At 57.7% G+C, this 115,343-nt stretch carries 95 protein-coding genes, 5 tRNA genes and 1 pseudogene (1 of these 101 running past the window's edge); 59 read left to right on the top strand and 42 right to left on the bottom strand.

The window, feature by feature from the left end; genetic code table 11:
• A protein-coding gene (locus QPL96_RS11035; RefSeq protein WP_303287427.1) for a valine--pyruvate transaminase crosses the window boundary here: on the top strand, positions 1 to 565 show its 3' end. Its footprint begins 713 nt before the window's first position; the window shows 565 of its 1,278 coding nt (coding positions 714–1,278); the start codon falls outside the window, past its left edge; the stop codon is at positions 563 to 565.
• On the opposite strand, the gene QPL96_RS11030 is transcribed toward QPL96_RS11035, so the two are convergent.
• The 3 genes from QPL96_RS11030 to purM form a co-directional block, all read right to left on the bottom strand.
• Positions 562 to 1,290, bottom strand: coding sequence for a DUF3108 domain-containing protein (locus QPL96_RS11030; protein ID WP_303287426.1), 729 nt, complete (start codon positions 1,288 to 1,290; stop codon positions 562 to 564). The two genes, QPL96_RS11035 and QPL96_RS11030, sit on opposite strands and share 4 nt — an antisense overlap.
• Positions 1,291 to 1,380: 90 nt before the next feature.
• A complete protein-coding gene (gene purN / locus QPL96_RS11025) occupies positions 1,381 to 2,043 on the bottom strand; it encodes a phosphoribosylglycinamide formyltransferase (RefSeq protein ID WP_303287425.1) in 663 nt (220 codons plus the stop codon).
• Positions 2,040 to 3,104 carry a phosphoribosylformylglycinamidine cyclo-ligase gene (gene purM / locus QPL96_RS11020; protein WP_303287424.1) on the bottom strand — a complete coding sequence of 355 codons (1,065 nt, stop codon included), beginning with the start codon at positions 3,102 to 3,104 and terminating at the stop codon, positions 2,040 to 2,042. Before purM ends, purN begins: the two co-directional genes overlap by 4 nt.
• 204 nt (positions 3,105 to 3,308) lie before the next feature.
• On the opposite strand from purM, the gene QPL96_RS11015 reads away from it, so the two are divergent.
• From QPL96_RS11015 to QPL96_RS10995, 5 genes are all read left to right on the top strand, one after another.
• Positions 3,309 to 4,619, top strand: coding sequence for a DUF2066 domain-containing protein (locus tag QPL96_RS11015; RefSeq protein ID WP_303287423.1), 1,311 nt, complete (start codon positions 3,309 to 3,311; stop codon positions 4,617 to 4,619).
• 21 nt (positions 4,620 to 4,640) lie between these two features.
• Complete coding sequence (locus QPL96_RS11010) at positions 4,641 to 5,201, top strand: CDP-alcohol phosphatidyltransferase family protein (protein ID WP_303287422.1); 561 nt, start codon at positions 4,641 to 4,643, stop codon at positions 5,199 to 5,201.
• Entirely contained in the window at positions 5,198 to 5,896 is a 699-nt protein-coding gene (hda, locus tag QPL96_RS11005; RefSeq protein WP_303287421.1) for a DnaA regulatory inactivator Hda, read from the top strand. Before QPL96_RS11010 ends, hda begins: the two co-directional genes overlap by 4 nt.
• A gap of 61 nt (positions 5,897 to 5,957) precedes the next feature.
• The gene (locus QPL96_RS11000; RefSeq protein WP_303287420.1) at positions 5,958 to 6,755 is read left to right on the top strand and encodes a ParA family protein; all 798 of its coding nucleotides are present in this window, start codon (positions 5,958 to 5,960) and stop codon (positions 6,753 to 6,755) included.
• A gap of 12 nt (positions 6,756 to 6,767) precedes the next feature.
• Complete coding sequence (locus QPL96_RS10995) at positions 6,768 to 7,103, top strand: YqcC family protein (protein WP_303287419.1); 336 nt, start codon at positions 6,768 to 6,770, stop codon at positions 7,101 to 7,103.
• On the opposite strand, the gene nadC is transcribed toward QPL96_RS10995, so the two are convergent.
• On the bottom strand, positions 7,104 to 7,943 hold the full coding sequence (gene nadC / locus QPL96_RS10990) for a carboxylating nicotinate-nucleotide diphosphorylase (protein WP_303287418.1): 840 nt from the start codon (positions 7,941 to 7,943) through the stop codon (positions 7,104 to 7,106).
• Positions 7,944 to 8,186: 243 nt separating this feature from the next.
• On the opposite strand from nadC, the gene QPL96_RS10985 reads away from it, so the two are divergent.
• The 4 genes from QPL96_RS10985 (at position 8,187) to QPL96_RS10970 (ending at position 14,237) form a co-directional block, all read left to right on the top strand.
• The gene (locus tag QPL96_RS10985; protein WP_303287417.1) at positions 8,187 to 10,496 is read left to right on the top strand and encodes a DUF1631 domain-containing protein; all 2,310 of its coding nucleotides are present in this window, start codon (positions 8,187 to 8,189) and stop codon (positions 10,494 to 10,496) included.
• 69 nt (positions 10,497 to 10,565) lie between these two features.
• Entirely contained in the window at positions 10,566 to 11,192 is a 627-nt protein-coding gene (gene ampD / locus QPL96_RS10980; protein WP_303287416.1) for a 1,6-anhydro-N-acetylmuramyl-L-alanine amidase AmpD, read from the top strand.
• A gap of 1 nt (position 11,193) precedes the next feature.
• Complete coding sequence (locus tag QPL96_RS10975) at positions 11,194 to 12,081, top strand: histidine kinase (protein ID WP_303287415.1); 888 nt, start codon at positions 11,194 to 11,196, stop codon at positions 12,079 to 12,081.
• A 125-nt stretch (positions 12,082 to 12,206) separates the two neighbouring features.
• A complete protein-coding gene (locus tag QPL96_RS10970; RefSeq protein WP_303287414.1) occupies positions 12,207 to 14,237 on the top strand; it encodes a methyl-accepting chemotaxis protein in 2,031 nt (676 codons plus the stop codon).
• Between the two features lie 52 nt (positions 14,238 to 14,289).
• On the opposite strand, the gene QPL96_RS10965 is transcribed toward QPL96_RS10970, so the two are convergent.
• The 4 genes from QPL96_RS10965 to QPL96_RS10950 all read right to left on the bottom strand — a co-directional run bounded on the left by QPL96_RS10965 (position 14,290) and on the right by QPL96_RS10950 (position 20,320).
• Positions 14,290 to 15,183 (bottom strand): ketopantoate reductase family protein, encoded by an 894-nt coding sequence (locus tag QPL96_RS10965; protein WP_303287413.1) that lies wholly within the window; start codon positions 15,181 to 15,183, stop codon positions 14,290 to 14,292.
• A 5-nt stretch (positions 15,184 to 15,188) separates the two neighbouring features.
• Positions 15,189 to 18,041: a valine--tRNA ligase gene (locus QPL96_RS10960; protein ID WP_303287412.1), complete on the bottom strand. Its 2,853-nt coding sequence runs from the start codon at positions 18,039 to 18,041 to the stop codon at positions 15,189 to 15,191.
• Positions 18,042 to 18,324: 283 nt separating this feature from the next.
• On the bottom strand, positions 18,325 to 18,840 hold the full coding sequence (locus QPL96_RS10955) for a DNA polymerase III subunit chi (RefSeq protein ID WP_303287411.1): 516 nt from the start codon (positions 18,838 to 18,840) through the stop codon (positions 18,325 to 18,327).
• Positions 18,830 to 20,320: a leucyl aminopeptidase gene (locus QPL96_RS10950; RefSeq protein WP_303287410.1), complete on the bottom strand. Its 1,491-nt coding sequence runs from the start codon at positions 20,318 to 20,320 to the stop codon at positions 18,830 to 18,832. The genes QPL96_RS10955 and QPL96_RS10950 overlap by 11 nt, the downstream gene beginning before the upstream one ends.
• Positions 20,321 to 20,562: 242 nt before the next feature.
• Between QPL96_RS10950 and lptF the strand changes: the two genes are divergently transcribed.
• Positions 20,563 to 21,672 (top strand): LPS export ABC transporter permease LptF, encoded by a 1,110-nt coding sequence (gene lptF / locus QPL96_RS10945; protein ID WP_303287409.1) that lies wholly within the window; start codon positions 20,563 to 20,565, stop codon positions 21,670 to 21,672.
• On the top strand, positions 21,659 to 22,720 hold the full coding sequence (lptG, locus tag QPL96_RS10940) for an LPS export ABC transporter permease LptG (protein WP_303287408.1): 1,062 nt from the start codon (positions 21,659 to 21,661) through the stop codon (positions 22,718 to 22,720). Before lptF ends, lptG begins: the two co-directional genes overlap by 14 nt.
• 12 nt (positions 22,721 to 22,732) lie before the next feature.
• On the opposite strand, the gene QPL96_RS10935 is transcribed toward lptG, so the two are convergent.
• Positions 22,733 to 23,287, bottom strand: coding sequence for an RDD family protein (locus QPL96_RS10935; protein ID WP_303287407.1), 555 nt, complete (start codon positions 23,285 to 23,287; stop codon positions 22,733 to 22,735).
• 141 nt (positions 23,288 to 23,428) lie between these two features.
• Here QPL96_RS10935 and alaS point away from each other — a divergent pair, with 141 nt between their 5' ends.
• From alaS to QPL96_RS10900, 7 genes are all read left to right on the top strand, one after another.
• Positions 23,429 to 26,059 (top strand): alanine--tRNA ligase, encoded by a 2,631-nt coding sequence (gene alaS, locus QPL96_RS10930; RefSeq protein ID WP_303287406.1) that lies wholly within the window; start codon positions 23,429 to 23,431, stop codon positions 26,057 to 26,059.
• A 103-nt stretch (positions 26,060 to 26,162) separates the two neighbouring features.
• Entirely contained in the window at positions 26,163 to 27,401 is a 1,239-nt protein-coding gene (locus tag QPL96_RS10925) for an aspartate kinase (protein WP_303287405.1), read from the top strand.
• Between the two features lie 188 nt (positions 27,402 to 27,589).
• Positions 27,590 to 27,787 (top strand): carbon storage regulator CsrA, encoded by a 198-nt coding sequence (csrA, locus tag QPL96_RS10920; protein WP_008172808.1) that lies wholly within the window; start codon positions 27,590 to 27,592, stop codon positions 27,785 to 27,787.
• 126 nt (positions 27,788 to 27,913) lie between these two features.
• Positions 27,914 to 28,003, top strand: a tRNA-Ser gene (locus QPL96_RS10915).
• Positions 28,004 to 28,065: 62 nt separating this feature from the next.
• Positions 28,066 to 28,142 (top strand) — tRNA-Arg (locus tag QPL96_RS10910).
• Between the two features lie 26 nt (positions 28,143 to 28,168).
• Positions 28,169 to 28,245, top strand: a tRNA-Arg gene (locus tag QPL96_RS10905).
• Between the two features lie 523 nt (positions 28,246 to 28,768).
• A complete protein-coding gene (locus QPL96_RS10900) occupies positions 28,769 to 28,960 on the top strand; it encodes a hypothetical protein (RefSeq protein ID WP_117620201.1) in 192 nt (63 codons plus the stop codon).
• A gap of 77 nt (positions 28,961 to 29,037) precedes the next feature.
• On the opposite strand, the pseudogene QPL96_RS10895 reads toward QPL96_RS10900, so the two are convergent.
• Positions 29,038 to 29,220, bottom strand: a pseudogene (locus QPL96_RS10895) (hypothetical protein); the annotation flags it as partial.
• A 246-nt stretch (positions 29,221 to 29,466) separates the two neighbouring features.
• Positions 29,467 to 30,003 (bottom strand): DUF2058 domain-containing protein, encoded by a 537-nt coding sequence (locus tag QPL96_RS10890; protein ID WP_303287404.1) that lies wholly within the window; start codon positions 30,001 to 30,003, stop codon positions 29,467 to 29,469.
• Between the two features lie 106 nt (positions 30,004 to 30,109).
• Here QPL96_RS10890 and dbpA point away from each other — a divergent pair, with 106 nt between their 5' ends.
• From dbpA to QPL96_RS10870, 4 genes are all read left to right on the top strand, one after another.
• Complete coding sequence (gene dbpA, locus QPL96_RS10885; RefSeq protein ID WP_303287403.1) at positions 30,110 to 31,483, top strand: ATP-dependent RNA helicase DbpA; 1,374 nt, start codon at positions 30,110 to 30,112, stop codon at positions 31,481 to 31,483.
• A gap of 223 nt (positions 31,484 to 31,706) precedes the next feature.
• Positions 31,707 to 31,958: an OadG family protein gene (locus QPL96_RS10880; RefSeq protein ID WP_303287402.1), complete on the top strand. Its 252-nt coding sequence runs from the start codon at positions 31,707 to 31,709 to the stop codon at positions 31,956 to 31,958.
• Between the two features lie 39 nt (positions 31,959 to 31,997).
• Complete coding sequence (gene oadA / locus QPL96_RS10875) at positions 31,998 to 33,785, top strand: sodium-extruding oxaloacetate decarboxylase subunit alpha (RefSeq protein WP_303287401.1); 1,788 nt, start codon at positions 31,998 to 32,000, stop codon at positions 33,783 to 33,785.
• 13 nt (positions 33,786 to 33,798) lie between these two features.
• On the top strand, positions 33,799 to 35,133 hold the full coding sequence (locus QPL96_RS10870; protein ID WP_303287400.1) for a sodium ion-translocating decarboxylase subunit beta: 1,335 nt from the start codon (positions 33,799 to 33,801) through the stop codon (positions 35,131 to 35,133).
• 162 nt (positions 35,134 to 35,295) lie between these two features.
• On the opposite strand, the gene QPL96_RS10865 is transcribed toward QPL96_RS10870, so the two are convergent.
• Genes QPL96_RS10865 through imuA form a run of 3 tightly spaced genes read right to left on the bottom strand, consistent with a single transcriptional unit; the run spans position 35,296 to position 40,535 of the window.
• Complete coding sequence (locus tag QPL96_RS10865) at positions 35,296 to 38,418, bottom strand: error-prone DNA polymerase (RefSeq protein ID WP_303287399.1); 3,123 nt, start codon at positions 38,416 to 38,418, stop codon at positions 35,296 to 35,298.
• Positions 38,418 to 39,836: a DNA polymerase Y family protein gene (locus QPL96_RS10860; protein WP_303287398.1), complete on the bottom strand. Its 1,419-nt coding sequence runs from the start codon at positions 39,834 to 39,836 to the stop codon at positions 38,418 to 38,420. The genes QPL96_RS10865 and QPL96_RS10860 overlap by 1 nt, the downstream gene beginning before the upstream one ends.
• Positions 39,837 to 39,845: 9 nt before the next feature.
• Entirely contained in the window at positions 39,846 to 40,535 is a 690-nt protein-coding gene (imuA, locus tag QPL96_RS10855) for a translesion DNA synthesis-associated protein ImuA (RefSeq protein ID WP_303287397.1), read from the bottom strand.
• A gap of 128 nt (positions 40,536 to 40,663) precedes the next feature.
• Between imuA and QPL96_RS10850 the strand changes: the two genes are divergently transcribed.
• From QPL96_RS10850 to QPL96_RS10835, 4 genes are all read left to right on the top strand, one after another.
• Positions 40,664 to 41,011, top strand: a complete 348-nt coding sequence (locus tag QPL96_RS10850) for a 4a-hydroxytetrahydrobiopterin dehydratase (RefSeq protein WP_303287396.1) — start codon at positions 40,664 to 40,666, stop codon at positions 41,009 to 41,011.
• Between the two features lie 335 nt (positions 41,012 to 41,346).
• Positions 41,347 to 41,547, top strand: a complete 201-nt coding sequence (locus QPL96_RS10845; RefSeq protein WP_303287395.1) for a hypothetical protein — start codon at positions 41,347 to 41,349, stop codon at positions 41,545 to 41,547.
• A gap of 548 nt (positions 41,548 to 42,095) precedes the next feature.
• On the top strand, positions 42,096 to 44,495 hold the full coding sequence (locus QPL96_RS10840; RefSeq protein ID WP_303287394.1) for a Lon protease family protein: 2,400 nt from the start codon (positions 42,096 to 42,098) through the stop codon (positions 44,493 to 44,495).
• Entirely contained in the window at positions 44,488 to 45,354 is an 867-nt protein-coding gene (locus tag QPL96_RS10835) for a universal stress protein (protein WP_303287393.1), read from the top strand. Before QPL96_RS10840 ends, QPL96_RS10835 begins: the two co-directional genes overlap by 8 nt.
• Before the next feature lie 183 nt (positions 45,355 to 45,537).
• Here QPL96_RS10835 and ftsH read toward each other — a convergent pair whose 3' ends face one another.
• From ftsH to ggt, 3 genes are read right to left on the bottom strand one after another with little or no spacing between them, the layout of a single operon-like run.
• Positions 45,538 to 47,448, bottom strand: coding sequence for an ATP-dependent zinc metalloprotease FtsH (ftsH, locus tag QPL96_RS10830; RefSeq protein WP_303287392.1), 1,911 nt, complete (start codon positions 47,446 to 47,448; stop codon positions 45,538 to 45,540).
• Positions 47,445 to 47,693 carry a thiamine-binding protein gene (locus QPL96_RS10825; protein WP_303287391.1) on the bottom strand — a complete coding sequence of 83 codons (249 nt, stop codon included), beginning with the start codon at positions 47,691 to 47,693 and terminating at the stop codon, positions 47,445 to 47,447. The genes ftsH and QPL96_RS10825 overlap by 4 nt, the downstream gene beginning before the upstream one ends.
• 42 nt (positions 47,694 to 47,735) lie before the next feature.
• Entirely contained in the window at positions 47,736 to 49,499 is a 1,764-nt protein-coding gene (gene ggt / locus QPL96_RS10820; RefSeq protein WP_303287390.1) for a gamma-glutamyltransferase, read from the bottom strand.
• Between the two features lie 143 nt (positions 49,500 to 49,642).
• Between ggt and purU the strand changes: the two genes are divergently transcribed.
• The 12 genes from purU (at position 49,643) to pyrF (ending at position 64,120) form a co-directional block, all read left to right on the top strand.
• Entirely contained in the window at positions 49,643 to 50,497 is an 855-nt protein-coding gene (gene purU / locus QPL96_RS10815; protein WP_303287389.1) for a formyltetrahydrofolate deformylase, read from the top strand.
• A gap of 126 nt (positions 50,498 to 50,623) precedes the next feature.
• Entirely contained in the window at positions 50,624 to 53,269 is a 2,646-nt protein-coding gene (gene gyrA / locus QPL96_RS10810; RefSeq protein ID WP_303287388.1) for a DNA gyrase subunit A, read from the top strand.
• Positions 53,270 to 53,321: 52 nt separating this feature from the next.
• On the top strand, positions 53,322 to 54,404 hold the full coding sequence (gene serC / locus QPL96_RS10805; protein ID WP_303287387.1) for a 3-phosphoserine/phosphohydroxythreonine transaminase: 1,083 nt from the start codon (positions 53,322 to 53,324) through the stop codon (positions 54,402 to 54,404).
• A 2-nt stretch (positions 54,405 to 54,406) separates the two neighbouring features.
• A complete protein-coding gene (pheA, locus tag QPL96_RS10800) occupies positions 54,407 to 55,504 on the top strand; it encodes a prephenate dehydratase (protein ID WP_303287386.1) in 1,098 nt (365 codons plus the stop codon).
• 47 nt (positions 55,505 to 55,551) lie between these two features.
• The gene (gene hisC, locus QPL96_RS10795) at positions 55,552 to 56,676 is read left to right on the top strand and encodes a histidinol-phosphate transaminase (protein ID WP_303287385.1); all 1,125 of its coding nucleotides are present in this window, start codon (positions 55,552 to 55,554) and stop codon (positions 56,674 to 56,676) included.
• Between the two features lies 1 nt (position 56,677).
• On the top strand, positions 56,678 to 58,906 hold the full coding sequence (locus QPL96_RS10790) for a bifunctional prephenate dehydrogenase/3-phosphoshikimate 1-carboxyvinyltransferase (RefSeq protein WP_303287384.1): 2,229 nt from the start codon (positions 56,678 to 56,680) through the stop codon (positions 58,904 to 58,906).
• The gene (gene cmk / locus QPL96_RS10785; RefSeq protein WP_303287383.1) at positions 58,906 to 59,586 is read left to right on the top strand and encodes a (d)CMP kinase; all 681 of its coding nucleotides are present in this window, start codon (positions 58,906 to 58,908) and stop codon (positions 59,584 to 59,586) included. Before QPL96_RS10790 ends, cmk begins: the two co-directional genes overlap by 1 nt.
• 130 nt (positions 59,587 to 59,716) lie before the next feature.
• On the top strand, positions 59,717 to 61,411 hold the full coding sequence (gene rpsA / locus QPL96_RS10780; RefSeq protein ID WP_303287382.1) for a 30S ribosomal protein S1: 1,695 nt from the start codon (positions 59,717 to 59,719) through the stop codon (positions 61,409 to 61,411).
• 134 nt (positions 61,412 to 61,545) lie between these two features.
• Complete coding sequence (locus QPL96_RS10775) at positions 61,546 to 61,842, top strand: integration host factor subunit beta (RefSeq protein WP_007154691.1); 297 nt, start codon at positions 61,546 to 61,548, stop codon at positions 61,840 to 61,842.
• Positions 61,843 to 61,902: 60 nt separating this feature from the next.
• On the top strand, positions 61,903 to 62,205 hold the full coding sequence (locus tag QPL96_RS10770) for a LapA family protein (RefSeq protein WP_303287381.1): 303 nt from the start codon (positions 61,903 to 61,905) through the stop codon (positions 62,203 to 62,205).
• Positions 62,205 to 63,377 (top strand): lipopolysaccharide assembly protein LapB, encoded by a 1,173-nt coding sequence (gene lapB / locus QPL96_RS10765; RefSeq protein ID WP_303287380.1) that lies wholly within the window; start codon positions 62,205 to 62,207, stop codon positions 63,375 to 63,377. The genes QPL96_RS10770 and lapB overlap by 1 nt, the downstream gene beginning before the upstream one ends.
• Positions 63,378 to 63,409: 32 nt before the next feature.
• Positions 63,410 to 64,120: an orotidine-5'-phosphate decarboxylase gene (gene pyrF / locus QPL96_RS10760; protein WP_303287379.1), complete on the top strand. Its 711-nt coding sequence runs from the start codon at positions 63,410 to 63,412 to the stop codon at positions 64,118 to 64,120.
• Between the two features lie 407 nt (positions 64,121 to 64,527).
• On the opposite strand, the gene QPL96_RS10755 is transcribed toward pyrF, so the two are convergent.
• Positions 64,528 to 64,603: transfer RNA gene (locus tag QPL96_RS10755), tRNA-Asn, on the bottom strand.
• Between the two features lie 70 nt (positions 64,604 to 64,673).
• Entirely contained in the window at positions 64,674 to 65,858 is a 1,185-nt protein-coding gene (locus tag QPL96_RS10750) for a pyridoxal phosphate-dependent aminotransferase (RefSeq protein ID WP_303287378.1), read from the bottom strand.
• A gap of 183 nt (positions 65,859 to 66,041) precedes the next feature.
• Here QPL96_RS10750 and uvrB point away from each other — a divergent pair, with 183 nt between their 5' ends.
• A complete protein-coding gene (gene uvrB, locus QPL96_RS10745) occupies positions 66,042 to 68,102 on the top strand; it encodes an excinuclease ABC subunit UvrB (protein WP_303287377.1) in 2,061 nt (686 codons plus the stop codon).
• Here the strand turns inward: uvrB and rimI are convergent, their stop codons facing one another.
• A complete protein-coding gene (gene rimI / locus QPL96_RS10740) occupies positions 68,103 to 69,221 on the bottom strand; it encodes a ribosomal protein S18-alanine N-acetyltransferase (protein WP_303287376.1) in 1,119 nt (372 codons plus the stop codon). It lies immediately after the preceding gene.
• Between the two features lie 202 nt (positions 69,222 to 69,423).
• Between rimI and QPL96_RS10735 the strand changes: the two genes are divergently transcribed.
• On the top strand, positions 69,424 to 70,923 hold the full coding sequence (locus QPL96_RS10735; protein ID WP_303287375.1) for a RimK family protein: 1,500 nt from the start codon (positions 69,424 to 69,426) through the stop codon (positions 70,921 to 70,923).
• Between the two features lie 18 nt (positions 70,924 to 70,941).
• Here the strand turns inward: QPL96_RS10735 and QPL96_RS10730 are convergent, their stop codons facing one another.
• The gene (locus QPL96_RS10730) at positions 70,942 to 72,105 is read right to left on the bottom strand and encodes a cation diffusion facilitator family transporter (RefSeq protein WP_303287374.1); all 1,164 of its coding nucleotides are present in this window, start codon (positions 72,103 to 72,105) and stop codon (positions 70,942 to 70,944) included.
• Between the two features lie 406 nt (positions 72,106 to 72,511).
• On the opposite strand from QPL96_RS10730, the gene QPL96_RS10725 reads away from it, so the two are divergent.
• Positions 72,512 to 73,531, top strand: a complete 1,020-nt coding sequence (locus tag QPL96_RS10725; protein WP_303287373.1) for a quinone-dependent dihydroorotate dehydrogenase — start codon at positions 72,512 to 72,514, stop codon at positions 73,529 to 73,531.
• A 174-nt stretch (positions 73,532 to 73,705) separates the two neighbouring features.
• Here QPL96_RS10725 and rmf read toward each other — a convergent pair whose 3' ends face one another.
• Positions 73,706 to 73,918 carry a ribosome modulation factor gene (gene rmf, locus QPL96_RS10720; protein WP_117616851.1) on the bottom strand — a complete coding sequence of 71 codons (213 nt, stop codon included), beginning with the start codon at positions 73,916 to 73,918 and terminating at the stop codon, positions 73,706 to 73,708.
• A gap of 301 nt (positions 73,919 to 74,219) precedes the next feature.
• On the opposite strand from rmf, the gene rlmKL reads away from it, so the two are divergent.
• Positions 74,220 to 76,412 carry a bifunctional 23S rRNA (guanine(2069)-N(7))-methyltransferase RlmK/23S rRNA (guanine(2445)-N(2))-methyltransferase RlmL gene (gene rlmKL, locus QPL96_RS10715; RefSeq protein ID WP_303287372.1) on the top strand — a complete coding sequence of 731 codons (2,193 nt, stop codon included), beginning with the start codon at positions 74,220 to 74,222 and terminating at the stop codon, positions 76,410 to 76,412.
• Between the two features lie 68 nt (positions 76,413 to 76,480).
• Here the strand turns inward: rlmKL and QPL96_RS10710 are convergent, their stop codons facing one another.
• Both QPL96_RS10710 and QPL96_RS10705 read right to left on the bottom strand, forming a co-directional pair.
• Positions 76,481 to 77,089, bottom strand: coding sequence for a porin family protein (locus QPL96_RS10710; RefSeq protein ID WP_303287371.1), 609 nt, complete (start codon positions 77,087 to 77,089; stop codon positions 76,481 to 76,483).
• Between the two features lie 105 nt (positions 77,090 to 77,194).
• Positions 77,195 to 77,683 (bottom strand): hypothetical protein, encoded by a 489-nt coding sequence (locus QPL96_RS10705; protein WP_303287370.1) that lies wholly within the window; start codon positions 77,681 to 77,683, stop codon positions 77,195 to 77,197.
• 121 nt (positions 77,684 to 77,804) lie between these two features.
• Here QPL96_RS10705 and QPL96_RS10700 point away from each other — a divergent pair, with 121 nt between their 5' ends.
• On the top strand, positions 77,805 to 79,094 hold the full coding sequence (locus tag QPL96_RS10700; protein WP_303287369.1) for a M18 family aminopeptidase: 1,290 nt from the start codon (positions 77,805 to 77,807) through the stop codon (positions 79,092 to 79,094).
• A 56-nt stretch (positions 79,095 to 79,150) separates the two neighbouring features.
• On the opposite strand, the gene QPL96_RS10695 is transcribed toward QPL96_RS10700, so the two are convergent.
• A tRNA-Asn gene (locus tag QPL96_RS10695) sits at positions 79,151 to 79,226 on the bottom strand.
• A 72-nt stretch (positions 79,227 to 79,298) separates the two neighbouring features.
• On the opposite strand from QPL96_RS10695, the gene QPL96_RS10690 reads away from it, so the two are divergent.
• Positions 79,299 to 80,264 (top strand): YheT family hydrolase, encoded by a 966-nt coding sequence (locus tag QPL96_RS10690; RefSeq protein WP_303287368.1) that lies wholly within the window; start codon positions 79,299 to 79,301, stop codon positions 80,262 to 80,264.
• A 7-nt stretch (positions 80,265 to 80,271) separates the two neighbouring features.
• On the opposite strand, the gene QPL96_RS10685 is transcribed toward QPL96_RS10690, so the two are convergent.
• Positions 80,272 to 80,901, bottom strand: a complete 630-nt coding sequence (locus tag QPL96_RS10685) for an arylesterase (RefSeq protein ID WP_303287367.1) — start codon at positions 80,899 to 80,901, stop codon at positions 80,272 to 80,274.
• A 62-nt stretch (positions 80,902 to 80,963) separates the two neighbouring features.
• On the opposite strand from QPL96_RS10685, the gene QPL96_RS10680 reads away from it, so the two are divergent.
• Both QPL96_RS10680 and QPL96_RS10675 read left to right on the top strand, forming a co-directional pair.
• A complete protein-coding gene (locus QPL96_RS10680) occupies positions 80,964 to 81,683 on the top strand; it encodes an ABC transporter ATP-binding protein (protein ID WP_303287473.1) in 720 nt (239 codons plus the stop codon).
• On the top strand, positions 81,683 to 84,169 hold the full coding sequence (locus tag QPL96_RS10675; protein WP_303287366.1) for an ABC transporter permease: 2,487 nt from the start codon (positions 81,683 to 81,685) through the stop codon (positions 84,167 to 84,169). The genes QPL96_RS10680 and QPL96_RS10675 overlap by 1 nt, the downstream gene beginning before the upstream one ends.
• Before the next feature lie 230 nt (positions 84,170 to 84,399).
• Here the strand turns inward: QPL96_RS10675 and QPL96_RS10670 are convergent, their stop codons facing one another.
• From QPL96_RS10670 to QPL96_RS10660, 3 genes are all read right to left on the bottom strand, one after another.
• Positions 84,400 to 85,587, bottom strand: coding sequence for an iron-containing alcohol dehydrogenase (locus QPL96_RS10670; protein ID WP_303287365.1), 1,188 nt, complete (start codon positions 85,585 to 85,587; stop codon positions 84,400 to 84,402).
• Positions 85,587 to 86,132 (bottom strand): hypothetical protein, encoded by a 546-nt coding sequence (locus QPL96_RS10665; RefSeq protein WP_303287364.1) that lies wholly within the window; start codon positions 86,130 to 86,132, stop codon positions 85,587 to 85,589. Before QPL96_RS10665 ends, QPL96_RS10670 begins: the two co-directional genes overlap by 1 nt.
• A gap of 174 nt (positions 86,133 to 86,306) precedes the next feature.
• Complete coding sequence (locus tag QPL96_RS10660; RefSeq protein WP_303287363.1) at positions 86,307 to 87,584, bottom strand: M48 family metalloprotease; 1,278 nt, start codon at positions 87,582 to 87,584, stop codon at positions 86,307 to 86,309.
• Positions 87,585 to 87,781: 197 nt separating this feature from the next.
• Here QPL96_RS10660 and QPL96_RS10655 point away from each other — a divergent pair, with 197 nt between their 5' ends.
• From QPL96_RS10655 to QPL96_RS10625, 7 genes are all read left to right on the top strand, one after another.
• Positions 87,782 to 88,522 carry a DUF599 domain-containing protein gene (locus QPL96_RS10655; protein ID WP_303287362.1) on the top strand — a complete coding sequence of 247 codons (741 nt, stop codon included), beginning with the start codon at positions 87,782 to 87,784 and terminating at the stop codon, positions 88,520 to 88,522.
• An 18-nt stretch (positions 88,523 to 88,540) separates the two neighbouring features.
• Complete coding sequence (locus QPL96_RS10650; RefSeq protein WP_303287361.1) at positions 88,541 to 89,011, top strand: PaaI family thioesterase; 471 nt, start codon at positions 88,541 to 88,543, stop codon at positions 89,009 to 89,011.
• Entirely contained in the window at positions 89,008 to 89,442 is a 435-nt protein-coding gene (locus QPL96_RS10645) for a PaaI family thioesterase (RefSeq protein ID WP_303287360.1), read from the top strand. Before QPL96_RS10650 ends, QPL96_RS10645 begins: the two co-directional genes overlap by 4 nt.
• Before the next feature lie 223 nt (positions 89,443 to 89,665).
• Positions 89,666 to 91,558: a molecular chaperone HtpG gene (htpG, locus tag QPL96_RS10640; protein ID WP_303287359.1), complete on the top strand. Its 1,893-nt coding sequence runs from the start codon at positions 89,666 to 89,668 to the stop codon at positions 91,556 to 91,558.
• 6 nt (positions 91,559 to 91,564) lie between these two features.
• A complete protein-coding gene (locus QPL96_RS10635) occupies positions 91,565 to 91,783 on the top strand; it encodes a DUF2835 domain-containing protein (RefSeq protein ID WP_303287358.1) in 219 nt (72 codons plus the stop codon).
• A gap of 262 nt (positions 91,784 to 92,045) precedes the next feature.
• On the top strand, positions 92,046 to 94,217 hold the full coding sequence (gene katG, locus QPL96_RS10630; protein WP_303287357.1) for a catalase/peroxidase HPI: 2,172 nt from the start codon (positions 92,046 to 92,048) through the stop codon (positions 94,215 to 94,217).
• A 137-nt stretch (positions 94,218 to 94,354) separates the two neighbouring features.
• Positions 94,355 to 95,335 carry a tRNA-dihydrouridine synthase gene (locus QPL96_RS10625; protein ID WP_303287356.1) on the top strand — a complete coding sequence of 327 codons (981 nt, stop codon included), beginning with the start codon at positions 94,355 to 94,357 and terminating at the stop codon, positions 95,333 to 95,335.
• Between the two features lie 23 nt (positions 95,336 to 95,358).
• Here the strand turns inward: QPL96_RS10625 and QPL96_RS10620 are convergent, their stop codons facing one another.
• Positions 95,359 to 96,372, bottom strand: coding sequence for a class I fructose-bisphosphate aldolase (locus QPL96_RS10620; protein ID WP_303287355.1), 1,014 nt, complete (start codon positions 96,370 to 96,372; stop codon positions 95,359 to 95,361).
• A 162-nt stretch (positions 96,373 to 96,534) separates the two neighbouring features.
• Here QPL96_RS10620 and QPL96_RS10615 point away from each other — a divergent pair, with 162 nt between their 5' ends.
• Entirely contained in the window at positions 96,535 to 98,610 is a 2,076-nt protein-coding gene (locus QPL96_RS10615; protein WP_303287354.1) for a dehydrogenase, read from the top strand.
• A gap of 13 nt (positions 98,611 to 98,623) precedes the next feature.
• Here QPL96_RS10615 and QPL96_RS10610 read toward each other — a convergent pair whose 3' ends face one another.
• Both QPL96_RS10610 and QPL96_RS10605 read right to left on the bottom strand, forming a co-directional pair.
• Positions 98,624 to 99,349 carry an anti-sigma factor gene (locus tag QPL96_RS10610; protein ID WP_303287353.1) on the bottom strand — a complete coding sequence of 242 codons (726 nt, stop codon included), beginning with the start codon at positions 99,347 to 99,349 and terminating at the stop codon, positions 98,624 to 98,626.
• Positions 99,346 to 99,837: an RNA polymerase sigma factor gene (locus QPL96_RS10605; RefSeq protein ID WP_303287352.1), complete on the bottom strand. Its 492-nt coding sequence runs from the start codon at positions 99,835 to 99,837 to the stop codon at positions 99,346 to 99,348. Before QPL96_RS10605 ends, QPL96_RS10610 begins: the two co-directional genes overlap by 4 nt.
• Positions 99,838 to 99,965: 128 nt before the next feature.
• On the opposite strand from QPL96_RS10605, the gene QPL96_RS10600 reads away from it, so the two are divergent.
• On the top strand, positions 99,966 to 101,303 hold the full coding sequence (locus tag QPL96_RS10600; protein ID WP_303287351.1) for a S8 family serine peptidase: 1,338 nt from the start codon (positions 99,966 to 99,968) through the stop codon (positions 101,301 to 101,303).
• A gap of 10 nt (positions 101,304 to 101,313) precedes the next feature.
• Here QPL96_RS10600 and QPL96_RS10595 read toward each other — a convergent pair whose 3' ends face one another.
• The 4 genes from QPL96_RS10595 to QPL96_RS10580 form a co-directional block, all read right to left on the bottom strand.
• Entirely contained in the window at positions 101,314 to 102,285 is a 972-nt protein-coding gene (locus tag QPL96_RS10595; RefSeq protein ID WP_303287350.1) for a surface lipoprotein assembly modifier, read from the bottom strand.
• 75 nt (positions 102,286 to 102,360) lie between these two features.
• Positions 102,361 to 102,834: a hypothetical protein gene (locus QPL96_RS10590; RefSeq protein ID WP_303287349.1), complete on the bottom strand. Its 474-nt coding sequence runs from the start codon at positions 102,832 to 102,834 to the stop codon at positions 102,361 to 102,363.
• Between the two features lie 88 nt (positions 102,835 to 102,922).
• Positions 102,923 to 105,112, bottom strand: coding sequence for an OsmC domain/YcaO domain-containing protein (locus QPL96_RS10585; protein WP_303287348.1), 2,190 nt, complete (start codon positions 105,110 to 105,112; stop codon positions 102,923 to 102,925).
• A gap of 197 nt (positions 105,113 to 105,309) precedes the next feature.
• Positions 105,310 to 106,329 (bottom strand): sodium:calcium antiporter, encoded by a 1,020-nt coding sequence (locus tag QPL96_RS10580; RefSeq protein ID WP_303287347.1) that lies wholly within the window; start codon positions 106,327 to 106,329, stop codon positions 105,310 to 105,312.
• Between the two features lie 401 nt (positions 106,330 to 106,730).
• On the opposite strand from QPL96_RS10580, the gene QPL96_RS10575 reads away from it, so the two are divergent.
• Positions 106,731 to 107,840: a histone deacetylase gene (locus tag QPL96_RS10575; RefSeq protein WP_303287346.1), complete on the top strand. Its 1,110-nt coding sequence runs from the start codon at positions 106,731 to 106,733 to the stop codon at positions 107,838 to 107,840.
• A gap of 184 nt (positions 107,841 to 108,024) precedes the next feature.
• Positions 108,025 to 109,620, top strand: a complete 1,596-nt coding sequence (locus tag QPL96_RS10570; protein WP_303287345.1) for a phosphoethanolamine transferase — start codon at positions 108,025 to 108,027, stop codon at positions 109,618 to 109,620.
• A 14-nt stretch (positions 109,621 to 109,634) separates the two neighbouring features.
• Here QPL96_RS10570 and QPL96_RS10565 read toward each other — a convergent pair whose 3' ends face one another.
• From QPL96_RS10565 to QPL96_RS10555, 3 genes are all read right to left on the bottom strand, one after another.
• On the bottom strand, positions 109,635 to 110,789 hold the full coding sequence (locus QPL96_RS10565; RefSeq protein WP_303287344.1) for a hypothetical protein: 1,155 nt from the start codon (positions 110,787 to 110,789) through the stop codon (positions 109,635 to 109,637).
• A 101-nt stretch (positions 110,790 to 110,890) separates the two neighbouring features.
• Complete coding sequence (locus QPL96_RS10560; RefSeq protein WP_303287343.1) at positions 110,891 to 111,547, bottom strand: class I SAM-dependent methyltransferase; 657 nt, start codon at positions 111,545 to 111,547, stop codon at positions 110,891 to 110,893.
• A 127-nt stretch (positions 111,548 to 111,674) separates the two neighbouring features.
• A complete protein-coding gene (locus tag QPL96_RS10555; RefSeq protein ID WP_303287342.1) occupies positions 111,675 to 112,337 on the bottom strand; it encodes a class I SAM-dependent methyltransferase in 663 nt (220 codons plus the stop codon).
• A gap of 381 nt (positions 112,338 to 112,718) precedes the next feature.
• On the opposite strand from QPL96_RS10555, the gene QPL96_RS10550 reads away from it, so the two are divergent.
• Positions 112,719 to 113,675, top strand: coding sequence for a 1-phosphofructokinase family hexose kinase (locus tag QPL96_RS10550; protein WP_303287341.1), 957 nt, complete (start codon positions 112,719 to 112,721; stop codon positions 113,673 to 113,675).
• Positions 113,676 to 113,731: 56 nt separating this feature from the next.
• Here QPL96_RS10550 and QPL96_RS10545 read toward each other — a convergent pair whose 3' ends face one another.
• The 3 genes from QPL96_RS10545 to QPL96_RS10535 form a co-directional block, all read right to left on the bottom strand.
• On the bottom strand, positions 113,732 to 114,070 hold the full coding sequence (locus tag QPL96_RS10545; protein ID WP_303287340.1) for a nuclear transport factor 2 family protein: 339 nt from the start codon (positions 114,068 to 114,070) through the stop codon (positions 113,732 to 113,734).
• Between the two features lie 231 nt (positions 114,071 to 114,301).
• Positions 114,302 to 114,799, bottom strand: a complete 498-nt coding sequence (locus tag QPL96_RS10540) for a hypothetical protein (RefSeq protein ID WP_303287339.1) — start codon at positions 114,797 to 114,799, stop codon at positions 114,302 to 114,304.
• A 1-nt stretch (position 114,800) separates the two neighbouring features.
• Positions 114,801 to 115,121, bottom strand: coding sequence for a hypothetical protein (locus QPL96_RS10535; protein WP_303287338.1), 321 nt, complete (start codon positions 115,119 to 115,121; stop codon positions 114,801 to 114,803).
• Positions 115,122 to 115,343: the final 222 nt, after the last annotated feature.

Raw genomic sequence — 115,343 nt, 5'->3', positions numbered from 1 at the left:
CTGGAACGAGCAGATTATCCTCTGCCTGAGTCTGTCGAAATTGGGACTGCCAGCGGCGCGTACAGGTATTGTGATTGCCGCTGAGCCGATCATCAGGGCGCTCTCGGGCATTAACGCCATCATTAATCTGGCCACGGGCAGTTTCGGAGCCATGCTGGCGGAACCGCTGGTCAGGTCCGGCGAGATCCTCTCGCTGAGCCGCGAGGTGGTATGCCCGTTCTACAAGACGAAAATGCAGAAGGCCGTCGCCGTTTTTCGGGAAGCCATGGGAGAAGATCGTTGCCGCTGGTATCTCCACAAGCCGGAGGGCGCGATGTTTCTCTGGCTGTGGTTCCCGGATCTGCCGATTACCAGCCTTGAGTTATACCGGCGGCTGAAAGCCCGTGGTGTGCTGGTCGTTTCCGGCCATTATTTCTTTCCGGGGCTGCCGGAGGACGGCTGGAAACACCGGCACGAGTGCCTGCGCGTCACCTATTCCCAGGACGATGAGCGGGTTGCCGAAGGTCTGCGGATCATCGCGGATGAGGTCAAAGCCGTTTGGCGTGAGGCCGGGCGCGAGGTTTAGGGCCCGAAATCCGCTGCTTTCAGTTTCAGCTCGTAGGTGCTGCCGTCCGGCTCCACCTGAAGCAGTCGCACGAGAAGGAAATCCTGTTCGGGTGAGAACCACATCAGGGTCTGGCGCTTCGAGTCCTCCCGAACCTTTTCCGCTTTCAGAAAGGCTGTTCGGTCGCCACCGGTGCTTGTAGCCTCGCCGTTTATGACTGCGAAACGCTCCTCATCAACTGACCGGCCATCAATGACCTTGTAGGTCATGTCACGTTCGCCGTTACGGATATCCTGATGCAGCTGGAGCTGGTAGCCGAGCGGGTCCAGGACCCCTTCCTCCAGTTCGATTTCAAAGCGCTTGCCCTTGTACTCTCCGGTGGCCACACCTGTCGACCAGTCGAAATCGATGGAATGCTTCCGATCCTTTATCAGAAACCCGGAAAGGTGGTAGCGGTACCTCATCGGCACGACCCGGCCGTTTTCCCACCTGAGGATCAGGGATTCGTCAATGCTGGCAATAAAGGAATCCACATCGGTTCGGTAGAGCCAGATATCGTTGCCCTGAGAGGTCAGAGTCCGTTTTGCGGTGCCATTAAGGGAGACGCCTTTTTCCATGGCCGCTGTGTAGCTGGCTTCAAAGGGGGTGAGCCCGGTGCCCGATTCCGCCTGGACAGGGCTTGCCAGAATGCCGAAGCAGAGCAGTAATGCTGCGCCCCGGAGTTTGGAGATCGTTAGTGAGTGCATATTGCCGAACCCGAACAAATACCGTCATCAATGACGATAGTGTAGCTGCCCGGGTAAGATACGGAGATGACAATTCGTTCAGGCGGGTGATCAGCTGTCGGGCAGGCGCATGGGCGCGTTCAGGGGCTCGCCGTCAAACATGACGTAATTGCTGCCCAGCTGAACCCGGCCCTCGCAGAACCAGCGGACCACGATGGGATAAAGGATGTGTTCCTTCACCTGAACCTTTTCTGCGAGGCTTTCGGCCGTGTCTTCGGGTGCAACAGACACTTCGGCCTGGGCAATAACCGGCCCGCCATCCAACTCCTCGGTCACGAAGTGGATGGACGCGCCGTGAACCGTATCGCCCGCTGCCAGTGCCCGGCGGTGAGTGTTCAGCCCGGTGTACTTGGGCAGCAGGGAGGGGTGAATGTTCAGCATCTTGCCCCGGAAAGCCCGGACAAAATCGGTGGTCAGAATCCGCATGAAGCCGGCGAGTACGATCAGGTCCGGGTTGTAGCGAAGGATTTCTGCCATAAGCGAGGCGTCAAACTCGTCCCGGGATTCGAAGTTCCTGTGGTTGACCACAAACGTTTCGATGTTGCCCTGGGCCGCACGTTCCAGGGCAAAGGCACCGGGCTGATTGCAGCCGACGGCAATGATTTGTCCGGGGAAATCCCGCTCACGACTGGCATCAATCAATGCCTGGAGGTTGGTGCCGCTGCCAGACGCAAGCACCAGGATTTTCGGCAACGGAGTCTGATCTGCCTTCATGCGGACAGCAGCCCCGGCGCGTAGCGAACGCAGGCATCTGCCTCATCGTTGTCTGCGCGTTCGATCAAGCCCACCTGCCAGGCATGCTCGCCTGATGCTTTCAGGGTATCCAGGGCCAGCTCCTTCTGATTGGCCGGTACACAGACAATCATTCCGATACCGCAGTTGAAGGTTCGATACATCTCTTCACTGGCCACGCCGCCATTGTCCTTGAGCCACTGGAACACTGGAGGCAGTGCCCAACTGGCGGTATCGATTGCGGCCACGCTGCCCTTTGGCAGTACCCGGGGAATATTCTCTGGCAGTCCGCCGCCGGTGATATGGGACAGTGCACGCACGTCCACTTCACGAATGAGTTGAAGAAGGTTTTTCACGTAAATCCGTGTGGGTGCCATCAGGGCATTGGCCAGGGTGGTCTCGCCCATGGGCTGGTCAAGATCGGCGTTACTTACTTCCAGAATTTTCCGGATCAGGGAGTAGCCGTTGGAATGGGGGCCCGAGGAGCCCAGGGCAATCAGCACATCGCCGGACTGGACCTTACTGCCATCGATGATCTCGCTGCGCTCGGCAACGCCCACACAGAAGCCCGCTAGGTCGTAGTCGTCGCCCTCGTACATGCCCGGCATCTCGGCGGTCTCGCCGCCCACCAGCGCACAGCCGGCCTGTTCGCAACCCTCACCGATTCCGGCAACCACCTGGGCGGCAACATCGACGTTGAGTTTGCCGGTGGCGTAATAATCCAGGAAAAAGAGCGGTTCAGCCCCGCCGACGACCAGGTCGTTCACGCACATGGCAACCAGATCAATCCCGATGCTGTCGTGTTTGTCGAGCCGCATGGCCAGTCTCAGCTTGGTGCCCACCCCGTCGGTGCCGGAAACCAGAACCGGTTCGTTGTATCCGGCGGGAATCGAGACCATGGCGCCGAAGCCACCGAGACCGCCAAGAACCTCCGGGCGGCGGGTGCGGGCTGCGGTGTCCTTGATGCGGCTGACGAGTTCATTGCCGGCGTCAATATCAACGCCGGCATCGCGGTAGGTGAGGGAGGGCTTGTATTCGCTCATGGTGTACTTAACCGTTGGCCAGTGGGTCAGGCGCCGGATTTTAACAGCTGCGCTTTGGGGCTCCAAATGTAGTTTGCTTTTCTGAAATCCGGCGTCGCTACTCACGCCTCGGGGCATGGTGTATCCTATGCGCCATTCATGGGAACTGCAGGGTGTTTCATGTCAGTATCAGGACAAAAGCCGACACACAGGTCTGTGCGAGCGATGACTTGGGTATTTGCGCTATTCACGTTTCTGCTGGCCGGATTTTCTGCCCCGGCCACCGCGGTGACAGTCCCCGGGCTGTATTCGGCAAAGGTGCCGGTCGCGGGTTCCGCGCCGGATCAACTGGCCGAGGGGTATGCCGACGGGCTGAGCCAGGTACTTGTCCGGGTTTCTGGCACCCGGGATGTGCTGGCGATGGACGGTGCAGAAGCGCTTCTGTCCGACGCCGAGTCCTTGCTGCTTTCCTACCAGGTCGCCCGGGACGAATCCGGCCAGAGCATCCTGAGCATGTCTTTCGGGGCTGTAGGCGTGAACCGCGCACTGGCATCCATCAATGCTCCGGTATGGGGTGCTAACCGGCCGCTCACCCTGGCCTGGATTGCGGCTGAGGATCGGGGCTCCCGAACACTGGTAACCCGGCCCGCGGTGGACGTCGCTGGAGACGCCCGGGAAGAAAACGCTGGAACCTGGCAGGCCGCGTTCGATGAGGCCGCCAGGAAACGAGGTTTGCCGGTGGCGCTGCCGCCTTCGGATTTCACAAAGGATCGTGAATTGCTCTCGGATATCTGGGGCCAGTTCATTGATCGGGTGAAGTCGGTCTCCCGGGATCTGGACCAGGATGTCCTTGCATTGGTGCGGGTCAGCCGCACTGGCGGCCAGTGGCGCGCCGGCTGGGTCTTCGATGGTATGGCCATGAATGCCGGTGAGGAGTCGGTAGTCGCCCAGACCCCCGAGGCACTGGCAGAGGCCATGATCGACCGCTGGGCAGAGTTATACGCCAGCCGATACGCTGTCGCTGCTTCGGAAGTGGGGGACTCCCCACAAGTGGATATTGTGCTGCGCGGCGTTACCTCGCTTGAAGGCTATGCGCGAGCCAATCAGGTGCTGGAGAGCCTGACACCGGTTGTCAGTGTCGGGGCCCACCGGGTGCGGGATGAACAGCTTACCCTGCGAGTGGCTTTCTCCGGTGAGCTGGACCAGCTTCGGGAGTACATCGCCCTGGATCCGCGGTTTGTCCCCATGGAATCTGATCTTCCGGACGGGCCCGGGAATGCCGCTGAAATGACAATACTGAATCAGACGCCGTCGCCCGCAACAAGTGCTGAAGGCGCAACCGCAAGTGCGGACCCGGAGCAGGCGGGTCCGGATCAGCAATCACCTGAGGAAGAGGCCGCGGATGCTTCCCTGTTTACCTATCAGCCGGTGCCCGTTGATGAAGAAGAGGCCAGGGAAGCGTTCCAGTCCCTGTACCAGATTCTGTATTATCGTTGGCAACCGTCTCCTGTCATCGGGACCGATGGCGGCGAGTAAGGTGTAACCGGAGGGGATCTTTTGAATTTGCACAGTTGGCGCTGGATTCCCAATGCCCTGACGTTTCTGCGGATTCTTCTGATCGTTCCCTTTGCCGGCGCGCTGCTGGCCGGAGATTACCGGTGGGCGCTGGTTATTTTTTTTCTCGCGGCCGGCACGGATGCAATTGACGGGTTCCTGGCGCGGCACTTTAACTGGCGTTCCAGGCTTGGGGCAATTGCCGATCCGCTTGCCGACAAGGCCTTACTGATCACAGCGTATCTCATGCTTACGCTGACCTCAGTTTTGCCGGTCTGGCTGTTCATGGTGGTTCTGGGGCGGGACCTGCTGATCGTGTCGGGTGCGCTGGCGTACCATTACGGCGTTGGCCGCTATGATATGGAGCCAAGTATCCCTGGTAAGGTGAATACCTTCGTTCAGATTCTGGTGGCACTGGCGATCATTATGCTGCTGGCGGATTTGCCCATGCCGCCCTGGGTGGTTGATGCCGGTATCTTGCTGGTAGCCGCCTCGGCGGTGTTCAGTGGTGTTCATTACCTTGGTGTCTGGGGTTTGCGGGCCTGGAGGGCCACGCGGTCATGAGTGAATCCCAACTGGCTCTTGGCGTCAGGCTGCGTGACGATGCGCGTTTTGATAATTTCCACGGTGATCGCAATACCGATGCGGCGAAGCGCCTGGAGGCGGCGTGCAATCAGCCCACCGGGGTTCCTGTGGTTGCTCTGTGCGGCGATGCCGATACCGGGAAAAGTCACCTCCTGCAGGCGGTTTGCCATCGCAGCGAAAACCGTGGCAAGGCTGCGGTCTGCATCAGTATTGCCGAGCTGCAGCCCTTTGGCCCCGAGGCACTTTCCGGCCTTGAGGCCCAGGAAATGATTTGTCTGGATGACCTGGATCGCATTGCGGGTGACCTGTTGTGGGAGGAAGCCATATTCCATTTGTATAACCGGATACAGGACCAGGACGGATTATTGTTGGTGAGTTTGTCGGATCTGCCCGCCAACCTGCCATTCAAGTTGCCAGATCTGGTATCGCGGCTCAGTCACGGCCTGACCATCCAGTTGGGAATCTACCGGGACGATGACCGACTGAAGATTCTGATGGCGCGGGCGAAAAAGCGTGGTCTGGTGATGTCGGATGACGTCGCCGGCTACATTATGCGCCGGGCTCCCAGGCGGCTTGGGGATTTGCTGGGCATTCTGGATATACTGGATGAAAATTCGCTTCAGGCGCAGCGAAGACTCACGATCCCGTTTGTGAAAACGGTCATGGGGTGGTGAAAGCCCGCGAGGCTATAGTGGCATCAAAAGAACGATACGTGCTTATCAAGGGAGAGACAAAATGAGACGGGTGGTATTCAACCAGAAAGGCGGTGTTGGCAAGTCCAGTATTGCCTGCAATCTTGCCGCTATCAGTGCAGCTCGGGGAAAACGAACCTTGGTTGTGGACCTGGACCCCCAGGGGAACTCCACCCATTATTTGCTGGGGAAGCCGGCCAGTGAGCTCAAGGACACCGCCGCCGATCTGCTTGAACAGACCGTCGCATTTACAGTATTCAATCGCCGCCCGGACGAATTCGTTCACGCGACACCGTTCAAAAACCTGTTTGTGATGCCATCCAGTCCGGAGCTGGACTTCCTTGAGCGCAAGCTGGAGGCCAAGCACAAGATCTACAAGCTGCGCGAAGCCCTTAAAAGGCTGGAGGAAACCTTTGACGCCATCTACATCGATACGGCGCCTGCGCTCAATTTTTATACCCGGTCCGCACTTATTGCGGCCCAGCGCTGCCTGATACCGTTCGATTGTGACGATTTTTCCCGCCAGGCTCTGTACAACATTCTCAATGAGATTCGTGATCTTCAGGAAGACCATAACGAAGACCTGGTTGTTGAGGGAATTATCGCCAATCAGTTCCAGCCCCGGGCCAGTTTGCCGAGGCAGCTGGTCAGGGAGCTCATCGAAGAGGGCTTGCCTGTGTTGCCGGTAAGGCTATCGAGTTCCGTGAAAATGAAAGAGTCCCATCAGAGCCGGCAGCCCCTGATTCATATGGCGCCCAAGCACCCTCTGACACGCCAGTACGAGGACCTGTTTCGGGTTCTGCATGGCGAAACAGTGGAGCTGGAGCCACTGATTGATTGAAGCGAGACTGATATGACCAGGCCCGATAATCCGATCAGGCAGGTTGCAGACAGCCTGTTGAGCATTGAGGTGGAATTACGTCAACTCGGGCTTTGGGCGTCGGAGTTGCCGCCTGAAGAGGCTTTTCAGAGCACCAAGCCATTTTGTATCGATACCCTGGAGTTTTACCAGTGGCTGCAGTTTGTGTTTGTGGCCAGAATGAAAGAGTTGATTGCGCACGACCACCCGCTGCCGGCGGTTTCCGGCATAGCGCCCATGGCTGAGGAGCATTTTCGTGGCCGGCCAGAGCCCGGGAGCGAGCTGGTCAGGGAGTTGGAGACAATCGACCGTTTGCTGTCCGGAGGCTGATCAGTCCAGCCTCATGGACAGATCCACGGCCCTGATGTCTTTGGTCAGCGCGCCAATCGAGATGAAGTCCACGCCGGTTTCCGCGATCGGAACCAGGGTGGTTGAGTTAATCCCGCCAGAGGCCTCAAGTTTTGCCCTGCCAGCGGTCCTGGCAACCGCTGTGCGCATGTCTTGCAGCGAGAACTCGTCCAGCATGATGATGTCTGCCCCTGCATTCAGGGCCTGGTCCAGTTCGTCAAGGTTTTCGGTTTCCACTTCAACGGGTTTGCCCGGTGCAATCCGGTGAGCCGCCAGAATGGCATCGGCTATGGAACCGCACGCGGCAATGTGGTTTTCCTTGATCAGAAACGCATCCCACAGGCCGATGCGATGGTTGTAACAGCCGCCACAGGTAACCGCGTATTTCTGGGCCAGGCGCAGCCCGGGCAGGGTTTTCCGGGTATCAAGCAGGCGAACACCAGTATGGGCCACCCTGGCTGCATATCCGGCACAGGCGGTGGCAACGCCGGAGAGGGTCTGTAACCAGTTGAGCGCTGATCGTTCCGAGGTAAGCAAGCTTCTCGCGGGGCCTTCCATGGTGAAAAGTACCTGATCGGGCGGCACGGTTTCGCCATCGGTAACCTGCCAGGTAAGCGTCACCGAAGGATCAACCTGCCGGAAAACCTCTTCAACCCACTGGCGACCGGCAATGGTGGCGGCTTCCCGGGTAATAACCCGGCCGCTGGCGCGCTTTTCCGGCGGTATAAGCTTTGCCGTGATGTCGCCGTCCCCGATATCTTCGCGCAGACTCTGGGCAACATTTTCGATTCTGGCCTGGCGGAGGATTTCTGTGGTGATCATAGGGAAGGGCATCCGGTGGTTTGGGGTGGAACAGTGTCAAGGCCGGTTATTCTATAGGGCACTCGGGCAATCGCCAAACGTTCGCCCCCTGCCTGCTACTCTATAAAGCTGGGTTGCTAAAGTGTGATATAGGTCAGGTCTACACAAAAGGTGACAAATTCTGACACAACCTGACGCAGGCAGCTCGTATCATGTGAGGTGGACAGAAATTCCGATATTGGCCGATCAGAACCTGGAGCAGCTATGGCGCACGATAACAAGGTTGTCAGCTTTTCAGGCCAGAAACCGCCTGCCCGGTTTTCCTTGCCGGCTGCGCTGGTTCGCCTGCGTGATGCCTCGGGTCAGTCACTGAAATCTGTTCTTGCCAGATTTTTTGATCGCGCCGACGATGCCCTGTTCGAACTCGCCGACCGGGCAGGTACCAACCTCGACCAGACAGTCTATTTTGATGCCATGCGTGAGCTCAGGCTGCGCCGCAAGGCCATGGTGGTGTCGATACTCCAGTATGTCAGCCAGGCGTTCAACGAAATCGGAAAGTTCCTGCCCCAACAGGCGGCCGGCTCTCTGGAGGACATCGACCAGGATTCTCTCAGTCTGGTGGACCATTCACAGCTGGAACAGCAGGTTGCCATCGATAACCTGATTAACAAGCTCCGGAATCGCTACCCTGAACAGATCCGCCTGTTGACCGTGCGGGTCGGCCATTTGGTACCGGGTATTCAACTGAAAGATGCGCAGATGCCCCTGAGCCCGGACGTTATCTGTGGCGGAGTGGCTGAAGCCTGCGCTGATCTTGACATAGACATACGGGCCAAGCTGGTGGTCCTCAAGCTGTTCGACCGCCTGCTTGCCGATACACTGGGCGACTTCTACCAGGAGGCGAACCGGACGCTGATCGATGAGGGGGTGTTGCCGGAGATGACTCGTCCGCCGGTCGGAAGGGGGCCAGCCCGGTCCGGTCAACGGCCCGGAGCTGGTGGCACGGGTGAACCTTCCGGTGCTGATGTCTCGCCGGGCCCTGCCGGTGGAGGTTATGGCGGGCCATCGTCCCGGGCGACCTTCTCCGAGCTTAGTGCACTGTTGCATCAGGGGGGCGCCGTATCCGGCGGCCGGGGCCATGGTGGTGAGGGCTGCATTGATACGGAGCGCCTCATGGCACGCCTGACGGAAGCACAGGCCAACAGCCGACACTGGGGCGAGAGTGTCGTCATGCCCCTTAACGAGCAGTTACAACCCATTCTTCGGGCTGGGGATGGGCAGAGCCTGAACCCGGGGCAGGTGGACAGCGATGTAATCAATCTGGTGTCCATGTTGTTCGATTTTATCCTGGAGGATCGGCAACTGCATCCGGTCATGAAGGTATTGATCGGGCGCCTGCAGATTCCGGTGCTGAAAGTCGCTCTCAGTGACAGGAATTTTTTCAACCGGGGCGGTCACCCGGTTCGCAAGCTGCTTAATGAGCTGGCTTTGTCCGCGATCGGGTGGACCGAGAAAAAAACCGGCCAGCGGGACCCCCTTCGGGAAAAGATTGAAGCTGTAGTCGACCGTGTCCTGAATGAATTCACTGACAACGTAGCCCTGTTCGAGGAGTTGCTGAAGGATTTCAGTCACTTCATGGACCTGGATCGCCGTCGCCGGGAACTCGTGGAGCAGCGCCTTCGGGATGCGGAAGAGGGGCGGGCCCGCCAGGAGCGTGCTTCGGAGGCAGCAGAAGGCCTGGTGCGGGAGCTGACTGAAAAGCATGCTGTTCCGGAGCCGGTCACCGGTTTGCTCAACGAGGCCTGGGTCCGGTACCTGCAGTGGGTTGTTCTTCGGGAGGGCGAAGACAGTGACCGCTGGCGACATGCCAGCAACCTGACGGAACAGCTGGTCTGGAGTGTGGATCCCCGCCCGGTCAGCGATTCAACCCGCAGCGAGTTGTTGCGGGCCATTCCGGCCATTGTTGATGACCTGCGCAAGGCTCTGCAGGAAATTTCCTGGGATCCGTTTGCCACCGATGCCGCCATCCGTGATCTGGAACTGGCTCATGTGGATGTATTCCAGAAGCTTGTGACCGCACCGCCACGGGAAGAACCCCCTTCCGAGTTGCCGGCTGGCAATCTGGTACAGCCTGAACCGGAGCGCCCGGAGGACCCGGCGCCGGCCGGCCTTGGGAGTCCGGAGCAATCCCGGGAGCGCGAACCGATTGCAGAGCCTGCTGCATCACCGGTTGAGGTTGCCAGGGACGATGCTGCCGAACAGCCTGAGTGCCCCGGGGTGACGGGGTCGGTAGGACCCCAGTGGCAGGAAAAAGCGGACAGCCTTCGGGTGGGGGCCTGGATTGAACTTAGCCGAAATGAAACCCGGGTCCGGTGTAAACTCGCCGCTTTTATCAAGGCAACCGGGAAGTATATCTTCGTCAACAGAAGCGGTGCCAAGGTTGCCGAATACCATCGACAGGCCCTGGCCGCAGACATGGAGGCGGGCCGAATCACCATGCTGGACGATGGCCTGATCTTTGATCGGGCACTGGAGTCAATTATCGACAACCTGAGGAACAGCCGCAGAGATTGATTCGTAGCAACCGGGCCAGGTTTGTGATTCAATCAGGGAGTGTAATTCTCTGAAACTTTTGGAATTATTTTGCCCGATTCAGACATTTTGCCCGCGAACCTTTCCGATTCCGGTTCCGACCGGAATGCGCTCCGTGAAACCGGGAAGATTCCCTTCGCCCGCTGGCGCCCCTCGCCAAACTTCGGGCCTCGCCCTGATGGCGCTGCCATTTCCCTGCTGGTTGTGCACAATATAAGCCTTCCTCCTGGGCGTTTCGGCGGCCCGGAAATTGAAGACTTCTTCTGTAATTGTCTTGATCATTCGGCCCATCCCTATTTCCGGACCATTGAAGGCATTCAGGTCTCGGCTCACCTGCTGATTCGTCGTGATGGAGACGTTGTCCAGTTTGTCAGCCTGCTTGATCGCGCCTGGCATGCGGGCAGATCGAGTTTTCAGGGGCAGGAAGAATGCAACGACTTCTCCATCGGGATTGAGCTGGAGGGCACCGATGACGTTCCTTATACCTCCGGGCAATATCATCAGTTGGCACGTGCCGCCGATCTCATCATGCTGGCCTGGCCCGACATCATTGCCAGTCGCATTGTCGGCCATAGCGATATTGCCCCGGGCCGGAAAAGCGACCCTGGACCGGCATTTGACTGGCAGCATTTCCGGGAAGCCCTTAAACAAATACGCGCAGCGAGGGAGAGCGTCTGAGATGGTGCTGATCGTTTTTCTTCTGGCCTACATGGTGCGCAGGCGCCTGGATTCCCTGAACCGGCTTTCCGGTGATGAAGTCTGGCGCTGGTGGTTTCATCAGGGCAGTCGTGCCAGGACGGGCCACGAAGCGGAAATTGTATCCGGATTGGTGCTGGTTCTGCTTCCGGCCTTGTTGCTGGGGGTGGCCGAGTACCTGCTGGCGGCCTCTGGCTGGCGGATGGCGGCTTACCCGCTGGAGTTCCTGGTTCTGGTGGTCATTATGGGAACACCCGGCTGGCGGCAGGTGCTCCAGCCCTATGCAGAAGCATGGCAACGGGGAGACATGCAGTCGGCATGGCATTATGTGAAGGATTATTTGCCGGCAGATGAACGGGGCGCTGCATTGTCGCCGGAGGCAATGCATCTTTCCCTGTCCAGGGCGCTGATGGTATCGGTATTCCAGCGTTTCTTCCTGGTGGCTTTCTGGTACGCAGTCGGGGGAATCGGCGTGGCAGTCCTGGTCCGGGGGCTGGTTGCGCTCGCCGATCAGTGGCCCCAGGCGCCGGCTCGCCCCAGATTCGAAAGACTGTCGGAATGGGCGGGCTGGATTCCAGCCAGGCTGTTGTCACTGACATTCGGAATTGCCGGAGACCTTGCCGGCTGGTTGCACGAAGCCGGCCAGACCCTTGCCGGCGTAACGAGAAAAGTTGGTGAGGTCCTAATGATTTCCGCCAATGGGTCGTTAACTGGGTATGCACTGGATCCGGCCCGCTTTTCGCGGATTCATCCGGATGAGTGGACAGCTTTCGGAGGGCGAAGCCTGAGCGCAGTAAGGGATTTGCTGAACAGAAGTATGCTGGTATGGATCTGCACTCTTGCCTTGCTGGTGATTTCTGGTGTTGTCTGACCTGATCGGAATTTTAAAAATGTTACAGTTTAACAACAAATAATGCTCAAGTTTCTAAGACTTTAGGCGACAATATAAGAAAAGAATGTATCTTCAGTTGTTAAAGATCCAGCGAGAGGACCATCGTGAAGCAACTCATTAGTCCCGCCATTGCCCTTATGAACCGGCTGCCGATGGTCTACAAATTCAGCCTCATCAGCATCCTGTTCCTGTTACCGATCAGTGGACTGTCCTGGCTGGTTATCTCCGAGCTTAACCGCTCGGTTCAGGCCATGACCCGCGGTGTCGAGGGGCTTGAGCAACTGGAGCAGGTTGACCGGCTGGTCGATGCGGCAATGGATTACAGGGATTATCGTTCTCCGGCCGTGATCAAGGATGACGGGGCCATTATGGCCGCATCAGAGGAAGCGGCCAGTGAAGTTGAGGCGAGGTTGGAGGCGCTGACTGCAGAGGTGCGTTCCTTTGACGCTTCCGGCTCCTGGAGCGGACAGGTTGAAGCGCTCCGGCAGGACTGGCAGGCTTTGCGCGCCGATGATAACTACCTGGGCAGTTTTGATCCGCAATTCAAGTATTATCAGGAGTTTGTTCAGAAGGCCCAGGCCCTGTTGCCTGCGACCATTGAGATTTCCGGCCTCGGGTACGGGGCTTCACGGGAAAACCTGCTGATCCTTGGCCTGGTTCGTGATTCACTTCCGGCGGCCCGCTCGGTTATCGGACGGGCAAAATCCTACGGTATTTTTGCGCTGGTCGATGGGCAGGTAGGCTATGCCCTGAGTGAAACCCTGAATGAAATCTATGACCAGTTGACCAATCGCAGCTCGCTCCTGACTCCGGCCCTGTCTGTTGTCACGGAATCCTCGCCCGCCCTGGTGGAGAAGTCGGGTGGGGCAATTCGCAGGGTTGACGAAAGCCCGGCCATTGTTCGGGACCAGTTGGACCGGAATGTCATTACACCCATGCGCCTGGAAATGCCCTGGCAGGAATACGATGAGTTGATGTCAGCGCAGTTGGCTCATTACGATCAGGTAAAAGCCGCCGCATTTGAGGTGGTGAATGCCAACCTGCGATCACGGCTCGATAGTGAGGTGAATCAGCGTCGCCTGATCATCATCACCCTCGTTGCCATTCTGCTGGTGGTTGTTTACCTCTACATCGGTTTCTTCATGTCGGTTCGTAACGCCATCAACCGCTTCAGCGAGGCCGCTAGGGGCGTCGCCGCCGGCGATATGACCACTCACATAAGGCTGAGAAACCGTGACGAGCTGGGCGAGCTGACCACGGAATTCAACAACATGACGGACCGGATTGCCGAACTGATCCGTTCTGTCAGCCGGACCACGGCCGATGTGGGCCAACAGGCAACCAAGGTAAATGATACCGCGGCGGCCAACAGCGAGGCGGTGGCTCGTCAGATGGAAGAAAGCAGCCAGATCAATGAAGCCATGAACCAGATGGTTGAAGCCGTGAACGAGGTCACCGAAAGTGCTCACAGGGTTGCCGACAGTGCCGGTAACGCCGAGCGGGATACCGAAACCGGGCGTGGCGTGGTTGCTGACACGGTTGAAACCATCAACAAGCTGGCAGCCGAAATATCCGGTGCCGTAGAAGTGATCAATCGTGTCAGCAAGGACAGCGACAACATCAGCCAGGTACTGGTCGAGATCAAGGCGATTGCAGAGCAGACCAACCTGTTGGCCCTGAACGCCGCCATCGAGGCTGCGAGAGCCGGTGAGCAGGGGCGTGGCTTTGCAGTGGTTGCCGATGAGGTCCGCTCTCTTTCCCAGCGTACTCACAAATCCACCGAAGAGATCGAGGGCATGATTTCACGGCTTCAGAGCGGTGTGAAGGATGCAGTTTCCGCCATGACCAACAGCCGGGACGTGACTGAGGCGACGGTGCGGAAGTCTGGTGAGGTCACGGAAGCTCTGGACAGGATTGCCAAGGGTATCTCGGTGATCGTGGATATGAGCCACCAGATCGCACAGGCGGCTGAAGAGCAGTCCGCCGTTGCCAAGAACGTGAACTCGAACGTCGAGCAGATCGGCGAGTTGGGCCAGCGGACTGCCGCCAATGCCGAGGAGACGCTCGGTTCCTCAAGGGAAATGTCGCTGCTGACAGCCTCGCTTCAGCGGCTGGTGGAGGCCTTCAAGGTCTGACCGGTACGACGTTTGAGCTGATAAAAGGCGATTGCTTATCGGTCTGCGCCTGTTAGCGTGACGACAGTTGCTGTACCCGTTCGGTCAGCATTTGGTTCACCGGTGTCTTGATACCCAGATCTTTTCCCAATCGCGTCAGGTAACCATTGATAAAGTCTATCTCGGTTCGCCGACCCAGCAGAACGTCGGCGCGCATGGATGAGGTGTTGCCAGCGGTGCTGCGGGCAACCCGTTCGATGCGCTGGCGGAGTGAGTCGGGCGTCTCCTTGCCCTGGCCGGCGGCTGCCATCAGCACCGACAATTCCCGACACAGGCTGTCAATGGTGTCTTGGTAGAAAGAAGCGGCAAGGATCTTACCGTTGGGGCAGTCCAGGATGGCGGTATAGGGGTTGATGCCGGCATTGATAATGAGTTTCTGCCAGAGACGCTGCAGGATGTCCGGTTCCGGATGAATGGCCAGACCAGTGCCTTGCAAAAAGGCGACGGCTCTGCCGACAGAGGGTCTGGCGGACTCTGTCATCGCCCCCACCCAGGTATCACCGCTGCCAGCGTGGACCAGCAGATCCGGCTCCGGCCGGTTGGCACCTTCGGTGGTGCTGGCCGCCAGGATGGGGCGGTCCGGCCATTGGGCCGCTACGGCTTGCTGGCTGCCGAGGCCGTTCTGGAAAAGCATGATCGGGGCACTCTGGGGGATTCGGTCGATTATCCCGGCAATGGCGTCAACGGTGTCGCCAGCCTTGGTTGTGACCAGGAGCAATTCGGGCTCGTCACTGGCCCTGAGAAAGGGAATCCGGATGGTTGATTCCGGCCCGTCGAAGGGCCGGAATCGGTAGACGAGATCTGCACCGGGTGATTCACCGGGCCTGGCAATGAACGCTACCTTGCCTGCAGGCAGGGAAGCGGCCCATAACCTGCCCAGCGAACCTGCACCGAGAATACCGATCATGCCGGTTACATGGCCTCGATGTCGGCCCTTTGCTGGCTCAGGCGGGCCTGGCTGCTCTGGGCATCCCGCAGCTTCTCCTGCTCCTTCTCAACCACTTCGGCCGGGGCCTTGGCGGTAAACTTCTCGTTCCCCAGTTTGCCTTCCAGGCGGCCGATCTCTTTCTGCAGGCGTTCCAGCTCCTTGTCCAGGCGCTTGAGCTCCGCATCCTTGTCGATCAGACCGGCCATGGGGACCAGTACTTCCATGTCCCCCACCAGCTGGGTGGCGGACATCGGAGCTTTGTCACCCTCAAACCAGTCCAGGCTCTCCAGCTTGGCAAGGGAACTCAGGAACTGGCGGTTATCGTTCATGCGACGCTGATCTTCGGCGTCTTTGCCGCGCAGCAGTACCGGAATCTTTTTCGCCGGGGAAATGTTCATCTCACCCCGGATGTTCCGCACGGCCACAATAACGCCTTTCAGCCATTCAATGTCCGTAGTGACTGCAGCATCCTGCTTGCTCTCGTCAGGCTGTGGATAGGCCTGCAGCATGATGCTGTCGCCGGTTTTACCGGCCAGGGGCGCAATGCGCTGCCAGATTTCCTCGGTGATGAAAGGCATCATCGGGTGCGCCAGGCGCAGGACGGCCTCCAGTACACGAACCAGGGTGCGGCGGGTGCCACGCTTGGCTTCGGCACTGGCGCTTTGGTCAGTGAGTACCGGTTTGGACAGTTCCAGATACCAGTCGCAGTATTCGTTCCAGATGAATTCGTACAGCGCGTAGGCCGCCAGGTCGAAGCGGTACTGGTCCAGGTGCCGGATGACATCCTGCTCGCAGCGTTGCAGCTCGCTGACAATCCAGCGGTCGGCCAGGGACAGTTGCACCCGTTCGTCGTTCACACCGCAGTCCTCGCCCTCGGTGTTCATCAGCACGTAGCGGGCGGCATTCCAGAGCTTGTTGCAGAAGTTGCGGTAGCCTTCCAGGCGCTTCATGTCCCAGTTGATGTCACGGCCGGTGGTGGCCATGGCTGCGAGGGTGAAGCGCAGGGCATCGGTGCCATGGGCGGCGATGCCTTCCGGGAACTCCTTCTGGGTGCGTTTGCCGATCTTCTCGGCCAGCTTGGGCTGCATCAGATTGCCAGTGCGCTTTTCCAGCAGGTCATCCAGGCTGATGCCGTCGATCATGTCCAGAGGGTCGATCACATTGCCCTTGGACTTGGACATCTTGTCGCCGTGCTCGTCCCGGATCAGGCCGGTGACATACACGGTGTGGAAGGGCACCTGGGGGGTGCCATCCTCGTTCTTCATGAAGTGCATGGTCATCATGATCATCCGGGCAACCCAGAAGAAGATGATGTCGAAACCGGTCACCAGAACGTCCGTCGGGTGGAAGGTCTTCAGGCGTTCGGTGATTTCCGGCCAGCCCAGGGTGCCAAAGGTCCACAGGGCAGAGCTGAACCAGGTGTCGAGCACATCATCGTCCTGATTCAGTTCAACGTCAGCGGCAAGGTTGTGCTTCTGGCGGACTTCCTCTTCGTTCCGGCCAACATAGATGTTGCCTTCGGTATCGTACCAGGCCGGGATCCGGTGGCCCCACCACAGCTGGCGGGATATGCACCAGTCCTGGATGTCCCGCATCCAGGCAAAGTACATGTTCTCGTACTGCTTGGGTACGAACTGGATGCGGCCATCTTCCACCGCTTCGATGGCGGGCTTGGCCAGGGTCTTGGCATCGGCAAACCACTGGTCGGTGAGCATGGGCTCGATGATCAGGCCGGAGCGGTCGCCCCTGGGAACGCTGAGAATGTGATCTTCGATGTTCTCAACCCATCCCCCGGCTTCCATATCGGCGACGACCTGCCTGCGGGCCGCTTCGCGGGTCAACCCGGCGTAAGTGCTCGGCAGGGTGCCGTCGAGTTCGGTGTTTTCGGTACCGTCGGCGTTGAACACTTCGGCTACGTCCCGGATGTTGGCATCCTGGGTCATGACGTTAATCATCGGCAGGTTGTTGCGCTTGCCTACGGCATAGTCGTTGAAGTCGTGGGCCGGGGTGATCTTCACGCAGCCGGAGCCCTTTTCCGGATCGGCGTGATGGTCGGCCACGATGGGAATGCGGCGGTTCACCAGCGGCAGCATCACGTGCTTGCCAATCAGGTGCTGGTAGCGCTCGTCTTCCGGATGCACGGCAACGGCGGTGTCGCCGAGCATGGTTTCCGGCCGGGTAGTGGCGACCACCAGGTAATCCTTGCCATCCTGTGTCTGCGCGCCGTCAGCCAGCGGGTAACGCAGGTGCCAGAAAAAGCCCTTCTCTTCCTTGTTTTCCACTTCCAGGTCGGAGATGGCGGTGTGCAGTTTCGGGTCCCAGTTGACCAGGCGCTTGCCACGGTACACCAGGCCTTCGTCGTACAGGCGGATAAACACTTCCTGCACGGCCTTGTAAAAGCCGTCGTCCATGGTGAAGCGTTCGTTGTCCCAGTCCACGGAGTTGCCGAGGCGGCGGATCTGGCGGGTGATGGTACCGCCGGAATGTTCTTTCCAGTTCCAGATGCGCTTGATGAATTCTTCCCGTCCCAGGTCGTGGCGGGTTTTGTCTTCCTCGGCGGCCAGCTTGCGTTCAACCACCATCTGGGTGGCGATGCCGGCATGGTCGGTGCCAACGGTCCATAATGCGTTGCGGCCCTGCATGCGCCTGAAGCGGGTGAGGGTGTCCATGATGGTGTGCTGGAACGCGTGGCCCATGTGCAGGCTGCCGGTGACGTTGGGGGGCGGGATGGCGATGCTGTAGGACTGGCCTTCACCGCTGGGGCGGAAGTACCCTTTGGATTCCCAGTTTTCGTACCACTGGTGCTCGATATTTTCTGGCTGGTAGGTTTTTTCCATGGGGTTCTGCAGTGACCGTTGGTTGATTCACAAGGGAAAATTGAGACGCCCGATTATACATGGTCGCCGGTGATGCGGCGAACCCCTGTTCTTCACCAGCCTGCGTGTTGGGTGGCTTGCGGAGCTGGGACAGGCTTTCCAAAAACCGCTACGAGCACATCCATGTGCGCTTCTCTCAGGCCGTCCCTGGCCTTCGAGATTTTTGGAAAGTCTGTCCCAGCTCCGCAGGTCTGACTCAGGCGCCAACCGTAGGCCGGATTAGCAACGCGTAACCCAACGAAACCTACCCCCGTTTTCTGAGGTCGTGCACCCGGGGTTCAATTCCCAGCGCCCGCAATTGCTTGAAATGCGACCGAGTCTGGTTCAGAACATTCGGATCGTTATGGGCAACCAACGCAAGCCTCTTAAACCGGCCCGCATCCGCCGGCAAGGTTGCCGAGAGAATGATCACGGTATCCCAGTCATCTGGAGCGGGCGGGCAAAGTAGAATGCCGACGGGATCGGTACAGGTTGTCGCGGAGTCGGGAACGACGCTGTGGGGTATGAATGCATCAGGCCTGAAGCTCCACAGGAGATCGTCCAGTTCTTCGGCGTGTCTTGCAGTGTCACAGACGATGCACACGCGGTCGCCCTGCTGCCAGGCTTTGTCCACGAGCTTGGCGGCGTGGAGGTTGCGGGCGGCAGGCGTGTTCTGGGCGAGGATGTGGAACCAGTAGCGTTGGTTCCGGTCCTCCTGGCCGGAAGAGCCGGCAGCGGGGCTGCCGGTTTCCGGGGAAGGCGCCGGGTTATTATCCGGCATGGGACATCAGGTAGTCGACCAGCAGGGGCACCGGGCGGCCGGAGGAGCCTTTGGCTTTACCGGAGTGCCAGGCGGTACCGGCGATGTCCAGATGGGCCCAGCGGTAATCCTTGGCGAATCGGGACAGGAAGCAGGCGGCAGTGATGGTGCCGGCCGGGCGGCCGCCGATGTTGGCCATGTCGGCGAAGTTGCTGTCCAACTGGCTCTGGTATTCCTCCCAGAGGGGCAGGCGCCAGGCGCGGTCACCCGCGCGTTCGCCGGCGGCCAGCAGTTCGTTGGCCAGTTCGTCGTTATTGGCGAGCAGTCCGGTGGCGTGGTTGCCCAGGGCGATGATGCAGGCACCGGTGAGGGTGGCCAGGTCGATGACCGCGGCCGGGTCGAATTTCTTCACGTAGGTTAGGGCGTCACACAGTACCAGGCGGCCTTCGGCGTCGGTGTTGAGGATTTCAACGGTCATGCCGGAGAGGGTGGTGACGATGTCTCCAGGGCGTGAAGCGCCTCCGTCCGGCATGTTTTCCGCTGCGGCAATCACAGCGACCACGTTGATCTTGGGCTGGGTTTCGGCGAGAACTTTCATGGCGCCGAAGACACTGGCGGAGCCGCCCATGTCGTATTTCATTTCATCCATGCCCTCGCCAGGCTTGAGGCTGATACCGCCGGTATCGAAGGTGATGCCTTTGCCCACCAGGACATGAGGCTTGTCCTTGGCTTTGCCGCCACGGTATTCCATCACGATCAGTCTCGGGGGCTGGGTGCTGCCTTTGCCCACGGCGAGGATGGTGTTCATGCCCATCTTTTCCATCTGTTTTTCATCAAGCACTTCAGTCTTGATGCAGTCGTAATCCTTGGCCATTTTTTTGGCCTGCTGGGCCAGCCACTCGGGATGGCAGATATTGGGCGGGGTGTTGCCGAGATCCCGGGTGAGGTTCATGCCACGGCCGGTGGCCAGGCCAAGGTTGAAGGCATCCTTGAGGGCCTTGCCGGCACCGGAGGCAAACACCACAACTTTGTTCAGCTTGCGGGCGGCGGGCTTTTCGCTCTTGAAGTCGCTGAAGGTGTAGAGCTGGTCTTCAAGCGTGCGCCCGATCAGACTCAGGCGGGCCGCTTCGGAACTGACGGCGTCCTCGCCGGTTACAGCGGTGTCGGCCAGCGCGATGGCGACGCTTTTCGATGGCCCGTCTTTCAGGGCAGTCATCATCGCGATCAGGGCCTTGCGGAAGTTGGCAGGGTTGCGATCGGTATCTTTGCCGGTGCCAACAACCAAAAGACGATTCCAGGGCTGGTCTGTGAGGGGGATGGTTAATGTGGTGGCGTTCTTGCCGGAAAGGTCGCCGGCTTTCTGGAGTGTCTTGATCAGCCCGCCCAGTGCCTCATCGACCTGATTCGTGGAATCCGGCCAGGTGCCCTTTTCAGGCAGGCCGATAACGAGGCAGTCTGCTTTGGTGCTGGCGATGGCTTTACTGCTCAGGCTGAAATTCATGGCAACTCCTGTTGACTGTTCGGGAGACGTCCGCCAAAGGCGGAAACCGTGCTTGAATGTTACCTGATCCAGTGTTGGGGCTGGCAAGGATATTATCAAGCAATCAGTCCCGCCCGCTGTCCTGTCCGGGCCTTCATGCCAGTGTAATACCGCTGCTCTGTCATTCGGCATCAGGGTTACATAGAATACGCGCAGTTCCCAGCATCCTCCACATTCCACCGGATACGGCCAGAGAGACCGATTTGAGCATCATTTTCCGTTACCTCACACGCCAGGCCATGATCAGCATGGTTGCCGTTTCAGGCATCCTGTTGCTGGTGTTTATGAGTGGCCGTTTCCTGAGGTACCTCGACAGCGCAGCTGAAGGGAGCATTTCGGCCGGGGTCCTGTTTGAAATCATGGCGTATCGATTTCCCGGTTTTCTTGAGCTGATACTGCCACTGGGGCTGTTCATCGGGATTCTGCTGGCCTATGGGCGAATGTATCTCGAAAGCGAGATGACAGTGCTCTATGCCTGTGGTGTGAGCAACAAGGCATTGCTTGGTAAGACTCTGATTGGCAGCTTTCCGGTGATGATCATTGTCGGGGCCATGAGTCTCTATGTTTCGCCGTGGGGAATGAAGCAGGTTGAAGACATCATCAACGAGCAGCGCAAGGCCACGGAGTTTGAAATGCTGGCGCCCGGGCGGTTCCAGGATTTTGCCTCAGGCGGGCGGGTGACCTATACCGAAAGTCTCAGTGAGGACAAGCGCCAGCTGCGAGGCGTTTTCATCGCCGAATACGCGCCGGATGGTAATGGCCTGAGCATTATCACCGCCGAAACAGGTTCCCAACTGATAGATTCGGAAACCGGCAGTCGCTTTCTCATTCTCGAAGAGGGAGGCAGGTTCGAGGGCGTCGCTGGCCAACTCGATTACAAGCTGATTGATTTTGAAGCCTATGGCCTGAGGATCGAGAGCGGTAAAACCGGAGACCAAGAACTTGAGAAGGGGATCAGCACCCTGAGCCTGATGCAATCAGACAATCCTGGAGACCGGGCATTGCTTCACTGGCGGCTTTCCCTGCCCCTTATTGTTCCGGTCGTTGCCTTGCTGGCGGTGAGCCTGAGCCGGGTTAACCCCCGGCAGGGCCGATTTTTTCACCTGTTGCCGGCGATGCTGGTTTACATCACCTACCTCGGTCTGCTTATTGTGGCCAGGGACTGGCTGGCTGCGGGCAAGGTCCCCGAGTGGATCGGCATGCTCTGGGTGCATGTGTTGTTCACGGCCCTGGGTCTCTGGCTCCAGTTCGGTCCTGGCTGGCTGCACCGGCGGCGCATGGCCCGGGAGGGAAATGCTCATGCGCAGGGTTGACGGCTATGTAATGCGGACCGTTGGCGGCGCCATATTTCTGGTGATGGTCGTTGTGCTGTCACTGGACTTGGTTTTTGCGTTCATAGCCGAGCTGGAAAATACCCGTAACGACTACCAAACACTCCAGGTACTCTGGCATATCCTCCTGACCGTGCCGCGCCGGATATACGACTACCTGCCGCTCGGAGCTTTCATGGGCTGCCTGGTTGGCCTCGGCTCCATGGCCAGTTCCTCGGAGCTTACGGTTATTCGCGCCGCCGGGGTGTCGCTCAAACGCATCGTCTGGTCGGCCATGAAGCCGGCGCTCGTGGTGGTCTTGCTGGGGCTTCTGATCGGCGAATATGTTGCACCTTCGGCCGAGCGTGTGGCCCAGAGCGACAAGGCTGTGGCCCTTGGTGCGGGAAGAAATGTGGCGTCGGCGTCTGGCGTCTGGCACAAGGAGGGGGATGTCTATATCCACCTGAACGCAGTCCAGCCGAACGGCGTGCTGCACGGTGTTTCCCGGTTCCGCTTCGATGATGATCGTCTGTTGGTCTCGGCCAGCTTTGCCGAACGGGCAATTTTCCAGGGTGACTACTGGCTGCTGGAGAATGTCCGCACCACGAATTTTGAGGACAATGGAACTTCTCGTTCTGAAAGCCAGGCTCTCAGGTGGGAGACAGGTTTGTCTCCAAGCGTACTGAGCGTTCTGATCGTTAAGCCTGAAAATCTCTCCATGACGGGTCTGTACACTTATGCCAGGTACCTCGGGGAGCAACGCCTGAATGCCTCGCGATACTGGCTTGCATTCTGGAAAAAAGCACTGATGCCGCTGGGTACGGCTGTCATGGTACTGGTTGCCATATCCTTCATCTTTGGCCCCCTGCGCTCTGTTACCATGGGTTTCCGGGTGTTCACGGGGCTGCTGGTGGGGCTTCTGTTCAAATACATGCAGGACCTGCTGGGGCCCATGAGCCTGCTCTACGGGTTTAACCCGATACTGGCGGTGCTGGTGCCCATAGCGGTCAATGCCGTGGTGGGCGTAATCCTGATGCGCCGGGCCGGATGACCAGCCCGGTTTTCACCTGTTCGCAGACTGCTTCTTTCCGGATTCCTTGGGTAAGGAGACAACCATGCTGCCGGACAGTCGGTCGGTAACAGAAAGGCCGTTGATAGGGTAAAACAGGGCGATTGTAGCCGGAACTGAAAGGAACAGTGTTGCTGCGCCCAGGTAGTGGCTTGCAAGCAGGGCCAGGAAGATGACCGCCGCGGCCGTCACATAGCGGATCAGCGCCTGGGTCCAGCTTACGGAAGTGCCGTCCAGGTTCTCGATGCGGACTCGCCACACCTGCATTCCCAAGGTTTGCCCGAGGCGTGTCCAGAAGTAGGCAAAAAACAGGTACAGCACCAGGAACAGCACGAAGGTTAAGCCCGGATCGCCGGAAAGCTGGCCTGCCTCGGCCATCTGTTCATAGCGGTCCCAGCCGGTGATCCATCCGGCAACCATGGTGTAGGCCCAGGTGACTACCAATAGCACGGCAATGCTGATCAAGCCGTCGTAAATAATCGCCAGGGCACGTTTCAGGGTGGTGGCTGGGGGGAATAGTTCCTCGGCGTCATGGAAGCGTCGGGGCATGGAGTCTCCTGTGATGTTTCACGTTTTTACTGTTCTCGGCGTGTGCTAGAGTAACGGATTTGCACAAGCATGTAAGCATTCGTATTCAATCGCGGACCCGGCGGCATTCCCGGCGGGTTTCTGGAAAGGTATCAAAGGGCTATGAAAACCGCTGAGTTGCGACAGGCGTTCCTCGATTATTTCAAACAGCAAGGTCACACCATTGTTCCAAGCAGTTCGCTGGTGCCCGCGGACGACCCCACATTGCTGTTTACAAATGCGGGAATGAACCAGTTCAAGGACCTCTTCCTTGGCCGTGAAGAGCGCGATTATACCCGGGCAACCTCCTCCCAGAAATGCGTCCGCGCCGGTGGCAAGCACAATGACCTGGAGAACGTGGGTTACACCGCTCGCCATCACACCTTCTTTGAAATGCTGGGCAACTTCAGTTTCGGCGATTATTTCAAGCGTGAAGCAATCAACTACGCCTGGACATTCCTCACCGGCAAGGACTGGCTGAACCTGCCTCAGGACAGGCTCTGGGTGACCGTTTACGCTGAAGACGACGAGGCCTTCGATATCTGGAACAGGGAAATCGGTGTTCCGGCAGGGCGCATCGTCCGTATCGGCGACAACAAGGGCGGCCGCTATGCGTCTGACAACTTCTGGCAGATGGGCGACACCGGCCCTTGCGGCCCCTGTACCGAAATCTTCTACGATCATGGCCCTGGCGTTGCTGGCGGGCCTCCCGGTTCCCCTGAGGAAGACGGTGATCGCTACATCGAAATCTGGAACGTGGTGTTCATGCAGTACAACCGCACGGCCGACGGCGAGATGCTGAAGCTGCCCAAGCCATCCGTCGATACCGGCATGGGGCTGGAGCGGATTACCGCTGTGCTTCAGGGCGTTCACAGCAACTATGAGATCGATCTGTTCCAGGACCTGCTCACGGCTGCTTCGAAGGCTCTGGGTGGCGCGGCCACCACGGAGGCGTCTCTGCGTGTTGTAGCGGATCATATCCGCTCCTGCGCCTTCCTGATTGCCGATGGTGTGATGCCCTCAAACGAGGGCCGTGGGTTTGTCCTGCGCCGGATCATTCGCCGCGCCGCCCGCCACGGCAACACGCTGGGCGCGACCGGGCCGTTCTTCTACAAGCTGACCGGTGCGCTGTGTGAACTGATGGGCGATGCGTTTCCGCAACTGGTAAGCAGCCGCAGGCAGATTGAGAAGGTGCTGCTTCAGGAAGAGGAACAGTTTGCCAAGACTCTGGACAAAGGCCTGCGCCTGCTCGAGCAGGACATCGCCGAGCTCAAGGGCACTGAAATTCCTGGCGAAACGATCTTTACCCTGTATGACACCTTTGGTTTCCCGGTTGATCTCACCAACGATATCGCCCGTGAGCGCGGCCTGACGCTGGACTACGACGGCTACGAGAAAGCCATGGAAGCTCAGCGCGAGCGTGCCCGGGCAGCCAGCAAGTTCGGTATTGACTACAACGCGGCCGGTCTGCAGATTGAGGGCAAAACCGAATTTACCGGGTACGAGCACATCGACGGCCATGAAAAAATTCGCGCGGTTATCGTGAATGGCGAGGAAAAGACCGCTGAAGCCGGTGATGAAGCGGTCGTGGTGCTTGAGCGTACCCCGTTTTACGCCGAATCCGGTGGTCAGGTGGGCGACACCGGACTGCTGACCTGGAGCGGCGGCCGGTTCAAGGTAACGGACACCCGCAAGGAAGGGGGCAATCATCTGCATCTGGGTACCCTGATTGAAGGGGAGTTGTTCCCGGGGCTGGAAGTAGATGCGCGGATCGACCATGCCCGCCGTGAGCGCACCAAGCGCAACCATTCCGCTACGCACCTTTTGCACGCGGCCTTGCGCAAGGTGCTGGGTGAGCATGTGACCCAGAAGGGCTCCCTGGTGGATCCGGACAAACTGCGTTTCGATTTCTCGCATTTCGAGGCGGTAACGCCCGGGCAGTTGCGGGAAATTGAACGTCAGGTGAATGAGCAGATTCTGGAAAACAGTCCGGTACAGACCGAAATTACCGACATGGAAAAGGCTCAGGAAAAGGGCGCCATGGCGCTGTTTGGTGAGAAATACGGTGATGTGGTCCGGGTTCTGAGTATGGGTACCGACAACTACTCCGTGGAACTGTGCGGCGGTACTCACGTAAGCCGGACCGGTGATATTGGCCTGTTCAGGATCACCTCGGAAAGCGGTATTTCCGCCGGGGTGCGCCGGATCGAGGCAGTGACCGGTATGGGTGCGCTGGACTGGGTTGATGAAACCGAGCGCACCCTGCGTGAAACCGCTCGCCTGGTAAAGGGCACGCGGGAATCCGTCGTCGAAAAAGTTCAGCAGACCATCGACCGCAACCGGCAGCTTGAGAAAGATATTGATGCCCTGAAGGCTAAGCTGGCAAGCTCTGCGGGCAGTGACCTGGCGGGTTCGGCCGTGGAGGTTGCCGGCCTCAAGGTGGTGGCTTCGGAAATGGAAGGTGCGGATCGCAAAGCGCTGATGGAAACCGCTGATCAGCTCAAGAACAAGCTGGGTGAGGGCGTTGTTGTCCTCGCCAGTGTTGAGGGTGGCAAGGTGACCCTGGTTGCCGGTGTCACCAAATCTGCCACCGGCAAGATCAAGGCCGGGGACCTGATGAAGCACCTTGCGGCTCAGGTGGATGGTAAGGGCGGTGGCCGCCCCGATATGGCCCAGGGTGGAGGCAATGATCCCGCCAGGCTCGCCGAGGCGCTGGCGGGCATTCCGGCCTGGGTCGAAAAAAATATCGCTTAAGCAACTTTTTTGTGAGCGGGCAGGGGGTTATAATCCCGCCCGCTTATTCTGAGTGGCGGAGCATTGTTCCGCTGTAAGTCCCCGTTTCGGATATTGGAAGATAATGGCTCTGTTGGTCCAGAAATTTGGTGGCACCTCGGTGGGGACCACCGAGCGTATCGAAGCGGTTGCCGAGAAGGTGTGCCGTTTCCGCCAGGAAGGTCATGATGTTGTTGTGGTGGTTTCCGCCATGAGCGGTGAAACCAACCGGTTAATCGCCCTTGCCAATAACATCATGGAGGAGCCCTCCCCCCGTGAGATGGACGTGCTTGTCTCCACGGGTGAACAGGTAACAATCGCACTGTTGTCCATGGCGTTGCAGAAGCGTGGATGTGAAGCGCGTTCCTACACCGGCTCCCAGGTACGAATCCTTACTGACAGCAGTCACACGAAAGCGCGGATCAAGCAGATCGATGAGCAGCGGATGCGCGAAGACCTGGATGCTGGTCGGGTGGTTGTTGTGGCCGGATTCCAGGGAATCGACGAAAGCGGAAACATTACCACTCTGGGACGGGGGGGGTCCGATACCACGGCGGTGGCCCTGGCCGCTGCGCTCAGGGCGGATGAATGCCAGATCTATACTGATGTCGACGGTGTTTATACAACCGATCCCCGAGTTGTTGACACCGCGCGCCGGCTGGAGCGGATTACCTTCGAGGAAATGCTTGAGATGGCCAGCCTGGGCTCGAAAGTGCTCCAGATTCGCTCGGTGGAATTTGCAGGTAAATACAACGTTCCATTAAGGGTTCTTTCCAGCTTCCAGGAAGGCGAAGGCACCCTGATTACTCTTGAGGAAGAAAACGCCATGGAACAACCGGTTGTTTCCGGTATCGCTTTTAACCGTGATGAAGCCAAACTGACCATCGCCGGCGTACCGGATACCCCGGGTAGCGCGCTGCGTATTCTGAAACCGGTAAGCGACGCCAATATTGAAGTGGACATGATCGTTCAGAACGTGGGTGAAGACAATCGCACTGCCTTCACGTTCACCGTGCATCGCAACGATTTCAAGCGTGCGAAAGAGGTGCTTCAGCGGGTCGCCGACGAGTTGGGCGCCCGTGAAGTTAGTGGTGACAGCAAGATTGCCAAGGTGAGCATTGTGGGCGTCGGTATGCGCTCCCACGCGGGGGTGGCAACCCAGATGTTCGAGGCGCTGTCCAATGAAGGCATCAATATCCAGATGATCTCCACATCAGAAATCAAGATTTCCGTGGTGATCGATGAAAAATACCTTGAGCTGGCGGTTCGTGCGCTTCACAGTGCATTTGAGCTGGACAGGCCCGCGGTATCGGAAGAGGCCTGAAATCCGCAGGTAAAAGGTCGGTCTGCGGGGCCTCGGAAAAAAGAGAATCATATGCTGAGCCTATGACAAATGTGAACCGTATAAGGGAATGTGTGTCTATAGATCAGCAAGTGGTCTCACTATAAAAGCAATAAGTAGATTAAAAACCATTTGTCGGAACAGGTAGCTCTGGATAGGGAGTAAGGGAAATGTTGATTCTAACTCGCCGCGTAGGTGAAACTCTGATGGTCGGAGACGATATCACCGTCACCGTTCTGGGAGTGAAGGGCAATCAGGTGCGCATTGGCGTCAATGCCCCGAAGGAAGTTGCGGTGCACCGCGAAGAAATCTATCAGCGAATTCAGTCGGAAAAAGGCTCCGAAGAGCCGGAACCTGGCAACAGCTGAGAGACGAAAAGCCGTTCATGGGAAGCCTGAACGGCTTTTTTGGTTTTCGGGGATATCGAGGCGGAAAAAACTCGTGTCAACCCTATGAAATCAGAAAAATTATGGTAGTATACGCCCCGTTCTCAAGGAGAGGTGGGTGAGTGGCTGAAACCAGTTCCCTGCTAAGGAACCGTACGAGCAATCGTACCGAGGGTTCGAATCCCTCCCTCTCCGCCATTTCCTTCACGGAAAAGTGAGACAGGTTGATCTGGCATTCAACCACAGCAAGTGATCAATGTGCGGCTGTAGCTCAGCTGGATAGAGTACCTGGCTACGAACCAGGCGGTCGGAGGTTCGAATCCTCCCAGCCGCGCCACCGATCAACTTTGTCATCAGTTTCAAGCGGCTGTAGCTCAGCTGGATAGAGTACCTGGCTACGAACCAGGCGGTCGGAGGTTCGAATCCTCCCAGCCGCGCCATACCAAGATCAAAGCGCCTTAGTCTGTGCCCCCCCCACAGGTTGAGGCGTTTTGCTTTGTATAGCTGGGAGGATTGGAACCGATAAGAGGTTCGACCGAAACCCATGCAGTGGGTTGAGGAACGCCGGAGCAGCGCGACGGCGGCCCCGAAGGGGAAGGGCCGAAGGCCCGCCTAATCCTCCCAGCCGCGCCATACCAAGATCAAAGCGCCTTAGTCTGTGCCCCCCCACAGGTTGAGGCGTTTTGCTTTGTATAGCTGGGAGGATTGGAACCGATAAGAGGTTCGACTGAAACCCATGCAGTGGGTTGAGGAACGCCGGAGCAGCGCGACGGCGGCCCCGAAGGGGAAGGGCCGAAGGCCCGCCTAATCCTCCCAGCCGCGCCATATCAAATAAAACCCCGACCCCGCGCGGGGTTTTATTTGCGCTTAGTCAATTTTCGATTGATTAATGTTTGCGTAAATCTCGTCTCCGCCTAACCTCTAAGATGCAAGGAAATCGTTTAGCAAGCAAGAGGCCTATTCATGAATAAGACAATAAACGGCGCCTACCAAGATCACGTCCAGGCCAAGAATGCCTGGGACGATTTGATCGCAACCGGTATCCCGCGCGATAACATTTTCATCGATGAGGAAGCCAAGGTGGTGAAAGTCAGCGTGCCTGCGGAGACCGAACGGGAAATCCTGGAGATCTTCGAGCGGCACCAGCTCAACTAAAATATTGGCTGGTAAAAAAAGCAGAGGAGGTAGGGAGCGGTGAATTGTTTCCGGTCCCCCTTTTGCTATTGGCTGGCTTAAAGTCTGAAACGGAAAACCAGGTTCTGCAGTTCGCTGCCGAGCCTGGCCAGTTCGCTGCTGGAGCTTGCGGTCTGCTTGGATGAAGCTGCGGAGTGGTCGGTCACGTCCCTGATACTGGTAATGTTCTGGTTGATCTCTTCAGCCACCGATGTCTGTTGTTCGGATGCCGTGGCAATCTGGCTGGTGACCATCGACAGTTCCCCGGAGGAAGCTGCGATGTTGGAGGCGCTGGATTCGATGCTTCTGACCAGTTCCCGGAGGCTGGTGATCATGGTCGCCAGGGCGGCCATCAAGAGGCCAATCTCATTGCTTCCGGCTGCGTATACCAGAACTTTACAGTTACAGTTGATTACCGGGTGTTTTCGAACGTGATACGGAATAGAGGATTGCTGAGAATTTAAAGCTATCGGAATTGAGCTGCCGGCTTACCACATCAGATCATCAGGGATCTCATAACCCGCATAGGGGTCATCCTCTCCGGCGTCATCCTTCTTGCGGTCATGGAGCACGACAACGGCATTCCCGTCACGTTCCATAATCTTCCGGGCAACGCCCTCTGCCACGATCTGGTAATTGTCGTTGACACAGACAATGGCCAGTCGGCCGCGGGACAGCTGATCGACCATTTTGTCGTCGACAAAAATCTTCTTGATCTTCTTGCCATGGACAAACTGATAGGAGGTCTCGCCCCGGCTGCGGTCGAGGCGGTTCGATTCAACCAATTGGCGGATCTGTGCCTGGATTGCTTTCCTCTCAGCTGCGAGCTGGCGCTCAAGGTTCAGCTGGCGATCACGTTCTGCCTTTTCTTCGCGGGCCTGGCGTGCCCGGATTTCGGCTTCGTTAACCTGAACCGCGCCCTTGGGCTGCTGCTTGCGTCGCTTGCGCTTTTCACTGCGAATGGATTTGGCTTTTTTCTCATCGGCAAGGCCGGCTTTCAGCAATTGGTCCTGAAGGGATGCCATCAGTAACTCCGTTCTTTAGTTGCAAATTCTGGTATCATTTGGGCCTAGTATACGCCCTCATTATTGCCTTCATAACCAGCATCCGCTGATTCCGGGATTTTCTTTTATGTCTTCTTTTAACGACTTCGGTTTGTCTTCTGCCATGCGTGCAAATCTTGAGCAGCTGGGTTTTGCAAAACCCACCGAGATACAGGCAAAGGCGTTAGCCCCAGGGCTTGCCGGTAAAGACGTGATTGCCATGGCAAAAACCGGGAGTGGTAAAACCGCTGCATTTGGCGTCAGCCTGATTGAGCGGCTGAATCCCCGGTTGTTTGCAGTGCAGTCGTTGATTTTATGTCCGACCCGGGAGTTAGCGGATCAGGTGGCGAAGGCGTTGAGGGAACTGGCCCGTGCCCGCGAGAACGTCAAGATACTGACTCTGTGCGGAGGTGTGTCGATCGGGCCGCAGATCGGTTCACTCAGTCACGGGGCGCACATTGTTGTTGGCACGCCGGGGCGGGTTCAGGATCACCTGCGCAAGGGAACTCTCTCGCTCGCGCGCCTGAAGACTGTCGTTCTTGATGAAGCAGACCGGATGCTGGATATGGGATTTCAGGATGCAATGGAAGACATCCTCTCGCAGACACCAGGCTCGCGGCAGACCATGATGTTCTCGGCAACCTGGCCGGCGTCTATCCGTGAACTCAGCAAACAGTATCAGAAAGATCCGGTGGACGTGCGCGCAGAAACAGCTGGCGGGAATCCGGACATCGAAGAGCTGTTCTACGAGGTGTCGCCCCGGCAGAAGGCGGATGCCATTGTGGCGCTGCTCTCCGAGAGACAGCCCGGGTCCTGCATTGTTTTCTGTGCCACAAAGCAGCAGTGTGACGAGATGGCGGAAGACCTGGTCAACCGGGGGTTTTCGGCGCTGGCGTTGCATGGTGATCTGGAACAAAGGGATCGTGACAGTGTGCTGGTGCGTTTTGGTAATCAAAGCTGTTCGATTCTGGTTGCCACCGACGTGGCTGCCCGTGGTCTGGATATCAAGTCCCTGCCGTTCGTCATAAATGCGGAACCGGCACGGGACCCTGAAGTTCACACCCACCGCATCGGACGTACCGGGCGAGCGGGGGAGCAGGGCCATGCAGTTACCTTCTGCGTGCCGTCCCAGGGACATAAGATCAGCCGGATTGAATCCGAGCGTGGGCGTAGCGCGGTCTGGGGAGACACCGAACTGCTTCTGGCTGTGCCGGTAAAACCGGTTGTTCCTGCCATGCGAACCCTGTGCATAGCCGGTGGTCGCAAGGACAAGATCCGTCCAGGGGATGTGTTGGGGGCGTTAACGGGGGAGGCTGGTATTCCCGGCAAAGCGGTTGGCAAGATAGATCTGTTTGATCACCAGTGTTTTGTGGCTGTTGAGAAGTCGCAGGCAGACACAGCTTTGTCGAGATTGGAAAGTGGCAAGGTCAAAGGCCGCAAAATTCGCGTCCGGTATGCCTGAATGAGAATTGCTTCGGGCGGCATGATATTCGTGACTGAAAGCTCTGACGCTCGGAAACTCCTTATAGATTTTCGTATTCAGGTTGCCCGGGGACACTGAAACCGGTAAATTACGCCGGATTTTGCCACCCGAATTGTTACGGAATGACACTAGACTTTGGTCTAACTCGTCAGGCCGGGCAGGGTTCGGGAGAACCATAAATCAATACAGGTAGCTGTTCGATATGAATGACCTGATGTCACAAACCGTCGATCTGACGATTGCCGGAATGGGGTTTGTGTTCGTGTTCCTGATTGTTCTGGTATTCGCGACACTCCTTATGTCCAAACTCATAGGACGGTTTGCGCCGCCAGAGCCGGCAACCCCGGCCAAAACACCATGTGCCAAGCCAAAGGCGCCCGCGCCGGTTGACCCTGACACCGCCGAGGCCATCAAGAAGGCGATTGCGCAATTCCGGGCGCGCCACAAGAAGTGATCCGGTAAAGATAGAACCTTTAAACAGAAGGCTGACACGATGACTGACACAAAGAAACCGTTGGGGATTACGGACGTTATCCTGCGTGACGCCCACCAGTCCCTGCTTGCCACCCGTATGCGGCTGGATGACATGCTGCCTATTGCCGAGAAACTCGACAAGGTCGGTTTCTGGTCTCTGGAATCCTGGGGCGGAGCCACCTTTGATTCCTGTATCCGCTACCTGGGCGAAGATCCCTGGGAGCGCATTCGCGAGCTGAAAAAAGCCATGCCCAATACACCGCAGCAAATGCTCCTGCGTGGTCAAAATCTTTTGGGTTATCGTCACTATGCAGACGACGTGGTCGAGCGATTTGTTGAGCGGGCCGCCGAGAACGGCGTAGACGTATTCCGTATCTTTGATGCGATGAATGACCCTCGCAATCTGGATACCGCCATCAAGGCCGTTCGCAAGACCGGCAAACACGCCCAGGGCACCATCTCCTACACCACCAGCCCGGTGCACACCATCGAAATGTGGGTAGAGCTGGCGAAGGAAATCGCCTCCATGGGCGCGGATTCCATCGCCATCAAGGACATGGCCGGTATTCTCAAGCCGTACGTGGCTTTTGATCTGGTCAGCCGCCTGAAGAAAGAACTGGACATCCCAATTCACATGCAGTGCCACGCAACCACCGGCATGTCTACCGCCACCGCCATCAAGGCCGCAGAGGCCGGTATTGATAACGTGGATACGGCGATCTCTTCGATGAGCATGACTTATGGCCATTCGCCGACTGAAGCAGTGGTTGCGATTCTTGAAGGTACTGATCGCGACACAGGCCTGGACCTGAACCTGCTGGAAGAGATTGCCAGTTACTTCCGTGAAGTCCGTAAGAAGTATGCCAAGTTTGAAGGCAGCCTCCGGGGTACCGATTCCCGCATTCTGATCGCCCAGGTGCCGGGTGGCATGTTGACCAACATGGAAAACCAGTTGAGAGAGCAGAACGCGAGCGATAAATTTGACGAGGTTCTGGCTGAAATTCCCAAGGTCCGCGAGGACCTGGGTTACATCCCGCTGGTAACTCCCACGTCCCAGATCGTGGGTACCCAGGCGGTATTGAATGTTCTGACAGGCGAGCGTTATAAGTCCATCTCCAAAGAAACCTCCGCAATCCTCAAAGGCGAGTACGGTGCGGCACCGGCTCCGTTCAACAAGGAGCTTCAGGAGCGCGTTCTGGATGGAAAAGAGTCTGTTACCTGTCGTCCGGCGGATCTGATTGAGCCGGAAATGGATAAGCTGACCGATGAGCTCAAGAAGCTGGCGGAGGAAAAGGGCGTCAGGCTGGCGGAAAACACCGTAGACGACGTTCTGACCTACGCGCTGTTCCCGCAGATCGGTTTGAAGTTCCTTGAAAACCGTGACAACCCGGATGCCTTCGAGCCGGTTCCGACCGCAGAAAGTGCCGCTCCCGCCAAGAAGGCTGACGGCCCCGAGACTTACACTGTGGAGGTGAATGGCAAGAAGTTCGTGGTTGCCGTTTCCGAGGGTGGTGAGATCACCCAGATTCAGGGTGAAGGTAGTGCGGCTGCTGCACCGGCGGCTACCTCCGCACCGGCACCCGCTGCCGGTGAAGGTGAGCCGGTGGTTGCGCCTCTGGGCGGCAACATCTTCAAGGTTCTGGTTTCTCCGGGTGACGCCGTGGAGGAGGGCGATGTGCTGATCATTCTCGAGGCCATGAAAATGGAAACCGAGATCCGCGCACCCAAGGCCGGTACTATTGGTGAAATCTTCATCAAGGTCGGTGATGCCGTCTCTCCTGATGATGAAATGCTGACAATCGCATAAGGGCCAGCATTCCATGGAAAAATTAATAACACTGTGGACAGGTAGTGGCCTGTTCAACATTGAGCCGGGCCAGGTGATCATGATCGCCATTGGCCTGTTGCTTCTCTATCTTGCGATCAACAAGAAATTTGAGCCGTTGCTTCTTGTGCCCATCGGGTTTGGTGGCATCCTGGCGAATATTCCGGAGGCGGGGCTTGCCCTGACTGCGGCGGAGAACGCAATCCACTTCGCCCTGAAGGACGAGGCGACGCAGGTTCTGGCTGCGCTGGCCGCGCCGCTGGATGTGGTCTATCAGGCGGGGCAGGCCATAACGCCTGAGTTGAAAGAAGCCTTCAAGGTTGCTGTCAAGGAGGCCAGCTACTCTGAAATGGCCATGGCGAACTCCCTTGCCCAGGACTTCGGCTATAGCAATGGCATGCTGTACAACTTCTATCTGGTTGTTATCGGCAGTACCGTGGGTCCGCTGATCATTTTCATGGGCGTAGGCGCGATGACAGACTTCGGTCCGTTACTGGCGAACCCCAAAACCATGCTGCTAGGCGCCGCTGCCCAGTTCGGTATCTTTGGTACGGTGCTGGGTGCGGCCTTGCTGGACTGGGCCGGTATCCTGGATTTCACCATTCTGGAAGCGGCAGCCGTTGGTATCATCGGTGGTGCCGATGGTCCGACTTCGATTTATGTGTCCACTGTTTTGGCACCACATCTGTTGGGTGCTATTGCAGTCTCTGCCTACGCCTATATGGCGATGGTTCCGATGATTCAGCCGCCGATCATGAAGGCGCTGACGTCTCTGGAAGAGCGCAAGATCAAGATGTCCCAGTTGCGCCCGGTGAGCAAGAAGGAAAAGATTATCTTCCCTCTGGTGGTATTGATCGCTGTGGTTCTGTTCCTGCCGGATGCGGCGCCGCTGTTAGGTATGTTCTGTTTCGGTAACCTGATGCGTGAATGTGGCGTGGTGGAGCGTCTGAGTGACACCGCCCAGAACTCACTGATTAACATTGTGACTATTTTTCTCGGGCTGTCTGTTGGTTCCAAGCTGATGGCGGACAAGTTCCTGGATGCCCAGACTCTGGGCATTCTGGCACTGGGTATCGGCGCATTCGGTGTCGGTACCGCGAGTGGTGTTCTGATGGCGAAGCTGATGAACAAGTTCAGCAAGGAGAAGATCAACCCGTTGATTGGTTCAGCCGGTGTGTCTGCGGTGCCGATGGCAGCGCGGGTGTCCAATAAGGTTGGCCTGGAAGCCAACCCGCAGAACTTCCTGCTGATGCACGCAATGGGCCCAAACGTGGCTGGTGTTATCGGCTCTGCGGTTGCTGCTGGTGTGATGATCAAGCTCCTGAGCTGATCTCTCTGCGCTGCTTTGAGAAAACCCCGTTGGGCTTTGGCCTCACGGGGTTTTCTCGTTCCACACCCGCCCCATGATCTTCGGAGTTATCGCATCAAAAAAGCCTGTAAATCGGATTAGGCAAAGCCGTACTCCGACAGACTTAATCTGCAAGTTGAGGACTTAATGAAAGTTCCTGGAATGAACCGGCAGCGACCGAATCAGGTGGCTAAGGTCCGAAAGCCGCCCCGCCATCACATGAACAATATCCCCCTGTCGCTCCAGCACTCCCTTCACATGCAACAACCGGGCGGTTAATAGCGGTTTACGTTGCCGCCGTGCCGTTTCCAGCCACACCACCACATTCACATTCCCGGTTTCGTCTTCCAGGGTGACGAAGGTAACGCCTGAGGCGGAGCCGGGGCGTTGGCGGCCGGTGACGAGGCCGGCGACCTGGACGGGGATGCCCGCTTTGGTGGTTTTCAGTTGTTCGGCACTGAGGCAGAACCGAAGATGGCCCTGTTCCCGGAGCAGGGCCAGAGGGTGGCGCTGGAGGGTCAGGCCCTGGCTGGAATAGTCGGCCAATATGTTCTGGCCTTCGGTGGGTTCCGGTAGCTGGTGACAATATTCCGGTTGGTCGTCGACAACCGTTTCTTCAGAGAACAGTTCGGCGGGCTGTTCGTGGTCGAGTAGTTGCCAGTAGGCCTGGTGGCGGTTGGCGGTGAATGCCGGCATGGCGTTGGCACCGGCGAGCAGTTCCATATCCCGCTGGTTCAGGGTGGCCAGGCGGCGAAGTTCGCCGGCAGAGCGGTAGCCGTCTGCTGGCCGGTTCTGATGGATGCGCTCGGCGCCATTAACGGGCAGGCCCCGGATGATTCTCAGGCCCAGGCGCAGGTGGCGTTCGTTTCCTTCCAGGGTGTGGTCCCACTGACTCACATTAACATCCGGCGGCAGCACTGTGACGTTGTGACGCCGGGCGTCCTGAGCCAGTTGAGAGGGGGAGTAGAATCCCATGGGCTGGCTGTTGAGCAGGGCGCAGTAGAAAGCTGCCGGGTAATGGCGTTTGATCCAGGCGGAGACGTACACCAGCAGGGCAAAGCTGGCGGCGTGGGATTCGGGGAAGCCGTAACCGCCGAAGCCGCAGATTTGCTGGTACAGCCGCTCGGCGAAGTCGGCATCGTGCCCGCGCTCAAGCATGCCGGTGACCAGTTTTTCCCGGAACGGGGTCAGGTCGCCATGGGACTTCCAGGCAGCCATGGCCCGGCGCAGTTGGTCGGCTTCGCCGGCGGAGAAGCCGGCCGCCACCATGGCCAGCTTAATTACCTGTTCCTGGAAGATGGGCACACCGAGCGTGCGTTCCAGTACCTTGCGCACGGCATCGTTCGGGTAATCCACCGGCTCCAGGCCGTGCTTGCGGCGCAGGTAGGGGTGTACCATGTCACCCTGGATGGGCCCCGGCCGCACGATGGCCACTTCGATCACCAGGTCGTACCAGGTTTCCGGTTTCAGGCGGGGCAGCATGTTGATCTGGGCCCGGGACTCCACCTGGAATACCCCGATGCTGTCGCCAGTCTGGAGCATGGCATAGGTAGCCCGGTCTTCCTGGGGGATGTCCTGTATCCGGAAGGGCCGGCCCTTTTCTTCGCTGATCAACTCCAGCGCCTTGCGAATGGCGGAGAGCATGCCGAGGGCCAGCACATCCACTTTCATCAGGCCCAGGCTCTCGAGATCGTCCTTGTCCCACTGGATCACGGTGCGGCCGGCCATGGCGGCGTTTTCCACCGGCACCAGTTCAGCCAGTGGCCCGGCGCTGATCACAAAACCACCAACATGCTGGGAGAGGTGGCGGGGAAAGCCGAGCAGAGTGTTGACCAGGGTAAAGAACTGATCCGCCACTTGCGGGTTGCGGGTGATTTTCTTGTCCAGAATCTGCTGGCGCCAGTTGGTGGCCTTATCCCGCCAGTCGATGCCCTCCAGCAGCTGCTCCACCAGGGCTGGATCAAACCCCAGGGCCTTGCCGACATCGCGAATGGCGCTCTTGGGCCGGTAACGGATAACGGTAGCGGCCAGGGCGGCCCGCTCACGGGAATAGCGCTGGTAAATATACTGGATAACCTCTTCCCGCCGTTCGTGCTCGAAATCCACATCGATATCGGGTGGCTCGTCGCGGTCTTTGGAAATAAAACGCTCGAACAGAAGCTCCACCCGGGCCGGGTTTACCTCGGTGATGCCCAGGCAGTAACAGACCGCGGAATTGGCGGCGGAACCCCGACCTTGGCACAGGATGCCCTGGCTGCGGGCAAAGACCACGATGTCGTGGATGGTGAGGAAGTAATGCTCATACTTCATCTCCGAGATCAGGCCCAGCTCCTTGCGGATCAGGTTTTGAACCTGAAGCGGTGCACCCCCGGGATAGCGCTTTCGCTCGCCTTCACGGGTCAGGCGCTTCAGGTAACCAGCAGGGGATTCGCCTTCCGGCACCAGATCTGGCGGGTATTCATAACGCAGGCTGCCGGGCTCAAAGGTGCACTGGCTGGCAATGGCAAGCGTTTCGTGCAGCCAGGCTTCCGGAAACAGCCGTTGCAGAACGGGCAGGGGGCGCAGGTACCGCTCGCCATTCTGGAACAGGCAGTGGCCGGCATTCTCCAGGTTGGTGTGATTGCGCAGGGCTGTTAGCACATCCTGCAGAGGTTGGCGCTCCCGGCTGTGCATGTGCACCTCACCCACGGCAGCAACAGGAATGCGCAGCTGGTCGGCCAGCCAGTGTATCCGGGCAAGCCGCTGCTCCTCGCCGGATTCCAGGGTGCGGGCCGCGGCAATCCAGATCCGGGGGTCAAACAGGCGGGCCAGCCACTCGCCGCAGGCCAGGGCCTGATCGGAATCCGCCTCGGTGGGTGAGGGGGGCAGCCACAGGCACAGGCAGTCATCCAGGGTGTGGGTTTCAATGTCCCGGTAAAACAGCTGATACTGGCCTTTCTCGGCCCGGCGACGGCCGGTGGTGATCAACTGGCAAAGCTGGCCATAGCCTTTGCGTGTACGAGCCAGAAGAATAAAACGGGGCATGGTTGCGCCGGCTGGCGCATTCGACAGCTCAAACCAACTGCCGGTAATGAGTTTTACCGGGCTGTCTGCCAGCGTCGCCCAGGCCCGCGGAATGCCGGCAACGGAGCAGGCATCGGTGATGGCCAGAGCCTTGTAGCCAAGCTCGTGCGCCTGTTCGGCCAGTTCGTGTGGGTGAGAGGCACCGGTCAGAAAGGTGAAATTGCTGAAGCAGAACAGCTCTGCGTACTGATGATGTTCAGGCATCAGCCGAACCAGCCATGCACAAACCAGCCTCCGCGGGCATCCCGGAAGACCCAGGCCAGTTGGCCGCTGTTTAATTGGGCAACGTAGTAATCCCGGTGCACCCGCTGACCATCCCACCAGCCAGCGCTAATCCGCTCCGGGCCGGCAAACCAGGCGGCTGGCGCCTCGGTCAGCGGTTGCGGGTCTTTCAACAGCCAGAAAGGGCGCCTTGGCAGCTCTTCAGCCGGTGTTAACGGCGTTCCGGTTTTACGCAGAACTTCCGAGGCCGACCAGGCCCGTTCGGGGCGATGGTCGGCCTGGGGTGACAGTTGCCTGAGGGCCTGATCGCCCAGACGCGCCCGCAAGCGGCTGATCAGGGTATGCCAGGCTTCATTCAGATCCTGGGTTTCGCCCAGCAGATCCTGCCCGGCGGGCGCTTCCCGGGACAGGAAGCGCTTCACCAGCAGAACCATTGAGATAACTGGCGCGCTCAGGGAATGCTGCTCCAACCGCAGGCGAATCAGGTTGAGGAAATTATCGGCCCGGTGCTCCGGCCCGGACGTGCGGATCTGCAACCGGGTTGGTTCCGCATGCCGGTGCCTCAGAACCAGCCGCAGGCTGTCGGTATCCTGCTGGCGCCAGCAAAGGTCTTTCTCCAGTTCCGTGAGTATGCGCTGGAGCGGAAACAGCAGCCCCTGTGTGTGCTCAATCTCCTGTCCGAAATCCGCCTGTTGCCGGAACGAGTGGGGCGGTTGCCAGGGTGCCCGGGGATCCGGCCGGGTGCCCTGGATTTTCTGGGTATAAGCCAGAAGTTCCGGAGACAGGCGGCGTGCCAGCTCGTTGGACGGCAGATCAAAAACCTCCCCCAGCGTGTTCAGCCCCAGGCGTTGCAGGCGCATACAGGCTTTCTCATCGAATTCCGCGGCAAGCAGGGGTATCTGGCTCAGGGTTCGCTGAATATGGCCCTTGTCAGTTGTGCATTCCCCCTTACCAGCGCGGGCAATCAGACGGGCCGCCAGGGGTGTGTAGCCAACCCCGATCCAGGCATTCAGGTGGCGCTCATTCAGCCCCTGTTCCACCGTTAGCCAGGCAGCAGGCAACCCGCCGTACAGTTTCTTCAGGCTGCCAACTTCAGCCAGAATGCCATCCGGCGGCATCAGCACAATGTGGGCGGCATAGTGATACAGCCAGCGGGCCTGGTCTTCCAGAATCCTGGCTTCCTGAGTCTCATCAGCGCGCACCATGCCCAGACCCGGCACCAGACTGATGGCGGTTTTCAGACGCATACCGCTACGAATACCCTGGCTCCTGGCTTCGGGGCAGGCCTGGATCACCTTCTGGCCAGAGCCTTCCACAATCACCAGCGCGCCCTGGTTTTCACGGGAGTGGCGAATATGGTCCAGCAGCAGGTGCGGGAAATGCAGATACAGCCACAGCATGGAGAAGGATTACCCGGTTGAACCCGACCAGGGGCTCTGGACAACCCGGGTGGTTTCACGGAACGAGAGATCAGCCCGCTGGGCCATGGCCAGTGAACAGCGCTGCCTGGGCCAGCTTCCACGGCGTTTGACAACATTCACCTTGAGATCCTGCTGCTCGCCCGGCTCCAGTTCCAGGCGCAGGACAGCTGGAGAATTCTGCCCGGCGTAACGCCGCTCCCGGAACAGCACGCACACATTGCTACCGGCTTCGGCCGCCAGTTGCAGGCGCCGGACTTCCCGGGAAGCGAGTTTTCCCGGCCAGGCCATCACCAGACCCGTTACCGCTGAGCGAAGGCAGTTTTCCAGTGTCCACAGAAAGTCGCCCTCATCCTCGGTATGGATCAACACCACCTGATCCAGCTTCACGCCTTCCCGGGCCAGAGCGGGCGCATAAGGCGTGTGCGGCGGGTTCAGCCAGAACACGGTTTTACCCTCCCTGCACAGCCGCTGCATGAGTGGCAGCAACAAGTGCAGCTCACCAATACCCGGTGCATCCAGAAGGCATTCACTCAGGGCACCCCGGGGCCAGCCCAGGCCGCCAAGCTGGTTATCCAGAACCTGATATCCGGTTGGTTCTGCAGGTTGTGTGGTCTGGATGTGACGGTGCCCCTGCCAGACACGGGCATCCTGCATCAGCGTGTTCAGAAGCTCGCTCATGATGAAAGTTCTCAATATACTGTTTAAATATACAGTATATTGAGAATGGCAGGATTTCAAGGGGAGGGTTGATAAAACGAACGGCCAGGCCCACGCTTGTAGTACAGCCATCAGCCATGGAGGTTGAGATGAGTGACCTGAAAGAACACAGCTGCGAAGCCTGCAGCCCCAACGTGCCCAAGGCGACTGAGGAAGAAAAGCAGCAGTTGCACAAGAGCGTGCCAGACTGGGAGATTCTGAACATTGACGGCGAAGAACAGCTTTACAAGGTTTACAAACTCAAAAACTTTGTTAAGGCCCTGGAATTTACCAACAAGATCGGCGATCTCGCCGAAGCCGAGAATCATCACCCTGTGATTGTTCTGGAATACGGAAAAGTCGCGGTAAGCTGGTGGAGCCACGAAATTGGCGGCCTGCACAAAAATGACTTCATCCTGGCGGCACGAACCGATGCTGCGTTTAACGACATGCAATAATCTGGGTTGCGGCGGAATCCGGATGCCGCCGCCCTCCTGCCGGCTACCGGAGATCCTGAACATAGCTGCCAACGCTTCCAACTACCTTGACAGAGGGGGGAGGGCGGGGATCGTGACCAAGATCAATCGCAAAAGTGTGATCGTGCTGGCAGAGGACGGTAAGGCACAATACAAGGTCTCCCCAGGATTACTCAGGCCTCTTCGTGACGTGAAGTAAAGTAAGCCCACTACGTCGTGGAATGAACGTGCAGTTAGCGGTATAGGTTTGCATGAAATTGCTTTGGTTCTTAGAATGGCAAAAAACCCAGCGAAATATAAAATGAGGTATATCAGCTATGGAACCCGATAAATTGATGGAAGGCATTTCCAAGGAGATGTCTGCCGCTCTGAAAGTTATGGGTAAAGCCAAGACGGCTGAAGAAAAGCTCATGTACAGTGAGATAGTAAAAAACCTGAGCGAATCGCTTGGGGTTTTTCTCGGTTTGATGAGCGAGCTGTCATATATGGAAGATGATGATGGACCAATGCCATTTTAAAATGGCAAAACTTAAAATATCGATGGTTTAAACAGTCTCCCCCCTCTGTCACGATAGTTGGCAGCAGATTCAATTGGGCTCTAATGGACCAGGCTTTTTCAACCCAGCGCCTGAGCGGCCCGGGCAAAGGTCTCACCGGATGCGGCCGTCATCAAGTCAATGCCAGAACCCAACCTCGCGGCCCTGGAGAACGAGTATATCGCCCGCGATGGAGATCCCTTGCAATTTCGCTTCCGAATTGTCTCAAATAACCTATAGTTTCCTCACGAGGGGGTGTCAATTTCTTCCATCGACAGAGTGTGCTCGTTCCGGACCGTTCTGATAAGCAGGTAATCGGCTATGTCTGCCAACATACGAAAAGCCGCCATTGCGTACGCACAACCTGCGCAACTTCATGACCGCATACGTCGGGCTGTACTTCTGGGACCCTCTCATCGTTTGCCTTTGAGAGGCATTGCTGCCCCGCCTGCAGTCCCTGCCCCGGGTTGGCTATCTGGATTCGCCTCTAAGGTACTTCGCTATACCGTCGAATCCATCAGGAGGATGTAATGCCATTACCCGCCCCGCTATCCGAAGAACAGGTTTACCACGGTTGCCCAACGGAAAAGCTGGATTTCATCACCACGGACGATCTTGAAGACCTCGAGCAGCCCTGCGGGCAGGATCGTGTTCTGAGGGCGCTGGAGTTCGGGGCAAGTATGCAGGCCAGTGGGTTCAATCTGTTTGTCCTGGGGCCTTCTGGGGCAGGCAAGCACGAACTGGTGGAGCGGTTCCTCTCGCAACATGCGGCGAGACAGCCGGTACCCCCCGACTGGTGCCATGTATTTAACTTTGGGTTTTCAGACCGTCCGAAAGCCATCCAGTTGCCGGCCGGGGAGGGGCAGCAGTTCAAGAAAGGCATGGATGACCTGGCGGAGGAATTGCGCACGGCCATCCCGGCGGCCTTTGAGAGTGAGGAATACCAGGCACGGCTGCAGGAGTTGCAGGAAGAAATGGCAAAACGCCAGCATCAGGGCCTGTTTGAAATCCAGGAGGAGGCAAACCGCAATAACATTGCGATGATCACCACACCGGCTGGCTTTACCTTTGCGCCTATGCGAAAGGGCGAAGTGATTGACCCTGAAGAATACAAAACCTTCTCTGATGAAGAGAAGCAGCTGATCGAATCCAAGGTCGAGGAGTTGCAAAAGAAACTCCAGCAAACCATCCAGCAGGTTCCCAGGTTGCGGAAGGAAGTTCGGGAGCGCGTGCATGCCCTGAACGAGGAAATGGTGCAACTGACCCTGGGTGGCCCCATTGGCGAACTGCGGGAGAAATGGTCGCATCTGCCGGACGTTGTTGACTACCTGGATGCAGTGCGGGAAGACGTGGTTGAGCATGCAGAAGCCTTTCAGGGCAGCGATAACGGTCCCCCGGCCGGTTTGCTGGCGCGCTACAGGGTCAACCTCCTGGTGGACAATGCGGACACTTTGGGGGCACCGATCATTTATGAGGACTTGCCCAATCACCAGCATCTGGCCGGGCAGATTGAGCACCGGGCCCACCAGGGTAATCTCTACACCGATTTCACCCTTATTCGCGGCGGCTCCGTGCACCGGGCCAGCGGTGGGTATCTGATCATCGACGCCCGTCGTGTGCTGACCCAGCCAATGGCATGGGAGAGTCTTAAGCGAATCCTTTTCTCTGGTGAAATCCGGATCGAGTCGCTGGAGCGGCTCTATGGGCTTGTCAGCACCGTCAGCCTGCAACCAGAGCCGATTCCGGTTTCGGTCAAGGTGCTGCTGTTGGGGGATCGGATGTTGTACTACCTGCTTTCCCATTATGACCCCGATTTTCTGGACCTATTCAAGGTGGAAGCGGATTTCGAGGATGATCTGGATCGGAACGACGACTGCTACGAGCTGTATTCCCGAATGATCGCCACCATGGCCAGAACACTCGAAATACGGGCCCTGGAACGTGACGCGGTAGCGAGGCTGATTGAGCATGCCAGCCGGCTGGCGGCGGATCAGCGTAAGCTGACCGCCCATGATCGGGTGCTTCGGGATATTCTGAGTGAGGCAGACCACTGGGCTGGCCAGTCCAGTGCCGATACCGTTGAAGCCCGCCACATCCAGCAGGCCATCGATGAGCGTGAATACCGTGCCAGCCGGGTTCGGGAGCGAAGCCGGGAGCAGATAAGCCGGGGCATTGTGATGATAGCCACGGAAGGTGAGGAAGTGGCCCGGGTCAACGGTTTGTCGGTGCTCAGGCTTGGCGCTTCCATGTTCGGGCAGCCCACGAGGATTACGGCAACGGCCCGGCCGGGGAAAGGCCAGGTTGTGGATATAGAGAGAGAGGCCAAGCTCGGCGGTCCGATCCACAGCAAGTCCGTGATGATTCTTTCCCGGTTTCTGGCGAGCCGATATGCGGGCGAGGGTGATTTGTCGTTGTCTGCAAGTCTGGCTTTTGAGCAGTCTTACGGCGGTGTAGAGGGGGATTCCGCCTCGGTGGCGGAAACCTGCGTGCTGCTTTCCGCAATTTCCCGGGTTCCGCTGAAGCAGTCCTTTGCCGTGACCGGGTCCATGAATCAGCATGGTGAGGTTCAGGCGGTGGGTGGCGTCAATGAAAAAATAGAGGGCTTTTTTGACGTTTGCCGGGAGGCAGGTGAAATAGGGGGGCAAGGGGTCTTGCTGCCGGCGAGTAATGTGGAGCATCTGATGCTCAGAGCGGACGTGCGCCAGGCGATTGCCGAAGACCGGTTCCGGATTTATCCAGTCTCTGACATCAATCAGGCCATTGAGCTTTTAACCGGCCTGGAGGCCGGGGAACCCGGCAGTAGCGGGGAGTTTCCCGAGAACAGCTTCAACCGGCGGGTTGCCGAGCGGCTGGCGAGGTTCGCTGAAGCCAGTAAGAAGCGGGATGACAACGCAGACGCGAACAGCAGTGGGGGCAAAGGTAGTGACTGACGCACCTGCAGATCAGGCTAACCCCGGCACGGCAACCGGACGTGTGTTGGTACTGCTGGATGGCTCCAGAATGAGTTATGCCGCACTGGGGGCAGCGGCAGAAATTGCTGCGAATACCGGTGCCGATGTTCTGGGTGTGTTTGTTGAGGAACTGAACCTGCTGCGCAGTGCGGGTTATGATTTTGCCAGAGAGGTCGGCTCGGCGTCCGGCGTTAGCCGGCCCTTTGACCCGACCAAGCTTGAGCAGCGCATGCAGAGGCTGGCTGGCCAGGCTCGTTGTGCTCTTGCTGGCGCCGTGGCCCATTACGGTGGCCGGCATACTCTGAGCATCGCCCGTGGCAGTGTTGTTGAGGAGGTGCTCGCGCTGGCAGGGCCCCAGGATCTTCTGGTTCTTGGTCGGGTTGGCTGGTCCTCGGCACCCGGGGCGCGGCTGGGCTCCACGGCAAGAGGCCTTCTTCGCCGGTCGCCGGGCAGGGTATTGTTCTGGTGCGAAAGGCGGGTCTTGCCACAGGGCAGGGTTGTGGTCTTTCTCAATGACCACGAGGATGCAAATCGCCGCGCTATCAGGGCAACGGCAGAGGCAGTCAGGCATTCCCATCAGCCTGTGACGCTGTTACTGGGTTCGGGTTCGGAGATGCCACTGGAAGCCTTTCAGGCCATCAGGCAGGACCTCGGTATTCCGGAGTCAGACCTTCGTGTACGGTCGCTTCCTGCGACCGATCCGGTTACCGTTGTCCAGGTTTTGCGTCAGGAGAAGGCCGCCCAGTTGGTGCTCAGCCGGGAATGTACCTTGCTTCAGGAGCCCGGCGCGGAGCAGCTGCTGGTGGCCCTGAATCTTCCGGTAACGGTCACGCCATGAAAGCCCCTCGTTTTTTAAAGGCCAGATGCTCTGATGTTCCTGGATATTCTCCATCTGATTTCTCAGGATATCGCTCCGCGATCCAGGCTCGAGCACCACTGGGGCCCACCACTGGGAGTCGTGGTGGGGTTCTGCATGGCGCTGTTCAGTCATGACCTTGTGGGCCAGGTCTGACCCGGCCGGTCAGGCAATTTTGCGAGCATCCTCCTTGCGGAGGATTTCCTCGACGTCTTCGGCAGACAGGGTTTCCGCTTTCAGCACCGCTTTGGCCAGCGCTTCCAGCTGGTCGCGGTGATCCGTCAGGAAATCCAGGGTCGCTTTTTCCATCGCCAATAACTGTGCCTGGATTTCCGCATCGATCATTTCTGCCATTTTTTCACTGAACTCTCTTGGCAGCCCCATTTCCCGGCCAAGGAATACATGCTCTTCTCCAATGCTCAGGCCGAGGGGGCCGATCTTCTCGCTCATCCCCCACTGGCCAATCATGCGGCGAATCAGTGTCGTGGCTTCCTTCAGGTCGTTCTGGGCGCCGGTGCTGACTTCGCCATAAACCAGTTTTTCCGCACAGCGACCTCCGAGCATTACCTTGATTCGATCCTTCAGGTAGCTTTCCGTATAGGTGTAATGGTCTTCCCTCGGGGTCTGTTCAGTGACACCCATGGCCATGCCGTGAGGAATGATAGTGAGCTTGGTGAGTGGGTCGGCGTTGGGCATGTAATAGGCCATGATGGCGTGGCCACATTCGTGATAGGCCACCGCTTTCCGCTCTTCGGGAGACAGCCGGGCGTCCCGCTCCTCGCCAAGGATAATCCGGTCCCGGGCGACCTCAAAACAGCGGGCGCTCACTTCATGGAGGTTTTCCCGGGCTGCGGTGAGCGCGGCCTCGTTTACCAGGTTCTTCAGGTCTGCGCCGGAGAAACCGATGGTCCGGGCGGCCAGTTGCTCCAGGTCGACATCAATGGCCAGTGGCACCTTGCGAACGTGAACCTGCAGGATCGCGGTACGTGCGTCCTTGTGGGGCCGGTCCAGGGTGACCTTGCGGTCAAACCGCCCCGGGCGGAGCAGCGCGCTGTCCAGGACATCGGGCCGGTTGGTGGCGGCCAGTACCAGGACATTCTCGTGGGCCTCGAAGCCATCCATCTCGGTCAGGATCTGGTTCAGGGTCTGTTCCCGCTCATCGTGGCCACCGCCCAGGCCGGCGCCCCGGGAGCGGCCGATGGCGTCCAGTTCGTCGATGAAGATCAGAGCTGGCGCGTCCTTCCGGGCTTCCTGGAACATATCCCGCACCCGGGCTGCACCCACACCCACGAACATTTCAATAAATTCCGAGGCGCTGATGCTGTAAAAGGGCACTTCTGCTTCGCCGGCGATAGCCCTGGCCAGCAGGGTCTTGCCGGTGCCCGGCGGGCCAACCAGCAGAACACCCTTGGGCATGACGGCACCCAGGGCCCGATACTTTTCGGGGGATTTCAGGAAGTCGATAATCTCCGCGATTTCCCGCTTGGCAGACTCGATGCCGGCCACATCATCGAGTGTGGCTGTAGAGGTTTCCCTGCGCGCCTTCCGCGCCTTTGAACGGCTGAAATCAAAGGGGCCGCCTCCCTGGGTCATACGCTTCTGGGCTGCGCCCCAGAACCAGAACATCAGCGCCAGCAGCAGTATCCAGGGCAGGAATCCACGAATCAGCTCCTGCCACCAGGGCAGACCCGAGGGCATCGCCCTGATGGTCACCCCTTGTTCTTCGAGAAGGCCCAGTAGTGAGGGATCTTCCATGGGTGGGCGTATGGTGCGAAACCCCGGCGTGCTTGCCTGGGACGGGGTGTCAGAACTGAATGATGCCGCGCCACTGTCGGTGAACAGGCCGGTAATCGCCTCTTCCTTGAGTGTGACTTCTGAAACCTGATCGTTCACCACCGCGGTTTTGAAGTCGGAATAGGCCAGTTCCCGAAGCTGTGGCTGCCCACCGTCCTGCAGCCAGAGCACCATCAGGAAAATGGCGGCACTGAGCCACAGGAACGAGTACTGGTTGGGTATTGCCGGTTGCGGATTGTTCCCCGGCTGTTGCGGATTGCCTGTCCCGTTCGGTGCTGTCATTTCGGTCTCCGGTCGCCCTCCATGATCTTCGCCACGAAGACGGATTTGCCGTAAGTCTCGAATGACCACTTCATGGTATCCGAGAGAACCTTCATAACCTCATCATAGTCGCCGAAAATTTCCGTGCTCATGCGGCCCGGATAAACTTCCAGCCCGGTTTCCTCGAGTCGGGCGATGAGGTCCCGTATCGGCTGTTTATACTCTTGCTTCAGGGGATAACAGCTTAGTTGTACAGAAAGATACATAATGCCTCCGGTCAGGTCAGTGACCCTGGTCAATTACTGTCATCAGTAGCCCATGGCCGACGATGTGCTTCGCCTTGGATCCGCGCCACCGTACAGAGTACCGTCTTTACCCACCATAATACTCTGGATGGCGCCCATTGCTGAACCACGGACAACGGTGTGCCCCCGCTCCTCCAGCAGGCGAATTGTGTCCGAGCTGATGCCCTGCTCAATGCGAATCTCATCCGGCAGCCACTGATGGTGCATGCGCGGCACGCTTACCGCCGTCTGGATGTTCATGCCATGGTCAATCACATTCAGGATCACCTGCAAGGTGGTGGTAATAATCCGCGAGCCTCCCGGGCTGCCGGTTACCAGCACATTTCTGCCGTTCTTCTTGACGATGGTGGGCGACATGGAGCTCAGCATGCGTTTGCCGGGCTCAACCTTGTTGGCTTCGCCGCCAATCAGGCCGTAGGCATTTGGCACGCCGGGCTTGGCACTGAAGTCGTCCATTTCGTTATTGAGCAGGAAGCCGGCGCCTTCCACCGTGATGCCGGACCCGTAGCTGAAATTGATGGTGTAGGTGTTGGACACCGCATTGCCCCATTTGTCCACCACCGAGAAATGCGTGGTTTCCGGGCTTTCCCAGGCAGCCGGCTGATCGGGCTTGATCTCGCTGGCAGGGCGGGCTTTTTCTGGATTGATGGTTTTTCGGAGTTCTTCTGCATAGCCCTTGCTGGTAAGGCCTTCCAGGGGCACGTCTACGTAGTCGGTATCGCCGAGGTATTTCGAGCGGTCAGCGTAGGCGAGTTTCATGGCCTCCGCCATGTAATGAATCGCATCGGCCGAATTATGACCGAAGTCGGCCATCGGAAAGCCTTCCAGAATGTTGAGGATCTGGACAATGTGAGTGCCGCCGGAGGAGGGCGGCGACATGGAAAAGATATCGTACCCGCGATAGGTACCGTGAACTGGAGTGCGGACCTCCGGGCGATAGTCTTTCAGATCCTCAAGGGTGATCAGGCCGCCGTACCGGGCCATTTCGTCGGCGATCAGCCTGGCGGTTTTGCCCTCGTAAAAGCCTTTTACACCGTGATCCGCAATCCGCTGCAGGGTGTCCGCCAGTTCCGGCTGGTGAAACCGCTCGCCAGGCTGCCAGGCGCTGCCGTCTGCTCTATAAAAGGTGGCAAGAGTGGCCGGCCAGCGTTCAAGTCTTTCGCGGGCTTGTTCCAGGCCTTCGGTAAAGCGCTGGGGGACAATAAATCCTTCCCGGGCCAGTCTGATGGCCGGTGCCAGTGCCTGTTTCAGGGAGATGGTGCCGTAGCGCTCCAGCGCCAGCGCAAGGCCGGCCACGGTTCCGGGCACACCTGCGGCCAGGTGGGTGAAGCGGCTGCGATCACGGACCACATTGCCGGATTCGTCCTGAAACATCGCCTCTGTAGCGGCGGCGGGCGCTTTCTCGCGGTAATCAATGGCCTCCGGCTCTGAGCCATCGCCTTTGGATATCAGCATGAAACCGCCGCCGCCAATGTTGCCGGAGCGGGGCTGGGTTACTGCCAGGGCAAATCCGGCCGTGACCGCGGCATCAACGGCGTTGCCTCCATCCCTGAGCACGTCCAGGGCTACTTCGGTGGCCAGGGTGTGGCTGGTTGCTACCATGCCCTGTTTCGCGGTGGCCGGGTGAAACCGTTCGCCCTCAAGAATGGCCTGCCCGAACGCCGGCCCGATAACCACAAGAAAAGCGAGGGCTGTTGCAATCGAAAGGCGGCCTGAGCGTGCTCTGGCGAGGTTTTTGATTGTGTGTTGGTAGAGGCCCCTGTCCATATCTCCATTCCTCGTTTCTGGCGCTCAGATAGGCTATGATAGCCGGTCATTTTCATGGGTGTGTACCGTTAACCTGCCGTTAATGCCGGTGGTGATTCCCCGACACACCTGCTTTCCCGGATTTCAGTTAAGGAAAGGCTTTCATGGAGCATACCTATCGTCTTGTGATTTCCTGCCCTGATCGGGTGGGAATTGTCGCCAAGGTGAGTAATTTTCTGTCCACCTATAATGGCTGGATTACCGAGGCGAGTCACCACTCGGACACCCATACCGGCTGGTTTTTCATGCGGCACGAAATCAAGGCCAGCTCGATTCCGTTTGGCCTGGATCAGTTCCGTGCCGCGTTCGAGCCCATTGCCCGTGAATTCAACATGCACTGGCACATTGCCGATTCGGCGCAGCCGAAGAAAGTCATCCTGATGTGCAGCAAGGAATCCCACTGCGTAGCCGATTTGCTGTACCGGTGGCACAGCAGGGAGATCAATGCCGAGATTGTGGCGGTCATTTCCAATCACGATGACCTTCGCAGAATGGTGGAATGGCACGAGATTCCTTACCACCACGTGCCAGTCAGCAAGGAAAACAAGGCGGATGCCTTCGCCCATATCGACGATCTCTTCCACAAATACGAAGTGGATGTGGTGGTGCTGGCCCGGTACATGCAGATCCTTCCGGGCGAACTGTGTGAAAAGTACGCGGGCAAGGTGATTAACATTCACCACAGCTTCCTGCCATCTTTTGCCGGTGCCCGCCCCTACCACCAGGCCTACAGCCGGGGCGTAAAGCTGATTGGCGCGACCTGCCACTACGTGACCCAGGACCTCGACGAGGGCCCGATCATTGAGCAGGACGTCATCCGCATCACCCACAGTGACTCCATTGAGGACATGGTTCGCCTGGGCAAGGACGTGGAAAAGAACGTGCTGGCCCGCGGTCTGCGTTCCCACATCGAAGACCGGGTGATTACCTTCGAAAACAAGACTGTGGTGTTTGATTAGGGCTGCCTCACAGTTGCCCCGGAAAGGGTGCGACTGTGATAGACTTGGCGGCTTGTTGAAGAATAATTATGGGGCCCGGACACGGCCCCGATACGACTTCCAGATAACGCAAAGGAACCTTTCTCGATGGGTGAGTTAGCCAAAGAGATCCTGCCGGTCAATATTGAAGATGAGTTAAAACAGTCCTACCTCGATTACGCCATGAGCGTTATCGTCGGGCGGGCGCTCCCGGATGTGAGGGACGGCCTCAAGCCGGTTCACCGCCGGGTTCTGTTCGCCATGTCCGAACTGAACAACGACTGGAACAAAGCCTACAAGAAGTCCGCCCGTGTGGTGGGTGACGTTATCGGTAAATACCACCCCCATGGTGACTCTGCGGTTTACGACACCATCGTACGTATGGCCCAGCCTTTCTCGCTGCGCTACCCGCTGGTTGACGGCCAGGGCAACTTCGGTTCCATTGATGGTGATAATGCCGCAGCCATGCGTTACACCGAGATTCGCATGGAGAAGATCGCCCACTCCCTGCTGGCGGATCTGGACAAGGAAACCGTCGATTTCGTTGATAACTACGACGGCACCGAGCGGATTCCCGAGGTTCTGCCTACCCGGGTTCCGAACCTGCTGGTGAATGGTTCCTCCGGTATCGCCGTGGGAATGGCCACCAATATTCCGCCCCACAACCTGACGGAAGTGGTCAACGGCTGCCTGGCGCTGATTGACAATCCGGATCTCACCATTGATGAACTGATGGGCTTCATTCCCGGCCCTGACTTCCCGACCGAGGGCATCATCAATGGCCGTGCGGGCATTGTCGAGGCCTACCGCACCGGCCGTGGCCGCATCTATGTCCGTGCCCGCCATGAAATCGAGCACGATAACAAAACCAACCGCGACGCCGTCATCATCACCGAGCTGCCGTATCAGCTGAACAAGGCCCGTCTGATCGAAAAGATCGCCGAGCTGGTGAAAGAGAAGCGCCTCGAGGGTATTACCGAACTGCGGGACGAATCCAACAAGGAAGGTATCCGGGTTGTGATCGAACTGCGCCGGGGCGAAAATCCGGATGTGGTGGTCAATAACCTGTTCGCCCACACCCAGTTGCAGACGGTGTTCGGTATCAACATGGTGGCGCTGATCAATGGCGAGCCGAAAACGCTGAACCTCAAGCAGATGCTCGATGCGTTCGTGCGCCACCGCCGTGAGGTGGTTACCCGCCGGACCATCTATGAACTGCGCAAGGCCCGCGAACGTGGCCATATCCTCGAAGGCCTCACGGTTGCGCTGGCCAACATTGATGAGATGATCGAACTGATCAAGGCCTCGCCCAGTTCGGTGGAAGCCAAAGAAAAGCTGATGGCCAGGGGCTGGGCCCCGGGCGATGTGATGGCCATGCTGGAGCGTGCCGGCGAAGACGCCTGTCGCCCGGACGACCTGCCGGAAATCTATGGCCTCCGAAACGGCCTGTACTACCTGTCTCCGGAGCAGACCCAGGCGATCCTGGATATGCGTCTGCACCGCCTGACCGGTCTTGAAACCGAGAAGCTCCAGAACGAATACAAGGACATCCTCGAAAAGATTGCCGGCCTGCTGGAAATTCTGGGCGACCCGGACCGCCTGATGCAGGTTATCCGCGAAGAACTGGAGGCGGTTGTTTCCGAATTCGGCGATGAGCGCCGCACCGAGATCACCAGCTCCCAGCGTGATCTGACCATTGCCGATCTGATTGACGAAGAAGATCTCGTGGTCACCATTTCCCACAGCGGTTATGCCAAGACCCAGGCCGTGGAAGATTACCAGGCTCAGCGCCGTGGTGGCCGGGGCAAGGCTGCGACCTCCATGAAGGATGAAGACTTCGTTGAGAAGTTGCTCGTCGCCAATTCCCACGACACCATTCTGTGCTTTTCGAACCGCGGCAAGGTCTACTGGTTGCGGGTGTTCGAGATTCCGCGGGCCAGCCGGGCTTCCCGTGGCCGCCCGATGGTCAACATCCTGCCGCTGGAAGAAGGTGAGCGTATCACCACCTTCCTGCCGGTGCGTGACTACCCGGAAGACCAGTTTGTGCTGATGGCCACCTCGAACGGTGTGGTCAAGAAAACCCCGCTACCGAACTTCTCACGCCCGCGCAGCAGCGGCCTGATTGCCCTGAATCTGGATGAGGGCGATACCCTGATTGGCGCTGCCATTACCAAGGGCGATGCTGAAGTGATGCTGTTCTCCACCGCCGGCAAGGCCGTTCGCTTTGCTGAGGAAGCGGTGCGTCCGATGAGCCGGACAGCCCGCGGTGTTCGCGGCATCCGGATGCCGGAAGGTCACCATGTGGTGTCCCTGATCATTCCGCAGGAAGGCGGTGTGATTCTGACCGCCAGCGAAAACGGTTACGGCAAGCGTACCGCCATCGACGAATTCCCGACCTATGGGCGGGGCAGCCAGGGCGTTATTGCCATGCAGTGCTCTGAGCGGAACGGCAACCTGGTTACAGCCCTGCAGCTGTTCGATGGTGATGAAATGATGCTGATTTCGGACAAGGGTACGCTGGTGCGAACTCGTACCGACGAGGTGTCCGTCCTGAGCCGGAACACCCAGGGTGTGCGGCTGATCAAGCTCAGCCAGGAAGATGAGCGCCTGGTAGGCGTAGAGCGCATTGCTGAAACCTATGACGAAGCACTCGACGGTGAAGGTGAGGGTGAAGTCGAGGGTGAAGGTGGCGCCGAGGCGGCAGACAGCAGCCCGAAAGAAGGCGAAGAAGGTGAGGGTGCCGGCGAAGAATAAGCCGGCTCCGCCATATAGACAGATTCAGCAAGACTTGAGAGATCACAGCAGCATGAGCAGGGCGTATAATTTTTGTGCAGGCCCGGCAACCTTGCCGGAAAGCGTGCTTCGTCAGGCGCGGGATGAAATGCTCGACTGGCGCGGTACCGGCATGTCGGTGATGGAAATGAGCCATCGCAGTGACGAGTTTGTCGAGATTGCCGAAACTGCGGAAAATGATCTGCGTGAACTGGCCGGCGTGTCGGACGATTACGCCGTTCTCTTTATGCAGGGTGGGGCGTCCAGCCAGTTTTCCACTATTCCCCTGAACCTGCTGGGAGACAAAGGCTCTGCTGACTATGTGAATACGGGCATCTGGTCCGGGAAAGCCATTGCTGAAGCCAGCCGTTACGGCAAGGTGGACGTGGCAGCCAGCTCCGAAGACAGCGGCTTTACCACGATCCCGGACCAATCCTCCTGGCAGACCAATGCCGATGCGGCGTACCTGCATTATACGCCCAACGAAACCATCGGTGGCCTGGAGTTCGATTTTATCCCGGAAAGCCCATCGGTTCCGCTGGTGGCGGATATGTCCTCCAACATGCTGTCCCGCCCGGTGGATGTTTCTGCATTCGGCCTGATCTATGCCGGCGCACAGAAAAACATCGGTCCCTCCGGGCTGGTGCTAGTCATTATCCGCAAGGATCTGCTGGGCAAGGCCCGCAGGGAGACCCCCACCATGATGAACTATCAGGTGATTGCCGATAACAGGTCCATGTACAACACCCCCGCGACCTATTCCTGGTATCTGTCGGGCCTGGTGTTCCAGTGGCTCAAAGAGCAGGGTGGCCTGGCGGCCATGGGTGACGTGAATCTGCGCAAGGCCGGGAAGCTTTATGGCTTCATCGACGCCCATGATTTCTACGCCAACCCCATTGACCCACGTTTCCGGTCCAGGATGAACGTGCCGTTTACCCTGGCAGACGACGCCCTGAACGGTGAATTCCTGAAGGGAGCGAATGCCCGTGGCCTACTGAACCTGGCCGGCCACCGCTCGGTAGGTGGGATGCGTGCAAGCATTTACAACGCGATGCCCGAGGCGGGTGTTGATGCTCTGATCGAGTATATGACTGAATTTGCGAAGGAGCGTGGCTGATCATGAGTGATGAGCAGGTCCGGCTCGCAGAGCTGAGGGGCGAGATTGATCAGATTGATCAGAAACTCATGGAGCTGATCAGCGCCCGGGCAACCTGTGCCCAGGAAGTCGCCCACGTCAAGACGACTGCCAATCCGGGGCAGGATGTGTTTTTCTATCGCCCGGAGCGGGAAGCCCAGGTGTTGCGCCGAATCAAGGAACAGAACCCGGGGCCATTGTCCGGTGAGGAAATGGCTCGTCTGTTCCGGGAAATCATGTCGGCCTGCCTGGCGTTGGAAAAGCCCATGCACATTGCCTTCCTGGGGCCGGTGGGTACCTTCACCCAGGCAGCAGCGCTCAAGCATTTTGGTCATTCGGTGATCAGCGTGCCGTTGCCCGCGATTGATGCGGTATTCCGGGAGGTTGAATCCGGTGCTGCCCATTACGGTGTGGTGCCGGTGGAGAACTCCACTGAGGGCATGATCAATCACACCCTCGATATGTTCATGTCCTCGCCCCTGAAAATCTGTGGTGAAGTGCAACTGCGGATTCACCACCACTTGCTGGTGTCTCCCAAGCACAAGGATCAGGAAGTTACCCGGATCTATTCCCATCAGCAGTCGTTTGCCCAGTGTCGCCAGTGGCTGGACACCCACCGTTATGGTGTTGAGCGGGTGACAGTTTCCAGCAATGCCGAAGCGGCGCGACGCGCAGGCACAGAGCCCGGAACGGCGGCGATTGCCGGCGACATGGCGGCTGAGCTTTATGGCCTGGAAAAACTGGCCAACAGCATTGAAGACCGTCCGGACAATACCACACGCTTCCTGATCATCGGCCGGGAAGAAGTCCCTGCCAGCGGTCACGACAAGACCTCCATTCTGGTTTCCATGCGAAACAAACCGGGTGCGCTGTACCAGTTGCTTGAGCCGTTCCATCGCCATGGCCTCAGCCTGACCCGTATCGAAACCCGACCGTCGCCCAGTGGTACCTGGGCCTATGTATTCTACATCGATTTTGAAGGGCATATGGAGGGCGATCAGGTGGGCAAGGTTCTCGCAGAAGTGGAGGACGAAGCCGTTGAGCTCAAGCGGTTGGGTTCCTACCCGATAGGCGTTCTTTGAGTAACCCGAACCGGCGTTTTTTGAGTAAAGAGTGTCGAGGACGATTTATGGCCATTGATTACCAGGATCTGGCGGTCCGGGGCGTGCGGGCATTGTCGCCCTACCAGCCAGGAAAACCGATTGAGGAACTGGCCCGGGAACTGGGGCTGAATCCGGCTGAAATCATCAAGCTTGCCAGCAATGAAAACCCGCTTGGGCCTAGCGAAAAGGCGCTTTCTGCTGCCCGCCAGGCCTTGTCTGAACTTTGCCTGTATCCGGACGGCAACGGCTTCAATCTCAAGCAGGCGCTGTCAAAGCGCCTGGGTATCGGGCTGGATCGGATCACTCTTGGCAATGGCTCCAATGACGTTCTGGAAGTGATCACCCGCTGTTTTGCCGATGCCGGTTCGGACGTCATTTTTTCCCAGTATGCGTTCGCCATTTATCCTCTGGTGACCCAGGCCATTGGCGCAAAGGGCGTGTTCGTGCCGGCCCGGGAATGGGGGCATGATCTGGATGCGATGGCGGCGGCGGTCACCGACTGTACCAGGCTGGTTTTTGTCGCCAACCCGAACAATCCCACGGGTACGGTGCATAAGGCCGATGCCATTGAGGCCTTCCTGGAGAAGATTCCGGCCAACGTCCTGGTGGTGCTGGATGAGGCCTACTGCGAATACCTGACCGGCAGCGACTATCCCGACGGTGTTGAACTGCTTTCCCGGTTCCCGAACCTGATCGTGTGCCGGACCTTCTCCAAAGCCTGGGGGCTTGCCGCCTTGCGGGTGGGCTACAGCATCAGCTCTGCAGCCATTGCCGACATCCTCAACCGCGTACGCCAACCCTTTAATGTCGGCACGGTTGCACTGTCTGCGGCCACCGCGGTGCTGGATGACGAAGACTACCTTCGGCGCTCCCGAGAAGTGAACAGTGCCGGCCTGCGCCAGCTTGAGCAGGCATTTGAGCGCATGGGGCTCAGTTACATTCCCTCTGCCGGCAACTTTATTGCGGTGGAAGTGGGTGAGCAGGCCATGGGGGTATACCAGACCCTTCTGGCTCACGGCGTGATTGTCCGCCCGATTGCAGGTTATGGCATGCCGCGCCATCTCCGAGTCTCGGTTGGGCTTCCGGAAGAGAACGAACGGTTTATCGATGCGCTGGCCCAGGCACTGACATCCTCTGGATTGAGCGACTGACATGGAGCTTTCCGAACCTCTTTTTAAACGGGTTGCAGTGATTGGTCTGGGGCTGATTGGCGGCTCCCTGGCCAGTGCTATCCGGCGTAATGGCCTGGCAGGCAGGGTGGTTGCTGCAGACCAGCGCTGCGAGGAGCTGCAACTCGGCAAAGAGCTCGGTGTTATAGATGAGGCCGCGCCTACCGTGGCTGATGCCGTCAAGGGTGCTGATCTGGTGGTGCTTGCGGTGCCGGTAAGGGCAACCCGCACGGTTCTGGAAGAAGTTCGCTCCTGCCTGGAGCCCGGAGCAGTGCTAACGGATGTAGGTAGTACCAAGTCCAGTTTTGTCGCCGATGTTGAGGCCGTGTTTGGCGGCCTTTCGCCGCTGGTGATTCCCGGTCATCCGATCGCGGGCTCTGAAAAGAGCGGCATCCGGGCGGCCAGTCCGGAGCTGTTCGCCAACCACAAGGTGATTCTTACGCCTCCGGACAATGTCAGTGAGCCGCATCTGACACGGCTGAAAGGACTCTGGGAAGGCTGTGGCGCGACAGTGCTGACCATGTCTGTGGCCTATCACGACGAAGTGCTGGCGGCCACTAGCCATTTGCCCCATCTGATTGCCTTTTCTCTGGTCGATACCCTGGCGGGTGAAGACGGGAACATGGACATTTTCCGTTACGCGGCCGGTGGGTTCCGGGACTTTACCCGGATTGCTGCCAGTGATCCGGTGATGTGGCACGATATCTTTCTCTCGAATCGCGAGGCGGTTCTTCGGGTAATCGACCATTTTACTCACGACCTGGAACAGCTGCGCACGGCCATTGCTGACCAGGACAGTGCGACCCTGTTAAGGGTCTTCAGTCGCGCCAAGGCGGCGCGTGAACATTTTTCAAAGATGCTCTCAGGACAGGCTTACGTGACAAAAAACAGTGAAAGGCAAGTAACGTTCCGTCTTCAGCCCGGTGGCGCTATTTCCGGTGATATCCGGGTGCCCGGCGACAAATCCATGTCGCACCGTTCCATCATGTTGGGTGCGCTTGCCAACGGCGTCACCGAGGTTAAGGGATTCCTGGAGGGGGAGGACAGCCTGGCAACGCTTCAGGCGTTTCGGGATATGGGTGTCACGATCGAAGGCCCGGAGGACGGCTTCGTCCGGATTCACGGTGTTGGCATGCATGGGTTGCAGGCGCCCCGTGGCCCCTTGTACCTTGGTAACTCCGGAACCGCGATGCGCCTGTTTGCAGGCCTGCTGGCAGCCCAGCCGTTCGACTCTGAGCTGACCGGCGACGCCAGTCTCTCCGGCCGCCCCATGGGCCGGGTTGCAGACCCGTTGCGAGCCATGGGGGCAGTGATTGACACGGCCAAAGGTGGTCGTCCGCCGCTGAAAATACGGGGTGGCCAGAAGCTGTCCGGTATCCATTATGAAATGCCGGTAGCCAGCGCCCAGGTGAAATCCTGCCTCCTGCTGGCCGGGCTCTACGCTGAAGGCAGCACATCGGTTACCGAGCCGGCACCCACGCGGGATCATACCGAGCGCATGCTGGCGGGCTTCGGCTATCACGTCCACCGCGACGGCGCGACGGCCAGTGTCAGTGGCGGTGGCAAGCTGACTGCCACAAACATTGACGTGCCTGCCGACATTTCTTCCTCGGCCTTTTTCCTGGTGGCTGCGAGTATTGCGCCCGGTTCCGATCTGATCCTTCGCCATGTAGGTATGAACCCGACCCGGGTGGGGGTGATCAATATCCTGCGCCAGATGGGCGCCAATATTGAGGTTCTGGACGAGCGAGAAATCGGTGGCGAGCCGGTGGCCGATCTGCGGGTGCGTTCGGCGGAACTTCAGGGTATTGATATTCCCGAAGACCAGGTGCCACTGGCGATTGACGAATTCCCGGTGTTGTTTATTGCGGCCACCTGCGCCACCGGCCGCACGGTACTGCGTGGCGCCGAGGAGTTGCGGGTCAAGGAAAGTGACCGGATTCAGGTGATGGCAGATGGCCTTGCCGCCCTCGGTGTTGAAACCACCGTAACGCCGGATGGCATCATCATTGATGGCGGCCAGACCATTGGCGGCGGCGCCGTCAACAGCCGCGGCGACCACCGCATCGCCATGTCTTTCGCAGTGGCGTCGCTTCGGGCCAAAGGCGATATTACCGTGACCGACTGCGCCAATGTGGCAACGTCTTTCCCGGGATTTGTGGCGCTCGCAAAGAGTACGGGAATCAATATTTCAGCCGAGGGGGCTGAATAATGGCGGATAACAGCGCGCCGGTGATCACGGTGGATGGCCCCGGCGGATCCGGCAAGGGCACCGTTACCCAAATGCTCGCCAGGAAGCTGGGCTGGCATTTGCTGGATAGCGGGGCCCTGTACCGGCTGACGGCTCTGGCCGCCGTTCGGCAGGGTGTCGCCCTGAACGACGAAGAAGGGCTGGTCAAAGTGGCTGCCGGGCTGGATGTGGCGTTCGAACCCACGCCCGAGGGTGAGCCGGTTCGGGTTATTCTGGCAGGGCAGGACGTGACCGCAGATATACGTACGGAATCCGCCGGGGATAACGCGTCGAAAGTGGCTGTGATGCAGCCGGTCCGGGACGCGCTGTTGCAGCGCCAGCGGGACTTCCGGCAGGCTCCGGGCCTGGTGGCCGATGGCCGGGATATGGGAACCGTGGTGTTCCCGGATGCGCCGGTCAAGATTTTCCTGACGGCAAGCGCCGAGGAGAGAGCCAGAAGGCGTTACAGCCAGTTGAAGGGCGCGGGTGTCGATGTTAATATTGACGCCCTTTTAGAGGAGATACGGGTTCGTGATGAACGGGATATAAACCGTTCCGCAGCCCCTCTCAAGCCCGCAGATGATGCGCAAGTCATTGATTCTACGGGATTGAGTATAGAAGAGGTGTTAGGCAGGTGTATGGCCGCGGCAGGTCAGGCCTGACTACACCTTTTTGTCGTTGAAATGCCGGATGTAGCGTTATCTGCCAGCCACAGGCTTGATCCGGAACTTATTAACAGACCGTGTTGCTGGTGGCACGGAGCACACTTGCGTTGATCATATAGGACTCATAATGAGCGAGAGCTTTGCGGATCTTTTTGAAGAAAGCCTGAAAGAAATTGATATGCAGCCGGGTTCCATCGTCCAGGGAACCGTAGTTGACGTCGACAACGACTGGGTCACCGTTAACGCCGGGCTGAAGTCCGAAGGCGTTATCCCCGCCTCCCAGTTCCTGAACGAAAAAGGCGAGTTGGAAATTGCTATCGGCGATGTTGTCGATGTAGCTCTCGACGCTGTGGAAGACGGTTTCGGTGAAACCCGTCTGTCCCGTGAAAAGGCCAAGCGTGCAGAAGCCTGGAAGGTACTCGAGAAGTCCTTCGAAGCTGAGGAAGTGGTTAAAGGTATCATCAACGGTAAGGTCAAGGGTGGTTTCACCGTCGATCTGGCCGGCATCCGTGCCTTCCTGCCTGGCTCGCTGGTAGACGTTCGTCCGGTCCGCGATACCGCGCACCTGGAGAACAAGGAACTCGAATTCAAGGTTATCAAGCTCGACCAGAAGCGTAACAACGTGGTTGTTTCCCGCCGCGCGGTTCTGGAAGCTGAAAACAGTGCTGAGCGTGAAGCTCTGCTGGAAACCCTGACTGAAGGTATGGAAATCAAGGGTATCGTCAAGAACCTGACCGACTACGGCGCGTTCGTGGATCTGGGAGGCGTTGACGGCCTGCTGCACATTACCGATATGGCCTGGAAGCGTATCAAGCATCCGAGCGAAATCGTCAATGTGGGCGATGAGATCAGTGTCAAGGTTCTGAAGTTTGATCGTGAGCGCAACCGAGTGTCCCTCGGCCTGAAGCAGCTGGGCGAAGATCCCTGGGTTGATATCAAGGGTCGTTACCCGGAAGGCAGCAAGGTTACTGCACGCGTCACCAATCTGACTGACTACGGCTGCTTTGCCGAGCTGGAAGAAGGTGTTGAAGGTCTGGTTCACGTGTCTGAAATGGATTGGACCAACAAGAATATCCATCCGTCCAAGGTTGTCCAGGTCGGCGACGAAGTGGGCGTGATGATTCTGGATATCGACGAAGAGCGTCGTCGTATTTCCCTGGGTATCAAGCAATGCGTATCCAACCCGTGGGAAGATTTCTCCAGCAACTTCAACAAGGGTGATCGCATCTCCGGCAAGATCAAGTCAATCACTGACTTTGGTATCTTCATCGGTCTGGATGGCGGCATCGACGGTCTGGTCCACCTGTCTGACATCAGCTGGAACGAGACCGGCGAAGAAGCGGTTCGCGAATACAAGAAGGGTGACGAAGTTGAAACCGTTATCCTGTCTGTTGATCCGGAGCGTGAGCGTATCTCCCTGGGTATCAAGCAGCTCGAAAGCGATCCTTTCGCCGAGTTTGTCCAACTGAACGACAAGGGTTCTATCGTTAAGGGTACCGTGTCTGCAGTTGATGCCAAGGCCGCTACCATTGCCCTGAACGACGAAGTTGAGGCGGTACTGAAAGCCTCTGAAATCAGCCGTGACCGTGTTGAAGACGCACGCAACGCGCTGAAGGAAGGCGAAGAAGTAGAAGCGAAGATCATCAGCATTGATCGCAAGAACCGCATTATCAACCTGTCTGTGAAGTCCAAAGACGTTGAGGACGACAAGCAGGCCCTGGAAAATGTGCGGACCAAGACTGCCGAAACCTCTTCTGGTGCGACCACCATTGGTGATCTCATCAAGGAGCAGATGCAGCAGCAAAACGCCAATAAGGAATGAATTTCCGGTTGGTGTGAAAAAAACGGGCTCTAAGAGCCCGTTTTTTTTGTGTTTTTTTCTGGTTTGGCTAAACTAGGTAGTCATGGGAATCCGGTAACAGACGGCCGAATAATAATGTAAGAGGGAAACGCCTCATGACGAAGTCCGAACTGGTCGAGCTGATTGCTTCAAAGCAGACTCAGCTCTCCGTTAAAGATGTCGAATTGGCTGTAAAAACCATTATTGAGCACATGTCCCAGTCGCTTGCCGATGGTCAGAGAATTGAGATCCGGGGATTTGGCAGCTTTTCCCTTCATCACCGGGCGGCGCGTACCGGTCGCAATCCGAAAACCGGTGAGGCTGTCCAGTTACCGGCCAAGTTTGTGCCGCACTTCAAGCCGGGAAAGGAATTGAGAGAGCAGGTTAACGACAGCCTGAAGAAAGGTTTTTAACCGCTGCTCAGGGAATGCGTATAATTCAGGCTTAGTCAGCCCCTTGGGAGTGCTATCTCTATGGCAGGATTGCAGAAAATCCTCATTATTCTGTTGGTTTTGGTCCTGGTTCTGCTGGCACTGGTGTTTTCGCTTAACAACCAAATGGCGGTGTCCCTCAATTTTCTGCTGTTTGAAACCCAGCCTCATGGCGTAGCCGTCTGGATCATCATGGCCTTTGTTATCGGTGCGCTGGTTGGCGTACTGATTACCCTGCTGGCCACCGTCCGTACCTCGGTGTCCCGGCGAGCCCTGCAGAAACGACTTGATCGTGCGGAGCGGGCATTGGAAAAATCCAGGGCCCAGAACGACCGGACGCTTTAATGGATATTGTACTTCAGTGGCTGCTGCTGACGGTTGCAGTTGCCGTTGGCTGGCTGGTTGGCCGGCTGGGAAGCAACGAAAGCCGCTCAAAGGCAACGATTTCCGACGAGGAATCGGTTAAAGATCGCCTCCAGTTCCTCTTTACCAATTATTCCGACCAGGCGGTCGAGAACTTCGTACAGTCCCTTGCTGTTAACAAGGACACCGTCAGCCTGCACCTCTCGATAGGCAGCCATTTTCGCAACAAGGGCGAAACGGACCGAGCCATATTGATTCATCAGAACCTTCTGGCAAGACCTGAATTGCCACCACGATTTTCTCCGCAGGTTACCCTGGAACTGGCACGGGATTACCTCAACGCCGGCTTGCTGGATCGTGCCGAAGCACTGCTGCAGCAGCTCATGGGTGACCGGGAATATGGCCGGCACTCCTCCCTGCAACTGATTGATCTGTACCAGCAGGAAAAGGAGTGGGCCAAAGCGGCGGAGGTCGCCCGAACACTGACGACCGTTGGCGATGCCGATTCCGCCCTGCTCAAGGTTCTGGCTTACCTGACCTGTGAGCGTGCCGAGGAAGCGTTGAAACAGGATGATCGCTGGGAGGCACAGAAGCTCGCTCGGGAAGCGCTGGATTACGATGGTTCCTGTGTGCGTGCCACCCTGATACTGATGAAGCTGCTGGTTCGCCAGGGCAGTTTCCGAGAGGCTGGCAATCACAGCCTGAAAGTCTTCGACCAGAATCCGGAGTTTGGTCCGGAAGCGATTGACCGCCTGATGAAGCTTGAGCACGAGCACGGTGATATCGGACGCCTGGCGAAAAAACTGCGTAAGCTTTACGAGAGTTATCCGAGCACAAGTTTATTGCTGGCACTGGTCGAATCCGTGGAGCGGGCCTCTGGCCGATCTGCTGCGATCGATCTGCTACGGCAGGAACTGGAGACCCGCCCAAGCGTCCGCGGCTTGTTGCGGCTGGTGGAAATGGCGGGCTACGAAAAAGGCATGACCACCGACGAAGGCAGGCTGGTGAGCCGCATCGGCCACCTGATTCTTGCCAATCGCCCGGTCTACCGGTGCGTCAGCTGCGGCTTCTCCGGACGCCAGCTGCACTGGCTGTGCCCAAGCTGCAAACAGTGGGAAACCGTCCGCCCGATCCAGGGCGTTGAAGCCGAATAATCCTTTACCGAATCTCCGCAGGACAACTGAACGTGCAAACCGCTAACGATCCCAAGATCATTATCGCCCTGGACTTTTCCTCACAGAATCCGGCCCTGGAACTGGTGGAGAAACTGGACCCGAGCAAATGCCGCCTGAAAGTGGGCAAAGAGCTGTTTACCCGGTTCGGCCCGCAACTGGTCGAGAGATTGCAAATGCGTGGCTTCGAGGTGTTCCTGGACCTGAAATTCCACGACATTCCGAACACCACCTCGGCGGCGGTTGCGGCAGCGGCCGACCTCGGCGTCTGGATGGTGAATGTCCATGCCTCGGGCGGTGAGAAGATGATGACGGCTTGCCGGGAACGCCTGGAAGCCTTTGGCAAGGACCGCCCGCTGTTGATCGCCGTGACGGTCCTCACCAGCATGAACGCAGACGACCTGGCTGGCATCGGCATCATCGATTCCCCGGAAACCCAGGTATCAAGGCTTGCAACCCTCACCAAAAACTGCGGCCTCGACGGCGTCGTCTGCTCGGCCCAGGAGGCTCCCAAGCTCAAAGCAGAGCAGGGCGCCGACTTCAAGCTGATCACGCCGGGTATCCGTCCGCTGACTGCCGATAAAGGCGATCAGCAGCGCATCATGACGCCCACAGATGCCCTCAAAGCCGGTTCCGACTTCCTGGTGATCGGCCGCCCGATTACTCAGGCGTCTGACCCGTTGGCTGCCTTGGAGGCTATTCACTCAGAGGTGATAGGGCTCTAGTTCTGTCCGGCCTTTGAGTCCTGACCTAGCCTTCGAGCTCGGAGGCTGGTGCTGTGGGTGCGCCCTCCCAAAAACCGCTACGAGCACGTCCATGTGCGCTTGACTGTGGCCATCCTTGGCCACAGTCATTTTTGGGAGGGAGGCCCCACACCACCGTGTCGATCCTTTGAGATATAGCCCGTGAACGCGGGGTCAGATGAAAGCCTTCATCTGACCCCAATTTCGCAGGCGTGTCTGGAAAGCCCTGCCTGCCGCCCCGTTCTGACCCAAAGTTAGGTCTCTGTTCGCGCCACAACACCATGCCTGACAGGCTGGGGCGAGAGACGGCGCCGAACTCTAAGATAAAAACAAACAACGAAGCAATAAAAAACCCGCTAACTCATAGAATTAGCGGGCTTTTAGAATAGTGGCTCCCCGAGCTGGGCTCGAACCAGCGACAAACGGATTAACAGTCCGTTGCTCTACCAACTGAGCTATCGGGGAACGTCGTCGTGTGACGAGGCGCGTATATTAAGTTGGCAATACCGCCCCGTCAACCCCTGGCCAGAACTTTTTAGCCAAGCGCTTTCTGCAGACGTTCGACAGCCTTTTCCAGGTTATCCATGCTGGTGGCGAAGCTCAGGCGCATGTGACCGGGACAGCCGAAGGCGGAGCCCGGGACCAGTGCCACGCCGGCGTCGCTCAGCAGTTTTTCGGCAAATTCCACATCGGTGCTGACACTGGAATCGGCGTCGATGGCATCCTGGAAACTTGGGAACACGTAAAAGGTTCCGTCGCCTTGCAGGCATTCAACGCCCGGCAATTTATTCAGGGCTTCTACCAGCCAGTCGTGGCGCACCTTGAACGCCTTTACCATCTCGCTCACGCAGGCCTGGTCGCCATCAAGCGCCGCCTGTGCCGCTGCCTGGGAAATGGAGGCCGGGTTGGAGGTGCTCTGGGACTGGATCTTCTTCATGGCGCCGATGATCTTCGCCGGACCCGCCGCGTAGCCGATACGCCAGCCAGTCATGGAGTAGGCCTTGGATACGCCATTGAGTACGAAGGTGCGATCATAAAGTTCCGGTGTGGCGTTCAGGATGTTGCAGAACGGCTTGCCAGTCCACAGGATCGGCTCATACATGTCGTCGGTGGCGATCATGATGTTCGGGTGCTTCTTGAGCACTTCGCCGATGGCCTGCAGTTCTTCCTGGGTGTAGGCCATGCCGCTCGGGTTCGAGGGGCTGTTGATCACGAACAGGCGGGTGCGCTCGGTGATGGCGTTTTCCAGCTGTTCCGGGGTGATCTTGAAGCGGGTGTCGGCCCCGGTTTCAATGATCACCGGCTTGCCTTCGGCCACCAGTACCATGTCCGGGTAGGATACCCAGTAGGGGGCGGGGATGATGGTTTCGTCACCCGGGTTCAGGGTGGCCAGTGCGAGGTTGAAAAAGCTCTGTTTGCCACCACTGCTTACCAAGATCTGGTTGGCTTCATAATCCAGACCGTTGTCCCGTTTGAACTTGGCAATAATCGCTTTCTTCAGGGCTGGCGTACCATCAACGGCGGTGTATTTGGTCTGGCCGTTGTTGATGGCTTCAATGGCTGCCTGTTTGATGTGATCAGGGGTATCGAAGTCCGGTTCGCCGGCACCCAGGCCAATAATATCCTGGCCGGCTGCGCGGAGTTCGGCGGCCTTGTTGGTGACTGCGAGGGTGGGAGAGGGCTTGATCGCCTGTACTCGGCTGGAAAGTTGAAGATCCAAACTTGCGCTCCTTAAAGCTGCGTCTGATAGGGCTGCGACCGCCGGGCGCCAGAGCTGCTGGCTGATTTTCGCCCAGCCGTCGATCACACCGATGGTATCATGAAGTCAGCGTATCGCTAAATTTCTCTAATGTCAGGGGCTGTTTTGTCCCTGCTTCAACTCTACCGGAGGTTTCCGCCAGTTATGGCCAGTAATCAGCCCAGCGTTTCCACCAGAGAGGGTGTGTTCAAGGTCGATTCACCGTTCCAGCCGGCGGGTGATCAGCCCAAGGCGATCAAGGAGTTGGTGGATGGCATCCACTCCGGCCTGGCGCACCAGACGCTGCTGGGGGTAACCGGTTCCGGTAAAACGTTCACCATTGCCAACGTGATCCAACAGGTGCAGCGGCCAACCATCATCATGGCCCACAACAAGACCCTGGCTGCCCAGTTGTATGGTGAGTTCCGCGAATTCTTTCCGGACAACGCGGTGGAGTATTTCGTTTCCTACTACGACTACTACCAGCCGGAAGCCTATGTGCCGTCGTCGGACACTTTCATCGAGAAAGATGCCTCCATCAATGAGCACATCGAACAGATGCGCCTTTCCGCCACCAAGGCCCTGCTGGAGCGGTCGGATGCGATCATCGTGGCGACGGTGTCCTCAATCTACGGCCTGGGTGACCCAAAGTCCTACCTGAAGATGATGCTGCATCTGGACCGGGGTGATCAGATCGATCAGCGCTTTATCCTGCGTCGCCTTGCCGAACTGCAGTACACCCGCAACGACATTGAATTCCACCGGGCCAACTACCGGGTGCGTGGCGATGTAATCGACGTGTTCCCGGCGGAATCCGAGAAGGAGGCCATCCGCATTGAGTTGTTCGATGATGAAATAGAGAATCTCAGTTATTTCGACCCGCTTACAGGTGAGGTTCTGCGTCGGGTTCCCCGGGTAACCATCTATCCGAAGTCCCACTACGTGACGCCCCGGCAAAAGGTGCTGGATGCGATTGAGCACATCAAGGCTGAGCTGGATGAGCGGCTCCGGCAACTGCGGGATAATAACCGGCTGGTGGAGGCTCAACGGCTCGAGGAACGCACCCGGTACGACATCGAAATGATGATGGAACTGGGTTACTGCAACGGCATCGAGAACTACTCACGCTACCTCTCCGGTCGCCGCCCGGGTGAGGCGCCACCAACCCTGTTTGATTACCTGCCACCCAATGCCCTGCTGGTGGTCGATGAATCCCATGTGACCATTCCCCAGATCGGCGCCATGTACAAGGGCGACCGTTCGCGCAAGGAAACCCTGGTGGAGTATGGTTTCCGGCTGCCTTCGGCGCTGGATAACCGACCGATGCGGTTCGAGGAGTGGGAGCGCATCGCGCCGCAGATGATTTTTGTCTCTGCGACGCCGGGCAATTACGAAGCCGAGCATGCCGGCCAGGTAGTGGAGCAGGTGGTACGGCCCACCGGCCTGCTGGATCCGGAAATTGACGTTCGTCCGGCCTCCACCCAGGTGGATGATCTGCTTTCCGAAATCCACAACCGGGTGAAAGTGAAGGAGCGGGTTCTGGTGACCACCCTCACCAAGCGGATGGCGGAAGACCTGACGGACTTCATGATGGAGCACGACATAAAGGTCCGGTATCTGCACTCGGACATCGATACCGTCGAGCGAGTGGAGATCATCCGGGACCTCCGCCGGGGGGAATTTGATGTGCTGGTGGGCATCAACCTGTTACGGGAAGGACTTGATATGCCCGAGGTGTCGCTGGTTGCCATTCTGGATGCGGACAAGGAGGGTTTCCTGCGTTCCGAGCGCTCACTGATCCAGACCATGGGCCGGGCGGCGCGGAATCTCCACGGCAAAGCCATTCTCTATGGAGACCGGATGACCGGTTCCATGCAGCGGGCTATCGACGAGACTGGTCGTCGGCGGGCGAAGCAGGAAGCCCATAACGAAGAACATGGCATTACGCCCCAGGGACTGAACAAGAAGATTGCCGATATCATGGAAGGCGCCGGCGGTGGTGGCCGCGGACGCCGTAAGGTGGAGCGCCCGGGTCAGAAGGCGGCGGAGGAAGCGGAGCAGTACCGGGTGAAATTGGGCAACCGGTCTCCCGAGGACGTTCTCAAGGAAGTGTCCCGCCTGGAGGACGAGATGTACAAGGCGGCTTCGGAACTGGATTTCGAGACTGCTGCACGCCTGCGGGACGACATCTCCGAATTGAAAGAGGCGGCTTTGCGGGCCGGGTAGTTAGCCCGGCCGTTTGGGTCCCACGATAACAGCCGCCTGTAAAGGCTGGTTGCGGCCATAGCTGGACATCTGGCTGAACACCCGTTTGTCGACCGGCAGGTATTGCTTGTCGGCGACGGTTTCACCGGCGTCCACGTCTATTTCCGGATCGTGCAGGTACACAAACTGGTCGTCGATGGCGCACACCGTCACCCAGTGCGGGACGCGGCTCCGGTTCAGTTGCCAGGTGCTGATCAGGATGACCGGTACCCGACCTTCGTGCAGTGCTTCTTCCATGGCTTCCAGGGTGAGTGGGTCGTGGTGGAGCTGAATGCCGGTCTGGCCGATGTCGTGCAGGAAGCCTTCGTGGACCAGTTCCAGAACCCGTTTCTTGTCCTCATTCCTGACAGTGTCCTTGAACAGGGCACCCTCCATGCTGATCCATGCACTGGCTTCAAAGCCCCGATTCCAGGCAGACAGTGCCAACCCGTGAGGGCCACAGCCACCGTGGCCGGCCAGCATGAAGATGGTGGTCGCCTCTCGCCAGATTCTCAGCTCTTCCAGGGTGGTGACCGGTTGCTGCTCATCCAGGGCAGCCATGGCCATGATCAGCGCTGCCGGGCCACAGGAAAAATCCGTTGTCTGAGGGTAGTAAGGTACGGCCTGAAATTCACGGGAGGGCTCATAGAACAGGATCCGCCGCTCAAAGCGCAGGGCATCACCGTGGTCTTCGTAATAGTCCCGGTAGGTTCCGAACTGGCGGTACCCGAGGCGTTTATACAGATTAATGGCGCCCCGGTTGTCCTCCCGGACTTCCAGCCGCATGATGATGCGGCCCGCTTCAGCAGCTTCCAATTCCGCCTGCCGAACCAGTTTCTCGCCCACACCCTGGCCGCGCACGAACGGCGAGACGGCAATGGAGTAAATCCGGGCAAGGCGGGTGGCAGCGCTCATCAGAACCAGACAGTAACCCACCAGGTCTTCGCCGGCTTCAGCGACGATCAGCCGGTCTCTGGGCATTTCCAGGAAACGGCGGAAACTGCGCCGGGACAACCGGTCCTCGGTGAAACACCGGTTTTCAAGCAGAACCAGAGCGTCAAGGTCCTTGCCGGAGGCGTGTCGGAGCTGGAAATCAGGCATCGTAATGCGGCCTTGAAAAGAAGCTTTGAGGGCGTGCAGGCAGGCTTCCCTGACCCGGCTATTATGGTAGAGAGTCCAGGGTTCGCAAAGTGTGCAAACATGCGTAAAAGCACGCATCATGCGCCGATTGTACCGGTTTTGTTACCGGCGTATTGTTGCGGCAGGTAATACAGGCAATAACCTTCAGGGAGGATCGCCTTTCATGTCCCGCTTGCTCATTGTAGTGGACCGCGCCAAAGACTGGGCACCGTATTATCCCAGTGAAGATGTGCTGACCTTCGATCAGTATCTTCAGTTCTCGGCACCACCTGCCAGCCGGGTGCGCGTTATTAACCTTTGTCAGAGTGCAAAATACCTGAGCCGGGGCTACTACTGCTCACTGCTGGCGGAGGCCCGTGGCCACCATGTGGTGCCCTCGGTCATGACTCTGAACGATCTGAGTCGAAAGGGACTGTTTTCCCTGGAGCTGGAAGAACTGGACGCCAGCGTGATTAACTGGCTCGAAGCCGCCGGTTCGGCCATTAACCCGGCCAGTGATGAGCGCGAGGCGACCCACGAGGTGAAGGTCCGGACCTGCTTCGGGCAGTCCGAGCACCCGGAGCTCAGGCCTGTTGCCCGGGCTCTGTTCGAGCGCTTCCCCTGCCCGATTCTCGAGATCGTATTCAAGCGCCGAAAGCAGTGGCAGATTGAATCCATGAAACCGGCGGCTCCGGTGGATCTGGGAGAACATGAACAGGACGTGTTTGCGGCCGCCCTGGATCGCTTCAGCAGCATGGTGTGGCGCAAGCCCCGAACACGCCGTCGCTACCGTTACGACCTGGCCGTGCTGGTGAACCCGGATGAGGAAATGCCGCCAAGCGACAAGGTTGCCCTGAAACGGTTTGTGAAGGCCGGACGGAAGCTGGGTATCAATGTTGAGCAGATCACCCGGCGGGATTACATGCGGTTGCCGGAATACGATGGTCTTTTCATCCGGGAAACCACGGCCATTGATCATCACACCTATCGATTTGCCCGCAAGGCCGATGCCGAGGGCATGGTGGTGATCGATGACCCGGTATCGATCCTGAAATGCACTAACAAGGTATTTCTCGCCGACCTGCTGAAGAATAACAAGGTTCCGACGCCCAAGACTCTCATCCTTTCAAAGGACCAGAAGGATGCGGTTGAGCAGGTTGTCAGGGAATTGGGTTTTCCGGCAGTGATCAAGATTCCGGACGGGGCTTTTTCAAGGGGGGTCACCAAAGTCGAAGATGAGAAGTCCCTGCGTGCCGGCCTCCGGGACCTGTTCAGACAGTCGGCCCTGGTGCTGGCCCAGGAATATCTGTATACGGATTACGACTGGCGAATCGGTGTGCTGGGCGGGCGGGCTATCTACGCGTGCAAGTACATGATGGTGAAAGGTCACTGGCAGATATACCAGCACGGCGAAGCCGCAAGCGAAAGTGGTGGTTTCGAGACCATGCCGACCTATGAGGTGCCAAGGAATGTTATTCAGGCCGCGCTGAACGCAACAAAGCTGATTGGTAACGGACTTTATGGCGTGGATATCAAGCAATCCGGAAACCGGGTCGCCGTAATTGAAGTGAACGATAATCCGAGCATTGATGCCGGTGTTGAAGATAAATTCCTGGGAGGGGAGCTCTATACCCTGATCATGCAGGAGTTCCTGTCCCGAATGGAGGAGAACCGGCGCCGTTAGCAAGGCGCCGGGTCGATCTCAGGGCTCGCCAGCTACCCAGACCCGGATGCTGCCGAACCACGGGTAGCCCCGTAGCTGATCCCGGATATTTCCCGAGGTAAAGGGGGTTTTTGTGTCCGGCTCGTCCAGGAACAGTTCCAGATGCACCTTGTTCTTCAGGTAATGAAGTCGCAATCGGCTGTGACTGGGCAGTTCACCAATATGCCGTGCCAGGACGGCCCGGATATCTTCCCTTGAGGGCAGGCGTTCCGAGGTTGGGGGCTGATCTTCGTCATTTTCGGCATCAATGTGGAAGTTGATGTCCCGGATGTTGTCCAGGGCATCCCTCATTCCGGAGACTACCTGCATACCAATCTGATGCCCTTCCGAGACGCTGATTTCCGGCCGTACCACAAGATGAATGTCCAGCAGGATATCATGGCCCATCCGGCGGCTGCGGAGTTCATGAACATTTCGAACACCGTCGGTATCCCGGGCAATGGTCTTGAGCATTTCGGTATCTTCGGGGGAAAGCCCCGTGTCCACCAGCTCCTTGACGCTGTCCCAGGTGAACTTCCAGCCAATGTGAATAATGATCCCTGCAATTACCACGGCCGCAAATACATCCAGCCACACCAGTCCAAGCATCGCCCCGGCCGTGGAGACCACGACTACTACGGAAGAAAACGCATCGGTACGGCTGTGCCAGGCATTGGCAATAATCAGGTCTGATCGTATGGCCAGGCCGACCTGGCGGGTGTAACGGTAAATCCATTCCTTGCTCACAACGGACGCCGCTGCAGCCACCAGAACCGGCCAGCCCGGCACGGTTTCTACGCCGCCCTCAATGAGACGCAGGGTATTTTCCCAGGCCAGGGCGGCACCGACGGCAATCAGGATACTTCCCAGCACCAGGGTTCCGAAGGTTTCGATTCGTTGGTGCCCATAGGGGTGGTTGTCATCTGGTTCCTGGCGAGAAACCTTCATCACGCCCAGAACCACCAGATCCGAGGCGACGTCGGTGAATGAGTGAATGCCATCCACGACCAAGGCCTGGGAATGGAAAAGAGCCCCAGTAATGATTTTAATGATACCGAGAACGGCATCCAGAATCATTCCGATAATCGTGACCCGCGATGCCTCTTTCATCTCAACTGCCAGGTTATCCCGGTGTTGTTGTGCGGGGGAGATGGGTTGTTGCATAGGGGGCACTCCGGATCAGATCACTGGAGGCAGTATAACGTTATTCGGTCCGGTTGTGGCAGGTCTGCTCAAGACCCGGAATTGCTGTGATTTATACACATCATTGCAGAACGGTGACGGGTTAACATTTTGTACAGGTTTTGTCGATAGCAATACGAAAAACAAATAACATATTGAAAATAAAGATAAAAATAACTGGTTAAAAAATGACCAATCTGTAGGCTGGCGCAGTTATCAAGGGATGGCAAACGTTGCCCCGTTATTTTCAACAGGGTTATCCACAGATTCCGTGGAAAAGGTCATGAGGCTGCCATCATACAGTCAGTTAGCGCTGATTTTGTTCTGCTCCGGGATGCTGTGGAAAACTTCCGGTATACTCCGCCCATTTGGCCTAAGGAGTTTTCAGATGTACGGCGTTATCCGTAACCTGCTTTTCCGGTTACCACCGGAGCAGGCCCACACTATTGCCTTGAGCAGTCTTGATCTTGCGCAACGGTTGGGCGTTTTGGGCGTGTTTGCGCCCAAGATAGATTCATTGCCGGTGAATGTTATGGGGCTGGACTTTCCGAACCCGGTCGGGCTGGCTGCGGGACTGGATAAAAACGCCGATCATCTCGATGCCCTGGGGGCCCTGGGCTTCGGATTTATAGAGGTAGGTACGGTTACGCCAATTGCGCAGCCCGGCAACCCCAGGCCTCGTATGTTCAGGTTGCCGGAGCATCAGGCCATCATTAATCGCATGGGTTTCAATAACGAAGGATTGGAGCACCTGCTGGAGCGTGTGGATAACCGCCATTATAAGGGCGTGCTCGGAATCAACGTGGGCAAGAACAAGGATACGCCCAACGACGAATCCGAGTCGGACTACCGCAAGGGCATTTCCGCAGTCTATACCCGGGCTGACTATATTACGGTGAATGTATCCTCGCCCAATACACCGGGCCTTCGCGACCTGCAATTCGGTGATTCCCTGAAAGGTCTGCTGGTGGCGATCAAGGATGAACAGCTCAAGTGCCAGAAACAGCATGGCCGGTATGTGCCTGTGGCCGTGAAGATTGCTCCGGACATGGACGACGGGGGCATCCGGTTCGTCGCTACCGCATTGCGGGAAACCGGTCTGGACGGTGTGATCGCGACCAACACCACCATCAGCCGTGATGCCGTGGCAGGCCATCGCCATGCAAAAGAAGCTGGCGGCCTCAGTGGCGCACCGGTTCGCGAGGCCTCTCTGAGAGTCATCAGGGGGCTGTATGCTGAGCTGGGTGATTCCCTGCCAATTATCGGAGTGGGTGGCATTATGGATGGCGAGAGCGCTGCGGAAAAGATTCGTGCAGGCGCAAAACTGGTGCAGGTGTATACCGGCTTTATTTACCGTGGTCCGGATCTGATTCGTGAAGCGGTGGAAGCCATCAGGTGGATGAAGTGATTTCCTGTGGCCCAGAACGAAGATGGGCCCGCTGAGCGGGCCCTTGCGGGGAATGAACCCCGTGGCGCTTCATCGCATGGTACGGGGCGGGAGGCCCCGTTTGGGTTGCTCTGAGTACTGCGTCAAATTGTGTGCAAAAAGATCAGATTAAGATAGTCGGGGTTAGTTCAGGCGTCACGCCGTCGTAACGTTGGCCAGTTTGTGGATGCCGGATACGCCGGTCATGCCCTCCCATTGATCTGTGCGGCCTTCTCGCCACCCGTTCAGCCATTCCTGGCGGACTTCCGCCTGTTCGAGCGGGCAGCTTTCTTTGGATTTACCGGACACGCCAGCGAGATAACCCCGCTTGTATGCACGAGCGTACATGTCTCTTTTCTGTCTTTTCATGCCGTTCCTCACTGATGGATTAACAGAACAAGCGTGTACACATCTGCAGTGGCTATGACGAGTGTTACCCGCTCCGGGATAACCCACTATTGTCAGCTCAAGCCAGAGCAGTCAGGATCCTGTTAACGGAAGGTTTTTACCTTCCGGAACGACGCGTCATTTACAAGGTAATTCGAAGCTCGCGCGGATGTACACTATTTATTTCGTCTATGTGACGAATTTTTTATAGTTTTATGAAATAACGAATGGTGCCGAAATCCGGTAACGGCTGCTATTCCCGAAACTTACCCCCAAGCCGCCAATGAACCAGGAGTTGATCTTGTCCAAATCTGTCTTTTTCGTAACCTGTCCGAAAGGCGTGGAATACCTTCTGGCGGACGAACTCAGCACGTTCGGGCTGGACACCGTGCGCAATGCGCCGGCCGGCGTCTGGGTGGAAGGCCCCCTGGAAAGCGGTTACCGGGCCTGTCTCTGGTCGCGCCTGGCCAACCGGGTGATCCTTCACATAGATGACGTTGGTGCCACCAGTGGCGATGAGCTCTATGACGGCGTGGTGCACATGGACTGGCAGCAGCACATCCCGGTGCAGGGCAGTTTCCGGGTTACCTTCCTGGGGCAGAACGATGCCATCCGCAACACCCAGTATGGCGCCCAGCGAGTCAAGGACGGCATTGTTGACCGATTCCAGGCCAATGGTGGCCCACGGCCCTCGGTGGATGCCAAAAATCCTGATGTGACGATATCGGCCCGCCTTAACCGGGGCCGGTTAGCGCTCGGCATCGACCTCAGCGGTCACAGCCTGCACATGCGGGGGTATCGGACCGACAAAGGTATTGCGCCCCTGAAGGAAAATCTCGCAGCGGCTCTGCTGATACGAGCCGGCTGGCCAGAGATCGCCGCCGCCGGTGGTGACTTCGTAGACCCCATGTGCGGCTCCGGCACGCTGGTGATTGAAGCTGCCATGATGGCGCTTGATATGGCTCCGGGCCGGAAGCAGGAACGGTTCGGGTTTGAGCATTGGCCGGGCCATCAGCCTGATCTCTGGCTGTCTCTCCGGCGGGAAGCGGAGCGTCGTGCCCACGAAGGCAAGCAGGGCCGCATTCCCAGGCTGGCCGGGTTTGATCAGGACAGCCGGGTGATTGAGGCAGCCTGGAAAAACATTCAACGGGCAGGGCTGGAGAGTGTTGTGCACGTTGAGACCTGCCCTGTGGATGCCTTGCAACTGGAAGCTGAGTGGTCGGAACAGGGGCTGGTGCTGACCAACCCCCCTTACGGCGAGCGCCTGAGTGAGCGCAGGGAGCTGGGGGTCCTCTATCAGGCTCTGGGCGATACAGTGAAACGGACCCTGCCCGGCTGGCGTCTCGGCGTATTTACCGGTGTGCCGGAGTTCGGTAAGTCCATTGGTCTGCGCAGTTATAAGCAGTATCGGTTGTTCAACGGTAAGTTGCCGGCTCAGTTGCTGTTGTTTCAGGTGAATGAGGTCAGTGCCATGACCCCGAGGGAGCCCAACATTCCCGGTGAGGTCACGCCTCGTATTGCCAGCGAGGAGCGCGCCGCCATGCTGCGCAACCGGTTAAAGAAAAACATGAAGACCATCGGCCAGTGGGCGAGAAAGCAGGGCATTGGTTGCTACCGGTTATACGATGCGGATATGCCGGAGTTTGCTCTGGCTATCGATGTCTATGAGGGGCGGGTACACGTTCAGGAGTATGCGGCGCCAAAGTCGGTAGACGAGCGCTCAGCCCGTGAACGCCTGGCGGAGGCCCTTGCGGTGATCCCAGAGGCTCTGGGTATTGCGCGTGAGAACATGGTGTGCAAGCAGCGCCAGCGCCAGACCGGCACTAATCAGTACGAAAGGCAGGCAGCCAGCGGTGAGTTCTTCAAGGTGCACGAATACGGCTGTGTGCTTAAGGTAAACCTGAAGGACTATCTGGATACCGGGCTGTTTTTGGATCACCGGCCGGTGCGCCACTGGATTCGGCAGCATGGGGCCAACAAACGGTTCCTGAATCTGTTCTGTTACACGGGTGCAGCGACAGTGCATGCGGCGGTGGGTGGCGCGAGTCGTTCGCTCAGCCTGGATATGTCGAAGACCTACGTTGGCTGGGCGGAGGAGAACCTTGTCCTGAACGGTGCCGATGCCAAGAAGCATCGGGTAGAACAGGCGGATTGCCTCGCCTGGCTGGCGGAGCGGCCATCTGCAAACCAGCGGTTTGATCTGATCTTCATGGACCCTCCGACTTTCTCGAATTCAGCCAGGATGGCGGGGGTACTGGATATCCAGAAGGATCACCCGAGGCTGGTCAGGCAGGCCATGGCGCGGCTGAGTTCCGATGGGCTGCTGATTTTTTCCAACAATTTCCGGCGGTTCAGGCTGGATGATGAGCTGGAGAGCGAGTTTGACGTTGTCGAGGTTACGCGGGATACCCTGGATAGGGATTTTCAGCGGAACCCGCGGATTCATCGCTGCTGGCATATTCGCCACAAGGCCTGAATCTATCGGAATATCAGCAGGAGGGGCTGGCCCCTCCTGCTTCTGCGAACTCGTGAGTCAGCCGTTCTCTAGAACTCGTACCTTAAGCCACCGGAGAACTGGAACGTATTCACATCTGTTCCCGTATCTTTGAACAGCTTTCCGCCTTCGAGCACCAGGTAGGTGTCGTTCATTACTTCAAAGTCGAGGCCGGCGAGCCAGCTTACGCTGAAGCCGCTGTCCGGGAATTCACCTTCGAGGTCGAGGAAGGCCTTGTTGCGGTCGTTCCCGGGGTCGCTGATTTCAGCTTTACCCTGGATGTAGGAGAAGCCGAACTGGCCGTAGACGTTGGCGTAGTCGGTGATGGGGTAGTGCAGGCCCATGTACCAGCTGGCGTAGTAGTCCACGGCGAGGCTGAGGTCGCTGTTGGGGACTTTGGCGTCCTTGAAGCCACCGCCGGCGCGGAGTTCGGCGTGGAACAGATCGGTTATATGGCCGCCTACCACAAGAGTGCCGCCGCTGCCCCAGGCGGTTTCTTTTCTGCCTTCGCCGATGGTGCGGTGGTTGAGGGTGGTCGCCATCAGGCCGATGTAGTGTTTGTCTGCCCTGGGCGTTTCCTGGGCCAGAGTGGCCTGGGGCGCGAGAAACAGGGCGGTTGCCAATGCGGTGGTTACGGGCGTTCGCACAACCTTGTTCATTGTTATCGGGCTTCCTGACGTAGGCGAATACGGGCTGATTCTGCCTTGTGTAACCGATTGTTACGTCGACCCGTGTCACACTTCCCTGTGTCGGTGTTGCCCCCGTTACAGGTCCTCGTCAAACAGGCCTTCTTCGCGGGCCATCAGGAGCAGGGCGTAGACGCCGTTTTCCGGCAGTTGGGGTTGCAGGCTCTCTTCGAACAGGAGCTGGCGGCGGCGGTCTTCCAGAGTTTCGCTGTCCAGGCCTGTGATGAGCTCGCTGATGGGTGCGATCTCGAAGGGCGCTTCCTGGGCTACAGCGGTGAAAATGAGGTCGATCAGGATTTCGTCCGGGTCGAGGCCATCGACGTACACGGTCTGGTCTGGCAGGTCCTGGTGCAGTTCCCGGGTCAGTTCGATCAGGGGTACGCCCTGTTCTTCAAGATATCGCAGGTCGACGTCGCCTAGGTTGCCGTCTTCCGGGAGCCAGTCATCGGAAGGGGCGATCACCACGGCTTTCATGCGGCCATCTTCCAGCGACCAGGCCATGGCCGTCGGAAACAGGGCGTCGTCGGTCTGGCAATATTCGATATCCAGAAATCTCGGTGCAGGCACAGTGGGCTCCCGGTGGTGATTGGTTTGTGACCCGGTTATGGGGAAAGTCCGTTGACCCAGTATGAGGCTTTACGGCTTCGTGCCATACTGTTGTGGCAATTATCTTTCAATCAGGGACATCATGGAACACGCTGAATTCAACAAAGATTTATTGAAGTTTCTGAACACGTCGCCCACGCCCTGGCATGCCGTGGCGACCATGAAACAACGGCTTGAAGCGGCAGGATTTCAGGAACTGGACGAGCGGGAGGACTGGTCGCTGGCCAGGAACCAGGGTTATTACGTTATCCGCAACGGCTCCTCGGTTATTGCCTTTCGCACCGGCGGCAAGGATGTCACCACATCCGGTCTCCGTATGGTGGGTGCCCACACTGACAGTCCCTGCCTGAAGGTGAAACCGAACCCAGAGCTGCGGCGCAAGGGTTTTTTCCAGCTTGGCGTTGAGGTTTATGGCGGCGTTCTGCTCAATCCCTGGTTTGATCGGGATCTTTCGCTGGCTGGTCGGGTAACGGTGCTGGATGAGGACGGCAAGGTTCGGGATACCCTGGTGGATTTCCGCAAACCCGTGGCGTTTATTCCCAGCCTGGCGATTCACCTGGACCGGGAGGCCAACAGCAACCGGACAATCAATGCCCAGACCGATCTACCGCCGGTCCTGATGCAGGTTCCGGAAAGCGATACCACCCGTTTTGTCGATTTGCTGTCCCATCAGATTCAGGCTGAAACCGGCCTCCATGTCCGCAAGGTGCTGGGTTATGAACTGAGTTTCTACGATGCCCGTGAGGCTTCGTTCGTTGGCTTGCGGGACGAATTCATTGCCTCTGCCCGGCTGGATAACCTGCTGAGCTGTTACATTGGTCTTCAGTCCTTGCTGAAGGCGTCGGGCGACGAGGCCGCGCTGCTGGTCTGCAACGATCACGAAGAAGTCGGCAGTATGTCGGCCGAGGGTGCCCAGGGGCCGTTCCTGACGGCGGTGCTGGATCGCTGGGCCGGTGCTGGCAAAGCCAGGGCCATTGCCCGTTCCATGATGGTCTCCGCCGACAACGCCCATGGCATTCATCCGAATTACATGGACAAACACGATGAGAATCACGGGCCGATCCTGAATCAGGGGCCTGTGATCAAGGTCAATCATAACCAGCGTTACGCCACCAATAGCCGCTCCGCTGCCGTATATCGCCACATCAGCGACGAGTTGGGATTGCCCCACCAGACCTTTGTGGTGCGAAGCGACATGGGCTGTGGCAGTACCATCGGGCCACTGACGGCCGGAAGTCTGGGCGTGACCACGCTGGATATTGGTGTGCCCCAGTTCGGGATGCACTCCATTCGGGAGCTGATCGGCAGTGAGGATGGCTTTACCCTGTTCCGCGTGCTGACCGAATTCATGCAGCGTGAACAGGTTTTCTGAGGCCTGATACGAAAAATGCCGCTGGTTCAGAAGAAACAGCGGCATTTTGGGAAAAGTGGCTCCCCGAGCTGGGCTCGAACCAGCGACAAACGGATTAACAGTCCGTTGCTCTACCAACTGAGCTATCGGGGAACAGTATCAAGTGGCGCGCATCTTAAGCGCTTTGGTTTTCGGGGTCAACCACCTGATATGAAAGGCTAAAAATTGTACGAAAGCAGAACCCTTTACTACCGTCCGCCGGCCTGGTTGCGTAATGGCCATGTTCAGTCTGTCTGGCCCACTTTGTTTCGTCGCGTACCGATGGTGGAACCGGAACCCGAAGTTCTCGTCACGCCGGATGACGACGAACTGCATCTGGACTGGTACCGGCAGGGCAGTCGCCGCCTGGCGATTCTCTCCCATGGCCTGGAGGGGCATAGCCGGCGGCCTTACGTCCTGGGCCTGGCCAGGGCACTGCTGCGTGAGGGGTGGGACGTGCTGGCCTGGAATTTCCGCTCTTGCGGCGGCGTGATGAACCGGCAGCCGAGGTTCTATCACAGCGGCGCTACCGAGGATCTGGGCCTGGTGGTCAGCCATGGTCTGGCGGGTGCTTACGACACGTTGTTCCTGTCCGGTTTCAGTATGGGTGGTAACCTGACGTTGCTCTATCTTGGGGAACAGGGCGAGCGGGTTGACAGTCGCATCTGCGGCGCTGTTGCCTATTCCGTCCCCTGTGATCTGGCCGGCAGTGCCGATATGCTGGCGTTGCCCAGCCGAAAAATCTATATGCAGCGGTTTCTGCGGGATCTCAGGGTAAAAATACACGAAAAGGCGGAAAAGTTTCCGGAATTGATTGATGCCTCAGGGTTCGATTCCATTCGAAGTTTTCACCAATTCGATGATCGTTACACGGCCCCGCTGCACGGGTTCCGGGATGCGCGGGACTACTGGGCCCAGTGTTCAGCCCTCGGGAGGCTCAGGGATATACGTATTCCGGCACTGATGGTGAATGCGGCGGATGATCCCTTCCTCTCCGCGCAGTGCTTTCCGGAATCCCGCGGCCTACTGGGTGCGCACGTTCGGGCGGAGTCGCCGCGCTGGGGCGGGCATGTGGGGTTTGTTGAGCATGCGCGGGATGGTTTCTACTGGTCAGAACGTCGGGCCCTGGCATTCCTTCAGGCATTAGTGTGAATCGGCATCACTCCAGAATCGGCCTGATGACCGGCCAGACATTGTCCAGCAGCCTGGCCTGGGCTTCTTCGGTTGGGTGAATGCCGTCGTCCTGCATCAGACCGTCCTGGTTGTAGATGCCGTCCAGAAAGAAGGGAACCAGAGCGGTGTTATAGCGGTCCGATAGCTTTGGGTAGATTTCGGCGAACATCTCTGTGTACCGCTGTCCGTAGTTGGGTGGTATCTGCATACCAACCAGGACAGCGCGGGCTCCGGAATCCTGAACCTTCTCAATCATGGAGGCAAGATTGGATTCGATGACCTTGGGAGGGAAGCCACGAAGGCCATCGTTGCCGCCCAGTTCGATAATCACAACCTCGGGGTCGTTTTCCTTTATCAGTTCTGGCAGCCGGCGAGCACCGCCATCGGTGGTTTCCCCGCTGATGCTGGCATTGACCACTTCCCAGCTGGCCAGCCCGTTGCTCTGCAGACGGTTGCGCAGTAACTGCACCCAGGCAGTCTCGGAGGGTACGCCATAGGCGGCGCTGAGGCTGTCGCCGACAATGAGCAGTGTGTTCTGGCTGGCCATTGCCGGCAGGGCCAGCAGGGCAGCCACGAGAAAAAGAATTGATCTGACGTACACCAATGCCGTATGCATAGACAACGAATACACCTTCAAGCTGTTTTCAGGACCCAGGATCGGGAGATTCCGTGAATCAGATGACCAATGTTAACCCGGAAAGCCAGAACCCCATGTTACGGGTGGAAAACCTGACTCATCGCGTCAGCCTTGAAACCGATACGTTAACGATCCTGCAGGGGGTCAGTCTGGAAATCAATCGGGGAGAGTCCGTAGCCATTGTCGGCCGCTCCGGTTCTGGTAAGACCACGTTGCTGGGACTACTGGCGGGTCTTGATACCCCGAGCGACGGAACGGTTGAACTGGACGGATCGGTAATCAGCAAGCTCAGCGAGGACGAGCGGGCGAAGCTCCGCGCCCACCGGGTTGGGTTTGTGTTTCAGTCGTTCCAGCTGCTGCCAGCTCTGACGGCGCTGGAGAACGTCATGCTGCCACTGGAGTTGGCGGGAATGGAGACGCCGGAGAAACGGGCGCGGGAGCTCCTGGAGCGGGTAGGGCTGGGCAAGCGCCTGACCCATACGCCAAGGCAGCTCTCCGGCGGTGAACAGCAGCGGGTGGCGATTGCCCGGGCGTTTGCCTCGGACCCCCTGATCCTGTTTGCCGATGAACCGACAGGCAACCTGGATAACCGCACCGGCCAGGCGGTCTCCGACCTGCTGATGGCGCTGAACCGGGAGCAGGGCACCACGTTGGTGATGGTAACCCACGATGAGCACCTGGCGGCTCGCTGCAGCCGGCAGTTCCATATCGAAGCCGGTGTCCTCACCGAACCTGAAGCGGCACAGGAGACGGCGCACTGATGGCTGCTGCTAAAAAACTGATGTCTGTCCGTCGGGACTGGCGGGAGCGGGATGTGCGCGTTGTTCTGGCGGCACTGATGGTTGCGGTTGCCACGGTTGCCACCATTGCCCTTTTTGCCAGCCAGTTGCAGCGCACCCTGGTGACCTCGGCCAGCTCCTTTCTGGCCGCCGACCGTCAGCTCGAAGCTGAGAACGGCCGCCCGATTCCGGAATCCTGGCTGGAGCAGGCGACAGAGCGTGGCCTTGAAACCGGACGCATGGTGCAGTTCTCGACCATGGTGTTCGGTGCCGACAACTTCCAACTGGTGTCGGTCAAGGCGGTGAGTAACGAATACCCCCTCAGAGGAGACATTGAGATCCAGCGGAATGCCCAGGGGCCGAGGGAGCTGGTAAAACGGGGCCCGGCGCCAGGTGAAGTATGGATTAATCCCCGCCTGTTGCGTCTCCTGGAGCTGGAAGTCGGTGACAGTCTGGAAGTAGGAAGCCGAAGCCTGACGGTATCTGGCCTGCTGATTCGCGAGCCGGACGGCGGTTTCCGTCTTTCAGCCCTGGCTCCCCGGGTCATGATGCATGTGGACGATGTGCCCTCTACCGGCGTAATTCAGGAAGGTAGCCGGGTTGAGTTTGTTTATCTGTTTGCCGGTAACGAGACCTCTCTCGACGCCTATTACCAATGGCTTCAGCCCCGGCTTGAGCCCAGCCATGAATGGGAGAGTGTGCGTGACGGCGAAACCTTCTCCCGGTCGCTGGCACGCGCCGAACGCTTCCTGTTGCTCGGTGGCAGCCTGGCCGTGCTGCTCGCCGCCGTGGCCGTTGCAGTGGCGAGCCGGCAATACGCGTTATCCCAGCGTGATACCGTGGCCCTGCTCAAGACTCTTGGCCTGAGTGGTGCCGGTATTGGAGGCCTGTATCTCCGGCGGCTGGCGCTCTGGGGGGTAACGGGGATTGTCGGTGGCCTTTTGGTCGCACTTCCACTGTATTGGCTGCTGACCCGTATATTGAGCGAGCTGCTGGAGCGCCCGGTGGGCTTCCAGCTTGACCCCTCAGCTCTGGTGCCCGCCTTGCTCACGGCGCTGGTCTCCCTGTTTGCCTTTGCCTACCCTCCTGTACGCCGGCTTCGAAATGTACCGGCCATGCGGGTGTTGCGCAGCCAGCCCGGGGAAACCGGCCGCGAAGCGCTGCCGGACCTGGTTATCGCCATAGCGGCGGTGTTCGGCCTGGTGTGGATGTACGCCGGCGAGCTGGCACTGGTGGTTTCCCTGCTCGGTGGTCTCGCATTGTTGCTGGGAGCGCTCGGATTGGCCGGCTGGCTGCTGGTTGCGACCCTTCGCCGGGTCCGTGGTGGCAGCAATTCCTGGCGCCTGGCTCTTGTCGGTCTTTACCGGCACCGTAAAGCCAGCCTGTCCCAGATTGCGGTCTTTGCGATGACCCTTATGCTGGCAGCCACACTGGTTCTGGTGCGGACATCTTTGCTGGCGGACTGGCAGGCACAACTGCCCGACGACGCGCCCAATCATTTCCTGATCAACATTGCGCCGGACACGGTCGATGAAATCGACACCTTCTGGCAGGAACGTGGTCAGCCACTGGATAAACTCTATCCCATGGTTCGCGGCCGCCTGACCGAGCTTAATGGCCAGCCCGTGAAGGAGGCGGTCAGCAAGGATGAGCGTATTGGTGCCCTCAACCGCGAGCTGAACCTGACCTGGATGTCGGAACTGCCAGGCGATAACCGGATTGTGGAGGGTAACTGGTTCCGGCAGGGTCAGAAAGACGGGGTTTCCGTGGAGTCCGAACTGGCAGCAAAGCTGGGTCTTGTTCTGGGTGATGCGCTGACGTTCACCATCGGCTCCGAAAAAGTCACCGAAACCATGACCAGTATTCGCACCGTTCAATGGGACAGCATGAAGCCCAACTTCTACATGGCTTTCCCGCCTGGCGGCGGTCTGTCGGATATGCCAGCCACCTGGATCACCAGTTTCTATCTGCCCAGGGACAAAAAAGATGCCCTGAATGAGTTCTCCCGACGGTTCCCTACGGTGTCAGTGCTGGAGATTGACCACATCATCGACCGGATTCAGGAGATCGTCCGGCAGGTTACCCAGGCCATTGAAGCAATTCTGGCACTCATTCTCGTCGCCGCACTAGTGGTGATGGCCGCTGTGGTCAGCGCCACTCTCCGTGACCGGCAGCGGGAGGGCGCCCTGTTGAGAACCCTGGGCGGGCGACAAAGCCTGCTGGTGCGCAGTACCATGCTGGAGTTTGCCTTGCTGGGTGGCTTTGCCGGCGTACTGGGTGTGGTTGCCGCTGAGGCTGCCGTATGGGCACTTCAGTTCCGGATGTTTGAAGGAACCTTCCAGTGGCACTGGCGTGTGGTCTTGCCGATCCCTCTGATCAGCGCAGTTGTATTGGCGCTGTTTGGCCGATGGCAATTGCGGCCGGTGTTGAGCGTGTCGCCGATGCTATTGCTCAGGCGCCTGGAATAAATTCCGACCGAAGCATGAATCGGAGTCCGTATCCGCTGATGCCCTTCCAGGACGTCGGGAACTGGTTACGGAACAGTGCTGTAGTTGAAAAAACGAACCGGCTAAGATCCTGCCAGCCACTGTGGTTGTTACTCCTTTGTTGGTCAATGTCAATGACTTGAAATCTATGTTCAGGCAACCGGAGGAAGGGGGCCGATGAACGGCCCCCTATGACGAATTAATGGCAATGGTCAGGCCCAGGCGCGACGCAGCACGGCGCGGGCATCCTCTGGGCTGACTTCCTTCGGGTTGAACATGATGGAACCATCATCCAGCGCCATCTCCGCGATAGCGTCCAACTGCGTTTCCGTCACCCTGCCGGTTTCTTTCAGCGTGCGCGGCAACTGACACCGTTTGTAAAGCGCATCCCGTAATTTCCGGATCGCGGAAATACTGGCCTCGGCCCGGCGGCTTGCCGGGGTAGCGGCGTAGACTTCCGGTCCTTCCAGGAATAGTAGCAACTCGCCCAGGGGCTCACGGATCGTTTCGAGGTTGTACTCCAGTACGTAGGGCAGGTACAGGCTCATGCACAACCCATGGGGCAGGTGGCAGATGGCACCGGTTGCATGTCCGAGAGCATGCACCAGGCCCACCATGGAGTTGGAGAAGGCAATGCCTGCCATGGTGGAAGCCTGAGCCAGTTCCAGCCGGCCGTCACTGTCTTTCGGGTTGTCCATGACCTTCAGAAGGGACTCGCTGACCTTCTTGATTGCCGCCGTAGCGTAGGCATCGCTCAGCGGATTCTTTGCCATGCAGGTGAAGGCTTCCGTTGCATGGGTCATGGCATCCATCGCCGTTGCCGCCGTGATATGCGGCGGCAGGGTGAGGGTCATGCGCGGATCAATGATCGCGGCATTGGGCAGCAGGAACGAGGAGGTAAACGGGAGCTTTACGCCCTTGCCCTCGTCGGTAATCACCGCAACCGAGGTTACTTCGGAGCCAGTGCCGGCGGTGGTCGGAACCACCAGAAACGGTTTCAGGGGATGTTTGAGCACACCAGCGCCGCTGTACCTGGCAATGTCGTCACCGCCCTCGGACACCAGGATGTTGACCGCCTTGCCGGTATCAATGGCCGAGCCACCCCCGACAGCGATGATGGAGTCGCATTTTTCCCGGCGGTAAAGACCGGCAATATCACGCACCACGGTGGTGGAGGAATCCGGTGGCACGTCATCGTAGATGGCGGTGATTTCCAGCCCGCTTTCCTCGCAGGCGGCAATCACCGGTTCCAGCAGGCCCGCGGCGCGCACGCCCTTGTCAGTGACAATCATCGGCCGTTTGGCGGCCATGCCAGTCAGTTCATAAGGAATGTGTTCGAGGGCGGCCTTGCCGGCAATCACTTTTACCGGGCAGAAGAACTCATAGTATTTGTTGGTCATTATGCTCTCGCTGTCTCGATGAAATTGGTGGCAACTTTCAGGTAAATACGTGCGGCGCTGATCAGTTTTTCAGGCAGGTGCAGGTCCGCCGGGTATTCCTTGACGGCCCGCCGGGCAACCAGTTTGGGCAGGATGAAGGATTCCAGGCGATTGAGAATCCGGGTCATCCGCACGGCATAACTGATATCGCCGTCTACCAGCATGCGGTCATTGGCGAACGCCACCGACGTTTTCTCCTGGAAGGACAGCACCAGAAAGGCATGGGCGATGTGTTTGAACTGGATCGAAAGGTCCACCGGACGGGGAGCGCTGTTGCCATGGTAGCGGAATCGCCCCTGACCGGTATGTTCCACAATCAGCCGGGAACCACCGGGCATCACCATCATTTCAAACAGAAAGCCGTCGGGCAGGGCCCGTGTTTCATTCTGGACGTTCTCATCCACCTCACTCACCGCCTGCAGGGCCCGCCCCATCACCTGGAACATCAGTTCCACATACAGGCGGCGCGCCTGGAAAACCATGGGCTGGATACGTTTCGCTAACATGTCCGTCATCCAATTGTTGTTGATGTTCTGTGATTTTTAGAGTTATTGCTCTAAAAGTCAATGGAGACGACGGCTGAAGATGCGCGTCGCACCAGAAACCAGCCTTCGGTGAAACCAAAAAGGCCGGAGTTTCGCAGGACTCCGGCCTTTCCAGGGAGTTGATCTGGCAGGAAATTACTGAGTCAACACAGCCAGTTTCCGTTTGGCCTCTTCGGCAACATTGCCGCCGGCTTCAGCGGCCTTGCTGTAGTAGGCGATGGCCTCATTACGGTTGTTCTGTTTAACGGCAACATCGCCCAGGCGCAGGAAGGCAATGGATGTGGGGACCGTCTCATTGGCTTTTGTGAGGTTCTCCCGGGCCTTGTCCAGATTGTTGAGCCTCAGGGCGTTCAGGCCGTTGTAAAGACGATATTTGAACATTTCGGGATAGAGTTCCACCGCCTTCTCGAAATCGGTACTCGCTTTGTCATCCTGTTTCTGCTCCTGATAAATGCGGCCGCGCAGGGCGTAAAACATCGCTTCCCGTGGCAGCAGGCGAATGGCTTCATTCACCTTGTCCAGAGCCGCTTTCATCTCGCCCTTGGAAGCCAGTTCCATGGCTTTGTCGTGGGCATCATAGGCAGGTTGCAGTGAGCGAAGTTTGGCCATTCTGCGGTCGTAAACATCCTTGCCACGGTAGCCGCCAGTCCCGATTTTCCGGGCGAGTTGCCGGTTTTCCTCCACCCGTTTCGCAGAGGGCGGGTGAGTGGCGAACAGGCCGTCGATAAAACCGGACTGCCTGCCTTCCGATAATTTCAGGAAGATTTCCTGAAGCTCAACCGCGGCGGCAGGATCGTAGCCTGCTTCTTTCATGTAGAGAATGCCGTAGTGATCGGATTCCAGCTCATCGCCCTGGCTGTATTGAGCCAATGCAAGCTGAGCGCCCAGCGCGGCGCCACCCATGATCAGGCCGGACCACTCGTTGTCCGACAACGCAAAACCAAGGCCGGCAACACCTGCGCTGATTAACATGCCCTGCTGCATTCGCTGGACACTGTGCCTCGCCGCCGCATGAACAATCTCATGGCCCAGGACGGACGCCAGTTGGGCCTCGTCGCCGAGCTCTGTCAGCAGGCCTCGGTTGATGGCAATCTTTCCGCCAGGCAGGGCCCAGGCATTGGGAATGCTGCTGTTAAGAACCACGAACTCATAGGGCAGATCCGGTCGGTCACTCACCGCCGCCATTTTCTGGCCGACTTCCCGGACGTACAGGGTCAGCTCGGGATCAACGTAAAACTGGCCGCCCTGGGTTTGCTGGGTGGGCACGTATTGCTCCGCGCCCATGGCGAGCTCCTGGCTCTCTCCGATCAGCGAAAGCTGCTTTTCTCCGGTAACCGGGTTGACCGAGCAACCGCCCAGTGTGAAAGTCATGGCAATTGTAAATAGGCTGATTTTTATAGCGGGCAGGTTCACGGTGGACTCCCTTTTGTTGGTGCAATGGCGGGCACGGATTTTGTCAGGTGCCCGAATCCTGAACGGCCTGTTTATAGCACAACATTGCCTGGCGTTGGATTACCCGGCATGTCTCAGCGGTGGTGGCAAACAGGTCCTTGGCGTATCATAAGCTTCTGTTCCCGCGCCGTTTCGTACTTTTCACTCTAAGGCCGCCAATGGGTAATCTACTCGAACTGATTGCATTGCTCTGGTTCCTGGTTTGCTGGCTTGGCTACACCGAATACTCCAAACGCCGGGCTGCTGATCGGCCCTGCCTGTCCAACACCCTTGATCTGTACCGGGAGGACTGGATGCGGCTCATGCTGCGGCGGGAGAACCGCATCGCCGATGCCTCCGTGGTTGGCAATCTCGAGCGCAATGGCGCCTTTTTCGCCTCCAGCTGTCTGTTGATCCTGGCTGGTATTATCACGGCCCTGGGTTATACCCAGGAAGTCATGGAAGTATTCAGTACCATGCCATTCGGCACACTGCCAACCCGGGAAATCTGGGAGTTGCGCATGGTGGTGTTGCTGGTGGTCTTTATCTACGCCTTTTTTAAATTTACCTGGTCGATGCGGATGTACAACTTTGTGTCGGTGATGATCGGCAGTGCGCCGCCGCCGGACGACACCAAAACCAGCCCCGCTGGCCGCGAAGCCTTCGCCCGCAGTGCCGGCAATGTCTGTAATCTGGCCGGTGATGCTTTCAACCTTGGCCTGCGCTCCTACTATTACGCGTTGGCGGTGGTTGGCTGGTTTATTCATCCGATCATTTTTATAGCCGCCTCGACACTGGTGGTTATCGTACTTTACCGCCGGGAATTCTGTTCCAGTGCCCTTGAGGCCCTGCGGGCCGGGAAGGTGTTCGAGGAACCGGTCCCCGACAAGGCTGAAAGCATCCCCAAACCCAAAAGCTGACCGACAGGTTGAACCTGAATGAACGATGATATCCGACGCAAACGGGTGACCCGTTTTATCGATACACTCAACCAGGCCAAAGAGCTCGGTCTCACCGTAACCAAGGCCAAAAAAGGCAGCCTGACACTGTGCCTGCCCTACAGTGACCGGATCATCGGAAATCCGGACACAGGCGTGATTCATGGTGGGGCCATAACCACGTTGATGGATACAACCTCAGGTTGCGTGATTCTGTGCGCCCTGGAGGACTTCGAACTCTGCCCGACGCTGGACCTGCGGGTGGACTACATGCGCCCGGCGCAGCCCCGTAAGCCGGTTTATGCCCGGGCCGAAACCTACCGGATAACCCGTAACATTATCTTTACCCGCTGTGAGGCTTACCAGCAGGGGGGTGAAACGATTGCCAACTGCGTAGCCACCTTCATGCGCATTGGAAAGGATGCCAGCCCCAGACATTACCGGGACCTGATTACAGGAGGTGAAGAATGACCGATCCGGAAATCCTCCGGTATACCCAGGAAACCGGCGACTTCAACCGGATGCTTGAAAGTATTCCCTACGCCACCTGGATCGGCCTGCAGTGTGAGCAGTTCGGAGACGACCTGATTTTCCGCCTGCCCTGCAAGGATTCCAACCTTGGCAACCCGATCCTGCCGGCCATCCACGGCGGTGTGATTGGTGGCTTTATGGAAATGGCCGCCAATATCTACCTGATTATGTCCCAGGAAAGCCTTCGCATGCCCCGCATCGTCGACTTTTCCCTGGATTACCTCCGGGCGGGCCTCAACCGTGAGACCTACGCCGAATGCCGCCTGACCCGCCAGGGCAACCGGGTGGCCAACGTGATGGTCAGCGCCTGGCAGAAATCCCGTTCGCAACCCATCGCGACCGCGCGAGCACACTTCCTCCTGGAAGACTGACTTTGCCGATACACCGGGGCTTGAAATGCCCCGGTGTGCCCCCAATTCCTGTTCAACACGAACTCGATAGCCTGGTGGCACGGGTAGGGAGGGCTTTCCAAAACCGTGCGGAGCCATGGATGGCGGAGCCGAGCGTACAGGGAAGTATTCACAGCGTGTTTTGGAAAGCCCTCCCTACCCGCGCCGCTCCACCGATTGAAACAAAGCAGGAGTGCCAAACGCCATGACGGTTGAAATGCAAAAAGAGACCCTGGGTTTTCAGACCGAAGTGAAGCAGCTACTTCATTTGATGATCCATTCCCTGTATTCCAACAAGGAAATCTTCCTTCGTGAGCTGATTTCGAACGCCTCGGATGCCGAAGACAAGCTGCGTTTCGCGGCCCTGAAGGATGACAGCCTCTATGAGGGCGATCCTGATCTGAAGATTCGTCTGGATTTCGACGAAGAGGCTAACACTGTCACCCTGACCGACAACGGCATCGGTATGACCCGTGACGACGTTATCCAGAACCTCGGCACCATTGCCCGTTCCGGAACGGCCGAATTCCTCCAGCAGTTGTCCGGCGACGAAAAGAAGGACAGCAAGCTGATCGGGCAGTTTGGTGTCGGTTTCTACTCAGCGTTTATCGTGTCCGACAAGGTTGATGTATTCACCCGTCGTGCCGGTGCGCCTGCGGAAGAGGGCGTTCATTGGGAATCCCGGGGCGACGGCGAGTTCACCATTGAACAGGTCAACCTTGAGCATCGCGGCACTCAAATCGTTCTGCACCTAAAGAGCGATGCCAAGGAATTTGCCAATGGCTGGAAGCTGCGCAGCCTGGTGAAAAAGTACTCGGATCATATTTCCTTCCCGGTGGTCATGAAAGCCGAATCCGACGAAGGGGAGAAGAAGGACGAATACGAAACCGTCAACGACGCAACGGCACTCTGGACTCTGCCGCGTACCGAGATCAAGGACGAGGAGTACAAGGAGTTCTATAAGCACATCGCCCACGATTTCGAAGACCCGCTGACCTGGTCCCACAACAAGGTGGAAGGCAAGCTGGACTACACCAGCCTGCTGTACATTCCGGCTCGAGCGCCGTTTGACCTTTACAACCGGGAAGCGCCCCGTGGCCTGAAGCTGTATGTGCAGCGTGTGTTCATCATGGACGACGCCGAGCAGTTCCTGCCCCTGTACCTGCGTTTTGCCAAGGGCGTGATCGATTCCAACGATCTGTCCCTGAACGTGTCCCGGGAGATCCTGCAGAACGACAGCACCGTGGAAAGCATCCGTACCGCGGTTACCAAGCGGGTTCTGGACATGTTGTCCAAGCTGGCGAAGAAAGATCCGGAGCAGTACCAGAAGTTCTGGGGGGAGTTTGGCACCGTTCTCAAGGAAGGCCCTGCGGAGGATTTCAGCAACCGCGAGAAAATTGCCGGCCTGCTGCGTTTTGCCTCTACCCATACCGGCGAGAGCACCCAGAACGTCTCTCTGGACGAGTACATCGGCCGCATGAAGGAAGGTCAGAAGAAGATCTACTACATTACTGCTGACAACTTCACCGCCGCCAAGAGCAGCCCGCATCTTGAAGTGTTCCGCAAGAAGGGCATTGAGGTACTGATCCTGTCTGACCGTATCGATGAATGGATGATGGGCTACCTCAACGAATACGATGGCAAGCAGTTTCAGGACGTGGCCCGGGGTGATCTGGACCTTGGCGAAGTGGAAACCGAGGAAGACAAGAAGCACAAGGAAGAGGCCGCCGAGGAGCACAAGGACCTGCTTGAGCGCATCAAGAACGCCCTGAACGACCGGGTTCAGGAAGTGCGTGTGACCAACCGCCTGACCGACTCACCGGCCTGTCTGGTTGTGGGTGATTTCGACATGGGCGCGCAGATGAAAAAGATCATGGAAGCCGCCGGCCAGAAAGTGCCGGACAGCAAGCCGATCTTTGAAATCAACGTGGATCACCCACTGGTCCAGCGCCTCGAAAGCGAGAAGGGCGAAGAACGGTTCAGCGAACTCTCGGCGGTACTGCTGGATCAGGCCACCCTGGCCAGCGGTGAGCAGCTCCCGGACCCGGGTGCCTACGTTACCCGCCTGAACCGCCTGTTGCTGGAACTGGCGAACTAAGAGCCCATGCAGCAGGTCATAGTGGATATCAGCATTAGCCCTGATGAGTGGATCAAGCTCTATCAGGGCATTGCCACCGATGTTCACACCATGGCCCGGGACGGACGTTCTGTCCGTTTCCCGGCCCGTATCCTTTCCCGTTTCTACCTTCACGATGGTATTCGCGGCAGTTTCCGCATTGTGTTTGACGATGCCGGCAAGTTCTCTTCCATCGAACGGCTTTGATCGGCCGAAGACACCTTCCATAAACAAAAACTTTCGCATGTTTATTTTTAATTAATTGTATTGCAGGCTTTGCCTCAGGCTAGGGTGAGATTGTTCTCGTCAGGCAGAAGCAGATCCATGTTAGAGGTGTTTTCACCACCTTATAGGCACACGCTATCCCAGATATAAGAAATACTCAGGGCAGAGTATTTGTTGTGTCCTATAGTTAGAAATGCCGGAATCAAAACAGTGTCGTTTTGCCAACCCCAATGAGGAGAGAGAAATGACAGACAACAACAGTGCGGGTGGAAAGTGCCCCGTAATGCATGGTTCGAACACGCAGGAGAAGGCCGATGTTGCCGGCTGGTGGCCTGAAAACCTCAATCTTGACATTCTTCACCAGCACGACCGCAAAACGAATCCCCTCGGTGAGGAATTCGACTATCGCGAAGAGGTTAAAAAGCTCGATTACGAAGCGCTCGAAAAAGACATGCACGAGCTCATGACCAGTAGCCAGGAATGGTGGCCTGCCGACTGGGGCCATTATGGCGGCCTGATGATCCGTATGGCGTGGCACGCTGCCGGTACTTACCGACTGGCCGATGGCCGTGGCGGCGCAGGTACTGGTAACCAGCGATTTGCACCACTGAATTCCTGGCCTGATAACGGCAACCTCGATAAAGCCCGGCGCTTGCTGTGGCCGCTCAAGAAAAAGTACGGCAACAAAGTGAGCTGGGCCGACCTGTTTATCCTGGCCGGCAACGTTGCTTACGAGTCCTTTGGCTTTAAGACGTTCGGTTTCTCCTACGGCCGTGAGGACATCTGGCACCCGGAGAAAGACATTTACTGGGGTGCGGAAAAAGAGTGGTTGGCGCCGTCCGACAGTCGTTACGAGGACGTCGACAAGCCCGACACCATGGAAAATCCGCTTGCCGCAGTGCAGATGGGCCTGATCTATGTGAACCCGGAAGGGGTCAATGGCAAGCCCGACCCGCTCAAGACCGCTGAGCAGGTCCGTGTGACCTTCGCCCGCATGGCCATGAACGATGAGGAAACCGCTGCGCTGACAGCAGGCGGCCACACCGTCGGCAAGGCCCATGGTAATGGCGATGCCGATACCCTGGGGCCAGAGCCGGAAGGTGCAGACGTTCACGAGCAGGGCTTGGGCTGGGTCAACCCGAACCTGCAGGGCAAGGCGACCAACGCCATTACCTCTGGTATTGAGGGCGCCTGGACTACGAACCCTACCCAGTTCGACATGGGTTACTTTGATCTTCTGTTCGGCTATGAGTGGCAACTGACCAAGAGCCCGGCGGGTGCAAATCAGTGGGAGCCGGTGGATATTAAAGAAGAGCACATGCCGGTTGATCCCACCGATCCCTCGGTTCGCCGCAAGCCGATGATGACGGATGCGGACATGGCCATGAAGATGGATCCGAAGTACCGTGCGATCTGTGAAAAGTTCATGGCAGATCCCAAATACTTCAAGGACTGCTTCGCCCGCGCCTGGTTCAAGCTGACTCACCGGGATATGGGGCCCAAGTCGCGGTACATCGGCCCGGATGTTCCGGCTGAAGATCTGATCTGGCAGGATCCGGTTCCCCAGGGCGAGACCAACTATATTGAAGAAGTGGTCAAAGAGAAGATTGCCGAAGCCGGCCTGAGCCTGAACGAGCTGGTCTCCACCGCCTGGGACAGCGCCCGTACGTTCCGCGGCTCCGATATGCGTGGCGGCGCCAACGGTGCACGCATCCGGCTGGCCCCGCAAAAAGACTGGGAAGGCAATGAGCCGGATCGCCTGGCCAAGGTGCTGAAGGTGTACGGGAAAATCTCTGATGAAACCGGCGCCAGCATCGCTGACGTGATCGTGCTTGGGGGTAACCTGGGCGTTGAAATGGCCGCGAGGGCCGCTGGCCACGACGTTCACGTACCTTTCCTGAAGGGCCGTGGCGACGCTACTGATGAGATGACGGACGCGGAATCCTTCGATCCGCTGGAGCCGTTGGCGGATGGTTTCCGCAACTGGCAAAAGAAGGATTACGTGGTCAAGCCGGAAGAAATGCTTCTGGACCGCGCCCAGCTGATGGGCCTGACCGCGCCGGAAATGACCGTTCTGCTCGGGGGTATGCGGGTGCTGGGCACCAACTACGGTGGCACCAGACACGGTGTATTCACGGATCGCGTTGGCCAGCTGACCAACGACTTCTTCGTGAACCTCACCGATATGGCAAACCGTTGGGAGCCCACTGGCAAGAACTCGTACAACATTGTGGATCGCAAGAACGGCAACACCAAGTTCACCGCGACCCGTGTGGATCTCGTGTTCGGTTCCAACTCCATCCTGCGTGCCTACGCGGAGCTGTACGCCCAGGACGACAACGAAGAGAAGTTCGTGAAGGACTTCGTTGCCGCCTGGACCAAGGTCATGAACGCCGACCGTTTTGACGTTAAATAAGACCTGCCGGTAAGTGAATGGGCACCCCGGTACCGGGGTGCCCGTCTACCAACTTCCCGCCAAATTCCTTACAATCCGCCCCGCCTGATTTTCGATCAGCCTCAACCTGAACAGACCTTCTTGCCGCTGGAGCACCCATGCGAATCATTCTCGCCCCGATGGAAGGGCTGGTCGACGCACCTATCCGTGAAACACTGACCAAGGTCGGTGGGATTGACCTGTGCGTGACGGAATTCGTTCGCGTGACCCATGGCATGCTGCCGCCGAGAGTGTTCTACAAATACGCACCGGAACTTCATAACCAGTCGCTCACCGAAGTGGGCACGCCCGTGGCCGTTCAGTTGCTGGGTTCAGACCCACAGCAGATGGCCCGCCATGGCGTGCGTGCTGTGGAACTTGGCGCGACCCGGGTGGATATCAATTTTGGCTGCCCCGCCAAAACCGTGAACAAGCACAAGGGAGGGTGCGTGTTGATGCGTGAGCCGGAGCTGATGCACGAGATTGTGGCTGCGGTGCGCCAGGCAGTGCCCAGGCAGGTGCCGGTAACGGCCAAGATGCGCCTGGGCTATGACGACCGATCCATGGGCGTCGCCTGTGCCCAGGCCCTGGAAGCGGCCGGAGCGGAAGAGATTGTGATTCATGCCCGCAGCAAGGTGGATGGCTACAAACCGCCTGCCTACTGGGAGGAGATCGCCCGGGCACGGGAAGCAGTGAACACCCATATTATTGCCAACGGCGAGATCTGGACCGTCGCGGACTACTGGCGATGCCGTGAGGTGTCCGGCTGCGACGATGTAATGATCGGCCGTGGCCTGATTGCGCGGCCAGACCTGGCCCGGCAGATCAAGGCCAGCCAGCAGGGCGAAACGACAGCGGACATGACCTGGCCGGAAGCTGTCGCTCTGGTTCGCGAATACGCCACGGTTCTGCAAGGCTGGCTGGAAGACCGCTATGTGACCGGTCGCATCAAGCAATGGCTCAATTTCCTGTGCCAGGGCTTTGCCGAGGCGGAAGTCCTCTGGCCCGAAGCACGCAAGATTCGCCAGGTGGCTCCAATGCTGGCCTGCCTTGAGCAGCGGGTTCAGCGGGTTGCGGTTGCAGATTCCCGCGCAGCCTGATTCAGCCCCAAGCCTGAAGCAAGTCAGTCTTCCATCTCTGGCCGGTACTTGCCTGAGCGGGCGGCCCCGTTCAGGCGGGCACGCTTGATCAGTGCGGCCTGAGCGTCCGGGCCGTTATCCAGGTGGCCGGCCCAGGCCTTCTGCGCAGGCTCCTGCAAGGCCCGGCCGTAGGAGAAACTCAGTTCCCAGGGTTGAGCGCCCATGCTGTTCATGGCATTCAGGTTGATGGTGGCTTCTTCCGGGGTCTGGCCTCCTGAGAGGAAGCAGATGCCCGGCACCGCTGCCGGCACCGCCCGACGAAAAACGCCAAGGGTTGCCGTTGCCACTTCTTCCGGGGAGGCCTTCGGGCTTTCCTTGCCGGGTGTCACCATGCTGGGCTTCAGGATCATGTGTTCGAGTTCCACTTTATGCCGGTAAAGGGCGTGGAATACTTCGCGAATCACTGCTTCACTCACTTCCGCACAGCGCTCGATGGTGTGGTTGCCATCAATCAGTACCTCCGGTTCCACAATAGGCACAATGCCCAGGGACTGGCAGATAGCAGCATAGCGGGCGAGAACCTCGGCATTGGCCTCTATGGCCTGCCGCGAGGGCAGGGTGTCCGAGATGTGGAACACATCGCGCCACTTGGCAAACCGGGCACCCTGATGCTTGTAGATTTCCAGGCGGTCTTCAAGGCCATCCAACCCAACTGTGATCTCGTCACCCGGAGCATTAATCAGCGGCTGCTTGCCCTTGTCCACCTTGATGCCCGGCACAATGCCCTTGCTGGCAAGCAGTTTCGGCATGGGCACGTTGTCCAGGCTGTTCTGGCCCAGGGTTTCTTCAAACAGAATCACACCGCTGATAAATTCCCCAAGACCCGGGGCTGAGAAAATCAGGCTGCGGTATTCCCGGCGTTTCTCTTCACTGGATTCAACACCCACGGCTGTGAAACGTTTAGCGATGGTGGGGTGGCTCTCATCCGCAGCGAGAATTCCCTTGCCCGGTTGCACCAGTTCCCGGACGGTGGCGTTCAGTTCTTCCTGAGTGGTCATAGTAAACTCCTGATTGATCCGTAACAGTCTGAGTGGTCGTTCGGCCCGCCCCCTAATTGTAGACGCTCAATAGCGGTCTGGAATTTGATCTGGGCTAAGGCAAAAACCGAGGTACTGCATTAAGCTGTGTTTAATAACAACAGGAAAAGGGAAGGCCTGAGTATGAAAACCGTTGTCAGTGTCAGCCAGGGATCATCCGAATACGATTACGATCTGGAAACTGAGTTTCTGGGCCAGCCTTTCCGGATTATCCGCATCGGCACAGACGGTGATCTGTCCCGGGCGGAAGCGGTACTGGAATCGGTGCACTCCCAGGCAGACGCCATCGGCCTGAGCATGATTCACGACCACTACGAGGTGGGCCGGGAGCAGCTTGAACACCCGGACACCGCCCGGCTTGAGGCCTGCGTTCCGGATAAGCCGGTCACAACCGGCGCAGGCCTGCGGGGTATTCTCCAGGAGTGGGCGGTGCGCCACACCCAGTCCGGGCTGGGGCATTTCTTTGATAACGCCCGGGTGTTATTCATGAACGGGCAGGCGGGCTATCGCATTGCCAGGGCGTTATCCGAACACACTGAAAACCTGTTTTTTGCCGACCCCTACACCGATTTCGGCGTGCCTAGGTTGCTTACGTCCCTGAAACAGCTGGAAACCTACACCTCGCTGACCGCGTCGATTATGTTCCGGCCTGCGGCGGTGAAAACCGTTGAGACCATTCTGCGCACACCGCTGTACCGTCTCGGAGAGGGTCTTGTTAAAGGTTCGCTGCATCATGCGGTGTCCGAAGCCCACGTGATTGTGGCGGCTATCGGAGACCTGGAGCATTTCAGCCAGAAAGAGCTGGATGGCAAAACCGTAATCACGTCTCGCGTTACTGAGTCCTCCCTCGACTGGATGCGTTCCAGGCGAGTGGCCATGGTGGTGGACTACAGCCCCTGGCTGGAAGGCCGGCCGGTTGGCGTCAACGTGATGGAAGCGATGATCAGTGCGGCGCTCTCCCGGACGCCAGGGCAACTGGGGCCGGATGACTATCTGGATGTGATCCAGAGTCTTGGTATCGAGCCCAGAATCCTGTACCCCAACGGATACCGCCGGGTGAACCGCTTCGCTTTTGTGATCCACCCGCTTTCGCAGCAGTACCTCACCAAGACGCCACCCCTGGACTGGATTGCCAATGTGTCGCCTCCGCTGGTGATGAATCTGGTTGAGAAGGCCGTGGCCTATACACCGCCGTTTATCTACTCAAAGGTTTCCGGCATCAGGTCACCCACGGGCGATGAAGCGGAGGGCTGGCTGATTACCGTCGGTGGCACACCCCGGGAGATCATGGCCCACGAGCCAGAATTCACCTACGCAAGGCTGCTGCAGGCGGCAAAACTGGCGAAAAAGCTTGGCGCCCAGATCATGGGCCTGGGCGCGTTTACCAAGGTCGTGGGTGATGCCGGTATTACGGTGGCCAAGCGGGCACCGCTGCCAATCACCACCGGCAACAGCTACAGTGCCTCCGGTGCCCTTTGGGCCGCTCATGATGCCATGAAGAAAATAGGGCGGGTCAGTATCGGCCCCAGCGGCAAAGCGGCCGGAAAAGCCATGGTGGTGGGTGCCACGGGTGCCATTGGGTCTGTCTGCGCCAGATTGTTGGCCAAGGCAGTAGACGAGGTTTACCTCGCGGCGCCGGAGCCAGCAAAACTGCTCGCTCTCAAGGAAAGCATTGAGCAGGAAACGCCGGGAGCGATTGTGCATGTCGCCGGCTCCGCGGAGCGCGATCTGGCAGACATGGACATGATCGTGACCGCCACCTCCGGCGCTGGTAAACGTATCCTGGACATCATGAAAGTGAAACCCGGGTGTGTGATTACCGACGTAGCCCGGCCCCTGGATATTCCTGCGGAAGATGTGGCCAAACGGCCGGATGTGCTGGTCATTGAATCCGGTGAGATCCAGCTACCAGGCGAGGTGCGCATGAAAGACATTGGCCTGCCCAAAGGAATCGCCTATGCCTGCCTGGCGGAAACCATCGTGCTGGCCCTGGAGGCGCGGTTCGAGAATTTCACCCTCGGCCGCAATATCGAGTGGGAAAAGGTACGCGAGATCTACAAGCTGGGCCTGAAACATGGTATGAAGCTGGCCGCCATCTCCGGGGTGAACGGGGTCTTCACCGAAGAGGATTTCGAACGGGTTCGAGTCCTGGCGGCCAGCAACGAGCCTCAGGCAGAAGGATCAAGCACGCCGGTGTAACGCGCGCTGATGATCATCGTTTCCATTGCTGCTCAAGCAATGCGCTTTCTGCCTCAGGCCCCATCGGTGGGCCCGCCATTATCTGATCCAGTTGGTCGTCAAGCGGGTTTCCTCCGCTGGCCGTCTGATAACCGCCAGGCGCGGCTGATCGCCCGGCACTCACTCGAGCCACCTGTTCCCAGGCTCCTGCCCGCGTGCGACAGGCAATCTGCTCGGAGGCAGTTCCTCCGGCCTCAAGGCGGAACTGACGGCACCATTCTCCGGTTTGGCTGCGAAATGTTAAACGGGGCGCCAGCATGGCATCGTCAGTGACGGAATACACCTGGCCACTGGGCTGGCTCTCCAGTATCTCAGCCACCGCGGGCCACGCAGGATTGCTGTCAGATGGTGGTGTCAGCCATTGTGCTATCGCAAATCCCGCAACCACGGCTGCGGCGATCACTTTGCCGGAGTGCTCGCGCAGTCTCCGCCACCATGGAAATGCGATTACATTATCATCACTCGCCCGCGATGTGGTCCTCGGGTCTTCTTCTGCCAGCATCCTGCTCACGGCTGCCGGCAAGGGGCGGTCATCAATTGAGCTGTAGTGACCTCGAAGTTCCGAATCAACGGCTGCCAGCTCTGCCAACCGGTCAGCCAGCGAGGGGTCGATGGCGAGTTGTTCCCTGACGGCAGCCATGTCGGTTGGGCTGAGCTCGCTGTCAAGGAAAGCTGAAAGGGTTTCGTCTGTAATCTTCATGAATCAGTCCTCAAGGTTGCAGGAGCCAGAGTTTCGCTCAGTGCGGCCCTAGCGCGGGCCAGCCGGCTCATGACAGTGCCTTTGGGCACCTCGAGTATTTCCGCCACCATCTTGTAGGGCATACCCTGGATAGCAACAAGCGAAATGATCTGGCGCTGGTCTTCAGGTAACCGCGACATGGCGGACTCCACCCGGTTCCACTCGATTTCTTTGGTTGTCTGGTGCTCGCCATTGGTCACCAGGCCATCGCTCAGCTCCGGCTGCTCGGCGGCCTCACGCCGAACCTTTCGGGCCCGGCACTCGTCGATCCAGACATTGCGGCATATCCGGAAGGCCCACTTGGTGAGATCAACATCACCCGGCATATCGCGCGTCAGAAGTCGTTCAACGGTATTCTGGAGCAGGTCGTCGGCATCTGCCATTGAGCCGGTCAGCGAGTAGGCAAACCTTCGAAGACCTGGTAGTAGTTCGGTGATTTCCTGTTGCATAGTGCTCTTTGTGAGTCGGAGTTATCGGGTAGACGATCTGGCAAACGGTTTATTCCATGCTGGATGGAATTTTTTTCAGATCGGGCCGTTAGAGTAAGTGAAACCTTCCGGAATTTGGATTGTATATAATGAAGCCAGTTTTCAAACCGACGGTTTTGTCAGTTGTGGTTTTCTTCTGCGCGCCGATACCGGGGGTGGCGCTGACCGGAGGCGGGGTGTTGGACAACCCGGCCGGCAGCATCACCCGACAGGTGGAGAGAAATGCAGAGCGCCTGGTTGAGCGGGCAGCAAACCGGCGAATCGATAACCGTTTAAAGAAACAGACTCACTCCCTCAAGGGCAGCCTCAAGACGTTGCCCGAGGTACTGCCTGTCTATACGGCAACGGGGCACAAGGCGTTCAATGATATCGCGCTCGAGGATGGATTCAGGGCGGTAGAGCGGCAATGGCTGGTGACAGGCACAGCGGAGGAGATTGAAGGCCTGGATCATCCCGGGATTACGGTTCTGGAACGGACGACGTTATCAGGGCTCGGCATGATCGTCGCGCGATTCCGGGTGCGTGCTGACATGGACTCGCTCAAGACCCTGCGCAGGCTTCTGCCGGAACTGGCGGACCGCCTGGACCGCAACCACGTATACAGCCCCCAGGTGGGCGAATTGCAGTCCTCGGGAGAGGCTGAGGTACCGCCGCATGACAGCCTATGTGATGGGGCTGTCAGGGTAGGAATGATTGACACCTCTGTAGCTACCGAACATTCCGCTTTTCGTGATGCCCGGATCGTTGAGCAACCTTTTTTGTCGACTGAGGATGGGAGGGGCGACCTTGCCCCCGCGACGGAACATGGTACAGCTGTTGCGGGCCAAATGGTTGGTCGTGTGGGCGAAACGGGGAAGGCCCGATTACCAGCCGCAACCCTGTTTAACGCCTCGGTTTTTTTCAGGCGAACGAAAGACCTCTCCGGTGCCACGCTGCAGCATCTGTTGGAGGGATTGGACTGGTTGGCGACCCAGAATCTGCCAGTGATCAATATCAGCCTTACCGGTCCGGATAACCTGCTGCTGGCAAGAGCCGTCAGAAAACTGCGGGAACAGGGCACGTTGCTGGTTGCTGCGGTAGGCAATGAGGGGCCTGCCGCGCCACCACTTTATCCGGCTGCCTATCCCGAGGTCGTTGGTGTTACCGCAGCGTCCCGAACGGGCGATTTGTACCGGTGGGCAAACCGGGGAGAACAGGTGATGTTTGCGGCACACGGCGTCGCGGTTGGTGTTCCCCATCCGGACGGTAGTGTGATAACGGATAGCGGAACCTCGCTGGCGGCTCCCGTGGTTACGGCTGCCCTGGCCTGTGGCGTTAGTGGTGGTGATTCAGAGGCGGCGGCTCTGGAGGCGCTGATTGACCAGGCTCAGGATCTGGGTGAGCCTGGTCGTGACCGACTGTTTGGCTTCGGTTTCCTGCCGTATTGAGCAGCCGTGGTCAGAAACCCGCCCTGAACGTCAGGCCGGCAATGGTCTGCGTGTAATCGGTCGAATCCTCGTCTGATCGGTAGATGCCGTGCGATACCGAGGGCTCAAGGCTGAAGGTCTCATTCAGGCCAATTCGCCAACTGGCTTCAAATACATGGACCCGCTCCGCCCGACGGCTGGTTGACGCATCCACGAAATCGCCAGTGAACGGGTTGTCCAGAAAGGGATTGGAGGCAGAGACCGCAGGCTGGTCATACTCCCGGGTTTCATACCTCCAGCCTAGGCGAAACCGGTTCTCCTCGCCGCCCAGCGAGAACCGGTTGAGCAAAACCGCCCTGACACGCCAGAGATCGTTGTCGAAAGCGTCCGCCTGGGCATCTTCCTGATCGTAGTCCAGGCCGATCAGGAAATGACTCCGGGCGTTGTTGAAAAAGAAAAACGAATCCAGGCTCGCCCCTCGGATGTCTGCGTCGCGGGCGTTGCTCTGCTCATACTCTTTTTGCTTTTCCTGCAGGCTGGCCAGCAGGTACACGTCGTCACCGATGAGACTGCCAAGGTAGGCGCTGGCTCTGCGGAAATCGAGGAAGGGTTCTGAGCCGAGGGTAGATTGCGAGTAGTGATAACTGGTTCCAGTGGTCACCGGGTCGAAATCGTAACTGAGGTCTGCAGAGAGCAGGTGAATGTCCTGGTCGAACTGGTCAAGATTCTGATAGCGACTGCCGGACAGGGAATAACCGAGGGTAAGATTCAGTCGCTCCACTGGCTTCAGCACGCCTTCGAGGCCCGCATCAAAAACCCAGGCTTGGTCACTTTTGTTCGAGGCGGCATTCAGGTCATCGACCGAGACATTGCTGTCTTGCTCGAAACCGGTTGAGAGGTGGCCGTTCAGAGCCGCCTGATCGACGGCCCCGGCAGAAGATGCAAGGGGTACCATGAGGCTGAAAACCGAGACGACATAGGGGGCGGGTCGCGTGAGCTGCATGGCTGCGTGTTCCTCCTGAGCTGGAAAAAAGGAGCCGGACCAGAAAGGCCCGGCTGTCCGGATTTTGCAGACTTCTTAAAGCAGCCCACCGCTGGCGGAACCTTTCATAGTGCTCCGCACGGAATTCCGGACCTCGCTTTTAACGCTGTCGGAGACAGACGTGCCGATCTGCTGATTGGTTTCAGCGCGGATCCCGGCGTTTCGGGCTTTGTTGATCCGGTCTTTCGCCTGATCGGCTCTTTCATTGGCCTCGCCTCTGGCGGCGGTTGCCGTTGCCGAAGCTGTGCTCCGTACCTGCTGACCGGCCTCAACACCGGCGCTGATGGCCTGGCTGGCACTCTGGCGTACTTCGTCCCGGGCGGCTTTGCCATCCGCATTGCCCTGGGCACTGGCTGATGCGCCACCCCGGGCGGAAACGCCGTTCTGTGTGCTGGCGTCGGCACTCATGTTGGTGTCCGCTTTTGCGTTGGCGCTGGCAGCGCCTTCAGCTGCAAAGGCGCCGGTGGACAGAAGTGAGCAGATTGCGAGTGTCAGTAGGTGTTTTTTCATGGTTACGTCCTCCTGTTTTCCCGTTTCGGGTTGCTTTCATCAGGAGGACGTACCAGGTAAGGATTTATTCCAGAAAAAAATCCGGAAATTATCGCAGACCGGCTTTTACAGCACGAGCGGTATGCAGTTTCTTATAGCTTTCGATCAGCCGCTGATGCTTCTCCAGGCCCTCCAGCTGCATATTGGTCGGCTCCAGGCCATGGAAACGTACGGTGCCATCCACCGAGCCGACAACGGCCTCCATGGTTTTCTCACCGAACATGCGTGTGAAGTTAGTGAGGTAGTCGCCCAGCTCCATGTCGTCGTCGAGGGTGACTTCCAGTACCGCATACATGGTGCGGTAGAACAGGCCACGCTCGACGGTGTTGTCGTTGAACTGCAGGAACATGTCGACAAACTCCAGCGCTTCTTCGTGCCACTGCAGGGCAAGACAGGTCAGGATTTTCAGCTCCAGGATGGTGAGCTGGCCCCACACGGTGTTCTCATCGAACTCCACGCCAATCAGGGTGATGATCGTCATGTAGTTGTCGAGCTGGCTGGCTTCCAGGCGTTCCACCAGATCGGCCAGCTGCTCATTATTCAGAAGGTGCAGGTTGAGGATGTCCTCCCGGTAGTCCAGGGCCATATTGGTGTTATCCATGATCAGGTCCTCGACCGGATACACCTCGGAATACCCAGGTACCAGAATCCGGCAGACCGGTGCGCCCAGTTCCTCATAAATTGCGACATACACTTCCTTGCCCAACTCCCGAAGGATACCGAACAGGCATGCGGCTTCCTCCGCATTGGTACCAGAGAAGTCCCACTCGACGAAATCGTAATCGGCTTTCGCACTGAAGAAACGCCAGGACACCACGCCGGTAGAGTCAATGAAGTGCTCCACGAAGTTGTTCGGTTCGGTGACCGCGAGGCTGTTGAACGTGGGTGCTGGCACATCGTTCAGGCCCTCGAAGCTGCGGCCCTGCAGGAGCTCGGTCAGGCTTCGTTCAAGCGCCACTTCGAGACTTGGGTGAGCGCCGAACGAGGCAAACACGCCGCCGGTTCTCGGGTTCATGAGGGTGACGCACATGACCGGGAACCGGCCGCCCAGGGAGGCGTCTTTCACCAGTATCGGGAAGCCCTGAGCTTCAAGGGCCTCAATGCCTTCGAGGATGTCGGGGTATTTCTCGAGCACCTCCCGGGGCACGTCCGGCAGGGCAATTTCCTCTTCGATAACCTGCTTTTTTACCGCCCGTTCGAAAATTTCCGAGAGGCACTGTACTTCCGCCTCATTCAGCGTGTTACCGGCACTCATGCCGTTGCTGAGGAACAGGTTCTCGATCAGGTTGGACGGGAAATACACCACTTCGCCATCAGACTGGCGCACGAAGGGCAGGGATACGATTCCGCGCTCGGTTTTGCCGGAGTTGGTGTCGATCAGGTTAGAGCCCCGCAGCTCGCCGTCCGGGTTGTAGATAGCCAGGCAGTGGTCATCCAGAATGCCTTCGGGCAACTCGTCATCCGGGCCGGGCCTGAACCATTTTTCATTCGGGTAGTGGACGAACTCGCTGCTGGCGATCTCTTCCCCGAAGAACTGGTCGTTGTAGAAGAAGTTGCAGCTCAGGCGTTCGATAAACTCGCCCAGTGCCGAGCACAGGGCACTCTCCTTGGTGGCGCCCTTGCCGTTGGTGAAGCACATGGGCGAGGCGGCATCGCGGATATGCAGGGACCATACGTGCGGCACGATGTTGCGCCAGGAGGCAATCTCGATCTTCATGCCCAGATCTTCCAGGATGCCGGTCATGTTGGCGATGGTCTGCTCCAGAGGCAGGTCCTTGCCTTCGATAAAGGTCTGGGTGCCGCCTTCCGGTTGCGTCATGAGCAACGCCTGGGCATTCGCAGCCAGGTTCTCGACGGTTTCGATCTCAAAGGTCGGGTTGGTCTGTACCACTTTTTTCACGGTACAGCGGTCGATGGAACGCAAAATGCCCTGGCGGTCTTTCTCGGAGATGTCTTCCGGCAGTTCCACGGAAATCCTGAAGATCTGGTTGTAGCGGTTCTCCGGGTCCACGATGTTGTTCTGGGACAGGCGGATGTTCTCGGTGGGTATGTCCCGCGCCAGGCAGTAAACCCGAACAAAATAGGCCGCACACAGCGCCGAGGAAGCCAGGAAGTAATCAAACGGGCTGGGCGCCGAGCCGTCGCCCTTGTAGCGGATGGGCTGGTCGGTCACGACCGTGAAATCGTCAAACCTGGCTTCAAGTCTTAGGTTCTCGAGAAAGTTGACGTTGATTTCCATTACAAGAATACCTGGATCGGAGAATTTGGTGCGCCATGGCTTTTAATGGCGGCCATTATCCAGTTTTTGCAGGCGTTCGTCTTGGTCGGTCTTCTACGGATGGTTCAATGCCTGCTCAACAGCCCTCGTTGATCAGTCGGTAGGATTTCCAGTTCATGCTGCTGGGAAAACCGGTGGTTTCCACGGCGGGCTTGGTATTATCCGCTCACCATCACGATGACTAACGTCACGGCATAAACCGCGAGTATCAATGCACTCTCAAACCCGATCCGGCCAATGCCGTAACGTTGTCGCCGCACCATTCCCATCAGCAGCGTGGCCGTCATCAGAATGCTTACAAGGCCCCAGGTCATCTGTAACGGCGTGATGTCGTGATAGATGGAACCGCCCGGGTAGCCAACATCCGCTGAGGCTATCACCAGCATGTTAAAGCAATTGGTGCCGAAGATGTTGCTCACCGCGAGGGTGAGAGCGCCCCTGCGAATGGCTGCAATGGTAGTGACCAGTTCGGGTGAGGATGTGGCAAGTGCTGTAAACAGGCCGCCGATCAGGGTATCGGATAGGCCCGTTTCGTCACTGATGACTTTGGCACCCTCCATCAACACCCAGCCGGCGATGCCTGTCACCGCAGCCAGTCCGATGAAGCTGAGCCAGGCCTGGGCAAGACCGCCGTGAAGATAGTGCCCGGGCTTGTGTGGGACTGTCTGGCGGGTAAGGCGGGGAAACCACATGGGTTTACTGTCTGTGCTGCGAACCAGGTGCAGCCCGAACAGATAGGCTGCGGCAATCACAGGTGTGATCGGGTGCACCCCCCACAGGGAAACCGACGGACTGGTGATTGCCAGCAGCGGCAGCGTCAGCAGTGCGATCAGCAAGGCGGCCAGCATCAGGTTGGTGGGGGATGCGGCCGCGTGTTCCAGGTTAGCCTTGCGGTAAATTACATCCGCAATACCCAGGAAAACCAGGTTCGCCGCCATGCTGCCCATAATGTTGCTCATGGCAAGGTCCGGCCTGGAATCCATCGCTGCGCTGAGAGTGGCCGCAAAGTCGGGAAGTGAAGTTACGCCCGCCAGCAGAAAGATCCCGAAAAGTGCCTCACCCAGGCCCGTTCGGTCAGCCAGTTCATCAGCCACCCGTGCCAGCCGACTGCCCGCGGAGACAATAACCAACGCACCGATGATAAAAGCAATAATGCTGATTGTCAGAGATGAGAACACGCGGGGCCTCGTAATATCCCGAGGAACGAATGTTTCCCGGGGATCTGGTCGGAAGTGATGTTTCTATCGTAGCCGCTCTTCAATAACTCGTGTCAAGATAGTGTAACTTCTGGCAACTAATAGAGATTTGGTGAAACTCTCCGTTCGGCCCATGGTAGGTCAGTCATTGGACGATGCCCAGTTGATCCAACTGGTTGCGCAGGCATTAAAAGGCAACGTCAGTCTTCGAGCCCCTGCAACCCTGACGCGGATTCTATGCCACGTGCAGTTTCCAGGAAGCGGACTTTTGTCCCGGCTATGTAGAGCGACTAGACTACTGACAGCGTCTTGATTTGGTCCCCGCCTGGAAAAGGCGAAGCCGGCCCTGGCGCAGTGGCAATAACAAAGAAAGGGAAAGTCTCATGATCGGTGATCGCAGTGTACATGTGTTTTATGATGAGGTAATGCTGGGACATAACCCTGAGGTGGATCTGCCGTTCATGCCCAGCCGGGTGGAAAAACGCGTCAGGTCCATTCTCAAGGGGCTGGATTTCAAATGGAGTTATCCGGAACATCCGGGCCGACTGACTGCAATCAAGGCGTACCTTGATGAGCATCCCATAAAGGGTGTCCAGTTCAGGACCGGAGCCGCCCCTGCAATGTACAACCAACTGGCGCGAGTACACACCGCCTCTTACCTGGACCACATGTTTTCACTGGCGGGCAAGCGTGCCTGGCTCGACAAGGATACAACAGCCGTTTCACCGGAAAGCATTAACGCGGCCACCGCAGCGGCCGGCAATGCCATTGCTGCTGTAGAGAGTGTCTTGAAGGGTGAATGCAATAGCGCATTCGCCCTGATACGCCCTCCCGGGCATCACGCTGAGCCAGTGCGGGCCCGGGGTTTCTGTCTGCTCAACAATGTTGCCGTAGCGGCCGCCCATGCCCAGGCCAAGCTGGGCTGTGAACGTATCCTGATCATTGATTGGGACGCCCACCATGGTAACGGTACCCAGGATATATTCTGGGCAGAGCCGGATGTGCTGTTCTTTGACACCCATTGCGCGGCCCCCTTTTATCCGGGATCGGGCTACATCGAAGAGGTCGGTGATGGCCTCGGAGAAGGTTACACTATCAATGTTCCACTGCCGGAAACGGCGGGTGACGTCGCCTTCGAGAAAGTCTTTCGCGACATTCTGGTGCCCGCTGCCGATTACTTTAAACCGGATCTTGTGCTGGTCTCGGCCGGGTTCGACCCACACCGTAACGATATGGCGCTGAACCTGACCTACGACGGCTTCAGGGTGATCACCCGAGTCGTTCAGGAGATCGCCGAAAAGCACTGTGAAGGACGACTGGCGCTGGTTCTGGAAGGCGGTTACAGCCTGACGTCGCTCTCTAAAGGGGTGCATGCGGTGCTTGAGACGCTGGCAGGCGGCGACGTACCGAAAGTCTGGGAAATGGGCGTCAGGGAGGCAGAAATTGCGGCGGAATTCCACCGCTCCGCTTTCAGCGATGAGGAAGAAGAGTAGATCTGCCCCGGTTCTTAGGGCCATTCCTCCGAGACCGAAGTTAAGTTTCAATTAAGGTTTGTCTGCCAAACTGCCGGCGCTTGGTGTGGGGCCTGCCGGTTTTTCGCAGTCCCGCCCTGATGGTCGCAGACAACCTGTTTTTATCTGAGGTAGCATGAAGCGTTTCTGGCAGAATCCGACTGTTATGAATAAATCGACACTGATTGTTCTGGTGTCCATATTCCTGATGGCGTTCGATAACCGTGCGTTCTTTTCGAACATAACCGAGGTCTACCCGCTGAACCTGGATAATGCCGCGTTTCTGATCTCTGTGGCGGTGGTCTTCGGTGCCGCTCTGATTATGATACTTGCTCTGGCGTGTTATCGTTATACCACAAAGCCGGTATTGATCACGATCCTGATGCTGTCCTCCTTTGCCGCCTATTTCATGGACAGCTACAACACGGTGATCGATACCGACATGCTGCGTAACGTGGTGCAGACCAATGTGTCTGAGGCGTCGGATCTGATGTCAGGCACCCTGGCGATGTACGTGATTTTGCTGGGTATTCTGCCGTCATTGTTTGTGTACCGCGCCCAACTCACAACCGGATCGGTTCGGCGGGATATTCTGTCAACCGTCAAACTGGCGTCAATCTCTCTGGGTGTTGGCGTGCTGACCATCGTGATCTTCAGTAATTTCTATGCCTCTTTTATCCGGGAGCATAAAATACTGAGGTATTACGCCAATCCGTCTTTTTACCTTGTCTCGATCTTCAAGTTTGCCGGTAGCGCCATTGAAAGCAGCAGCCTGCCGTTCACAATGATCGCCCAGGATGCCAAGGCCGCACCGCCGGAGCGCCCGCGTGAGCTGATTATTATGGTGGTTGGCGAAACCGCGAGAGCGGACCGGTTTTCACTGAATGGCTATGAGCGTGAGACCAACCCCGAGCTGGCGAAGGACGATGTTATCAGCTTTTCGGACTTCTGGTCCTGCGGAACGTCGACGGCTGTGTCTGTACCCTGCATGTTTTCCGTGTATGGCCAGTCGGACTACGATCAGAAAAAAGCCGAATCTACCGAAAACGTACTGGATATTCTGGCTCGCACCGGCGTTAACGTGCTGTGGCTCGACAATAATTCCGACTCCAAGGGCGTGGCTGATCGGATAACGTACCTTGACTTCAAAACACCAGAGAACAATCCGGAGTGTAATGATGAAGAGTGCCGGGACACTGGAATGCTGACGGACCTGCAGGAGTACATTGATGCCCACCCGAAAGGGGATATCCTGATCGTATTGCACCAGATGGGCAATCATGGGCCAGCTTATTACAAGCGTTACCCAAAGGCGTTCGAAAAGTATACGCCGGTCTGCCAAACCAACCAGCTGGAGGACTGCAGCAAGGAAACCATCAACAATGCCTACGACAACGCGATTCTGTATACCGACTTTTTCCTGTCAAAAGTGATTGATGTGCTCAGGCGTAACACGGCCGAGTTTGAAACCGGGTTGTTCTACCTGAGTGACCACGGTGAATCATTGGGTGAATTTGACATGTACCTGCACGGCCTGCCGCTGTTTATTGCGCCCGAGGCCCAGCGTCATGTTCCGGTGGTTATGTGGTTCTCGGACAATTTTTCCGGCGTGAACGACAAAGCCCTGCGAGCCGGCAAGGACCGGACCATGAACCAGGATTGGGTATTCCACACGCTGCTGGGGCTGTTTGATGTGCGTACCGATGTTTACAAGCCGAACCTCGATATCCTCAATATCTCCGGGCCTGTAAAGCAGGGTTAGTAGCAGGGCGTGGTTTATTTATTTCTGCCAACATGCAGCAGCGCAGTCATGGGCCGAACCAGAAGCCGCATTACCCAACTGCCGATGTACAACGCCGGCAGGAGTATTAAGAACCATCCCAGAAACTGCACCAGCTTAACGGGATAGCTCAGCACTTCAGCCACCTCGGCGAAAAAGTCATTAATGATACTGGGATGAGAGACCACAAGGTACCCAACGCCTATTACCGCTGACCACTTCGCGTATCGGGTGCTGTTCCGCAACATCCGGCCGCTGTTGGCCACTCGGGTGGCAAGGGCTGCTGAGCGGGTGCTTCTGGCGGCACCTTTGGTGGAAGCCGCCATAGTGCGTCCCACGCGCAGTACCTTCAATGCGCTGGCGAACACGAGCACATCCACCGACGCCCAGCCAATATCCGCTGCGGATACGTCGTCACCCTTGCGGTGCTGGATCTCAAGGTTGCGGATTCCGCTGGCAAAAAACTGGTTTATGTTTTCCAGTACCCGTTCAGTCCTTACCCAGGTGATCTCTCCCTGCGCACTGACAACAAACTGGCCCAGGAAATCGTGGCCTTCCTCCTGGATGAATCGGACGGCGTACCAGCCACGCTCCGCCGGACTCAGGTTGTCGGTTTCAGCGGTGCCTTGTTCTTCGGCAGGCTGTGATTTGTCGCTGCCCGTGAAGTAGTCCCTGGCCCTCTGGTACTTGTTGGCCAGGGTGTTCATCAGCTCGATAGAGCCGATAGGTCTGCCCAGGAAATAGTGGATAGGAGGGAGGATGTTTTCGCCATAGAGTTGAAGGATTTCACGGAATTCATCCTCTGGGCCATACAGGGGAAAGATCTCCCGGGTCATTTCCGGGTACCGGAGGTACGCGGCGCGGGCCTTGAGCAGGAGCAATTCGTCGTCCGCCATGTCCAATAAAGCCGCCTGTACTTCCAGCGGTTCGTTTTCGATCCGGGGGAACTCGCGGAGGGTATCCTCCGCCTGAATTCTGATCAGCCTTTCCTCGATGGCCATGGGGCTGGAGCTGATGGCCGAGATGAGCGCGATCAGCAATGCCACACCGAGAATCAGCAAGAGTTTCTTCACAGTGCTACCACTTGAGGGTTCTGTCGAAGCCATAGACGAGAGCGCATGGCATAGTGCTTCCTCCTTCGCGATGGACATTATCAACATTGCTTCGCCGCGGGTTCCCTGGCGGGGCAGCATTCCCGTGAATCGGATTCGTAACCCAGGGCGCCAGTGTGTCGGGAACCCGACCCCGGTATTCAACCGACTTGTCTGGATGCGTCTTTCGTAGCTTTGACCGTCATCATTCCCCACAGCCAATTGATTTTGTAGCGATCAATAGTCTTGACTGTGTACCCGGCCTCTTGCAGTAGCTGAACACACTCCCGCTCGTGATAGGTCTTGACGTAGGTGCGACTGAACAGACGCAGGTACAGATTGCAAACCCGGCAAGCCCAGTAGTCGTCGCACCAGTCCGTGATGATCAACTGACCGCCCGGACGTAACACCCGCTTCATTTCGAGTAACGCGGCGACAGGCTTACGAATATAGTGAAACATGTTGCATGAAACGATGACATCGAACTGTTGCTCCGCAAATGGCAGGTGCTCAGCCCACCCCTCACGAAGCTCGATGGATGGCAAAAGCCTGCGGCGTGCAATTGCCAGCATCTCCGGTACGGGGTCAACGCCGGACAGCTGCGCGGCCGGATGTGTTGTCGACAAATGGTGAAGCAAAGCGCCAGTGCCACAGCCAACATCGAGCAAACGGTCTGTCGGCAGCAAGCGTAGCCGTTTCATGGTCTCCCGTGTCGTGGCCTCGATATAGAATGACCACCTCGTGTCGTATTCCACCGCGAGCCGGGCGTATTCCTTCACGATGGGTGCTTGCTTTTCGTGCTGTCTGTTTGCGCCCATGGCTTACCTCGTGTTACTGCCTTGCGCCCCAAAAAAAAACAGCAAACCCATATGTTAACAGTGACTTGCTGGCGAGAGGTTATGTGCTCGACTTACACTGACACACCGAGTCAGGCTGAGCGTTGTGTTAACAGGGTTTGACCGCGCTGTAGAGCGCCATTGTTCCGTAAATGGTGCTGAAGGTTTGTCGCTGCGTCACGTCAACAAACCCGGCTTGCTCGAAGAGTGTGACGAGTTTTCCCGACACGTTATCCTGGGTGTTTTTAAAACCATCGAGAAGCTGAACGAACACAAACAACCCTCGCATCAAAATGTTGCTGGCATGTCCCCAATCGGCGACGTGCAGCTCTGCTCCCGGCTTGAGAACCCGGAACAGCTCCTGCGCTGTGCGTTGTTTGTTTTCCCACGACAGGTGGTGAAAAAATAAGCTTGAAACAACCCGATCAAAGTGCGCCGCCGGATATGGCAGGTTGTAGGACAGTGCGCGTTCAAACTGCACCGAGACCTTTGCTTTTTGGGCCTTGCGGGTCGCAAGAGACAAGATGGCCGGATCGCCGTCAACTCCAGTAACGTGGACTTGTGGCTGGTGTTGTTTTATCCAGATTGCGAGGGTGCCTGTTCCAGACGCCAGATCAAGCACTTGCTGCCCCGGCTCGAAGCCTGCTTGCTTGATAAGGGCGTGTTTGAAACTACGCTCCCGCGTTGTGGTTCCGACGACAGCGTCGTAGTAGGGCGTAAGCCAGTGGTAGCCCAGTGCTGGCACGTATTTCGGTTCAGTCGGGTTTTGCATCACGGCTCCTTATTTTTTTTACCTGGCTGACGCCTGCATCCTGCGCCCCCAGAAGGGAGCCGAAAGCGCAATGTAAAGGGCGTCGCCGTGCCTGCACTGGCTACTAACCCGAAACAGCGTAAGCGAATGTCAATCTAGTAATATAGATCAGATCAGGATGCCTGAAAATGATTTCAATAATGCGGGCGACCTGTGACTTGCCCCACTTGATTTAAAAAGAGTTGTAAATCAGTTTCACTTACCAGACCTCGGTGCATCATGGTTGGTTGCTGCAGTGTATTGCATCATAGTCGGGGAGGGTGGCGGCAAAAATTCAGGGAAAAATAAACCTGTCCCGGTTTTTCCCTTGGAAACGCGTTTGAAATCACCCGGGAGCACTCGATGGACAATGCTTTTACAAAACTGCCCGTAGCTGTTCTGAGCCTGAATCCGGCGGTGGATATCACCTATGAAATCCCCCAGCTGATTGCGGACCAGAAGGTCCATGCCCTGAAATCCCGCTATGATCCCGGGGGTAACGGGATCAATGTCGGTCGCGGCCTCAAACGACTTGGCGTCCCGGCCTGCACCTTTTGCATCGTCGCCGGCGAAATCGGCCGCTTCCTGTGCCATCAGTTGGATGCGCAACTGGGCCAGGTCAGTTACCTGGAGGTGGATGGCGAAACCCGGATCAATGGCACTATTCTTGAAAGCGTCACGGGGGCCCAGTTTGAGGTCAGTGGTGTCGGTCCCGCGGTGTCAACTACACAATGGCAACTCCTGCTCAACCGGTTCGTGACTCATTGTGGCGATGGGCTGGGGATAATCACCGGCTCGTTACAGCGGAGTTTACCGACAGACTTATACGCGGAAGCGGTCCGGCGGGTGAGGGCGGCTGGAGGGCGTGCGTTAATCGACTCCCATGATGAGCTGCTCCGAAATGCCATCGACGCCCAACCTTTCTTGATCAAGCCTAACCGTTTCGAACTGGAAGCTTTGGTCGGGCGGTCTTTGATGGATGAGCAGGACATCGTTCGGGAAGCCCGGCGTTTGCAGGAACGGGGCGTGACCTGGGTGTGTATTTCCCTGGGCAGCGAAGGTGCCTTGCTGGTGACATCGTCCAGTGTCCTGAAGGGCGAAGCGCCCCCGGTTCCTGTGGCCTCTACGGTCGGGGCCGGTGATTCGATGGTGGCCGGTATGGCGGCGTTATTGGCTCAGGGCGCATCGGCCGAGGACGCGTTACGGGAAGGAATTGCCTGCAGTGCAGCGACAGTGATGCAGCCGGGGACCGAGTTATTCGACAAAAATACAGTCGATCAGCTGCGTGAGAAGGTTAGGGTAAGGTCGCTTTCGCTGTGAGGGGGTATGGGCGGAACGTTGAGCAGTGGGAAAACAGATCTGTTCCGGTTTTTCTGTCACCTTGGCCGATATAGCTCCGAGGTGTCAGCAAATATCCGATAATCGCAGACCAGATATTCTCTGAATTTCAGAATGTTCGCAAAGGGTATGGTGAGGGTGGAGCCATCCTTACGGGTATAGGTGACGGTACCCTGGCAGATGGAGCCGTCCTCCACCTCCCAGGATTCCGAAAGGCTGTGAGACAAGGCTTCAATGGAGGCGAAGAATCCGGCAACAAAATCACGGATCGCCTCCTTGCCACAAATGGCAGGCTGATTGCCGAACAAGAAGGTGCAATCTTCAGTTAGAAAACCGGCGAAGGCGGTGGCATCCTGGTTATCAATGGCCTGGAACAATTGGGTGCGCCACGGCCTCCGGTTTTTGCAATCACCCGCTGAACAGCGCGAATGCGAAGGGCTTCGAGGGCTTTATGATCCAGTTTACGACCATCAGTCTGGCGCATGAGTGACAATATCCGATAAGCTTTGGGAGAACATATCACATTATAAATAATGTTCGCTTATTTTTGAGCGTATTAGTATCCTTGTTTGTTATGCTATAAAAAATAGATACTAGTGTGATCCTTGCTATATACCTTTAACTACCTTCTTAATGGATTCACTTTCCAGAAAATCAGAGTCTACCTTCACAAGTTTGCCGTTATCTCCAATTATGAAAATGTACGACTTTTTTTTATTGCCAGAGTACACGATAGAGTATTCGCCTGAAAACCATCTCTCAACATCCCGACCTGCAACAAAGGACTCTTGCATTAGCTTGACATTGTCTTGGTCACATTCAGGTTTATCGGTATCGAAGAAAACAGTTTTAAAGAAAGTACTGGATGGACATCCATAATTAATGGTTTTGTCATTTGTCATATCTGAAAAAGCTAAGAACCTCTTACCCAGCTCATCCCCGTATCTAAATATTAAAATATTTTGGTTATCTCCTGCATCGCCTACCACAGAGAAATTCCCGGGGATTTCAAACCTGAGATCAGAATAAACTAGCTCAACATCTGTCTTTGCAAATACGCTAATAGAAAAAAATGACAGAAGAATAAAAAATCCGGTTTTTAACATTTTAAATTCCTTTTAACGCCATAGTTATTTCAGATTTATAGCTTGCGCTAATTTTGACTTTGCAAACATGGTAAACCGATGTATTTCCGGAAATTATATTCTTACCAATGCTTACAATCTGTTTAACTATATATGAGATTCTCGGCTTGCCACCACTGGGCCCTGGAACGAGATCCATTGATGCAGAACACGACTGAGCTTCAGAGATTGCTGTGTAAACTACCTCAGCAGATCTCTCATTTACCGACTGAGGCGATGCTGTGCCGTTCCCCCAAAAATAGTTGATGACTGCAGATATGTATTCCCTATCGTAGTAATCCATGCCCAAATCTCCCTTTGGCCTGTTTTATAAATGATGTCCTCGTGGACCGCTCAGAAACTACCAAAAAATGACGGCTCCCGCCAGAGCATAACGCGAAGCTTAGCGGCGACCTTGGAGTGGCGACGAAGGAGCCACGTAAAGGGCGTCCGGCGGCCGCAGGCCGCGTACTGATGCGAATTGTTAGATGCCGGTTACCCGGCACTTTATTGTGGCACCCAAACC

It is taken from the genome of Marinobacter sp. SS8-8 (assembly GCF_030540945.1).
In the GTDB taxonomy this organism is placed as follows: Bacteria; Pseudomonadota; Gammaproteobacteria; order Pseudomonadales; family Oleiphilaceae; genus Marinobacter.
The sequence above is the reverse complement of the archived record's forward strand: the minus strand, read 5'-3'. Positions and strand labels throughout refer to the sequence as shown.

Bases quoted from the DNA above. Each gene is read 5' to 3' on its own strand.
- QPL96_RS10870 (WP_303287400.1), top strand. From the start codon at position 33,799: ATGGAAAAATTAATAACACTGTGGACAGGTAGTGGCCTGTTCAACATT.
- QPL96_RS10710 (WP_303287371.1), bottom strand. From the start codon at position 77,089: ATGAACAAGGTTGTGCGAACGCCCGTAACCACCGCATTGGCAACCGCC.
- QPL96_RS10985 (WP_303287417.1), top strand. From the start codon at position 8,187: ATGGCGCACGATAACAAGGTTGTCAGCTTTTCAGGCCAGAAACCGCCT.
- QPL96_RS10670 (WP_303287365.1), bottom strand. From the start codon at position 85,587: ATGACCAACAAATACTATGAGTTCTTCTGCCCGGTAAAAGTGATTGCC.
- pheA (WP_303287386.1), top strand. From the start codon at position 54,407: ATGAGTGATGAGCAGGTCCGGCTCGCAGAGCTGAGGGGCGAGATTGAT.
- rimI (WP_303287376.1), bottom strand. From the start codon at position 69,221: ATGCCTGATTTCCAGCTCCGACACGCCTCCGGCAAGGACCTTGACGCT.
- ggt (WP_303287390.1), bottom strand. From the start codon at position 49,499: ATGGACAGGGGCCTCTACCAACACACAATCAAAAACCTCGCCAGAGCA.
- csrA (WP_008172808.1), top strand. From the start codon at position 27,590: ATGTTGATTCTAACTCGCCGCGTAGGTGAAACTCTGATGGTCGGAGAC.
- oadA (WP_303287401.1), top strand. From the start codon at position 31,998: ATGACTGACACAAAGAAACCGTTGGGGATTACGGACGTTATCCTGCGT.
- QPL96_RS10540 (WP_303287339.1), bottom strand. From the start codon at position 114,799: ATGTTAAAAACCGGATTTTTTATTCTTCTGTCATTTTTTTCTATTAGC.
- QPL96_RS10620 (WP_303287355.1), bottom strand. From the start codon at position 96,372: ATGACCACTCAGGAAGAACTGAACGCCACCGTCCGGGAACTGGTGCAA.
- QPL96_RS10880 (WP_303287402.1), top strand. From the start codon at position 31,707: ATGAATGACCTGATGTCACAAACCGTCGATCTGACGATTGCCGGAATG.
- lptG (WP_303287408.1), top strand. From the start codon at position 21,659: ATGCGCAGGGTTGACGGCTATGTAATGCGGACCGTTGGCGGCGCCATA.
- QPL96_RS10845 (WP_303287395.1), top strand. From the start codon at position 41,347: ATGGAACCCGATAAATTGATGGAAGGCATTTCCAAGGAGATGTCTGCC.
- QPL96_RS10825 (WP_303287391.1), bottom strand. From the start codon at position 47,693: ATGTATCTTTCTGTACAACTAAGCTGTTATCCCCTGAAGCAAGAGTAT.
- rlmKL (WP_303287372.1), top strand. From the start codon at position 74,220: ATGAACCAGGAGTTGATCTTGTCCAAATCTGTCTTTTTCGTAACCTGT.
- QPL96_RS10615 (WP_303287354.1), top strand. From the start codon at position 96,535: ATGAAAACCGTTGTCAGTGTCAGCCAGGGATCATCCGAATACGATTAC.
- QPL96_RS10550 (WP_303287341.1), top strand. From the start codon at position 112,719: ATGGACAATGCTTTTACAAAACTGCCCGTAGCTGTTCTGAGCCTGAAT.
- QPL96_RS10535 (WP_303287338.1), bottom strand. From the start codon at position 115,121: ATGGATTACTACGATAGGGAATACATATCTGCAGTCATCAACTATTTT.
- QPL96_RS10600 (WP_303287351.1), top strand. From the start codon at position 99,966: ATGAAGCCAGTTTTCAAACCGACGGTTTTGTCAGTTGTGGTTTTCTTC.
- cmk (WP_303287383.1), top strand. From the start codon at position 58,906: ATGGCGGATAACAGCGCGCCGGTGATCACGGTGGATGGCCCCGGCGGA.
- QPL96_RS10665 (WP_303287364.1), bottom strand. From the start codon at position 86,132: ATGTTAGCGAAACGTATCCAGCCCATGGTTTTCCAGGCGCGCCGCCTG.
- alaS (WP_303287406.1), top strand. From the start codon at position 23,429: ATGAAAACCGCTGAGTTGCGACAGGCGTTCCTCGATTATTTCAAACAG.
- QPL96_RS11000 (WP_303287420.1), top strand. From the start codon at position 5,958: ATGAGACGGGTGGTATTCAACCAGAAAGGCGGTGTTGGCAAGTCCAGT.
- QPL96_RS10645 (WP_303287360.1), top strand. From the start codon at position 89,008: ATGACCGATCCGGAAATCCTCCGGTATACCCAGGAAACCGGCGACTTC.
- QPL96_RS10770 (WP_303287381.1), top strand. From the start codon at position 61,903: ATGGCAGGATTGCAGAAAATCCTCATTATTCTGTTGGTTTTGGTCCTG.
- QPL96_RS10655 (WP_303287362.1), top strand. From the start codon at position 87,782: ATGGGTAATCTACTCGAACTGATTGCATTGCTCTGGTTCCTGGTTTGC.
- QPL96_RS10790 (WP_303287384.1), top strand. From the start codon at position 56,678: ATGGAGCTTTCCGAACCTCTTTTTAAACGGGTTGCAGTGATTGGTCTG.
- QPL96_RS11015 (WP_303287423.1), top strand. From the start codon at position 3,309: ATGACTTGGGTATTTGCGCTATTCACGTTTCTGCTGGCCGGATTTTCT.
- QPL96_RS10560 (WP_303287343.1), bottom strand. From the start codon at position 111,547: ATGGGCGCAAACAGACAGCACGAAAAGCAAGCACCCATCGTGAAGGAA.
- QPL96_RS10605 (WP_303287352.1), bottom strand. From the start codon at position 99,837: ATGCAACAGGAAATCACCGAACTACTACCAGGTCTTCGAAGGTTTGCC.
- QPL96_RS10675 (WP_303287366.1), top strand. From the start codon at position 81,683: ATGGCTGCTGCTAAAAAACTGATGTCTGTCCGTCGGGACTGGCGGGAG.
- hisC (WP_303287385.1), top strand. From the start codon at position 55,552: ATGGCCATTGATTACCAGGATCTGGCGGTCCGGGGCGTGCGGGCATTG.
- QPL96_RS10775 (WP_007154691.1), top strand. From the start codon at position 61,546: ATGACGAAGTCCGAACTGGTCGAGCTGATTGCTTCAAAGCAGACTCAG.
- QPL96_RS10995 (WP_303287419.1), top strand. From the start codon at position 6,768: ATGACCAGGCCCGATAATCCGATCAGGCAGGTTGCAGACAGCCTGTTG.
- QPL96_RS10860 (WP_303287398.1), bottom strand. From the start codon at position 39,836: ATGCTGTGGCTGTATCTGCATTTCCCGCACCTGCTGCTGGACCATATT.
- QPL96_RS10935 (WP_303287407.1), bottom strand. From the start codon at position 23,287: ATGCCCCGACGCTTCCATGACGCCGAGGAACTATTCCCCCCAGCCACC.
- ftsH (WP_303287392.1), bottom strand. From the start codon at position 47,448: ATGACAGCACCGAACGGGACAGGCAATCCGCAACAGCCGGGGAACAAT.
- QPL96_RS10595 (WP_303287350.1), bottom strand. From the start codon at position 102,285: ATGCAGCTCACGCGACCCGCCCCCTATGTCGTCTCGGTTTTCAGCCTC.
- QPL96_RS10565 (WP_303287344.1), bottom strand. From the start codon at position 110,789: ATGTCCATCGCGAAGGAGGAAGCACTATGCCATGCGCTCTCGTCTATG.
- purN (WP_303287425.1), bottom strand. From the start codon at position 2,043: ATGAAGGCAGATCAGACTCCGTTGCCGAAAATCCTGGTGCTTGCGTCT.
- QPL96_RS10590 (WP_303287349.1), bottom strand. From the start codon at position 102,834: ATGAAAAAACACCTACTGACACTCGCAATCTGCTCACTTCTGTCCACC.
- QPL96_RS10840 (WP_303287394.1), top strand. From the start codon at position 42,096: ATGCCATTACCCGCCCCGCTATCCGAAGAACAGGTTTACCACGGTTGC.
- QPL96_RS10965 (WP_303287413.1), bottom strand. From the start codon at position 15,183: ATGATCGGTATTCTCGGTGCAGGTTCGCTGGGCAGGTTATGGGCCGCT.
- QPL96_RS10900 (WP_117620201.1), top strand. From the start codon at position 28,769: ATGAATAAGACAATAAACGGCGCCTACCAAGATCACGTCCAGGCCAAG.
- dbpA (WP_303287403.1), top strand. From the start codon at position 30,110: ATGTCTTCTTTTAACGACTTCGGTTTGTCTTCTGCCATGCGTGCAAAT.
- QPL96_RS10955 (WP_303287411.1), bottom strand. From the start codon at position 18,840: ATGCCGGATAATAACCCGGCGCCTTCCCCGGAAACCGGCAGCCCCGCT.
- QPL96_RS10890 (WP_303287404.1), bottom strand. From the start codon at position 30,003: ATGGCATCCCTTCAGGACCAATTGCTGAAAGCCGGCCTTGCCGATGAG.
- QPL96_RS10950 (WP_303287410.1), bottom strand. From the start codon at position 20,320: ATGAATTTCAGCCTGAGCAGTAAAGCCATCGCCAGCACCAAAGCAGAC.
- QPL96_RS10960 (WP_303287412.1), bottom strand. From the start codon at position 18,041: ATGGAAAAAACCTACCAGCCAGAAAATATCGAGCACCAGTGGTACGAA.
- QPL96_RS10725 (WP_303287373.1), top strand. From the start codon at position 72,512: ATGTACGGCGTTATCCGTAACCTGCTTTTCCGGTTACCACCGGAGCAG.
- QPL96_RS10610 (WP_303287353.1), bottom strand. From the start codon at position 99,349: ATGAAGATTACAGACGAAACCCTTTCAGCTTTCCTTGACAGCGAGCTC.
- QPL96_RS10625 (WP_303287356.1), top strand. From the start codon at position 94,355: ATGCGAATCATTCTCGCCCCGATGGAAGGGCTGGTCGACGCACCTATC.
- QPL96_RS10700 (WP_303287369.1), top strand. From the start codon at position 77,805: ATGGAACACGCTGAATTCAACAAAGATTTATTGAAGTTTCTGAACACG.
- serC (WP_303287387.1), top strand. From the start codon at position 53,322: ATGAGCAGGGCGTATAATTTTTGTGCAGGCCCGGCAACCTTGCCGGAA.
- htpG (WP_303287359.1), top strand. From the start codon at position 89,666: ATGACGGTTGAAATGCAAAAAGAGACCCTGGGTTTTCAGACCGAAGTG.
- QPL96_RS10680 (WP_303287473.1), top strand. From the start codon at position 80,964: ATGACCAATGTTAACCCGGAAAGCCAGAACCCCATGTTACGGGTGGAA.
- imuA (WP_303287397.1), bottom strand. From the start codon at position 40,535: ATGAGCGAGCTTCTGAACACGCTGATGCAGGATGCCCGTGTCTGGCAG.
- QPL96_RS10685 (WP_303287367.1), bottom strand. From the start codon at position 80,901: ATGCATACGGCATTGGTGTACGTCAGATCAATTCTTTTTCTCGTGGCT.
- QPL96_RS10975 (WP_303287415.1), top strand. From the start codon at position 11,194: ATGGTGCTGATCGTTTTTCTTCTGGCCTACATGGTGCGCAGGCGCCTG.
- QPL96_RS10570 (WP_303287345.1), top strand. From the start codon at position 108,025: ATGAATAAATCGACACTGATTGTTCTGGTGTCCATATTCCTGATGGCG.
- nadC (WP_303287418.1), bottom strand. From the start codon at position 7,943: ATGATCACCACAGAAATCCTCCGCCAGGCCAGAATCGAAAATGTTGCC.
- QPL96_RS10650 (WP_303287361.1), top strand. From the start codon at position 88,541: ATGAACGATGATATCCGACGCAAACGGGTGACCCGTTTTATCGATACA.
- rmf (WP_117616851.1), bottom strand. From the start codon at position 73,918: ATGAAAAGACAGAAAAGAGACATGTACGCTCGTGCATACAAGCGGGGT.
- katG (WP_303287357.1), top strand. From the start codon at position 92,046: ATGACAGACAACAACAGTGCGGGTGGAAAGTGCCCCGTAATGCATGGT.
- QPL96_RS10865 (WP_303287399.1), bottom strand. From the start codon at position 38,418: ATGCCTGAACATCATCAGTACGCAGAGCTGTTCTGCTTCAGCAATTTC.
- purU (WP_303287389.1), top strand. From the start codon at position 49,643: ATGGAGCATACCTATCGTCTTGTGATTTCCTGCCCTGATCGGGTGGGA.
- QPL96_RS10585 (WP_303287348.1), bottom strand. From the start codon at position 105,112: ATGGAAATCAACGTCAACTTTCTCGAGAACCTAAGACTTGAAGCCAGG.
- QPL96_RS10735 (WP_303287375.1), top strand. From the start codon at position 69,424: ATGTCCCGCTTGCTCATTGTAGTGGACCGCGCCAAAGACTGGGCACCG.
- hda (WP_303287421.1), top strand. From the start codon at position 5,198: ATGAGTGAATCCCAACTGGCTCTTGGCGTCAGGCTGCGTGACGATGCG.
- purM (WP_303287424.1), bottom strand. From the start codon at position 3,104: ATGAGCGAATACAAGCCCTCCCTCACCTACCGCGATGCCGGCGTTGAT.
- QPL96_RS10635 (WP_303287358.1), top strand. From the start codon at position 91,565: ATGCAGCAGGTCATAGTGGATATCAGCATTAGCCCTGATGAGTGGATC.
- QPL96_RS10575 (WP_303287346.1), top strand. From the start codon at position 106,731: ATGATCGGTGATCGCAGTGTACATGTGTTTTATGATGAGGTAATGCTG.
- rpsA (WP_303287382.1), top strand. From the start codon at position 59,717: ATGAGCGAGAGCTTTGCGGATCTTTTTGAAGAAAGCCTGAAAGAAATT.
- lapB (WP_303287380.1), top strand. From the start codon at position 62,205: ATGGATATTGTACTTCAGTGGCTGCTGCTGACGGTTGCAGTTGCCGTT.
- QPL96_RS10730 (WP_303287374.1), bottom strand. From the start codon at position 72,105: ATGCAACAACCCATCTCCCCCGCACAACAACACCGGGATAACCTGGCA.
- gyrA (WP_303287388.1), top strand. From the start codon at position 50,624: ATGGGTGAGTTAGCCAAAGAGATCCTGCCGGTCAATATTGAAGATGAG.
- QPL96_RS10850 (WP_303287396.1), top strand. From the start codon at position 40,664: ATGAGTGACCTGAAAGAACACAGCTGCGAAGCCTGCAGCCCCAACGTG.
- QPL96_RS10555 (WP_303287342.1), bottom strand. From the start codon at position 112,337: ATGCAAAACCCGACTGAACCGAAATACGTGCCAGCACTGGGCTACCAC.
- QPL96_RS11030 (WP_303287426.1), bottom strand. From the start codon at position 1,290: ATGCACTCACTAACGATCTCCAAACTCCGGGGCGCAGCATTACTGCTC.
- uvrB (WP_303287377.1), top strand. From the start codon at position 66,042: ATGGCCAGTAATCAGCCCAGCGTTTCCACCAGAGAGGGTGTGTTCAAG.
- QPL96_RS10925 (WP_303287405.1), top strand. From the start codon at position 26,163: ATGGCTCTGTTGGTCCAGAAATTTGGTGGCACCTCGGTGGGGACCACC.